Below are 115,343 nucleotides of genomic sequence, written 5' to 3' on the forward strand. Positions count from 1 at the left end.
ATAGAGTCGATATTTCTGTTTAAAGTATTTTTCAACTTAGTGGCAATTAAAGGCCTTTCAAGCAATAAAATGGTTAATTTGATTATATTCATAAGAATAATTGATTCATGTATTTATTACGTAAGCGTTACCAAATCTGCTATGTTCTAATGCTGGGGTACTAAAAAAAGGATAAAATAATTCACAAAACAATCGTCAACTTTTACAGAGTTGCCAAGCTTACCAATAATTTAGATAATTTGGTCAGCTTAGAAGACAATAAATATTTTTATGCATTTTAATTGTTTTTAGATCAAGGTTATTGATAAAAGGATGGATGAAGTGGACTGTGCTGAAGTCTAATATCCCCTAGTTGCATTCGTATTTTCATTCCAAGATGAAAACTTGGGCCATCAATTAAATATTCAAACAATCTATCTTCTCTATCTGCCTGCCTAATTAGTTCTAATAATCTGGGAAAATAATTCATATATATTGGCTCAAGGCTAATGAGGCATTTCTTGCATATATCGTAAAACTCTTTATCATCACTCAGCAAGGCTAAATAGAGGCCAATAATAGAATCAGGATCTCTGTCATTTAGAAGATAAAGCCCTGTTAACCTATTTTTTTCATCTACGCTATTAACAAGTTTAGCAACCGTAATTACCCATTCTTTCTCATTAAAAGGTTTTAAATGACCATAAGAAACCAAACTGTCCGGTAGTATCCTAGCACTGAAATTGTATATATTATTTCCATCTTTTAAGATGTTGTCCAAAGCTGCATAACCAATTTGTCTAAATGCAATTTGCATAGCATTATGTATGTATATATACCAGTGCGGAGATTTTCCTTCTAGTTTATTTTCCAAATCATTTACAAACTGTAACCACCGATCAAGTGCGGCTGGATGGGAAATAATATCTAATGTTTTATTTGGCGAAATGTTCAACATCATTTGCTCCCAAAGGCTATTAAGATTATGGAAAAGCGTAGCACATAATACACTTCTCGCTTCTGGAAATTCATATTGTTTCTGTTTAAAAAAAGAAGTTAATAAAGTAACCGCAAATTGATCTGCAGCTCTTTCGTCATCCATTGATATAGCATCATTTTTTTCTAGATGTCCTAAAAAGATATGTGCCACTTCATGCATTAAAATGAATAATTCTGTACCAACTAACAAATATGAGAGTCGTTCCTGATGTGGAACTGCATACTTATAGGGAACGGCAGTTCTCGGATCTCCATTAAGAAAAAAAGCTCTTAATAAATCTTCACATCGGAAATTTATATACGGATTTTGAGAAAGATATAACTGTAAATAACTAGCTGTTTGCATATATACAAGTCCCTGTGCACTCTGTTCCCAAGGCTGTAGAAGCGCAACAAGTTTACAACTCAAATTAATTAAGTTAAATAGACCATCTGGTATAATAATAACATAGTCATTTGTTTCAGGTACTTTTTGTGTGTAAGCATTAAGCCCACCTCCTGGTATGGTGCCAAAATATATATTTTCAATGTTTTTTTCAGGGAGCGATTCTGATATTACATTACGGAGTTCGTTAACTCGTTCTGCTAAAATATCATAGGTAGTAGAACGTTCAAAATTGCTTATTTGTTGATCGTTAATACTATCATGGCGTTGTAAACTCTTTAATTTCTCTGCTAATATTTCTTCCTTGTAATCCGGATCATTTTTTAAATAATCCTTCAATTGATCTAAGCTCAATTCTCTATTCTCCCATTCAGGGAATGCCATAGAAAGTTGTGCATATGAATTTCGTTTTATTTTTTCAAGAAATTGCTGCGCTTTTTCCATTTCTTATTCATCTATAAATACCAATTGAGTAGCCTCTCCAATATCCACATGATCTAATGAAAAACTATTTATTGGAACTGCATTCGCTCTTGTACTATCTAAGGGAATTTTTATTCCCGTTACATTAGATTGCCCATCCATCAATAATTCAACACATGTAAAAGCAAATGTTGCAGGTACTTCTCCAGATACTACAAGTTTATTTTCTTTGCTGTAAACGAGTTCTGATTTTGCATTTCCGGCTATTTTGCTTTCTAGTTTTGCTGTAATATCTCCAGAATTTGCACCTTCTATAATTAGTGTAAATTCCTTTGAAGTATATATAGAATCAACCAATAGTATTTTACATTCTTTTGAACTGAAGTTGAGTGATGGCAAACTGAGTTTCACATCTTGAAATGCTTTTGCGCAGGCCATTGGTGTGATATAATCTCTAGCCACTTTATTTATTGATATTTTCAGTTTGTGATTTCCTTCGCCTTGTCCATGAAAGGTTGATCCAATATCAAGTGTGGGAATAAAAGCTGTAAGGAAAGGTTGTATAAGTTTCAATCCTAGGTTAATCTTTAATTCTGAGGATAATACTTTTGATATGTCACTTATTTCATTTTTATTCTGTCTCGGAGCTAGCCATTGGGTTGAATAACTTTCATCATCTAATGTTCCAAGATATTTAATGTGAGTGCCATCGCTTGCAACTATCGAAAGCGGTTTGAAACGTGGATCAGGAAGACTTAATGGTATCGCCTGATAAGTTGTGCGGATAAATTTTGCCAAAGGGTCTTGTTGGCAGAAAGAGGTAAATCCCATTGAGTTAGCGTTTATTAGTGTTAAATCTATTAATAAAATACAGAATATCAAAGATATAACCATTTAATTTTCAAGATTTTTCAGTTAGTATTGGCATTGATTTTTCAACCAAAACCACAATCTTTTCAATATTTAATTTAAATAAATCACCATTGTTGTTAGATATACATATGCAGTCAATTTAATTAACCCATAACATACGGGTGTACTGGATTGTACACCCGTTCAAATAAAAAAATAAATTTTGCTACTGTTTGCGCTTGCGGTTAAACAAGCATTGCAAAATCCGGCTTACAAAAAAACTCACTGTTGCACCAAGCGCAGCAAGCGCCAGCGTTTGCAACACATCGTGTTCAATCTGTCCCAGAATGCTTAAAGCTAATCCTGTAGCAGTACCGGCCTTGGTTTCAGTGCTACTCATCCTTTTCGGCAGCTTTAATAATACCCGCAGCAACAACAATGTACTGTGCCGCCTTTAATACCTTTATCGGTAATTTCAATGGCGCTGCAAGGAGAATTCCCGCAGTGCTTCCCGCAACACTGATACATTTTTTGATCACTCGCAGCCAACCTTTCCCCGAAGTTTGTGCTACACCCTCTTCCTTTTGTTTTTTCAAAAGATTATAGATGCTGCTACATTTTGATGCTTTTCGTCTTTTTTAAAATATAACAGCAAGTAATTTTGTGCAGGGAAAGCCCCCTGCACAAACCACCTAATGCACTGATGTAATCAGCAAGCTAACCTGCTCTCCCGCATCAAGGACCGGGTAAATCAGACATTGCAACCTTTCAAGTGCAACCCTGCTGTAACTACCTGTTCCTTCACCGTTGCACTTACTTACAGGCGCAATACAACCTTGTAATTCACGCATGGCAAAATTTGCCGGATGTATTAAAATTGCCTCCCGGTTAGGAACAGTACTTAAGGCAAGCTGTAAGCCATGTTTCGGATGCATCCGTTTAACCAATAAATAACGGCCTTCCGGTATACAACTGATACTACGCTTGTTGTTCCGCCATGGCAACTCAATACTTTCACAGATAACTTCACCCTGATAGCTGATTTTACCATTAGTGCCACCTTTAAAATAGGTTCGGCTCAATAATAAATTCATTACACCCCGGCTATCTGTACTAATGATAAGCCGTTAAAAGCCCCATTGCTTAAAGGGTAATCGAATTCGTTAACCCTTTGGTAAAAGCTGATACCAAACAACAAGAACAGTGGCTTTGCGCTGGCGGCTGTTAACTGGCATTGCAGGTTAAATGAGGCTACATTGATATCCTTTACCTCAAGCATGTCGCTGTCTTTCGTGCTGAGCTCGAATACCTCATCTTCAAAATTCAGCATGGCTGCAGCGGCACTGATTTTAAAGTGAGTAGCGCCCTGCGGCGAAACGATCAGGTCTCTTGCGCTAAAATCTGGCAACTCGATTTCAAGAACGCCTGAAGCCCTGTCGATGCTTGTTGCATAAACAACACTAACCGTGCTGCTAACTGCGGCATTAATGTTAAACTCAAAACCTGTTAAAAGTTCTGTTTCAGCATCCAGTACCATGCGCAGGCCACGCTCATTCAAACTGTCTGCCTGGATTACCTTGAGCATTTCTTTCATTAGGCGGTTGCTCACACCTTTGTCGGCCAGTTGGTTCGTTAGCACCTTAAATGCCGATCTTAAAAATTTCCCCGCCTTGGTTGCCCTGCCAAACTCGGCCATGTTTTCCCTTGTGCGCTGAAACCTTGGATCGGTACTGATCCGCTCGCCGGCAACACCGCCTTTTTCCCTTGCCTGGTAACCGTTCCTTGTTTTGTAAAACGTCAAATCCCCGATTCGTCCGTTTAATTTAATGATTCCTTCCTGACGTGCCATAATATTATGTCTTACATCTGAAAACAAAGTTCGCTATAGCTCAGTATAGCGCCGTCGCGAAATGAAGCTTTTGCAGTTTTTATCCACTTTTATCCCTAAATGAAGCTTTTAGCAGTGTTTAACACTTGTTTAGCCGCTGGTTTTTACAGATATTGTAGTCATATTAATTTTCGTTCTTTTACTACTGCTTAAGGAAAGGTAGTATTTCACCATTCACGAAATACTTTAGGCACCTCCACGACTGCTGCGGTTCAACCAAAACTTCACATGAAAAGAGTATGTATATATCCGAAAGATGTTAGTATGCTAACCGGCAAAAGCGTAGCACAAGGTCAGCGTGTATTGCGCAACCTTAAGTTATTGCTGAACAAACGTAAAGATCAGCACATTACGTTTGATGAGTATGCAGATTATTCTGGCATTGATTTGGAATTAATCCGGAAAATTTGCCTCGTATTACCATTGTTTATGGTAATGGCCGGCTAAAAACAATAACCCGCCCCACATCCCCGGGTTTTGTTTTACAATCGAAAATTTTATAACAAGAAAAACTACTTAATTACATTAATTAAGCTCGTCTGAACCAGTCTAACCTTTCAATGCGCTCCATCCGGTTCTTCTTGCCCGCCCCTTACATACTTGTCGCATACCTATTGCATCCCTAAGGCATGATAATTGCATTTTATTGCATGTAAAAATAGATAACACGATAATTAACTTCGACAAGTAGCAATAAAAATGTCGAAGTTATTAATATATCATGCCTGTAAGTAGTTTAAAGGGCATTTAAAAGCGCCGAACTTATACAAAAAGCTGCAAAGTATAGTTAAGGTGATTGGTGAGAAGGTTAAAGATCCCTCTACTACGCTCAGGATGACAGGAGGAAATTGGTTCATTGGGCGGGCTGCATAAATAGTAGGAAATTAACCACCCCAACCCCTCCTAAAATTAGACGGGGAGTTACAGGCGTAATGCAGAAAAAGTTAATGACAGGGTTATGTTATTACTAATGGTTATGGTCGGTGGGTTTTACGGCTTAGGCTATAATGGAGTGATCAACCGTTGAAGCTTGTGCAGTTTTGCTCGGGTTTGCACGGTCCAAGGCTGCGCACCCATGCCGATTGTCAGGTTATCTCGGGAAGCATCGGCACTTGTGCAGCCGTAATTAAAGCTTTGACGAGTTGAACCGACATTATCGCCAAGCCTTGATTTTTTGCTTCTTTTCATCAAGGAAAAGAAGAACGCCTTCCGGCGGCTAGCCGGGGCAAGGTTATGAGTGAGGGAATTGGTACACTGGTTAGAAAATATCTTAATGGAACCAGTGCAAAATGTTTGAACGGTGCCTGTAGCAAGCAGATCCTTCCTGGCGTCAGGATGACAGGCTGAGTTGGAAATGGGATTGTTTCAATGGTTTATTGGGCTGGGTGTAGAAAAGGTTCAAAGATTTCTCCATTCCGTTGCACTCCAGTCGAAATGACGGCATGTGAAGGCAGGATGGGCGTGTGGGTTTAACGTATGTTAACAAATAAAAATTCCGTGTTTTCCGTGTTTCCGTGGCTAACCCTCCCTAGCGCAAGCCTGTGCATGTGGTCACTGCAAGTATCCGCCTGCTTTCTGCTGCTTCGATGGGCCAGGCCGTAAAACCCACCGACCATGCTTAGAAAACAAACATTGCATTTTATATTTTATATAGGATTTCTCTATTTACAACCCGAATTAGTGCCCTTCCATATAATTTCTTGTATTACGATGGGTTTATTTTTAGATTGACTTATAAAATCACTTAAGATTAACTAATCTAAAAACTAATCATCATTATGAAAAAAACGCTAAATTTAATGCTTAGTCTTTGTGTTGCCTCTGCCTTTCTAGGCTGTAAAAAAGACGCAGCCTTGCCCGAAGAAACGACCTCAACTTTCCGTGGTAAAGCGAATACATCGGCAGTTGTTGGCTATTATGAAAGCCTCGAAAAAGTGGAACTATTTGAAAAGCCGAATGAACCAGGCACCTGGCAAACATTTGCACAGTATGATGGGCAAACTTTCGAGTTTAGCCGTGTACATCTTAAAGATGGATATGCCGTTGGGTATTTGAACTTCGTTAGAACTGGCACACAAGAGTTTCCAAGCGGTGAATATCCGACTGTTGTAGCTGGTCAGGAAAGTGAATGGATGCCATCTAAATTATTTGCCTACAAAAGAGCAGTATGTACAACAACAATAACAAAAAGCACCAAATCATATTCACAGACAGTATTTGTTGGTAAAAATGATGCAGGTAATACATTTGTTGTTTACAGAGACTCTCTTCAAAAACATGTATACTACAGTGCGACTGATTTCCCTGATTATCCGCTAGAATTCTATGACAGGATTAATACAACGGATGTTCGAATGACAAGGGTTACTTTTGGCATGAATTGCCTTGGGCCCGATCGGATTGTACCAATAAAATTAAGTGCCTCAAAAGACGCAGAAGGTAAAATTCACTTTTGGGTAGGCAGTGTAAACCTTAAAGAACCCAAAGTATCTGAAATTACTGATGTGATTGACTAGTCTTCTAAAGCCCGTACAAAATGTATGGGCTTTTTTTTAATAGAACGACTCATCATTAACTTTTTCTGCAAATCCCTCGCTGGCGCACAATAGGCGATGCATGGTTTATCGTGTGTAAACAAAAAACCTTCCGTGTTTTCCGTGGTTAAATTTCTATTTTAGGGGGACAGTTGATGGCTTTTTATTTTTATTTCGCTTGCCCCACCAGATCAGGAAGCCTGAAATTGGTAGCGAAGCACTGATTAATGCGGCCAGAAATGCGATGATCTGCGTTCCTAAGCCATAGAGCCTTCCGGTATGGAGTTCAAGATTTGAATTCCGCCATTTCATACCCAGTGTCTTTTTATCATGTGGCAGTGCATCAATAAAATCACCTGTGCGGCCATCATAAAAGTAATAGCTTACCCCTCTCCAGGCATCGTGGTTACTTTCGATCTGAACGAAAGACATGGAAACTTTGGCTTTCTCAGTTGGAATGCCTATCCCGATTTCCGTCCAGTCGTTACCAAGCTTTTTAAGCAGCCGGTAATGGATAATATCGATTTTATTCAGTGTCGTATCGCTGGCATCAATCTTAGGGAGCGTCCGGGTAAACCCGGCTTTACCCTTATCGCCAAGGATACGGTAGATACCGGTTTCCCACCATTTAAAAGACCATACCAGTCCGGTTATGGCAATGAGGATAGCAAAAGGCAGCACATAAAAGCCAAAACTATTGTGGAGGTCGTAGTTAACCCTTTTCCATTTGGCGTTCCATTTTATGCTAATACTTTTTTTGAATTGCTTGTAATTCTTTGGCAGCCATAAAATAAAGCCGGTAATGAGCATGAGCAGGTAGCAGAGGATACAGGCGCCCACTAAAGGACTGCCAATGGGCTTAACCAATAGCAGTTGCCTGTGCAGTTGTTCCACTACATTGAAAAATTCATAGCGCATATCCATCACACCGAGCACTTTCCCGGTATACTGGTTTACATAAACTTCGTCGAGGTACTCAAACTGGCTGAAATACCAGAGGTTTATTTTTTTGCGGTCATTAACTTTAAATCCGGAGAAGACATAGCTTTTATTATCCGAACTGATCTTGACATTGCTAAGTTCTTTACCTGTTCCGGCTGCCTGCTGCGCATTGGCAAGTAATTCAGAAACCGGCCTTGCGGGGCCGGTTTTCTGAACGTATACCAAATCACTGTGGATCTTGTTAAAAATTTCCTCATCAAAAACATAAATGCATCCGGTTACGGAAACAATAACCACCACCAGGCCGGTTACCAGCCCAATCCATAGATGGAGCCAGCCCGCCGCTTTTTTAAATCTGCTCTTTGCCATTAAAATGAATAGCCAACGGTTAACATATAATTCTCTGGTTGTCCGGGAAATAAACGTAAGTAGTCGTAACCACCAACCCAGTGTTTTTTATTGCCAATATTATTGGCGTTAAGCTGAAGTTGTAGTTTTCCGATATTGTAAAAAAGTGCTGCATTGAAGAGCGTGAAAGATGGAATGGTGATTTGATCCTGCGGAGAGAACCTTGCATCATAAATCAGGTTACGTTTATCGGTATAGTTAATACCAAGGCCAATACCAAATCCTTTCACTGCGCCATCAAGGAAGGAGTACCTGGTCCACAAGTTGGCCGTATTCTTCGGCGCATTTGGTTTCTGGATACCAATTTCACCAGGTGTTCCGCTCTCGAGGATCTTTGATCTGTTGTATGAATAAGAAGCAATAACGTTCCAGTTTGGCATAATCTTACCAATAACATCAAGCTCAAAACCGCGGGATTGTTCATCGCCGATCTGTCTGAGCACATCTACCACACCCGGGGTTGCATAAAGTGCGCCGGTTTGCTTGATCTGGTACACGGCAGCGCTCACGCTCAGTTGATCCCTGAACCAGCTGGTCTTGGTACCAAATTCTACCATATTACTTTCCAGGGGATTAAACGGGCCACCTGCATTGGGGTTGGATATCGTTGCTGAAGTTTGTGGATTATATCCTTCAACATAACTTCCATAAAGGTTGATATGCTGATTGATGCTGTATACCGCTCCAAATCTTGGCAACCAGGCATGCGAATTGGCTTTAGCTTCAGCTGGCGTTTTATAGCCGGCGAAATCGGTATAATATTCATAGCGTACGCCAGCAAGAATCTGTAAAGCACCGATTTTAAACTGGTCCTGCAGGTAGCCTGAATTCAGGTAATAATAAGCCGGGGCAACAACAGACTGGGCAAAGAAAAGTTTGCTGTCATCCTGCATCCTTTGTGAAGACAGGGGATCGTTTAAATTAAAATGCGGCACATTGGGAACCGGATTCCCTGCAGCATCAAGCAAATACCTTGATTTATTAGCCACTACATAAGTTGCGATGAAACCATTGTTGGCTGCATTACGATAACCGCCAGCGGTGAGCTGAGAGCCACCAACGGGTGTTTTCTCACTTGCGAAATCATAGCCTGCTACAATTTTATGTTCAATGATGCCTGTTTTTGGGGTATAGTTAACATAACCAGAAAAATTATCCATAAAACGTTTACGCTTCCTGATCTGCACGTTCATACCGGCAAGGTTATTTATTGCAACACCGTTGCCATCAACGCCGTACGAATTTGAGGTACGGTGTTCATTTAAATCTTCCGAGTAGCCCGTTTTAAGGTATGAGGCATTAAGGCTTAGGTTATCGGTTATCTTATGGGTGATGGAAATCGTAGCATTGTAAGTAAGCTCGTTTAAATAATCGTTAGTGGTATTAAGCGACAACGACTGTGGGGTTGAGTTTAGATCAAAACTTCCGAAAATAGGTTGTCCACGGTCAAGCCTGCTTTTCGAATCGGTGTAAACAAGGTCAAAATTAATCCTGGTTTTTTCAGATGGTACAAAGGTTAGCGATGGAGCGATAACAAAATTGCGGTCAAACATCAAATCCCTGAAAGTTTCTGCGTTTTCATAACCCAGGTTAAGGCGGTAAAGTAATGTACTGTCTTTGCTTGCCGGACCTGTAAAATCTGCCAGCCCTCTGAAAGTATTAAAACTACCCATGGTTAAGCTCACCGACCTGCGGGTTTCATCTAAAGGTTTTTTAGTTACGCGGTTTACCACTCCTCCGGGACTTGCATTCCCAAACAAAGCAGAAGAAGGCCCTTTTAATACTTCAACACGCTCCAGGTAATTGGCCAGTGATTGTTTCCAGAAACCGGTACTGGTGCGCAAACCATTGATTAATTGCGTATTAGTTTGCCCGTTTACACGAAAGCCACGGATGGTTAAGTCGTCATAAAAGCTAAACTGATTAACGCCACTGAAATTCTTCACCACTTCCCCTACTCTCATCAAGCCCTGGTCTGCAATAAGTTCTTTACTGGCATAAGAAACCGACTGCGGAATATCCTTCAATTCGTTTTCTATCTTACCGATGAATGTAGCCTTAGTTTTGTAGGCTTTTTCCTTACGGCCGGTAATTTCTACCTGTTGCAGGTTGTCATTAGATTCCTGAAGCACAATGTTTTCAGTTTGCTCACCTGCGCTCAGATCCACACTTTTGGTAAGGGTTTTAAAACCGATAAAATTATAGCTAAGGGTATATTTTCCCGCGTTTAATTCGAGTTTATATAAACCCCTGTTAGTGGTAGCTGTATTGATATTGGTACCCTGAACAGTTATAGTAACACCAGGAATGGCTTTTCCTTGCGTATCTTTTACGCTTCCCTGCAGTGTTACCTTTTGTTGGGCGAAAACGTTGAGACATAAAAGTCCCAACAGGTTGATTAAAATCAACGATCTAGTAAAATTTATCTTCATGTAGTTAATAATGATTATTTAGACTGATTAAACAGAAGCGCGAAAATAATCCAAGTTTTTGATATTCGGAAACTATTTAGATTAATTCTAGATATTCATTGCTAACAATTTTTCGATAAATCATTTACCTGTGTAAGTTAATGAGAGCGATTGCTTCGTCATCCTTCCTCGCAATGACGCCTTATAGATTGTCATCCTGACGACAGGAAAGATCTGCAACCTATTTGCACTTAACTAACCCTGCCTCCACATTCCGTCATTGCGAGGCTGGACTGGAGCGAGCCGAAGCAATCTACCTCGATGGCCTAGGCCGCAAAACCCACCGACTAAAATAAATGTTAATGACACTACTCCATCATCAAATTTTCTGCACATCGCCTGTAACTCCCCTCCTTTTTTTAAGGAGGGGTTGGGGGTGGTTAATTTATATCCGATCACGCAATATTCCCCGCTCGCCCCAACTGCCATCCTGAGCTTAGTCGAAGGACATATCATCCCATCTTTGCGACGCTGGAATCAAGCGAACCGGAGCAATCTTTTGTTGTAAGTTAATGAGAGAGATTGCTTCCTCATTCTTCCTCGCAATGACGGGTTATTGATTGTCATCCTGACGACAGGAAGGATCTGTTTGCTACAAGCGCTGTTCAAACGTTTTGCACTGCTCCTCGCTGGTGCACACATAGGCCGTGCATGTCTTGTAGGTTTAGCGTGTGTAAACAAAAAACCTTCCGTGTTTTTCTTGTTTCCGTGGCTAACCCGTATAGATTTGTGATATTTCCTTATAAGACCTTACATGCCTTATATGGTAAAAAACTTATGCGGTGCATGGCATGTGGGTTATGCTTGTAAACAAATAAACCTTCCGTGTTTCTGTGACTAACTCTTTAGCGCAGGCGTTTTGCTCGTGCCTTATTTCAGGCATAAAAAAAAGGTCTTAAATTTACATTTAAGACCTTTTAAAATCGGGGTGGCTGATGGGGCTCGAACCCACGACCCTCGGCACCACAAACCAATACTCTAACCAACTGAGCTACAGCCACCGTATTTTTTAGTGTCACAAAAGTACGACTTTTATTATTTTCTGCAAATATTTTTTTGTTAAAGAAAGCAATCACAATTTAATTGGCTATTATTCAATAAATTGAATTTTAAATATTTTTTTAAAAGCCCGGTTAAGCATGGCTTTTAAGGCTAAAAACATAACTTTACGGCGTTTATGATAGAGATTTACACAGACGGCGCAGCCAGCGGAAACCCGGGGCCTGGCGGTTACGGAACCATTTTAAGGGCAGGGCAACATTATAAGGAACTGAGTGGCGGTTTCCGTATGACTACCAACAACCGCATGGAACTGCTTGCCGTTATTAAAGGGATCGAAGCCTTGAAAAGCCTGAACCAGCAGGTAACCGTTTACTCTGATTCTAAATATGTGGTAGATGCCGTAGAGAAGAAATGGGTATTTGGCTGGCAGACCAAAAACTTCAAAGACAAGAAGAACAAAGATTTATGGATCAGGTTCCTGGAGCTGAACAAGCTGCACAAAATCAGGTTCATCTGGATTAAGGGCCATAACGATCATCCCGAAAACGAACGCTGCGATCGCCTGGCCGTATTTGCTTCGCAGGATAAAGCGAACCTGGCTATCGATACTGTTTTTGAAGCCGAGCGTCGCAACAATCCTTAAGGAACAACTGTAGCTAACTAAAAAACCAGCAATTTTCTTATAGAAATAAGTGGCACTTAGCAAGTATAGGCAATGGCGGTTTTAGTCAATTCCGCCAATTACACCTAAATCTTCGAGCCTGGCTTCAACCTTTTCAGCCACAGAAAGTGGTTGCGGCGTATATTGCAGCATCATTTCTTCTGCCTTTTCTACCATGTGCTTGGAGCCGATAAAAATCGGTACCCGCTGGTGCAGTTCGGTGGGTATAATATCAAGAATCCTGTCGAAACCCGTAGTAGCCTTGCCCCCTGCCTGTTCAATAATGAAAGCCATCGGGTTGCATTCGTACAACAGCCTGAGCTTACCCTTTGGCGAGCGGGATGTGGTAGGATAAATATAGATACCGCCTTTAATCAGGTTCCGGTGGATATCGCCCACCATCGAGCCTATATAACGCGAAGTGTATGGGCGCTTCGTGGCATCATCTTCCACCTGGCAATATTTAATATATTTTTTCACTCCATCAGGGAAATGCACATAATTACCTTCGTTAATGGAATAGAGGTAACCCGTTTCGGGCATTTTCATTTCAGGATGCGAAAGGCAGAATTCGCCGATCGAAGGATCTAAAGTAAAGCCGTTAACACCTTTTCCGGTAGTATACACCAGCATGGTTGAAGAACCATAGATAATGTAACCTGCAGCCACCTGCTGCGTACCCTTTTGCAGCACATCGCTGATACTGGCTTTCCCTTCGGTCGATTTGCGCCTGTAGATAGAGAAAATAGTCCCCACGGCTACGTTTACATCGGTATTCGACGAACCATCAAGCGGATCGATACATACAATGTATTTGGCATTTTGCGATACCGGCGATTCGATGTGGATAATCTCATCTTCCTCCTCCGTAGCCACAATGCAGCATTCGCCCCCACTGGTCAGGGCCGCAATAAACTGCTCGTTGGCATAAACATCTAATTTCTTTTGTTCTTCCCCCTGGATATTGGTACTGCCCACGTCGCCCAGTATATCCACCAGGCCAGCCTTGTTCACCTCACGGTTTACAATTTTTGCCGCAATGGCGATATCCCTTAAAAGCCTCGATAATTCGCCTTTGGCATAGGGAAAATCAGCCTGTTTTTCTATAATAAATTGTCCTAGTGTTTTAACGCCACAAACCATACTTAGTGTATATTTTACATTATCTACCCGATAACTCTATCACCGCTAAGGTATGAATATTTTCATCAGTAATGCAAAAACGAATCAGGGTACGAACCTTATGCCAGCCATGTTTACCCGCTGCTCCGGGGTTAATATGCAGCGATTTTAGTTTTTCATCGTACATCACCTTCAGGATATGGGAGTGCCCGGTGATAAATAATTTCGGAGGCTTAGTGTAAATTTCAGGTTTTACATAGGAGGAGTATTTACCCGGATAACCACCGATATGGGTCATCCATACATCAACATCTTCACAGCTAAATCGATTTTGCTCAGGGAATTCATTTCTGATGGTGGCATCATCGATATTACCATAAACACCACGAAGCGGCTTAAAAGCCGCCAGCGGTTCGGCTACACCAGGACCAAAATCGCCGGCATGCCAGATTTCATCGCAATCATCAAAATGTTTAAAAACACTTTCATCAAGGTAACCATGGGTATCAGAAATCAGTCCTATTTTTTTCATTAAAAATTTTAAATTTTAAATATTCCGGTGCTGCCGGAGCCTAATTTTCAGAAAAACAAGGCTTATAAAAACCTGCCTTTTCCGTTAAAACCTGATCAGCATTGCACTGCTTTTTTGCTATAATTGATTATACAATCTTATCATTAATAATGCAGAAAAAAATCTTTCAGCAAATCTTTATAAGCCTGGGTATGCACCTTCTCGGCTACGTAAATATAGAGATGGTTTTCAAGGCATTCCCGGCTTGATTTAGTGAGGCAGATCATCATCCGGAATGGTGGCTTACTTTCATCTGAATGCATATAAACCTTTTCAACCACAAACAAGCCCATGCCTGCCCCTGTTTGCGCCACCACTTCAGCCTGCTTAAGGGGCAAAACAAGCCACAACCTGCCTTCTTCTGATAGAAGCGTGGCAGATTTACGAAGGAGCATCTCAAAGAAATCTTCATCGGCATGCCTGGCAATGCCTTTGCGCTGCTCCTCGTTTTTTAAGTCCTTAACAAAGAAAGGCGGATTCGAAACAATCAGGTCGTACTGCCTGTGGGTATCAAAATCCTGAAATGAACTGTGGTGTACACAAATCCTTTCGTCATAAACGGAGTTCCTGGCATTACGACTGGCAGTTTCCGCAGCCTGCAGATCAATTTCCACCGCATCTATTAAGGCTTCGGGAAAGCGCTGTGCCAGCATTAAGGCGATTACACCCGTGCCTGTCCCGATATCGAGTACATATTTTGATACAGGTGCACTGACACTGGCGGCCAGCAAAACACCATCGGTATTAATCTTCATGGCACAGCCTGCCTGGTCGACCGCAAACTGTTTAAACTTAAAGATCATATCTCCTGCCATGCCCTAAAATTATTTATTAATGTTTTCCACAATACTGCATCTCCTTAAAACGCTATTAACCAGACTACTGCCGCTATTTAACAGCTTTATCACCCCGACCGTTTACTGCTGTTAATAACTTCCACAAACGTTTGTTTTCGAAAGCGATTTCCTTAGCCTATGTTTGTTTCAGCAATTTGAATGAACCGCGTTTATACCGGGCTTTGAGCTGCAAAAACAAATGATTACTCGATCGGTATCTAAGTGGCCAACAACAAAATTGTTGGCCTCTTTGTTTTTAATCCAGTTGCTCATAAAGCTCAAGTGGCAGGCCATCCGGATCGTTAAAAAAAGTAAAACGCTTACCCGTAAATTCATCAATCCGGACAGGCTCAGTTTTAATCCCCTGTGCATTTAAACGTTCAATTTCCTGATCAATATTGGTAACATCAAAAGCCAGGTGCCTTAAACCACAGGCTTCAGGTCGCGAGGGCCTTTGTGGCGGATCGGGAAACGAAAACAATTCAATCTGGTATAAACCATTTACAGCCAGATCGAGCTTATACGATTTACGTTCCTCCCGGTAAACCTCGCCAATAACAGCAAAACCCAGCTTGTTTACATAAAAATCTTTCGAAACTTCGTAATCTGAGGCAATAATGGCAATATGGTGGATGCGCTTAAACATGAATTTACGTTTTGAATGAGTGAATGCTATGGCAAAGTTGCAGAAAAAAGCCTGAATTCATCCAATCATTCACCCAAGCCTTCCTTCTTCTCCACATTCGTATCATTATTTCAACATTCTATCATTCAATCAGCCATTCATTCACGCATTAAATTTAAAAAACCTAAATTTGCGCTTTCAAAAAAAAAGCATGATTCATTTCTTCCTTAGTCAATCGCAGGCGGTTTTTGTTGTTCAAATAAACGAAACGCTTTCACAAAATGATATTACTAAACTTGAATGGTTATTTGGTGGCGCCAAATTACAAACGGAAACTGCGCTGAGCGGTTTTTTTGTAGGCCCACGTGCAGCCATGATCACGCCATGGAGTACCAATGCGGTAGAGATTACCCAGAACATGGACATGCAGGGGATCATCAGGATTGAAGAATTTAAAGGCGTTGCCGAAGATTTCTCGGATTACGACCCGATGTTATCACAAAAATATGCTAAGCTTGATCAGTATGTTTTCACCATCAACATTAAGCCTGAGCCGATATTGGAAATTGACGACATAGCAGCTTACAATAAACAGGAAGGCCTTTCGCTTAGCGATGAAGAAGTTGAGTATTTAAATTCACTGGCCGAAAGCCTGAAAAGACCCTTAACCGATTCGGAGGTTTTTGGTTTCTCGCAGGTGAATTCGGAACACTGCCGTCATAAAATCTTTAACGGAAAATTCGTGATCGACGGTGTTGAACAGCCAACATCGCTATTCAAATTAATCCGCAAAACATCAGAAGAAAACCCTAACGATATCGTTTCGGCATACAAAGATAACGTAGCTTTTATAAAAGGCCCTGTTGTACAGCAGTTTGCACCTAAACGTGCGGATGAACCTGATTTTTACACCACCAGCGATTTCGAATCGGTGATTTCCCTAAAAGCAGAAACACATAACTTCCCCACTACGGTAGAGCCTTTTAACGGTGCGGCTACAGGCTCGGGAGGTGAAATCAGAGACAGGCTGGCAGGTGGTCAGGGTTCCTTGCCACTGGCTGGAACAGCTGTTTACATGACTGCCCTTTCCCGTTTAGAAGAAAACCGTCCATGGGAAAAAGGCGTTGAGGAAAGACAGTGGTTGTACCAGACACCAATGGATATCCTGATCAAAGCATCGAACGGTGCTACCGATTTCGGTAATAAATTTGGTCAGCCATTAATTACCGGTTCTGTTTTAACTTTCGAACACGAAGAACATTTCGACAAACTTAATAGCACACAAAAGCTGGGTTACGATAAAGTAATTATGCTTGCTGGTGGTATTGGCTACGGTAAAGCCAGTCAGGCTAAAAAACAAAAACCACAGGAAGGCGACAATATTGTTGTGCTTGGTGGCGAAAACTATAGAATAGGTATGGGCGGTGCGGCAGTATCATCTGCCGATACCGGTGAGCATGGCTCGGGCATTGAGCTGAACGCTATACAACGTTCGAACCCGGAAATGCAGAAAAGGGCGGCAAATGCCGTGCGTGGTATGGTAGAGAGCGATCATAACACCATTGTTTCTATTCACGATCATGGTGCAGGTGGTCACCTGAACTGTTTATCCGAACTGGTTGAAGAAACCGGTGGTTTAATTAACCTGGATAAATTACCTGTAGGCGACCCTACCCTTTCAGCTAAAGAAATTATTGGTAACGAATCGCAGGAACGTATGGGATTGGTTATCGGGAATGAACACATTGAAACCTTACAAAAAATTGCCGATCGTGAGCGTTCGCCGATGTATACCGTTGGTAAGGTTACCGGCGATAAGCGCTTCACCTTTAAATCGGCAAGCACAGGCATAAAACCTATGGATTTAGAACTGAAGGACATGTTCGGAAGTTCGCCAAAGGTGATAATGGAAGATAATACTATCGACCGGAAATATGAAGCCGTAAATTACGACAGCAGCAAGCTAACTGATTACCTGGAGCAGGTATTGCAATTGGAGGCCGTAGCTTCAAAAGACTGGCTAACCAATAAAGTAGATCGTTGCGTGGGTGGCCGCGTTGCAAAACAACAAACCGCAGGCCCTTTGCAGTTACCATTAAATAACTGTGGCGTAATGGCATTGGATTTTCAGGGCAAAGAAGGTATTGCCACATCGGTTGGTCATGCACCGGTTTCGGCATTAATCGATGCCGCAGCAGGCAGCAGGATTGCCATTGCCGAGTCGCTTTCAAACATTGTGTGGGCACCTTTAAAAGATGGCTTAAAAAGCGTTTCATTATCTGCCAACTGGATGTGGGCCTGTAAAAACGAAGGTGAAGATGCAAGGCTATACCAGGCCGTAAAAGCCTGTTCTGATTTCGCCATCGATCTGGGAATCAATATCCCTACGGGAAAAGATTCACTTTCGATGAAACAGAAATACAAAGACGGAGACGTAATTGCACCTGGAACGGTAATCATTTCTGCCGGTGCCAGCTGTAACGATATTAATAAGGTAGTAGAACCTGTACTACAGAAAGATGGTGGCGCAATTTATTACATCAACCTTTCTGACGACACTTATAAACTCGGCGGTTCATCATTTGCACAGATTTTAAATAAAATCGGCAGCGAAACCCCTGATGTTAAAGATGCAGCAAAACTTAAGCTGGCTTTCAACACCATTCAGCAGTTAATTAAAGCAGATAAAATTCAGGCCGGACACGATATCGGTAGCGGTGGTTTAATTACAACCCTGCTGGAAATGTGTTTTGCCGACAGGAACTTAGGTGCATCAATTGATTTATCGCCACTGGCAGAGCAGGATATTATTAAGGTATTATTTGCAGAAAACATTGCCTTGGTTTTCCAGGCAGATGCTTCGGCCGAAAGCATATTAAAAGATGCAGGCGTGGCCTTCCATAAAATAGGAACGGTTAACGCTTCAGCTTCATTAGCCATTAAAAACGGCGCAGAAAGTTTCAGTTTTGATATTGATCACTTGCGTGATGTATGGTTCAAAACATCTTACCTGTTAGATAAAAAACAAAGCGGGCCGGTTAAAGCCAAAGAACGTTTCGACAACTATAAACACCAGGCCTTAAAATATACTTTCCCTGCGCAGTTTGATGGAAAAAAACCGGTAATTGATAATAGTAAACCAAAACCTAAGGCAGCTGTAATCCGCGAGAAAGGAAGTAACTCAGAACGCGAACTGGCCAACGCCATGTTCCTTGCAGGCTTTGATGTAAAGGATGTACACATGACCGACTTAATTTCGGGCAGGGAAACACTTGAAGACATCCAGTTTATTGGTGCTGTTGGTGGTTTCTCTAACTCCGATGTTTTAGGTTCGGCAAAAGGATGGGCAGGTGCATTTATGTATAATGAAAAAGCAAGACTTGCTTTAGAAAACTTTTTTGCCCGTCCGGATACACTTTCTGTTGGTGTTTGTAACGGTTGTCAGTTATTTGTTGAGCTTGGCTTAATTAATAAAGACCATCAGGAAAAACCTAAGATGCTGCATAACGAAAGTCATAAGCACGAAAGTATTTTCACTTCTTTAACAGTGGCTGAAAATAATTCTGTAATGTTATCAAGCCTGGCGGGAAGTACTTTAGGGGTATGGGTATCACATGGTGAAGGCAGGTTCAGTTTGCCTTATGCAGAAGATCAATACAGCATTGTAGCGAAGTACGCTTACGAAAACTATCCTGCAAGCCCTAATGGTTCTGATTACAATACCGCTATGATGTGCGATACGACTGGCAGACACCTGGTAATGATGCCACATATTGAGCGTTCATTGTTCCAATGGCACTGGGCGAATTACCCGAAAGGACGTAATGATGAAGTTTCGCCATGGATGGAAGCTTTTGTTAATGCCCGTAAATGGATAGAGAACAAAGGATAGGATTAGATGGAAGATGTAAAACGGGTGATGGAATTAAAAACCATCACCCTTTTTTTTTGTAAAAAGATTTCTCCTCTACGGTCGAAATGACGATTCGATTTGTCGTCATGCTGAATTTAGTTCAGCATCCAATGAGTAAGACCCTGAAACAAGTTCAGGGTGACGGATAGCGCCCGCCTCGCAATGACGGTGCTAACTGTAACCTGCCAATTGAAAATTGTTCGCTAACTATTGCGGAGGCTTCTAACTCTGCTTCTACTTTTCTTAACCTTAACATTTGGAAAACTTCGGGACTTGTTCGGCTGGTGTTTTGGAAGCCATCGGTACGCCGGGCTTGACAAGACAATGATTTAATTGCTATCCTATAGCTATCCCGGTCTGATCCCTGAATACTTTAGTTCCCGGGAGTCGAAGTGTTACTGAAGCAGTATTGGCGTACACTGGGAGATAATATGAAGTAAGGGTGGATAAAAGGTGGACTAAAGGCGGACTTGAGTCGGACTTAAGGTGGACTTAATGATGAAAATTATTGGTGAAAAATAGCGGAATCGCGGTATTAATCTTGGCTGTGAACAGCTATACAGATTATCGATTAAATCTAAACTGGTTATACATACAAATTTCTAATTTCTTTTTCAGTTATACAAGTTGAAAGTGTACATTAAATGGATTGCTTCGGCTCGCTCATTCCAGGCCTCGCAACGACTGCTGAGTAATCCTTCGACTACGCTCAGGAGGACAGCCCCATAACTCGTCATTGCGAGGCACGAAGCAACCTCTTCCAAAACAACCTATTTCCTATAAGTCGTCATCCCGATTGAAGCGCAGCGGAACAGCGGGAGCTTTTAAACTGAAGCTATAACAAAGGTAACTAACCGAAAAGATTTCTCCGTTACAGTCGAAATGACGGTTTGGTTTGTCGTCATGCTGAATTCAGTTCAGCAGCTAATGAATAAGCCCCTGAAACAAATTCAGGGTGACGGATAGCGCCCGCCTCGTAGCTTCCACTCCACAAGTCGTCATCCCGATTGGAGCGCAGCGGAACAGCGGGAGCTTTTAAACTAAAACAATAACAAATGTAACTAACGGAAAAGATTTCTCCGTTACAGTCGAAATGACGGTTCGGTTTGTCGTCATGCTGAATTTAGTTCAGCAGCTAATGAGCAAGACCCTGAAACAAGTTCAGGGTGACGGATAGCACCCGCCTCGTAGCATCCACTCCACAACTCGTCATCCCGATTGGAGCGCGGAATAGCGGGAACTTTTAAAGATTGCTTCAGCTCACTCTGGCCCAGCCTCGCAATGACGACTTACTGAGCCCTTCGACTAAGCTCAAGAGGACAGACTGAACAGTACGATATGAACAACGGCTAAGATAAAAAACGGCTTGAGTTTAACTCAAAGCCGTTTCAATTTAACCCAACCTCACTATACCAAAAGAGAGCGTTTCATTCAAACCTAAATCCTCCATCTTACATTCTCCATCATACATCATCCATCTTACCTATTACATCACCACATCCTTCCTTACCTCTTTGCGCCAGTCCTTTCCAAATTTGCCATCCATAAAGGCTGCTACCACTTTATTATAATCCTTTATGGATATGTCCGCAGGCATAACACAACCAAACTCATAATACTTAAGGCCGTACTTTTTCTCAAACAGTTCCTGTCCTTTGAAATAAGTAGGTGCAATACCACCTCTTAAAAGGAATTTGATATTTCCGGCCTTAATATCTGCAGCGGCAAGTTTTTCACTATACACTTGTATGGTTTCGCCAGTGGTACAGGCCATAGCCTTTCCTTTATTAATAGCAAGCATCAGCATCAGGCATAAAATCATGTTTTTCATAGGTAGCTTAAGTAAGGTTAATTGGTAAGCTGAAAGTTAATTGGCAGGTTATAGCGTACACGTACCGGAATGCCTTTATTTTTGCCGGGTTTCCAGGCTGGTGATTTCCTGATCACTTTAATCGCTTCTTCATCGCAACCTAGTCCTATACCTTTTACTAAAGTTACGTTACTGATTGAGCCGTCTTTCTCCACCACAAAGCTTAAAAAAACTTTTCCCTGGCGTTCAGCTTCCTGCGCCTGGTATGGGTACTTTAGATTACGCTGAATGTATTTCGCCCAGGCTTTCATGCCACCCTCAAATTCCGGATATTCATCAACACCCGGCAAATCAACAACCTCGTTTCCGGTAGATGTTCCGGTTTCCGTACCTTTTGTTTCGCCATTACCATTTCCCGGGTTGGTAGCAATTACTAAATTCGGTTTAATTTCGCCGTCTTGCGTTACCGAGCTGATTACGGCATCTTTCATATCATTCATGGTTGGTGGCGGTAAAACTGCATCGTTGGTCACCACGATTTTCGAAGGAACAGCAACCGTTTTAACTTTTACAGGTGCTGCTTTTTCCGGCTCAACTTTCTTCTCAGGCTCCGGTTTTTTCATTGTATGAATAACATCCTTCAAATCAATAACCTTGGGAGCAGTTTTTACTTCCTCCGCCTCGGGAAACATTTTGCTGTAAACCATGGGGCTCACAAAAAACAGCACAAAGGCACTGCTTGCAATAAATAAGGATCTGGTTAAAATTGATGATGATTGCAACCTTAATGCATAAGCACCATAATTTTTGTTTCTGCCTGCGAATACAATATCGAGCCACTCGGTTTTGTAAACATTAATTGATGAGTTAAACATAGTTTTTGAGTTTTATAGCATGATGTAGAAAATCGGGCAATTCCATAAAACTTTAAAAAAATCTATATTATTTATGAAAAGTGAAATTTTCCACCTTAAAAACATTTTTATATTTCATTTTCTACAATTTTTATTTATTTAACCAAAATGTTTTATAAAAATTAATAAAATATACTATTTTTGACAAAAAACATAACAAATTAATGAAAAGCTTAAGAACCATCGCATTAAAAGAGGCTCAAAACAGAATTTCACCAGAAGTTAAATCTCCTTCATCGAAAATTTCTGACTTTTTTGGCGCTAATGTATTTGATAAGAAAAAAATGAGAGATTTCTTATCTAAAGACGTGTATGAAAAATTAATTTCATCAATCAATCAAGGTGAATTAATTAATTCTGATGACGCTAACCAGATTGCAACAGCCATGAAAGCATGGGCAATGAGCGCTGGAGCAACACATTATACACACTGGTTCCAGCCTTTAACAGGTACAACTGCTGAAAAGCACGATTCATTTTTTGAACCTAGCGGCGATGGTGCTATCGAGAAATTTGCTGGCAGTGCATTGGTTCAGCAAGAACCAGATGCATCAAGCTTCCCGAACGGTGGTATTCGTAACACTTTCGAAGCTCGTGGTTACACTGCATGGGACCCATCTTCTCCGGCATTCATTATGGAAAGTAAAGCAGGTAAAACACTTTGTATCCCAACTGTATTTGTTTCTTACACCGGTGAGGCTTTAGATTACAAAGCGCCTTTATTAAAAGCATTAGCTGCTTTAGATAAAGCTGCTGTTGATGTTTGCCAGTATTTCGATAAAAGCATCACTAAAGTAAATGCTTCTCTAGGTATTGAGCAGGAATATTTCTTAGTTGACGAGTCGTTATTTAATGCCCGTCCGGATTTATTGTTAACCGGCCGTGCTTTATTCGGACACATGTCTGCTAAAGGACAACAATTAGAAGATCACTATTTCGGTTCTATTCCTGAGCGTGTTTTCACGTATATGGTAGACTTCGAAAACGAAGCTTTAAAATTAGGTATTCCTTTAAAAACCCGTCACAATGAGGTTGCGCCTTCTCAATTTGAGTGTGCTCCTATTTATGAAGAAATCAACTTAGCGATCGACCACAACCAATTGTTGATGGATTTGATGGAAAAAGTTGCCCGTCGTCACCACTTCCGTGTATTATTACACGAGAAACCATATGCTGGTATCAACGGATCAGGTAAACACAATAACTGGTCGTTAATTACCGATACTGGTAAAAATTTATTAGCGCCAGGTAAAACACCTAAAAATAACTTAATGTTCTTAGCTTTCTTCGTAAACACGATTAAAGCAGTTAGCGAGCATGCAGATCTATTACGTGCAAGTATTGCATCGGTAAGCAACGATCACCGTTTAGGTGCTAACGAGGCGCCACCAGCAATTATCTCTATCTTCTTAGGTTCACAATTGAACGATGTATTAGACGAGATTGAGCACTCACGTATCAGCAAAAAAATTAAAGAAGATAACGCACTTTGGTTAGGTATCCCTAAAATCCCTCAGATTTTATTGGATAATACTGATCGTAACCGTACTTCTCCTTTCGCCTTCACAGGAAATAAATTTGAGTTAAGAGCAGTAGGTTCTTCTGCAAACTCTTCAGCACCAATGACGATCTTAAACGCGATCATGGCTGAGCAGTTAACTAAATTCAAAGTTGAAGTTGATAAACTGATCAAAAAAGGTGATAAAAAAGATATCGCTTTATTAACAGTAATCAAAAAATACATCAAAGAATCTAAATCTATCCGTTTCGAAGGAAATGGTTATAGCCAGGAGTGGGAAGATGAGGCTGCAGCACGCGGTTTATCAAATATCAAAACTACACCTAAAGCTTTAGATGCTTATTTAACTGATAAATCTGCTGAGTTATTTGCCACTACAGGTATCTATAGCGCACGTGAAATCCATGCCCGTCATGAAATCATGCTAGAGAACTTCTATAAAAAACTACAGATCGAAGCACGTGTAATGGGTGAAGTAGCAAATACAGCGATCATTCCTGCTGCTATTGCTTACCAAAACTCGTTAATTGCTAACGTTAAAGGTTTGAAAGAAATCGGTGTAGATAGCAAAGCTTCTTTAGAAATTGTTAAAAAACTATCTGAGCACTTAGATATCGTTAAATCAAATATCGATGCGATGCTTGAAGAGCGTAAAGTAACCAACAAACTGGAAGATACACGTGAGAAAGCAATTGCTTACGATGAGAAAGTTAAATCTTACTTCGATACGATCCGTTACCACGCTGATAAACTAGAGCAAATTGTTGACGACAGCGTTTGGCCGTTACCGAAATTCAGAGAATTGTTATTCATGAAATAAGCGGAAAGAGGAAAGCTTAAAGCTTAAAGCAGAAAGAAAAGGCGTGAAGTGAAAACTTTGCGCTTTTTTTTGTTGGGTCAATAGTTCGTTGGTCATTAGTTCGTTGGTCATTGGTTAATTGGTCATTCGTAACTGCCAGCTGCAAATTGGAAACTGCCAACTGATTACGCTTCGCGGGTGATTACACCGATTATAAGATTACACTGTTTGATCATTGTTGAACTATGCTAAAAACCTTTTACCTTTTACCTTTTACCTTTTACCTTCTACCTCTATTTGCTATCTTTGCGGCAACATGAGTGATAACAGGTACAATCAGCGTGGCGTTTCTGCCTCAAAAGAAGATGTGCATAACGCCATCAAAAATATCGATAAAGGAATTTTCCCGAAAGCATTCTGCAAGATCATTCCAGACATTTTAGGCAACGAGGAAGATTTCTGCAACATTATGCATGCTGATGGTGCCGGTACCAAATCATCTTTAGCTTATGTTTACTGGAAAGAAACCGGCGATATCTCCGTTTGGAAAGGTATTGCCCAGGATGCCATCATCATGAATATAGATGACCTGATTTGCGTTGGAGCTACCGATAACATCCTTTTGTCGTCTACGATTGGCCGTAACAAAAACCTGATTCCCGGCGAAGTGATTGCAGCAGTGATTAACGGAACAGAGGAAATTCTGGCTGACTTACGCGAACAAGGCATTTCAATTTACTCTACCGGAGGTGAAACCGCTGATGTGGGCGACTTAGTGCGAACCATCATCGTTGATTCGACAGTAACCTGCAGAATGAAACGTGAAGACGTCATCAGTAATGACAACATTAAACCTGGTGATGTAGTTGTTGGTTTGGCTTCATCTGGTCAAGCTACCTACGAAACAGAATATAATGGTGGTATGGGTTCAAATGGATTAACTTCTGCCCGCCATGATGTATTCAATAAAACCATTGCCAACAGTTATCCTGAAAGTTTTGATCCTGCTGTTCCTTTTGACCTGGTATTTTCAGGAAAGAAAGGACTTACAGATGAAATAGATGTAGAAGGTTTTGGTAAAATCACTGCGGGCAAACTGGTACTTTCTCCTACCCGTACTTATGCACCAGTCATTAAGAAAATACTGGAAAGCTACCGCAGCCAGATTAATGGTATTGTACATTGCAGTGGTGGCGCACAAACTAAAGTGCTTCATTTCGTAAATGATAATATCCATGTCATTAAGGATAACCTCTTCCCTGTTCCGCCACTTTTTAAGCTTATTCAGGAAGAATCAGGAACAGACTGGAAAGAGATGTATAAAGTGTTTAATATGGGGCACAGAATGGAGCTATACGTGCCGCAGGAAATCGCAGCCGACATTATTGCGATCTCTCAAGGCTTCGGTATCGATGCACAGATTATCGGTCGCGTAGAAGAAGGTGAACAGAAGCAGGTAACGATTGAAAGTGAGAAGGGTACTTTTGTGTATAATTAGTACGCAGACTTATATGATATTAAAACCGGCCTTGAAACGTAAAGTTCAAGGCCGGTTTTGGTTTAAGGAGATTGAAAGTTGAGGCTACCTACTCCAAGATCCGTCATTCCCAGCCTGACTGGGAATCTTAAAGCGATGGATATGAAGAGGGTACTAACTTTTTACAGCATTAAGATTCCCGCCTGCGCGGGATACATCCCGTTCGTACGGGAATGACGACTGCCTAACCAGCCTAATTCCAATAAAAATCGGGATAGGCTGCCTGCATGGGAATGACGATCGTCCTAATAGCTCTATTTCTTTAAATATAGGAATGAGAGAGTACCTCTATACGAATACTCATAAATGAAACGACCCATTCCAAAATCCGTCATTTCCAGCTCGACTGGAAATCTTAAAGCTATGAAAATGAAGAGGCACTAACTTTCTACAGCATTAAGATTCCCGCCTGCGCGGCAATGACGACCGCCCAACCAGCCTAATTGCAATAAAAATCGAGAAGGGCTGCGTGGGAATGACAACCGATCAAATTGAAAAATCTTAAGCACAAAAAAAGCCCCAACCGATGGGTTGGGGCTTCTAAAACATTTGAGTAAGTTTTAGTTAAAGTTATAACGAACACCAAACTGCATGTAGTAAGTTGAAGAAATAGTTTGTGATGTACCATAAGTTTCACGAACTACATCATTACTTACTGTATTTAATCTAAACGTTGGTCTTGTTGTATCGTTAACTGCAGAAGCATTTGTCGGAACAAGGATTGATGAACTGTTAACGAAGTTTACGTTACCCCATTTACGGTTTAACAAGTTACCAAGGTTAAAGATATCAACAGTAAACTGGAATGAATTTTTAGTTTTACCGAAGTTTTTGAATACTTCCTGAGTAAATCTTAAATCGAATTGGTTTCTCCAAGGAAGTGTCGCACCGTTACGTTGTGCATACTCACCTCTGTGTTTGCTTAAATAAGGATCTTGTGCAATGTAAGCCTCGAAGATATCGCTTTGCTCTTGTGCAGTGTAAGTTCTAGCAGTTGCACCAGTTCCAACAGTTTGTGCTACGAAAGTAATTTCTGAAGCATTTCTAGGGATATAGATCAAGTCGTTTCCTGATACACCGTCACGGTTGAAATCGGCGTTATAAGTATACGAGAATCTTCCTTGTCTTGAACCTTGATAGAATAATGAGAATGAACTCGCTAAGTTTTTAAGGAACTCTTTACGATAAGAAATATTAGCAACAATACGATCAGGGTTTAAGTTATCTGAATAGCTTAATGTTGGCATATTCGGATTACCTGAAGTTTGTGGAATTGACCATAAGTTACCTAACTGGTCACCAGCACCATCACCAAAGTTACGTTGGTCTGATTTAGTATAAGCGATCATTGCACCGATACCATTACCAAACTGTTTTGTTAACTGCGCAGTAACCATCCAGTTGTAACCACCTTTTGAGTTAGTCATTTCTGTAACGTTTAATGCACTTGTACCATTTTGAACTGGTATACCTGCTGAGTTAATATCAACAACTTGTCTTCCAGCTACAGAGTTTGGATACATTGGTCTGTTATCAGGATATCCTGAGATATTTAAGTTTGTTGGGTTAACTAAGTTAACATTTTTAGCTACAGCAACATTTAAGTCTCTGCCATAGATACCTTCTAATGTACCTACGATACCCCATGGTAATTTAGCATCGAAAGCTAAACTTGATTTCCATGTTTGAGGTAATTTAAGTGTAGGAGACATTACACTGATTGTACCTGGGATACTTGTACCTGCAGCTGGTTTAGTTGAGGTAAGTAAATTAGGTGCAATACTTGGGTTGAAAGAAGGTGTATTGGCTTGTCCTGAATATACTTGTAAGTATTGTAATAAACCAGCATCACCTGATTGAGAAACAATCCATACAAATGGTACACGGCCAGTGAAGATACCTGAACCACCACGTACTTGTAACGAGCGGTCGCCATTCACATCCCAGTTAAAACCAAAACGTGGTGAGTAAGAGATTCTGTTTTCTGGTAAAACACCTGTATCAACTTTTTTGCCATCAGCAAAAGTTTGAGCTGCTACTAAAGGGTGAGTTCTGATTTCGGTAACATCTGGATAGCTTGCTCTTTCAAATCTGATACCAGCAGTTAATTTAAAACGATCAGTTACGTTAAACTCATCTTGTAAATAAGCTGAGTACTGGTTGAATTTGAAGCTTGGATAAGCCTGAGAACCATCAGCAGTTAAAGGATAAGTTACTGAATATTGTAATGGTTTTTGATTTGTGATAAAATCGTTCCATGAAGCGAAGGTATAGAAACCTGTACCATATCTCTGGAAACCATTTTTAGTAGTACTGAATTCTGCCTGTAAACCTAAAGTAATGTTATGTTTACCTAAAGCTAAACTTAAATCATCACTGTAAGTATAACCTTTAACATCTCTTAAGTTACCATAAGTAAATGCTTCGTAACCAAAAGTTGTTAAAACGTTACCAGCGTTTGCAGAAGATTGTGTTCCATCAAGAATATCTACCAATGGGAATGGAGAACTATCAGATGTACGAGGGTCGTTCTGGTGAGAATAAGTAGCACGCAATACGTTGGTTACTTTGCTACCAAAGTTTGAGTTTAACTCAGCTACACCTGAATACAAGTTTGCTGCCTGGTAGTAGTTTGAATTTGCGAAAGGTAAACCTGCGTTTCTAGCGGTACCTGATCTGCTGTTACCGTATGCTAAAGCACCTGTAACACCTGAGTTAGATACTGATGTACTTGCCGAAGAAGGTGATTTACTTTCTACCTGGTTGTAACGTACACTGAAACGGTGATTTTTAGAAATGTTCCAGTCTAAACGAGCAAACATTTTTTCGTTATCACTTACCTGAGAATAACCCTGATAAGGACCAGTAGCATAACCATAGTTGTTCAATAAATAAGAACTCACCTGGTTTAAGAAAGTTTCAGAAGCCTGTACTGCATTTGGGAAAGCAGTTGAGTAAGGTGTTGCTGCTGAAGAAGCAATTCTTTGTGTTCCTGGCTGAGTAGTAATTTTCTTCTCATAGTTGGCAAAGAAGAATAATTTATCTTTAATAATCGGACCACCTAAGCTGAAGCCGTAATTTTTCTCATCTAATTTCTGAAGAACAAGATCAGCTGTAGTACCACCTACTTTTTTTCCTTGTTGCTCATCACCACGCATGGTATAAAATGCATTTCCCTGGAAAGTATTGCTACCTGAACGGGTTACTGCACTAACTGCACCACCTGTAAAACCTGATTGACGTACATCATAAGGTGTAACGTTGATGGAAATCTGCTCTAACGCATCAATTGAGATTGGTGAACCACCTGCAGGGATGTTCTGACCAATACCAAACTGGTTGTTGAAGTTAGCACCATCTACAGTAAAGTTATTTGAACGGTAGTTACCACCACCAATTGAAGTACCGTTTGCCTGTGGCGTTAAACGTGTTAAATCGTTTACACTACGGGTAATGGTTGGTAACGACTGGATCTGTGCTTTGTTAACAACAGTACTTGCACCATTTCTATTTGAATTTAAAATTGAATTAGTACCCTGACCAACAATTTTAACTTCAGATAATGTTGCACTGTTATCAGTTAAAACAGTATTTAAAACATATGGCTCACCTAATTTTAAGTAAACTTCAGTTTGTTTTTCTGGCTTGTAACCTACGAAACTGATTTCGATGGTATAAGGACCACCAACACGCATACCACCAATGGTAAAGCGACCATCGTTGTTTGTAGATACGGTGTAAACTGTACCTGTTGGTGTGTGTGTAGCTTTAATGCTTGCACCAGGTAATGTCCCTTTGTCGTCCTTAATGGTTCCTGTCATAGACGATGTAGTTACCTGTGCATTTGCACCTAAGGTAATCCCTACAAAAGCCACGATAACAAGTACTAATCTTAAAAGTAAAGATTTCTTCATACTTTGATTTTTTAATTGTTTTGTTTTTGAATAATAAATCGATAATGAATTTATGCCGCAAATGTACTTATTAATTTTTAACACATTTTAACATTCAATGTTAAATTATTATTAACTATCACAAAACTTTTCAACAATTAACATCACTTTTAAATATTATAACTTTCAGTTTATCAATAACTTGCCTAATTGAATGAATTTTCAACAAAAAAGAATTGTATTATTTCAAAAAACCATATTAAATAATCTTTAACAATAATATTATTCAAAAAATAACCGGAAATTTTAACATTTCGAATTTATAGCCATTTAATTATCGGAAGCAACTGCAGGTACCTTACTAAAACAGAATATTTTACGCTTCCAGCTATCAAACAAAACCAAGTCTTTCCCGGGCAAAGGCGATTGCAGTATAATATTTTGGAGAGATCCATTAATAGATAATTACTTCCATATCGGCAAACATGAAATGATTGTAAATTTTACGCTTTTTAACCGTCTATCTTAAATTACCACCAAATCAATTAACATTTTTTTTATAGTTTTGGGGATTATAAGAAACTTGCGTTTTTTAAAATGTAATGCTGATATAGTTATAAAAGCGAGGGAAATCTATCATTAGAGCCTTCTCCTTAGCCGGAGATTACCATAATACAAAACAACTAAAAGAAATCTCTTTAAAATAGATATGAACTACGACGTTATTGTTTTAGGCAGCGGCCCAGGTGGTTACGTAGCTGCAATCAGAGCTTCACAATTAGGAATGAAAGTTGCCATTGTAGAGCGTGAATCATTAGGTGGTATTTGTTTAAACTGGGGCTGCATCCCTACAAAAGCACTTTTAAAAAGTGCTCAGGTTTTCGAATATATTAACCATGCTGCCGAGTATGGCATTACTACGGCAGAAGCTACTGCCGATTTTGCAGCTGTTGTAAAACGCAGTCGTGGTGTTGCTGATGGTATGAGTAAAGGCGTTCAGTTTTTAATGAAAAAAAATAAAATTGACGTGATCATGGGTACTGGTAAAGTAAAGCCAGGCAATAAACTAGAAGTTAAAGGCGCTGATGGCACTCAAAAAGAGTTAACAGCAAAAAATATTATCATTGCAACAGGTGCACGCTCAAGAGAGTTACCTAACCTGAAACAAGACGGCAAAAAAATTATCGGTTACCGCCAGGCAATGGTACTTCCTGAATTACCAAAGAGTATGGTTGTTGTAGGTTCTGGTGCCATTGGTGTTGAGTTTGCTTATTTCTATGCTACTATGGGTACAAAAGTAACCATTGTTGAGTTTATGGAAAACGTAGTACCGGTTGAAGACGAAGACGTTTCAAAACAATTATTGCGCAGCTTAAAGAAAACAGGTATCGATGTAATGACTTCAGCTTCTGTTGAGTCGGTTGATACCAGCGGTTCAGGCTGTAAAGTTTCGGTGAAAACGGCTTCAGGTATGCAAACCATCGAGGCGGATATCGTACTTTCTGCAGCGGGTATTGTGGCGAACATCGAAAATATCGGATTAGAAGAAACCGGTATCAAAACTGAAAAAGGCAAAATCGTTACCGACGAGTTTTACAACACTTCAGTAAAAGGTTATTATGCAATTGGTGATGTGGTAGGCGGACAAGCGCTTGCACACGTTGCCTCAGCAGAAGGTATTATCTGTGTAGAGAAAATTGCTGGCCAGCATGCTGAACCACTGGATTACAACAATATCCCAGGATGTACCTATTGCACACCAGAAATTGCTTCTGTAGGTTATACTGAAAAAGCAGCTAAAGCCGCTGGTTACGAATTGAAAATTGGTAAATTCCCATTCTCTGCATCGGGTAAAGCAAGTGCTGCAGGTGCTAAAGATGGTTTTGTAAAACTAATTTTCGATGCTAAATACGGCGAATTGCTTGGCGCACACATGATTGGTGCTAACGTTACCGAAATGATTGCTGAAATCGTGGTTGCCCGTAAACTTGAAACTACCGGACACGAAATGATAAAATCTGTTCACCCGCACCCAACCATGAGCGAAGCCATTATGGAAGCGGCCGCTGATGCCTACGGAGAAGTAATCCATTTGTAAGCAAAAGCAGAAAGCAGAAAGCTGAAAGCTCAAAGCTCAAAGCTAAAAGGCGAAAGCTCAAAGCTGAAAAGTGAAAGTTCAAGGCTGAAAGGCAACGAATAATAAAACTTAATTATCTTGAAAACCCTTTAGTTAGTTCTGAAGGGTTTTCTTATTTTTAGCCCATTCGTTTTCCTTATCACCATTTGATACTCGATACTTACTACTAGATACTTGATACTAAAAACCTGCTACTACACAAATGAAACTCCACACCATAGATACCGGACTATTTAAATTAGATGGCGGCGCAATGTTTGGCGTTGTACCTAAAGCAATATGGCAAAAAACCAACCCTGCCGATGCAAATAACCTTTGCACCTGGGCCATGCGCTGTCTTTTAATTGAAGATGGAAATAAGCTAACGCTGATTGATACCGGCATTGGTGATAAGCAGGATGAGAAGTTTTTCAGCCACTATTATTTACATGGCAACGATTCGATGGACAAATCGCTGCAGGCACTTGGTTTCAGCAGGGAGGATATTACTGACGTTTTCCTAACCCATCTGCATTTCGACCATGTTGGCGGGGCTATTATCCGTGATGGCGAGAAACTTATTCCAGCTTTTAAAAATGCCCACTACTGGAGCAATGAAAAACACTGGCAATGGGCAACTGAACCTAATGCAAGGGAAAAGGCATCATTTCTAAAAGAAAACATTTTACCTATCCAGGAAAGCGGGCAACTTAAGTTCGTAGCAGAAAAAGAAAATATTACCTGGCAGCCAGGCGTAAACATCAGCTTTGCCTACGGCCATACCGATGCCATGATGCTACCTAAAATAAACTATAAAGGCAGAACCATTGTTTACATGGCCGATTTATTGCCTTCGGTAGGTCACCTGCCCCTGCCCTACGTAATGGCTTACGATATGTTTCCTTTAAAAACCCTAACCGAAAAGCAAGCCTTTTTAGAAGAAGCCGTAAACCAGAACTATATCTTATACCTCGAACACGACCCGCTAAATGAATGCTGCACACTACAACGCACAGAAAAAGGAATCAGAGTGGCCGAGACTTTCAAACTTGCGGATATAGAAAGCTAAAAGGCGAAAGTTTAAAGAAAAAGGGTTAGTAGCCAGGGCTTAGGGCTTAGAACTAGAGTTCAATGATTTAAAACTGAAATGTAAAATCAGAGAGCAATTCCTATCCGGTAATTTCCATTTTCTATCAACCATTTCAAACCACTCATATTACATTACATCATCCATATTACATCTTACATCAACCATTAGCATTTATTTTCACTTTTATTTGTATTTAATCTAAATAATACCAATTTTTGTACCCAATGGAAAAAGCGTGTGTAGATATTAACGAACTGATTAACGTATTCTCAAATACCCAGGGCGCTGTTTATCAGTCGGATAAGTTAAACTGCTTTTATGTTGACTTCGGCGGAAAGTTTGCCCGTTACAACTGCCTTTCCCTTCAAAAGCTTAAAAAAGTTGTTGAAGACATTAATATCGAAGATTTATTACTAAATACCCGTAAAGCTGATTTCGAACTGGTAACTTTTAATGGTTGTGAACACATCTATTTATTAAGCGCATTAGAAATCATTGCTTTTAAAGATTTATTGCAAGGCACCTTTACCATGTTTAAACTTAACCACATGGTTAATGATTGTTTAAACAGATTGGTTGTTTAATCATCGCTGAAGTTTCCCTTTCCTCTCTTTACAGGCAAAACACTAATCCCATCCGGATCTTCCTGCCGCAATATAAAGCATCATTGTTTTAATCAAGGTATCCTTACACCAGATCACCTGTAACCAACACCTTACACTTGACTATCAAGCTCTTCCATCTTACATCTTACATCTTACATCATACATCATACATTCTACATTCTACACCTCCCATCTTTCATCCTTATTTAAACTCATTATAAATACTTGCTGATGAGCAATTTAGACTAATTTCATATAGCAAATAATTGATACAAATGAACAAATTCGCCTTACATTTGTATTGTTATTAAAGCACAACAACATGAAAGATCTAATGCGTATCAAATGTTTAATATCACAGGATATTGAAGCATTATTAAATCAGCAAATCAAGAAAGAGGCACACTCATCATCATTATATTTAGCAATGGCATCATGGTGTAACCAAAATGGTTACGATTTTTCTGCCGATTATTTCACAAACCAATCAGAAGAAGAAAGAGTACACCAGTTAAAATTGTTTAAATATGTCTTAGACATGGGTGGTAATGCTATTTCTCCGGAAGTAACAGGTATTAAAACGGATTTCGCAGGCTTCAGAGAAGTTTTTGAAGATGCTTTGGAAGCAGAAATTGCAATTACCCAGAGTTTCAAAAACATTTATGCTAAATGCCAGAAAGAACAAGATTTTGTTACTATGGAATTCTTAAACTGGTTCCTTAAAGAACAACGTGAAGAAGAATACAAAGCCCGCCGTGCTTTAGAATTATTCGAAGTAATTGGTGAAGAAGGAACAGGAAGATGGGAAATTGACAAACACGTTAATAAAATCACTTACTCAGAACAATAACTAACAAAACATATATTAGAGAAAGCTATTCCGATGAAAATTGAGATAGCTTTTTTTTTATTTTAAGGCTAAGTCCTCCAAATCCTCCTTAAAAAATAAAGCTTCTCCAAATGGAGAAGCTTTTTGGTTTAGTTTAGGTTGTTTGGTTTATGTTGATTATGAATAATTCTTAAGATTTTTATAAAAAAAGCGCCGTTACCAGCGCTTTTTTTAAACCAAATATATAATAATAATTAACGAGCATTACAAATGTACGAACATTATCGACATAAACAAGAAAATAATTCAATTTCTTCATAAAAAATACCTTAAAAAACATAATCACCTAAAAATAAACCAAAAAATAACATATAAATAAATAGTTATTAGTTAATTTTATATTTTTTATATAAAAAAACAATACTATTTACAACTAAAAATTATACTTTAAGGAAATATTTAAGTCAAATGATAGAAAATTTTATAAAAAATTACTTAAATCATCCAAATACCTACGATGAAATGTTCTTGAATAGCGATAATTACAGAAATCACTATTCAAATTTCATCAATAATTTCGCTAAAGAATCACTCGACAATTTAAACAAAAAAGAAGAACTGGCTAAAAAACTATTCATGAGCCAGGGGATTACCTTTACAGTTTATGATAGCGGCGAAGGAATTGAGAAAATTTTCCCTTTCGACATTATTCCGCGTATTATCACTTCCGGAGAATGGTCTTTTATCGAAAAAGGGATCAAACAGCGTTTAAAAGCATTAAACCTTTTCCTTAAAGATGTTTACAGCAATCAGTTTATTTTAAAAGATAAAATTGTTCCGATAAACGTAATCTATTCATGCCCGCATTTCTTAAGAGAAATGCACAACGTTAATGTATTGCATGATATTTATATCCATATTGCCGGCATAGATTTGATACGCGACCATGATGGCACCTTTTATGTACTTGAAGATAACCTGCGCACGCCCTCAGGTGTGAGCTACATGCTCGAAAACCGTGAAATTACCAAGAGGCTTTTTCCTGACCTCATCCCGCAATGCGGTGTAAGGAGTGTAACTGAATATCCGGCAATCCTTTACAAAAACTTAATGGCCCTTTCGCCAAGAGCCGTTTCTAATCCAACCATTGTGATGCTGAGTCCAGGTATGTATAACTCGGCCTATTATGAACATACTACATTAGCCCGTTTAATGGGCGTTGAACTGGTAGAGGGCAGAGATTTGGTGGTTAAAAACCAGAAAGTATTCATGAAAACCACTACCGGATTACAACAGATAGATGTAATTTACCGTCGTGTTGATGACGACTATTTAGATCCGCTGGTGTTTAACCCGAACAGCGTTTTAGGTGTAGCGGGCTTAATGGCTGCTTACAGGAAAGGCAACGTTGCGATTATTAATGCTGTTGGAAATGGTGTTGCCGATGATAAAGCGGTTTACACCTATGTGCCCGACATGATAAAATATTACCTTAATGAAGAGCCCATATTAAAAAATGTACCCACTTACCAGCTCAGCAATCCGGATGAGCTTAAATATGTATTTGAGCATATTAATAAAATGGTAATAAAAAAAACTAATGGAAGCGGTGGTTACGGCATGCTGATGGGGCATGCTGCATGCGAGCAGGAAATTGCCGAATATAAACTTGAAATACTAAAAGACCCAAGAAATTTTATTGCACAACCAACTATAAGCCTCTCTTCTGCCCCATGCTTTATTAACGGAAAGCTTTCACCCAGAAGAATCGACCTGAGACCTTTTGCATTAAACGGGCCAGATGGCATTTCTATTGTGCCGGGTGGCCTTACCAGGGTAGCCCTAAAAGAAGGCTCGCTCGTGGTAAACAGCTCTCAGGGCGGTGGCAGCAAAGACACATGGGTATTAACTTCTTAGAATAACAATATGTTAAGTAGAGTAGCATCGAGCTTATATTGGTTAAGCAGATACGTAGAGCGCAGCGACGGTATGTTGCGCATGTTAAAAATCAATTATGCTTCCGCACAGGATACTATTCAGGAGTTTACCTGGAAACCCGTTATCAGGATTTTCTCTTCTGATGATGAGAATGAACTATTAAGCATCCAGCACGACAGCCGTGCTGTAATCGAATACCTGTTATTGAACAAAGAAAACCCAAATTCGATTTTAAATATTATTACCCTTGCCAGAGAAAATGCCAGGAGTGTTCAGGAGCACATTCCAAAAGATTTATGGCAATGCCTAAATGAATATTACCATACTGTAAAAGATGACAAACTACTGTGGTACGTGCAGAAAGACGACCCCATAACTGCTCTTGACAGTTTGATAAAACAGGTTATGCTTTACCATGGCACGGCCGACAGCGCCATGGAACGAGGTGAAAGCCGTAGTTTTATGAAAATTGGTAAGCACCTTGAAAGAAGTATCCAATCGGTAGATATCCTCGATATTAAGTTCAGTTCCATCAGCACCAATCCAGATTTGTTAACCGATATTGCCTACTGGAAACACCTATTGCTTTCACTTGGTGGTTACGAACTTTACCTTAAAACATACCGGCAAGGGTTTGACGCAAAAAACATCATCGAATTGGTAATGCTCAATAACGATTTTCCACGTTCTGCCCTTTATTCGATGAACAATATCGAAAGGTATTTTGGACGTTTAAAGAGCGAAAACAATATTGAACATTACAACAACCTGTCGTTTAAAATAGGCCGTTTAAAAAGCATGATTACCTACAGTTCGGTAAACACTATGGGCGAGGAACAATTACATGATTACCTGACACAAATCCGATCGGAACTTTACGGTATCGGAAATGCATTGAATGAATATTATTTCGCAAACTCATAAAGCCATACTTTAATTTACAAACAGAATAACAACGCATTTATGCCAGTTTTTAAAATTAAACACATTACCAACTATAAATACGAATCGCCGGTAAGGGATAGCGCAAATCAAATCATCCTGTTCCCGATAAAAGACGAATTCCAGAAGGTTGTACAGCACGACCTGAACATTTCGGGCAGCCCTGAAATTGAAATCTTTATCGATTACTATGGAAACGAAGTAGGCACTTTTACACAAAACGAACCACACAATCAGTTAAAGATTTTTTCGAAGGTAAGTGTCGAAACTTCAGCGAAACCTTTACCGCAAGACGATATTTTTAGCAGTGCACAATGGAACAGCCTGGAAGAAATAAAGTACGAAGTTCCTTTTATAGACTATTTGAGACAGGAAATTTTCAAGGGAATTGATACATTAACAACAACAGCACTATCGATTAAAGACAGGGAAGATACCCCCTATCAAGCTTCAATTAAATATTGTGCTCATGTATTTAATAATTATGAATACATTAAAGGCATTACTGCCGTAGATACCACTATAGAAGAAATACTTAAACTCAAAGCAGGGGTATGCCAGGACTTTGCGCATATTTTAACAGCTATGTTAAGGTTAACGGGAATTCCTGCACGGTATGTGAGTGGCTATATCTGCCCTAACCGGGATGGCATGCGTGGTGAAGGCGCAACTCATGCCTGGGCAGAAGCTTTTATACCAGAATACGGGTGGCTGGGCCTCGACCCAACAAATAACTGCATTGCCAACGAGAACCATGTTCGCCTGGCTGTGGGCAGAAATTTCGCCGATTGCTCTCCGGTTAAGGGTGTTTATAAAGGTGAATTCGAACACGTACTTGAGGTAAATGTATCGGTGGGTTATAATGATGAGGATTTAAACGACAACGAAAACTATTTCCAGCCTAAAGAAATAAACTACCCTAAACCTTCTGCCACACTAACAACTGCCCGTAAAAAAAACAGCTACCAGCAATACATGGAAGCTATCCAGCAGCAGCAACAGCAATAACAATAAGCCGGAGTTAAAGATGAGGTAAGTTTACCTATTCAGTCCTACAATCCGGATGCATAAAAGCCATTGGGTGAATAACAGCAATTTGCTTATATTCATACAATGGCTTTTGCTTTATAATGAAAAAGAATACAGGGTTTACCAATTGATAAATAACCAATTAACAATGACTAATTAGCAGTTGGTAGTTAAAAATGAACGATTAAACCATCCAAACATGAATAAAATTAAAATAGGATTTTTAGCAGTTTTGAGCACGGCAGTGTTTTCGAATTGTAAAGAAGATAAACAAACTTCAGTATTAGGCCCGATAGCTGCTGAAACAATAAAATCACATGTAGCAGTTTTAGCCAATGATTCGCTTGAAGGGAGAAAACCTTTTACAGCAGGCGAAACGAAGACGGTCAATTACATTACTTTTGAGTTAAAAAAAGTTGGTATTGAGCCTGGTAACGGCGACAGTTATATCCAGAAGGTACCCATGGTGGAGGTTACTTCCACCCCTTCGGCGACGATGGAGGTTACCGGACCAAAAGGAAATATGTCTTTTAAAGCCGTAAAAGATTTTGTAGCTTTTACCCGTCGCGAGCAAGATAGCATTCAACTCAAAAACTCGCCTCTTGTTTTTGCAGGTTACGGCATTGTTGCTCCTGAATTTAAATGGAATGATTATAAAAATTTAGATGTTAAAGGGAAAACCGTAGTGGTTTTAATCAGCGATCCAGGTTTTAAAGCTAACGATAAAACAATATTTCGTGGCGACACCATGACTTACTACGGCCGCTGGACCTATAAGTTTGAAGAAGCAGCGCGACAAGGTGCTGCAGGCATCATCATTATTCATCAAACCGAACCTGCAAGTTATGGCTGGCAGGTAATTACGAGCAGCAACACGGGTTCAAGGCTCTATTTACAGTCGGCAGATAAATACAAGTCGCGCTGTAAACTCGAAGGATGGATAACGGAAGAGGCCGCTACGAAACTACTCGCAAATGCAGGCATAAAAGGCGATATCAGGGCTTATGCCCGAAGAAAAGATTTCAAAGCCGTACCGCTTAATCAATCAGTTACCGTTGGCTTGCAGAACAAATACAAATATTCCACTTCGCAAAATGTCGTGGGCAAAATAACGGGTAGTAAACGCCCTGAAGAAACCATTATCTACACCGCCCATTGGGATCACTTAGGTATCGGCAAGGCCGTTAACGGCGATTCTGTTTACAATGGTGCAGTAGATAATGCCAGCGGCATTGCCGCAATGTTAGCAATTGCCAAAGCATTTAACGAGACAAAAGAAAAACCCGAACGTACAATTGTTTTCCTGGCGGTAACCGCCGAAGAACAGGGCTTGCTAGGTTCCGAATACTATGCTTTAAATCCACTTTATCCTTTAAATAAAACGGTAGCCGACCTGAATATGGATGCACTGGGCTTTTATGGTGAAACGGAAGACATCTCCATAAAAGGGAAAGGACAAAATGCTATCGAAGATTACATTATTGCAGTTTTAAAGCAGCATAAGCTTACCGCAGTCGGTGATACCAGGCCCGGCGCCGGCAGCTATTACCGTTCAGACCATTTTAACTTTGCCAAAGTAGGTGTACCGGCAATCGATATTGTTAATGGTTTCAATAGCAAGGAACATGGCGTCGATTGGGGTAAAAAACAAAGATTAGCTTATAATGAAAAAGATTACCACCAGCCTTCTGACAATTATACACCAGAGATGAATACTGCTGGTTTTGCTCAAATTGCTAATATTTTATTTAGTGTTGGTCATAAATTAAGCAATGAAACAACTTTTCCGGGCTGGAAAAAAGGCTCAGAGTTTAAAGCGGCGAGAGACGAATCGATGCGTAAATAATTTCTTATTTCAGGTATCCTTTAAAATCAAAAAAAAACGGCACTTAAAAAATCTTACACCATGAAAAAATTATCGCTCTTACTAATTTTCACAGGAATTAACCTCTTTGCTTCTGCACAAAACCTCATCCAGGTAAAAGATTCAGCAGGCAATATCGGCTATAAAGATAAAAGCGGGAAGTTAGTTATCCCTTATAAGTACCGAATTGCAGGCGAGTTCTCAGAAGGGCTTGCCTATGTTTGGGAAAAAGAAAAAGGCGAGGGATTTATCAATAACCAGGGTGAAGTGGTCATCCCGTTAATGTACGAAGATACCCAGGATTTTCACGAAGGTGTTGCAGCGGTTAAACTCAATAAAAAATGGGGTTATGTTGATAAAAGCGGAAAACAAATCGTTCCGTTTATTTACAGTAAGGTTGGAAATTTCAGCGAAGGGTTGGCTTATGTGGCATTGGTTTACGGAGAGGGCTATGGCTATATTAACCAAAAAGGGGAAATGGTTATACCCGTGCAGTTTAAGAGTGCATACCCTTTTTCTGATGGAGTAGCCATGGTGGATACCAAACAAAAGTGGGCACAACATATAGATAAAACCGGTAAAATACTGGAAGATAACAAAACCCAAACCAGTACAACAACAGCGCAAAACCAGGATAAACCTGTGCAAAATCTTTACATTGGATACAAGAACGGGCTTTTTGGCTACAGCGATAACACCGGCGCTATGGTAATCCCATACAAATACACCCAGGCAGGACGATTTTCAGAAGGGCTGGCACATGTATGGGCTGAAGGCAAAGGCTTCGGTTATATTGATAGCAGCGACAAATTGATTATCCCATATAGCTATGAGAATGCACAGGAGTTTTATGAAGGCCTGGCAGCGGTAAAGATTAAGGATAAATGGGGATATATCGACAAAAAGGGAAACCAGGTAATTTCGCCTATGTATGATAAGGTTGATGAATTCAGAGAAGGTTTAGTCGCTGTAAAACTGAACGGAAACTGGGGTTATATTGATAAAAAAGGCAGCCAGGTTGTGCCTTTTGAATACAATGTTATTAGTCCGTTTAGCCAGGGCCTGGCTGCCGTTTTTAAATACGGGCAAGGTTTCGGTTATATTGATAATAAAGGAAAGGTCGTTATTCCACTGCAATACAAAACTGCTTCTGTATTTGCCACAGATGGGACCGCAAAGGTAGGTACGGCAACAAAAGAGGGGCTTCGTATCGACAAAATGGGAAAGCTAATTAACGATGAAAGCCAAATCACTGTTACAAAAATGCAAAGCAGTTCTCCGGAACAAGCATGTTTACTCGCCGCCCAATTACTGAAAAGCCAGGGTAGCAAAAATGAAGCCATCGCCTTATTGAGGAAATACGATAAAAAAGGCAATATTCCTTCTGCATCCTACTACCTGGCGCAAGGTTTCCAAAACGGCCAAATCAACGCCGGTAAAAAAGAAATCGATTCGGCCATTTACTATTACCAAAAAGCCGCAACACAAGGTTATCAGGCGGCCATGTATCCCTTAGGATTACTGTATGAGTATGCTACCGGAAATGATTACCCCACACCAGTAGCCCAAAATATGTTTGCTTATTTAATTGATAACAAAAAAGCCCGTTATTGGTACAATGAATTTGCAAAAACCGGTAATCAGCTCGCTTTAATAAAAGTAAATTCTTTAGACAAAGTCATTAAAACAACTGAAGCTTCAGATGCTTATGCTAAAGGTTATGATGCTTTTGACGCTAAAAATTACGAAGAAGCTTACCGATGGTGGAAAATTTCAGCCTTTGAAGGAAATAATGCATCAGCCTATTTTGGCCTAGCCATTCTCCATCATTTGGGCAAGGCTCCTAACAACAGCTATACAACAGCCATGGAATATTACCAGAAGGCTGCCGATATGGGCATAAAAGATGCTTTAACGGAAAAACAAAAAATAAAAGATTACCTGAATGCAGTAGAGCTGGCACGTCAAAAAGCTGCAACAGCAGCGACGACAACTTCGAGAACAAGCTCAGGCTCCTCTCAAGGAGAATCTTATGACGAATGGTGGCAAAAAACCTATGGCAAAGGGGGCACACAAAATAGTTCGCCAATGCCTAACAACAACATTCCGCAAGCCACTTACAGAACAGGAAAGCAATCCGAGTCAGACAGGCATCAGCAAGCGATGGATGCTTTGCAACGTTCAATAGAACGGCAGCAAAGCAGAGATTATACCAGAAAAAATCAATAAACAGTTGGCGGTTTTCAGTTGGCAGTTAAACAATTAAGCAGTTTTCAATTAACCTGTTAATTAACCAATAAACAATTGAACCAATGAGTTACTGAACCAATATTTTTTTTATAAATTTGCGCCTTTTACAAATAACAATATGATTAAGAGACAGCAAATTAAAGATTTATTAAAATCGACTGCATTTGGCACAGAAGTAACCGTTATGGGATGGGTAAGAACTTTCCGTAACAACCAGTTTATCGCTTTAAATGATGGAAGTTGCATGAGCAATATCCAGGTAGTTATCGATTTTAATAATTTACCAGATGAGCTGTTGAAGAGAATTACAACTGGCGCAGCTATTGCAGCGACTGGTACCTTAATCGAATCGTTAGGAAAAGGACAATCAGTAGAAATTAAAGCTACTTCAGTTGAAATTTTAGGTGATAGCGATCCTGAAAAATTCCCCTTACAACCTAAAAAACACAGTTTAGAGTTTTTACGCGAAATTGCACACCTGCGTTTCCGCACAAACACTTTCAACGCTGTTTTCAAAGTACGCCATGCCCTGGCATTTGCCATCCACCAGTTTTATAACGAACGTGGATTCGTTTATATGCACACACCTGTAATCACCGCTAGTGATGCAGAAGGCGCAGGTGAAATGTTCAAGGTAACCACTTTAGATTTTGATAACACCCCACGTACTGAAGATGGGAAAGTAGATTTTTCGCAGGATTTCTTTGCCCGTGCAACCAATTTAACTGTTTCCGGGCAACTGGAAGGTGAGTTGGCAGCCATGGCATTTGGTAAAATCTATACCTTCGGGCCAACCTTCAGGGCAGAAAACTCAAACACTACCCGTCACCTTGCCGAGTTCTGGATGATTGAACCTGAATTTGCTTTTGCCGACCTGGAAGATAATATGCAGCTGGCAGAAGACATGATGAAGTATGTAATTAAATATGCTTTGGATAACTGCAAGGATGAACTTGAATTTTTAAATGCTCGTTTAGCTGAGGAAGACAAACAAAAACCACAGAATGAACGTAGCGAATTTAGCTTATTGGAAAAATTAGACTTCTGTCTGGCAAACGATTTCGAACGTTTAACTTATACTGAAGCAATTAAAATATTAAAATCTTCTAAACCAAATCAGAAGAAACAATTTAAATACCTGATTGATGAGTGGGGAGCTGATTTACAGAGCGAGCACGAACGTTATCTGGTAGAAAAACACTTCAAAAAACCGGTAATCTTGACTGATTACCCTGCAGATATCAAATCGTTCTACATGCGTCAGAACGAACCAGATGCTGAAGGCAGACAAACCGTTGCAGCTATGGACATTTTGTTCCCGGGCATTGGCGAAATGATTGGTGGTTCGCAGCGTGAAGAACGTTTAGACCGTTTAACTAAACGCATGGAAGACATGAATATACCTCAGGACGAACTTTGGTGGTATTTAGATACACGCCGCTTTGGTACCGCCCCACATGCAGGTTTCGGTTTAGGTTTCGAACGTTTGGTATTATTTGTAACCGGTATGACCAACATCCGCGACGTAATTGCATTCCCTCGTTTCCCTAAAAACGCGGAATTTTAAGAAAGCAGGAAGGCTAAAGCTTAAAAAACAACAAAGCCGTTTGATTGTTCAAACGGCTTTGTTGTTTACTTATTTTCCGTACCCTGGTCTGTGAGCCACAGACCAGGGTAAGAAAAAAATCTGGAGCTTAGCTCAGGTTACCTACCATCATAGTGGTTTTTAGAAAGGCTAGAATTTAGAAGTTTGGGGCTTAGAAAAAACAAATCTCGATATCAAAAGACGGGCTTAAGTTTCCTGTATTATATCGCTAACAAAGCTTGCATTGTTTTTTTTTCTTTATCTGAAATGATTTTTAAAATATCAGCTGCCTGTTGAATATATTTTAAATCGCTGGTCAGGCTTATTTTTTCGAATAATTGCGCCACAGCTGTCCAAAGTGAGGCAATTTCTATAAAAGCCTCATAGCCTGTTTTCAATTCATCAAGCTTGAGTAATTCGTAGCTTTCTTTCAAAAAATCGCGATAAAAATTCCTGAATAAAGCACCACCGGTTCCGGCTTTTTCCATAATCATGGCCGATTGTGCAAATTCATCGGAAATATTTTTACTCGCATTAAACCACTTTACTATTTCGCTACTTGCTTTTAAAATTCCTTTATAGGCAATATTATTAATGGGTGGATTCAGATATTCTTTTGCATTATTCTTAATTGCCTGCCGAATCACAATTTTCAGATCAGGCTCCTTGTCTAAACGTTTTATCGTATAAAATAGGTTCTTAGAGGCCATGGGTCCTTTTTCAGCTCGGGCCAGCGCCAGACTATCTAGAGAGGTTTCCACCAATCCACCTTGTTGTCTGGTATCTACCAAAAATGCATTATCGCTGTCATAACCATAAAGAGCAGCATAGTGTCCGGCAAAATGAAAAGGCTTAGAAAAGTATTCCAGGTGATAACAATCTAATTTTAGTCCTACTACTTGTCTTTTATCCAGCAGTTGCTTTACCTCATCCCAGGCTTTTAGTTTAGAAGAAGTTTCTTTAACTGTTAATTCGAGGTTTAAGTGCTTCGCAATATTTTGGGTTAAAAGATCTGCTTTTATTCTTCCTCCCATAAACGGGAAGTCCATACTTTTCATATTCCAATAAATAAAGCTCAACCCTTCACCAATCCCAAAAAGCAAGGGCTCTGAAAGTTCAATACCAAGCTGATGCAGCAAAGTTCCTGTTGCGGTGGTTTCGCAGTGCTGTCCATCAAAAGGTTTTAAATGCTCAATCTTCATGTTGCCATCTATTTTTTTTCGATCACTTCCACTGCTTTTCCAAGGCAGAGATGCTAAATAAAGCCGCTCGAACTTTATTACTCGCTTATATACTTAACTTATGGTCTGTGAGCCACAGACCATAAGTTAAGAAAAAAATCTATAGCTTAGCTCAGGCTACCTACCATCATCGTGCATTGTATCGCTGTATGGGTTCGCATGAGCGTAATCAACAGCCGAAACCTTATAATCTGTAGGAGCAAAACTCTTCGCACTACTAAGCGCCATCCCCAGCTCATATCTCGATGGATACGGTGTTTGCAATAAACTTCCGGCAGGAATGTAAGGAAACGTTTCTAAATACGACTGCATCACACTTGGGCTAACCCTCCTGTTAATATAAGCCCGGCTTAACTGGTGGGGTTCCCTTAAACCAGCAGCTCCAAGCAATTCAACAGCACTTGCTACAGTAAGGTTATGAAAATTCTTAACACGAACAGTCTTATCTTCAACCACTAATCCTTTCATCAGGCTTTGGTCTTGCGTGGCAACACCTGTAGGGCAGGTATTACTATTACACTCCAGTGCCTGTATACAGCCCAGGGCAAACATCATACCGCGTGCGGCATTACACATATCGGCACCCAAAGCAATGTTTTTAACCAGATCAAAACCTGTAGCAACCTTACCCGAAGCAATAATTTTAATATGTTTCTTAAGGTCGAAACCATTTAAAACGTCGTAAACAAAGGCTACTCCTTCGCGTAAGGGCATGCCTACCGAGTTCGAAAACTCCTGCGGCGCAGCACCTGTACCACCTTCACCCCCATCAACGGTAATAAAATCGGGATAAATACCAGTTTCTATCATCGCCTTGCAAATAGCATAAAATTCACTTTTACGACCTATACAAAGCTTAAAACCGACTGGTTTTCCACCCGATAAGTCCCTGAGTTTTTTAATAAAATTCAGTAAGCTTATTGGTGAATCAAAAGCGGAGTGGGCAGGTGGCGACAATACATCTTTTCCTTCAGGTACCAGGCGAATCCGGGCAACCTCTGCCGTAACTTTTTTCGCAGGCAACATACCACCGTGACCAGGTTTTGCACCCTGTGAAAGTTTAATTTCAATCATTTTAACCTGATCAGCCTTTGCACGTTCGGCATAAGCGTCGTAATTAAAAGTGCCGTCATCGTTTCTGCAGCCAAAATAACCCGTACCAATCTGCCAGATTAAATCGCCCCCTGGCTGACGGTGATAATCACTGATGCCACCCTCTCCCGTATTGTGAGCGAAATTGCCCATTTTGGCACCACCGTTTAATGCAAGGATAGCATTCTGGCTCAGCGAACCAAAGCTCATTGCTGAAATATTATAAATACTTGCCGAATAAGGTTTAGTACATTCAGGCCCGCCTACAAGCACACGCGGATCGGGATTTAAATCATGATGCGAAATCGCAGCAATACTGTGGCTAAGCCATTCATAGCCGTTTTCATAAACATTTAACTGCGTACCAAAGGGGATGGTATCATTATCTTTTTTAGCTCTTTGATAAATCAGCGATCGGTTTAAACGGTTATAAGGCGTACCGTTGGTATCACTTTCTACAAAATACTGGTACACTTTAGGCCTTAACTCTTCCATAAAATAGCGCAGGCGACCAAATACAGGGTAATTTCTTACGATACTATGTTTTGGCTGATATAAGTCGTAAACACCAAGAATTACAAAAGGTCCGGTAAAAACAAATGTCCACCAGAGGAACGGATGGTATAACCCCAACATTATGGTTAAAGCAACCAGAAAGGCTGCAATGGCAACGAAAGCTTTTCTCATGTGTTGTTAATTTATTGACAATTAATAAAAATGCAAAGATTAAGATTATTAAACAACTGACACCATTAAATTGTTATTTTTACGCTATGCTTATTAAGATTTATCCGGAAAACCCCAACGAACGTGCTATTGACCAGGTGGTTGAGGTATTAAAAAAAGGTGGTTTAATTATCTACCCTACCGACACAATTTACGGTTTGGGCTGCGATATTACAAATCCGAAAGCTATTGAGAAGATTTGCCGCATCCGCGGAATTAAACCAGAGAAGGCTAACTTTTCTTTTATATGCCATGATTTGAGCCACATTGCCGATTTCATTAAGCCTATTGACAACACTACATTCAGGGTATTAAAAAAAGCACTGCCAGGTCCTTTCACATTTATCTTTAATGCGAACAATAATGTACCAAAACTCTTAAGTTCAAATAAAAAAACGGTTGGTATCCGCGTTCCCGATAACAATATCGCCAGGTGCATTGTAAAAGAACTGGGCAATCCTATTCTCTCTACCTCGATTAAAGATGATGACGAGCTTATCGAATATTCGACAGACCCTGAGCTGATACATGAAAAATACCAGGATCTGGTTGATTTGGTTATTGATGGTGGCTATGGTGATAACGAGGCTTCGACTGTAGTTGATTGTACCAATGGAGAATTCGAAATTATCCGTGAAGGAAAAGGCGATATTGAAGATTTTTTATAGTTAAAAAACTAAAAACGAATAAGTTATTAACATCTTAATAAAAAAATCCCTAAAATATCTAGCTTTATTGCGACTAAACAACAACTACTCCCGTACTAACAAACTGACTGCAATAAATCATTATTAACATTAAGTTAATAAACAAGCCCTATTTTCGAATCCCTAATCACCCCTATATGATAAAAAATTAAAATCAACAGTGCTGTTTCTCAGCTTAAACATTTGCCTGGCCAATGTTTCCCCTAATTATTCACGTGTAAAAATTAATGGATAATTAAATCGTCTAATAATCACTTTTAATACCCTGAATGGTAAAACTTTACTTTTAGCTAAATCTATGGCTGACTTTTCTGGTGCCTATATCTTTCTGCACCTTTAATGCGACCGTATTAAAATCATTTTATATCCCTATAAAATTTGTATGAAAAAACTTCTACTATTATCCCTTCTATTTCTGTTTGTGGGAAAATTGTTTGCTCAGGTTTCACTGACTACATCTCCCTATACAGAAAATTTTGATGGAATTGGCACTTCGCTTCCATCTGGTTTTACCGTCAGAACAGGCGCTACAACCTCTGCACTTGGCACTGCGACAGCTTTTACAAATGCTGCAACAGCATGGAGTGTTCAAACAGGTGCGTTTAAAAATTTCGCGTCTGCAACAGCTGGAGCCACGGCAACTGCAACAGCGCAAGCCGCTGCTACCGATCGGGCGCTAGGCCTGAGACAAACTGCAGCTGTAGGCGACCCGAGTGGTGCCTTTGTTTTTCAACTAGCGAATACAACAGGAAAAACTGCTTTAAAGTTAAGTTTCAATCTCCAATCACTGGATTCGTCATCACCACGGCAAGCAACATGGCGTGTAGATTATGGAATTGGAACTGCTCCAACTACTTTCACAACGGCAACCACAACCGGTACGCTAACAACAGGAAATTCAGCATTTTCTAATAATGTTATTAATGTTGATTTTGGAACAGCATTAGATAACAATCCAAATAATGTATGGATTAGAATTGTTACGATAGCTGCAACCACGGGTGCTGGAAACAGGCCATCAACAGCTATTGATAATTTTAGTTTAACATTTAATTCTGGCGGTGGCCCGGCGACCCCTGCGTTGGTAGCATCTCCTAATAGTCTTTCATTTGGGAATCAAACCATAGCCACAAATTCCGCAAGCCAAAGCTTTACATTAAGTGGCACAAACATAACTGCAAGTACTGATGTTTCGACATCATTGCCTTTTACCGTATCAAAAGACGGTAACTCTTTCACAAATTCGATCAGTTATTCAACGGCTGAAATAGCTGCATCACCAACAGTTTATGTACGTTATCAGCCAACAGCAACAGGCCCATCAGCAGCTAATACGACCATTTCAAGTACTGGTGCTACGTCAATTAATGTTGCTTTAACAGGAACGGGAGTAGCCGGAGATGTAACCCCACCGGTTACAGCAGCCAATTATCCTAAAATTGCCAATCAAACGCTAACCTCTTTTGATTTAATCAATAACCTGAATGAAGCCGGAACTAGTTATTATGTTTTGTTAACTTCTGGTGCAACTGCTCCGACACCTGCACAGGTTAAAGCTGGTTTAGATGCTTCAGGAACCGCAGCATTAAAAGCCGGTTCATTTGCAAATCCAGCAAATACAGATGCTAGTACGACCATCAGTGCATTAACTTCCGGAACAACTTATACAATTTATATTGTTTCACAGGATGTTGCTGGCAATTTACAAACATCGACCAATACCATAGATGGAACAACAACAAATCCTCCATTGGTGAGCGCACCTGTAATCATCAGTCAGTATTATGAGGGTACATCGGTTAATAAATGGATTGAGTTAACAAACCTGAGCAACAGTCCGATCAATACCGCATCTCCGCAATTAAAACTTGCCTTATACAATATTTCTGGTGATGCCGGTAACATCAACATTACGGGTACACCATCACAAATTGTGAACCTAAATTTCACTATCCCGGCTCAGGGTTCTGTACTTTTAGGCAATACTGGCAACGGTACTGAGGTAAGTTATTTAACCCCGGCAAGTGCGGTGTTAAACAGCAACACAGTAATCAATTTCAATGGAAATGATGGTGTAGCTTTATTAGATGCGAACAATAATATCATCGATGCTTTCGGCCAAGGCGTAAATGCAAAAGATGTTTCTTACGTAAGAAGCTTGAATGTAACTTCTCCTTCACCAACTTTTATCGAAAACGATTGGACAAGAACACCATTGGCAACTGTTCAAAACGCCATTGATGACGATGATGCTAATCGTTTAGGTGTACATTTTCCGCCAAACTTACCTGTTTGTGCTGCACCAACAGTAGCTGCAACTTCATTAACTTTTAGCGGGGTAACCACCGGAAGTATTACAGCAACATTTGTAAAATCAACAGATGCAAATGAGTACCTGATCATCAGAAGCTTAAACAACACATTATCGGCTTTGCCGGTTGATGGTACAGCTTATGCCGTGGGTACGGCATTTGGTGGTGGTACGGTAGTAAATAAAATCGTGAGCAATACCTTCACCGATAATAATTTAACCAGCTCAACCAACTATACTTACTTTATTATTCCTCTAAATAACCTTTCCTGTACGGGCGGACCAAAATATTTAACCACTAATATTTTGTCGGCCTCACAATTAACCAAAACCTTACTACCTTGTACAAGCCCAACTGCACAGGCTACTAATTTTACCATCACCTCATCAAACTATAACTTTATACAGGCAGCATTTACGCCAAACGGTTCAAGCGATGAATACCTGGTGGTGATGAGTACCAGCAACACCTTATCTGCAGGCCCTGTAAACCAAACCGTTTATAATGTTGGCGATCAGCTGGGTGGTGGGATCGTAGTAAAACGTGGTGCAGGTGGTACATTCACCAGAAACAGTTTAACCCAAAATACCAATTATTACTTCTTTGTATATGCAGTAAACAGCGCTTGCGCCGGAGGCCCCTTGTATTTAACCACACAACCTTTACAAGGTAGCTTTAAAACAGGAGTATTGGATGTAAATAAACTAAATTTCTATTACGGTAACCTACACAGTCATAGCAGTTATTCGGATGGTAATAAAGATGATTTGACTAAAAAACCTGAAGATGACTATGCTTTTGCCAAAAACTCCATGAATCTGGATTTCTTAGGGATATCAGAACATAACCATACCCAGGCAGGCATGTCGTTAGCCAACTGGCAGCCAGGAATTGATGCTGCCAAAAAAGCGACTACCTCAACCTTCGTCGCTTTACATGGCATGGAATGGGGAGTAATTAGTGGTGGTGGTCACGTTATCGTTTACGGTATCGATTCATTAATTGGATGGGAACCTGGAGAAAATCAGATTTATGTCCCTAAAAGTACCTATACAGGTTCAACCGGATTGTTCAGGGTAATTAACAGACATGGTTTAAATGCAGTCGCGACCTTGGCACACCCAAACAGTACTGATTTTAACAATATTGCTTCCAGCTACGATTTAAGCGCAGATAGTGCAATTGTAGGTACCGCACTGGAAAGCGGTCCGGCTTTTTCAACCAATATTACCTATTCCGACCCGGCAAGTTCAATGAGTTATCTGAGCTATTATAACCGCATGCTTGCCAGAGGTTATCACCTGGGCGCAAGTATCGATCACGATAACCATAACCTTACATTTGGTCGCCACACCCGTGCCAGATTAGTTGTTCTAGCGCCAGCTTTAACAGAAAACGACTTGCTCGATGCGATTAAAAAAATGCGCTTTTATGCTTCGCAGGATTCAGCGGCTAAAATTGTATTCACCATTAATAAACAACCAGTAGGTAGTGTATTTAAAACTGCCGGTGCACCGTTAATCGAGGTAAATTCCATTACCACAAGCCCGGTAACGAGTATTAAAATCCTTTACGGAACACCTGGAAGTGGTATTAATCCGGTAGAGTTAACTGCTAGTACTTCTTCAAATTTAACTTATACGGATAATGCTTTGGCCAATCTGGCTACAGGTTATTATTATGCCGATATTGTAGAAGCAGATGGCAGCAGGGTCATCACTTCACCTATCTGGTACTCACGCGATGATGCAACCATAAAATCCAACCAGAACATTACCTTAGCTCCTGCTAAAACGGTAACTTATGGCGATGCTGATTTCCCAATCGGGGCCACCAGTGATAATACCACAATCAACCTTACTTATACCAGCAGCGACACCAATATTGCAACCATTATTAATAGCGATATCCACATTTTAAAAGCTGGTACCGTAACCATTACGGCTAATCAGGCAGGTGATACTTTCTTTAATCCCGCAGCTGCGAAACAACAGGTATTAACTGTTGCACCAAAAACGATTAATGTTAAAGCCGATGCCAAAACCAAATTAGAATCAACAGTTGATCCTATGTTCACCTATACTTATTCCCCAGGCTTGATTGGTGCCGATGCCTTTACAGGAGCATTAAATAGAAATGCAGGCGAAACTGCTGGCGATTATGCCATTACACAAGGCAGTTTGACTTTAGGTACAAACTACACCATTGCATACACGCAGGCAAATCTTAAAATTTATGCAAAACCTGCAGCAACTTTAAGTGCAAATGTATCGGTACCTTTAAATGCAACAGCTCCTTTAATTACCTTTACAGCAAGCACTGGTACTGCGCCTTTCACATTTAGCTATAATATTAATGGTGGAGCCAACCAAACCTTAACATCAAATACAAATACCGCTACAGTAACAGCTTCCACATCAACGGTGGGTACTTTTGTATATACCGTAACAAGCATTACCGATGCTTACAGTACACAAATACAAAGCGTAAGTACAACAGTAAAAGTAAATCCTCTTCCGGTAGCCAGCATTGCAGGTACTACGGCTTTATGCTTAAACAGTAATCAGTCGGCAATTACTTTTACAGGTGGTAATGGAACAGCACCTTATACTTTTATTTACAATGTAAATGGTGGTAGCAACAGAGCAATTACTGCGATAGGAACAACTGCTACAGTAGCGGTACCAACTGCCAGCGCAGGTACTTTTGTATATAACCTGGTGAGTGTAAGTGATGCAAATGCTTCACAAACACAAACAGGAACAGCAACAGTAACAGTGAATGCTTTACCTGTTATCAACATCAGTAGCAGTAAAGGTATATCAGTATCTAAAGGTGATATCATTGTCTTAACAGCAACCGGGGGTACACAATTCAACTGGACAGGTGCTGACATCATCAGCGGACAGAATACTGCGGCTTTAACCATTCGCCCGAGACAAAGCGGCACTTACCGTGTGGTGGTAACCAATGCAAGCGGATGTGTGGCTGACCAGAACATTAGCATCACCGTAGTTGATGATTATAAAATTGAAGCCAGTACAGTAGTTAGCCCTAACGGTGATGGATATAATGATAAGTTTATCATTAAAAACATCGATTACTATCCAAACAATACGTTGAAAATTTTCGACAAAACAGGAAGGGTGTTATATACCAAGCATACCTATGCAAACGATTGGGACGGTACGGTGAATGGCAGTCCGCTAGCAGAAGGAACCTATTACTATATCATTGATTTAGGAACAGGCATAGGTACATTTAAAGGATTCATTAACATTATCAGAAACTAATTACGGCATGAAAGCAATTACAAAAAACATAAAGCAAATAAGCCGTGTAACGTTTCTATTTGCAGCAGGTGTACTATTTTTCAATAAAGCGCAGGCACAGCTTTTGCCCCTTAACGCTCAATATTACCAGAACCGCTACCTCGTAAATCCATCGATGGCAGGTTTTAATGAAGGACTGAATATCAACGGAAGTTTCCGTAAACAGTGGTCAAACATTCCCGGTGCACCGCTTACGCAAAGTGTAACCATTGATCAGCAAGTGGGCAAAGTAGGCTGGGGCGCAAACGTATACAACGAAAAATCAGGTGGTATTCAGCGCACCAAGATGGTAGGAACATTTGCCTATCACCTCCCCCTAAATAATGAAGACCAGAAACTAAATTTTGGTATATCATTCGGCGCAAGTCAGGACAGGCTTGATTTAAGCAGTGTGCGCAACAGCGACATTAACGATCCGGCTATTGCCCGTTTTAACGACAGGGGTTACTATTTCGATGGCGACTTCGGTGTATCCTATACTGATAAAGCCTTAACCATTGAGGGAGCAATCCCGAATATGCGTTCTGTTTTCAGAAATGATGATTTGAACTTCGCCGATAAGCCAACCTTTTATTCTGCTGTAGGTTATAAATTTAATTTTGGAACAGGCCTTAATGGTATCAGTTTAGAACCTAAAGCGGTATTCAGGGGAATTAAAAACTATAAGAATTTATGGGATGCCGGTGTTAATGCCAACTTTGCAAACGATAAACTGTATGTAATGGCCATGTACCACAACACGCAGAATGCAACAGTAGGCTTCGGTATGAACTATAAATCGACTTTGTACTTTATGGCTTACTACAATACGGCAACATCAGCAATCAGTGGTTATACCGATGGTGATTTCGAAGTAAACATCAGGGTAAACATTGGGAAAAAGCACCCTTAAAAAAGCGCTGCTGAATTATTTCAGCTATCAGTAAACAATAAAAAGCAAAAGCCGCAGGTTAACATCATTAGGTTAATACTGTGGCTTTTTAATTAAACTGCCTGATTTATCAAAGAAATAAAGATTGCTTAAGCCAATATTCTTATTTTTACGGAATGGCAAAAGCGGCGAACCAAAATGTATTCCAACGTTTCTTTAAATCCGAAAAAACAGGTGGGATATTGCTTTTAACCTGTGTAGCCATTTCACTAATTCTTGCAAATACTTCCGCAAAAGTAAGTTTTACTAATTTCCTCGATATAACCATCGGTTTCGGAGCAATAAACTACAGCATTCTTACCTGGATCAATGACGCCCTCATGGCTATATTTTTTCTTCTGGTAGGTCTCGAAATAAAAAGAGAACTTGCAGAGGGAGAACTCTCGAGTGTAAAGAGTGCGGCACTACCTGTAATCGCCGCAATTGGCGGGATGTTGTTACCAGCTATGATATACAGTAGCTTAAACAAAGGAACTTCAACGGCAGGTGGCTGGGGTATTCCGATGGCAACTGATATCGCCTTTGCGCTTGCCATAATTGGGCTTTTGGGCAAAAATGTACCCCCATCACTTAAAATATTCCTCGCCGCCCTGGCCATTGTCGACGATCTAGGTGCGATCATTGTCATTGCTATATTTTACACCAGCCAGATTCATTTCCAATATCTTACTTTGGCAGCCGGAATACTCGTACTGTTAGGCCTTATGAATCATTTTGGTGTTAAAAACCTGGTATATTACCTTATTCCAGGTATATTCTTATGGTACTGCATACACCATTCAGGTATACATGCAACTATTGCAGGGGTGCTGCTTGCCTTTACCATACCTACAGGCAAAACGGCAAAAACCTCGCCCTTGCAAAAGCTGGAGCATGCGCTAACCAAACCTGTAAACTACTTGATCATGCCGCTATTTGCGCTGGCAAATACCAATATTACTTTCCATAAGGAAATGATTCAAGGCTTGATCTCACCTTTAGGTCTTGGCATTATCATGGGGCTTTTTGCCGGAAAAACTATTGGTGTAACCTTATTCAGCTGGATTGCCGTAAAACTGAAGTGGGCTAACCTACCTGTTAACGCAGGATGGAAACATCTGATCGGCCTCGGCATGCTTGCTGGTATAGGCTTTACCATGTCTATATTTATTGCATTGCTATCCTTTAATAATCCGCAGCACATTTCCGAAGCAAAGTTTGCCATACTTACAGCCTCTGTAATAGCAGGTTTGATAGGTTTTGTATTTTTGAAAAGCATTAACAAAGAAAAAATCCTAGTAAAAGAATAACCTAAATAGCTTAGCAAAGTTATCTAATCTTCTTAAATAGGAGTTCCGTATCACTAACGAGTCCTAATCGTTAAGAAAAAAACCAAAACTCTTTAAATATTACGCTGTTTTATTAACAACCAAATACAAATAGCATGAGCTTAAAATTCGAATTCACAGTAGACAAAGAAAATAACACCGTCCACGTACAGCGGGAATTCGCTGCTGACCTTGCAACGGTTTGGAAAGCCTGGACTACAGCAGAAATCCTCGATCAGTGGTGGGCACCAAAGCCATACCGTGCTGAAACCAAATCACTAGATTTTAAAGAAGGCGGTACCTGGTTTTATGCAATGGTAAGTCCTGAAAATGAAAAGCATTGGTGCAAAGCAAATTATGAGCACATTAGTGATAAACGCAGCTACAGTTATAAAGATGCCTTTTGCGATGAAGACGGCAACCTTAACAACCAGTTTCCCAGTTCGCATTGGACAAATACCTTCACTACTTCAGGAAACAATACCCTGGTGGATATTGTAATCAAACACCAACATGCAAACGATTTGGCGCAAATTCTGGAGATGGGCTTCAAAGAAGGTTTCACCATGGGACTAAGTAATCTGGATGAAGTTTTAGCTAAAAAATAGCACAGACTTGAATCTCCGTTAATCTTCATCTATTAATTCAAAAAATGCATTAACTGATGGTTATAAAACATTTTTTAACCACTAAAAGTGGATTATCTTTGCAGTGTCATACCGTTATACCATGCAGGCAAAATATATTATTAAAGCTTTCAGCGAATTTAGTATCGAAGAATTATACCATGTACTTCGCTTAAGAAACGAAGTTTTTATTGTAGAACAAAACTGTCCATACCAGGATCTGGATGATAAAGACCAGCGAAGTCTTCACCTGCTTTATTATGTGGATGATCAATTAGCGGCTTACACCAGGTTGCTTCCCCAGGGCATTTCTTATGAAGATATATCGATTGGCAGGGTTTTAACATCAGCTGCTCATCGGGGTATAGGTTTAGGTAAAAAACTTATGGAAGCTTCTATTGCTGGTTGTTACGAAAAATTTGGCCCCTCGCCCATTCGCATTAGTGCACAGCTCTATTTGTTAAAGTTTTACCAGTCTTTAGGCTTTGAAAAAATTGGCGAACCTTATGATGAAGACGGCATACCACATATTGAGATGGTTAAGCAAAACTAGTATTGGTATTATGTCTTATTGAAAAATAAAAACCATATAAGGCATATAAACCACAGCTAAGTACAAAGCCTTAGCTATAATTTATATGTCTTATATGGTGAAAACTAATTATTTCTTAGTCAAATCTAATTCCATCCCCCGCCTAAGGAACGATACAGGCCAACTACAGCATTAAGTTGTTCAGTTTTAATTGCTGTTAGCTCAAGTTCGCTTTGCAGCAAATTACTCTGGGCAGTAATTACCTCTAAGTAATTTGCCATACCGCTTTTAAACAGCAAGCTAGCATTTTTCGATGCTTGCTGTAAAGTCTGCACACGTTTTTCAGCAACACTATATTGTGTTTTAAGTTTCTCTACCTTAGTAAGCTCATCAGAAACCTCCCCAACCGCATTTAATACTGATTGACGGAACTGGATTACCGTTTTTTCTCTATCAATTTTTGCCAGTTCCAAATTAGCTTTTAATTGTCCGCGTTGAAAAATTGGTTGTGTTATCCCTCCGGAAACCAATCCGAATAAAGAGGCGGGCATACTAAACCAGTTACTCGCTTTGAAAGAATTTACGCCACCACTCGCGGTAATGACCAATGAAGGGTATAAGCTTGCCTTTGCAACACCCACTTTAGCATTTGCAACCGTTAAGGCCAATTCGGCTGATTTAATATCTGGCCTGCGGCTTAACAATGCTGAAGGGAAACCTGCATTTAAATCCTGAGGGATAACCATTTTATCCAGACGGTTTGAACGATTAATTGATTGGGGTAAAGTACCGATCAATACACTTAAAGCATTTTCTTGTAAAGCTACACTTTGCTCCAGGCGTGGGATCAGCTGCGCTGCATTCAGTTGCTGCGCTTCTGCCTGCTGAATAGCAAGCGATGTAACCTGTCCGGCATTAAACTGCAGGTTAATAATCCTTAACGTACTGTCGTTAAGTTTTAAGTTTTTCCGTGCAATCTCCAGCTGTGCATCAAGCATCAGCAAATTATAATATCCCTGTGCTACATTTGCCACCAAACGCGTTTGTACTGCTTTTCTGGCTTCTTCTGTTTGCAGGAAAGTAGCCAGGGCACCGGCTTTCTGGTTACGGATTTTCCCCCAGATGTCTGCCTCCCAGAAAACGCCCAGGTTAGCACTGTAATCTTCAATGTGCGTAGATCCTGTAAACTGGTTTAGGCTTAAACCATTTAAGCTATTATCAGAGGGGCGACTGGAACTGGCTGCTACCTGCAACTTTAACTCAGGCAGGTAACCCAGTTTTGATTGTTTGAACAACACTTCCGCTGCATCGATATTTTTCAACGCGATCTGCATGTCGTAGTTCTTTACCAAAGCCGTATCAATCAAATTTTGAACCGTAAGGTCGTTGATAAACTGCTTCAGGGGTAAATCGCCCACACTTGATGAATCTTTTGTACTGTTGTTTCTGAACATCTTTGGCGCCAGACTTTCGGGTAGGGCCAGATCTTTAGAAACCGAACATCCGCTCCAGATAAGTGCAAGGAGTAGGATGGCAATTATATTAAACCGTTTCATAAACTACATGATTTACAGGCTCTTCCTCATGCTGCTGATGATGAACAACCTCATTTGATTTTCTTGAAATTTTTTCTTGTAAGGCCTGGAAGATGACAAAGAGTACAGGAATGATGAACAGACCTAAAATTACTCCCGAAACCATCCCTCCTGCTGCACCAATACTGATAGAGTGATTACCCTGCGCAGATGGTCCCGTAGCAGTACTCATGGGGAATAAACCAAATACAAAGGCAAGCGAGGTCATGATAATTGGCCTTATCCTTAATCTTGCTGCTTCAATAGCCGCATCAACCAGGCTTAGTCCTGCCTTGCGCCGTTGTACGGCAAACTCCACAATAAGGATGGCATTTTTTGCCAGTAACCCGATAAGCATAATCAACGCTACCTGTACATAGATGTTGTTTTCAATACCGGTTAAACCCAATACCACAAATACACCAAACACACCTGTTGGGATAGAAAGAATTACAGCCAATGGCAATACATAACTCTCATACTGTGCAGATAACAGAAAATAAACAAATACTAAACAAAGCAGAAAGATGACGGTTGATTGCCCGCCAGAGGAAATTTCCTCACGGGTTTGCCCCGAGAATTCATAGGCATAGCCTGATGGTAAAAATTCTTTAGCAGTCTCCTCAATCGCTTTAATGGCATCACCCGAACTATAACCTGGTTTAGGAATAGCATTGATCTCGATAGAATTAAATAAGTTATATCGCGAAGCTGTTTCCGAACCGTAAACACGGGTTAATTTCACCAATGTATTAATTGGAACGCTTTCTCCTGCCTTGTTTTTAACATATACCCGGTCAATACTTGCAGGGTCAGTTCTATCGGCAACATCTGCCTGAACAACCACACGATAATATTTACCGAAGCGGTTAAAATCTGATGCCTGAGCCGTACCGAAATAAGTCTGCATGGTTTGTAAGATGTCTTTCACACTTACCCCTAACTGATCTGCCTTTTCGTTATTAACATCCAGTTGTAACTGCGGATAATCTGCTTTATAAGAAGTAAAAGCATAGGCAATGGCAGGTTTAGTCATTAACTTGCCTATGAAGTTATTGGCTACACCACTAAATTTATCTAACCGTCCGTTCGTTTTATCCTGTAACATCACGTTCATAGCCTCCACATTACTGAAGCCTGGCACCGTTGGAAAACTAAATACGAAGAATGTACCGTTGGATATGGCAGCCATTTTAGCCCTTACGATATTTTGTATCTCATCGATATTTTTTACCGCCCCTCTTTCCTCATTTGGTTTTAACAATAAGAAAATCTGACCTGCCGATGGACTGTTAGAGGCTGTTAAAAAGTTATAACCTGCTAACGACATCACAAATCTGGCTGATGGCATAGCCCTCAACTCAGCCTCGGCCAGTTTTAACATTTTATTGGTGTTAGCCAAAGAAGTTCCTGATGGACTGGAAACAGCGATAGCCACAAAACCCTGATCCTCTGTAGGAATAAAACCTGTTTTGGTTCTACCAACAAGAAAAACGGTGACCAAAACGACCAAGGCCAGTCCGATCACACTTATCCATTTATTACGGATCAGAACCTTTAAGCCCACAATATATCGGTTGGTCATGTAATTAAAGCCACCATTAAAGCCTGCATAAAACTTTTGTACAAAAGTCTTTTTAGCCACTTTGTGTCCACCAGCGCTATGGTTATTCTTTAAAAATAAGGCCGCCAAAGCCGGACTCAAGGTTAGTGCGTTAACAGCTGATATGATAATGGCAATGGCCATGGTTAAGGCAAACTGTTTGTAGAATATACCTGTTGAACCAGTCATAAAGCCAACCGGTAAAAATACGGCAGCCATAACCAATGTAATCGATATAATTGCCCCTGTAATTTCGTGCATGGCCTGGGTAGTTGCTGCTTTCGGGCCAAGTGTTGGGTTTTCCTCCATTTTGGCATGCACCGCCTCCACCACAACAATCGCATCATCCACCACAATACCAATCGCTAATACCAGCGCAAACAATGTTAAAAGGTTTACCGAAAAGCCGAAGAGGTTCATGAAAAAGAAGGTACCGATGATGGCCACTGGTACAGCAATAGCCGGAATTAAGGTAGACCTGAAATCCTGCAGAAAAATAAACACCACAATAAACACCAATAAGAAAGCTTCTATCAGGGTATGCTCTACCTGATTGATAGATTCATCAAGATCCGTTTTTGTACGGTAAAATTGGTTGTATTTAATACCAGCCGGGAAATCCTTTGATAGTTTTGCCAGTAGTTTGTCTATCGCAATCTGAATTTCATTAGCATTTGAGCCCGATAATTGGATTACACCAATGGTGATTCCATCATGTCCATTTAAACGGTTTACACTACTGTAGCTATAAGCGCCTAGTTCAACACGTGCCACATCCTTTAAACGCAGTACAGAGCCATCTGAATTGGAACGTATAGCAATGTTTTGATATTCTTCTGGTTTAGTAAGCTTGCCTTTATATTTAATTACATATTCAAAAGCCTCATCGCTCCGTTCTCCAACCCGACCGGGAGAAGCTTCTAAGTTCTTATCCTGAATGGCAGCGATTACTTCATTGGTTGTAATTTTGTAAGTAGCCAATTGACTTGGATTTAACCAGATACGCATGGAGTAATCTTTAATCCCACCGAATACACTGGCTGAACCAACACCCGGAATACGTTTTAATTCGGGAATGATATTAATTTGCGCATAGTTATTTACAAAAACAGCATCGTATTTTTTAGGATCCTCCGAGTAAACACCAATCGCACCAATAAAGCTATTTTGCTGTTTTGTAGTCGTGATACCGTATTGTACTACCTCTGCAGGTAATTGGCTCGTGGCTTGCGAAACACGATTTTGCACATTCACAGCCGCCTGATCGGGGTCGGTACCTTGTTGAAAGTATACCGTAATTCCCAATGTACCGTCGTTACTGGCGGAGGAAGTCATGTAGGTCATGTTTTCCACACCATTAATGGCTTCTTCTAACGATGGTGTTACCGAACGTAAAATTGTTTCGGCATTAGCACCGGGATATACAGCAGTTACCAATACCGATGGAGGTGCGATATTTGGAAACCGCTCTAAGGGCAACTTTGTTAAGCCCAGTATACCAACTATTACCAATAAGATGGAAATAACAGTTGAAAGTACTGGCCTATCTATAAATTTCTGAAACATGATGTTTTAAATTTTAGTATTGTATTATTTTTTTGTTCTTGTAGCAGCTACTTTATCTGCTTTCTTTTGAGGTTGGATCACCATACCTTCTTGTAATTTATCAATACCGCTCAATACAATCTGATCGCCGGTTTTTACACCCTGGTTAACTAAATAGTTTTCGCCTGATTTACCCACAATAGTAATAGCTTGTTTTTTCACCTTACTGCTATCGCCTACCGTAAAAACAAATACTTTGTCCTGCATATCAACCGTTGCTGATTGCGGAATTAGAATGGCATCATCATGTTTTAAACCTAAACGAAGTTTACCGGTGTTGCCCGAACGTAAAGTTCCGCTTGCGTTAGGAAAACTTGCTCTTAAAGTGATAGCGCCAGTATTTTTATCAAACTGCCCGTCTATCATGTCAATTTTTCCTTTGATAGGATAAACAGAATTGTCGGCCAAAACCAGTTCAACTGCAGGCAAATGTTTTATTCTATCGGCAGGGTTTTTACCTGGATAGTTAGCATTGAAACTATTGAAATCGTTTTCCGCAAGGGCGAAGTAAACATGTACTTCGTGGATATCTGATAATTGAGTTAAGGCTACTTGATCGGTTGGTGAAACCAAACTTCCTTGTTTTTTAGGAATACGGCCAATATAACCACTCACGGTAGCCTTAACATTGGTGTAACCTAAGTTAATCTGTGCGGCAGCAACACTTGCTTTTGCTTGCTCGGCATTTGCCTGCGCAATTTTATAGGCTGTTTTAGCTGTTTTTAACTGGAAATCAGAAACCACTTTATTCTGAACCAATGGTGTTAACTTATCAACCTCAAGCTGTGCATTTAAGATTGCGGCTTCAGCAGCATGTAAGCTAGCTTTTGCATTGTTTAAAGCCTCACGATATGGATTTTCATTGATTTTGAACAGTGTTTGTCCGGCAGTTACATAAGCACCCTCATTAACCAAAACGCTTTGCAGATAACCACTCACCTGTGGACGAACATCGATATCAACAGCACCCTGAATAGCGGCCGGATATTCGATAAATGTAGTTTCTGCGCTTTCAGTTACCATACTTACCGGTAAAATTGGCGGCGGTGGAGCAGCTGCAGATTGGTCTGGAGCAGATTTACAGCTAACCAGAAGAACAGAAATTAATGAAATAAATAAAAGAATCTTAACCTGATTAAATGATTTAACGGTGTTAAGTAAAATGAACAAACGATGGATAGCATTCATATGATTAAAAATTATAATGGATTTAAAGTGTATAAATAATCTAACAGTGTTAAATTACAGGGTAAAAAAAATTTAGTTGTTAATAGACAACGTAATGCCTTTAATGGCATCTTTTAAAATCTGCTGGTTTAATTCATCTGTAGTTCTTCCATTCGGGCGAACCAGATTAATGGAAATCAATCCGTGGATGATTGACCAGTAAGTATAGTATTTCATACAGATATCATCTTCCGATACCGGTTTTTTATCAAATAAAGATTCAATAACATCGCCCAGCATTGCACCAACATTTTCCGCTTCAGGCATCGAACTTTTCACATTACAGCAAACCATATCTACACCATACATCAGCTGGTAAAACTCTTTGTGTGAAAAAGCAAAGTTCCAGTAAGCTACCCACATGGCTTCCATTTTATCTTCAGATGATTCATGGCTGTCGCGGGCTTCGCGGATATCTTTAGCAAGAATCAGATAACCTCTTCTTGTTAATTCTAAAAGGATACCTTCCTTATTTGAAAAGTATTCGTAAATGATTGGTGCAGTGTATTCAATCTGGTCGGCAATTTTACGCATACTTAAAGCCTGCCATCCCTCTGTTTGAACGATGTTCAGGGCTGCATCCAGAATGTTGGTTCTGGTTTCTTCTTTTAAACGTAGAATTCTTTCTTTACTTCCCATGACTGGAATCTCCTAGTGATAAATAATCTAACACTGTTAAGCAAATGTATAACCATTTTAGAAATCAACAATCATTAAATTGTCAAATGAAGTTTGAACTTACAAAAAACCTCGTTTAAACATTATTAGAACATATTTATTTTGAAGTGATTCTTCTATCAGTTGCTTACTCAAGAACTAAACTGAATATATAGCATTAAAAATCTCTCCACAGATTGAAAAATACTAATCCACTCTTTAAAAAAAAGGCTTTGCAACTCGCAATGGAGAAAGTGAGCTATCGGTTAGTGAGTAAACGATAAAGCAAAATATTTATATTAGTTAATGATTTATCGCGAAGCAGTAATTACCGACATCCCTCAAATCCAAATTGTGAGGCATACGGTAAAAGAAAATACTTTATCCAATCCAGCTCTGGTGACAGATACCGATTGCGAGGAATTCATTACTAAGCGTGGAAAAGGCTGGGTCTGTGAAATCAACGGAACAATTGTAGGTTTCTCTATCGTAGATTTAAAAGAAAACAATATTTGGGCATTATTCTTAAGACCAGAATTTGAAGGTTATGGGATTGGAAAAGAACTACATCGTTTAATGCTAAACTGGTATTTCGCACAAACAATAACTACAGTTTGGCTTAGTACCGCACCAGATACCCGGGCAGAAAAATTTTATGAAATGCAAGGTTGGAAAAAAACAGGCATGGTAAATAAAGGTGAAGTAAAATTTGAAATGACTTCGGAAAACTGGATGAATAGGGATAAGATCTAAAACCAATAATGCTAAACAAAGTCAGTAATGTTAATGTACACCTTTCAATTTTCAAATGAGATCAAAAATTATGAACCATATAAGGACATATAAGGTTCATATAAGTTTGATTCTTAAATGACCTCATATGCCTTATATGGTAAAAAGCAATAGTACTATCCCTTAAACGCTTTCATAAACCCGCTTACTTTCTCTTCAATATCGCCTTCGGCAATAGCTTTTACGAAAGCTGTTCCAATAATTGCGCCATTTGCATATGAACAGGCTTTATCGAAAGTCTGCTTATCACTAATCCCAAAGCCAATCATCGTTGGATTCTTGAGGTTCATATTTTTAATTCTGCTAAAATAATCTTCCGTTGTATTACCAACTTCAAGGTTCTTACCTGTTGTTGCTGATGAAGAAAGCAAATAGATAAATCCGTTTGTTAAACCATCAATTTTATGAATGCGTTCTTCAGCGGTTTGTGGTGTAATCAAGAACACATTGCTTAAATTATGTTCTTCAAAGCAGTCTTTATAAAACTCTTCATATTCAATCATTGGTAAATCAGGTACAATACAGCCGTCAACACCTACTTCAGCACAAGCCTTACAAAAATTTTCTACGCCAAACTGCAACACCGGATTTACATAGCCCATTAACAAAACTGGTATGGTTACGTGTTTGCGGAGGTCTCTCAACTGCTCGAAAAGCACCTTAAGCGTCATTCCCTGATCTAACGATTGCTTGCTGCTGGCCTGAATTACCGGACCATCGGCTACAGGATCTGAATATGGAAACCCGATTTCAAGCATATCGGCACCTGATTTTTCCAGCGCCTCGGCAATTTGTATGGTATCGCCTAAATTAGGATAACCTGCGGTGTAATAAATCGATAATATATCTTTCTTCGTTTCGAAGAGTTGTTTAATTCTGTTCATTGTTTTCAATTTTTCGTCATTGCGAGGCACGAAGCAATCCTAAACGATAGCAAGGTTAATAAAACAAAGCATTAAGATTGCTTCGTGCCTCGCAATGACGACTTATCTTTATAAATTAAAATATTTAATATAGGTATCTAAATCCTTGTCGCCTCTTCCTGATAAGCAAACAACCACATTTTCGCCGGCTTTGAATTCCATTTTCTCCAGGTAAGCCAATGCATGTGCGCTTTCGATGGCAGGGATTATACCTTCGAGCTTGGTGAGCAATAATCCAGCATCTAAACTTTCTTCATCTGTGATGGAAACATATTGCCCGCGACCGGTTTTAAACAAATGTGCATGTTGCGGACCAATGCCAGGGTAATCCAGTCCGGCTGAAACCGAATGCGGCTCTACCACTTGTCCGTCTTCGGTTTGCATTAAGATACTCCTGCTACCATGCAAAACGCCTTCTTTACCCAGATATGTTGTTGCAGCTGAGAACCCGCTGGAAACACCTTTACCTGCTGCTTCAACAGCGATTAATTTTACTGCTTCATCATCCATAAAATGATAAAACATACCCATTGCATTGCTGCCACCGCCTACACAGGCTAAAACATAATCAGGCAATTCACTACCCGTTTGTGCTAACAGTTGCTTTTTAGTTTCCTCAGAAATGATGGATTGAAAAAGTGCCACCATATCTGGATATGGATGCGGACCAACTACCGAACCAATGATATAATGTGTATCAACAGGATTGTTAATCCAGTCACGCATGGCTTCGTTGGTAGCATCTTTCAAAGTTTTACTACCCGAACTTGCCGGAACAACTTTTGCTCCTAACATTTTCATACGGGCTACATTGGGTGCCTGGCGCTCAATATCAACCTCGCCCATGTAAATTACACATTCCAGGTTACGCAAAGCACAAACGGTAGCAGTAGCCACGCCATGCTGACCTGCACCGGTTTCGGCGATAATCCTTTTCTTACCCAATTTCTCGGCCAATAAAATCTGCCCGATTGTGTTGTTAATTTTATGCGCTCCGGTATGATTTAGATCTTCTCTTTTAAGAAAGATGTTGGCACCATATTTTTCAGACAAGCGCTTTGCCAGGTATAACGGTGAGGGACGACCTACATAATCTTTTAACAGCTGATGAAATTCTTGCTGAAAACCCGCATCATCAATAATTTTCAAATAATTCTGACGTAGTTCTTCTACGTTTGGATAAAGCATTTCAGGAATATAGGCTCCACCAAAATCGCCGTAATATCCTTTTTCGTTTACTTTGTATTTCATATTTGTAAATTTTGTCATTCTGAGGAACGAAGAATCTGTTATTTATCAGCGCAATTTCGCCTCTGGCAGATACTTCATACCACAGTATTAAATTTTCTTATTTTATTTTTCCTATAAACTCCATAATCTTCTCCACGTCCTTCACCCCTGGCTCAACTTCGAAGCGGCTGTTAATATCCAATGCATAAAGCCTCGAATCTTCTATTTTACCAATCGTTGCAGCGTGCTCCAAATCAATACCTCCACTTAAAAAGTAAGGTTTATTTAGTTTGTAACCATCAAGTATACTCCAGTCGAAAGTTTTCCCCGAACCACCATGTGCTTTTGTTTTGGTATCAAACAGAAAGAAATCAACAACATCATTGTAATCATCCAATACAGCAAAATCAAAATCTTCATCCATACCAAAAGCTTTGATTACTTCTAAAGCGTTAAAGCTATCTTTTAATGCCTTAGCATATGCAGCAGATTCATTTCCATGCAACTGAACCGCTTTGAGCTGGTGTAATTTTACTTTTTTACTTACTTCATCTATATCCTCATTTACAAATACGCCTACCGTTTTTATCTCCTCAGGAATGTATTTGATCAGCTCCGCAGAAACATCACTAATAAACCTTGGCGATGGTTCGTAAAAGATAAAGCCTAAGTAATCGGGTTGTAAGCCCGCTACCGCAGCAATGTTTGCCGCATATTTCATCCCACAGACTTTCAGTTTAAACTTATCCATTAGGCCACTAATTTTTTAAAGCTATCCAACGCTTTTTTACTCATCAAAGATGCTTCGGCCTCATAATAACAATCGGCAAAAGAAAGCTCAGGTTTAATCGTCCTGATGGCTAATGCAGAATTACATAAAACCACATTATTCTGAACATCAGTAGCCGTTCCGTTTAAAACATCCATAAATATTTTGGCTGATGATTCTACAGTATCCCCACCTTTAATCTCGTTAACCGAAACTTTTTCAAAACCCATATCACTAAGAGTCAAAATGCTTTCGCCTTTATTATTAAAGGTTTTCACATCGCAGGTTAGTGAAATCTCATCGTAACCTTCCAATGCGTGTACAATAGTATAATTTTTCGTGGTATCCTGATAAAGATAGTTGTACAAACGAGCCAGTTCCAGACTAAACACGCCAACCATCTGGTATTTAGGTTGCGACGGGTTCACCATTGGCCCTAACATATTAAAAAAGGTTTTAATACCTAAATCTTTACGGATTGGAGCAACAATTTTCATCGCCGGATTAAACAATGGCGCATGCAGGAAACAAATCCCCGCTGTATCTAAATTGCGTTTCAGTACATCCTGGTCACTTGTAAACTGATAGCCCAGATATTCCATCACATTAGATGAACCACAACCCGAAGAAACACCGTAATTACCGTGCTTTGCTACATGATGACCAGCCCCGGCAACCACAAAAGAAGATAGTGTAGAAATATTAAAAGTATCCTTTCCATCGCCACCTGTACCACAAAGGTCGATGAGCTCAAAATCAGAAAAATCGGCTTTAATACCTAAATCCAGCATCGCATCGCGAAAGCCCTGCAATTCATCAACGGTAATGTTCCGCATGGCATAAGCAGTAATAAAAGCCGCGATCTGTGAAGCGTTGAATGCGCCCTGACTAATCGAAATCAGGATATTCTTTGCTTCTTCCCTGCTAAAGCTTTTGTTTTCGAACAAATGGTTTAATATCTTTTTCATGTTAATGTTTTCTTTTTACATCAGTCTGAACCTGTTTTCTAAGCTGTTGAAATCAATTCAGCGTGATGATAGCACATAAAAAAAAGGATTGCTTTTTGGGCAATCCTTTTCATCGTTTATAAAATATTTTAAAATATATAACAATAGAGTTTGCCTAACGAATTTCGTTATGCCACCACCAATTGTTATTTAAGTTTTTAATTATCATGTTTGTATATCGCAAATATTGATATACTTTTTTATAATTCCAAAATTCTTGCTAAAAATATATGGCTTTTTTTAAACGGAAAGTTCAGTTTAACGACGACTTAGGCTTCGGCTCTGCACCTGTAATCAAGAATCAGCGGGTTTTAAACACCGATGGCAGCCCAAATATCGAAAGAACGGGCCTGCCATGGTTTAAGTTCGATGATACCTACACAAGGTTGGTTACCATGAGCTGGGCCAGGTTTTTCATGGTTATACTAATTGCCTATTTAATTGTTAACACGTTATTTGCTATTGCTTATAATGTTATTGGTATCGAAAATTTAGATGGCGCCAAAGGCACTACGCTACGCGACCAGTTTTTTGATGCTTTCTTTTTCTCTGCACAAACCATTTCTACTGTCGGTTACGGACATATCTCACCCCAAGGTTTCATCACCAGTGTGCTGGCGGCCTTCGAAAGCATGTTGGGTTTACTTGCTTTTGCATTGGCAACCGGATTACTTTATGGGCGTTTCAGCAGGCCTACTTCAAAAGTTTCCTTTACTAAAAAAATGGTAGTTGCACCTTATCAAAACCACACTGGTTTGATGTGTCGTTTGGTTAACCTGCGCAAAAATTCATTAATTGATGTTGAAGCACAAATGTATATGACTTTCAATGAAACGGTTGATGGTAAGTTAAGGCGTAGTTTTTATCCCCTGGAACTGGAACGAAGTAAAATAAGTGTGCTTTCCTTAAACTGGACTTTAGTACACCCAATTAATGAAGATAGCCCGATTTTCGAAAAAAGCCTTGAAGAATTAACTATTGCTGAGGTTGAGATTTTTGTGATCTTAAAAGCTTTTGATGATACTTTTGCCCAAACCATCCATACGCGAACAAGCTACCAGGATGAGGATATTGAATGGGATGCGAAGTTTAGCATTATGCATTACCATAATGAGGCGGGCAAAACGGTAATGGATTTCAGTTTATTTAACAAGACAGAAAAAATACAGATTTTGAACTTATAAGGTTTAATGAATGTCAATAAAATCGATAATATCCTTATACAAATCGTTTCCACCAAATATCATCTGGCTAATCATTGGTACATGGCTTTTTCCTTTCACTTCTTTCATTTCAACAGCGATATGATTGGTTTTCAATTGCTCAAATAACCTTGGTGTTTGTATTTTAATTGCCTCGTAGGTTTTGGCACCATAAAACAACAGGTGAGGATTTTTAATGTGCTGGACATAATTCATGGGCGAGGCCAGTTTCCACACTGCAGGCTGATCCGTAAATGTTCTTAAAAAATCATAATAATAATGGTCTTTCTCGGCAGAAGTTAAGTATTCATGAATATCCAAACCAAACGGATCATTTAAAATAATGCCTTTTATTGGGTTTTGAATCCCGGCTTGCTTAAAATATTGTGGATCGGCGTTGATAAGCTCCGCAAGATGGGCACCTGCAGAATGTCCCATAGCAAAGATTTTAGCTGCACTCCCATTATAATTTGAAATATTTTGCTGTACCCATTTAACCGCCAAGGCACAATCCGTAGCCATTTTTTCATATTGTGCTTCTGGTGCTAAAGGGTAGTTAATGATTACTGTTACAATTCCTTTTTTAGCAAAATTTCTGCCCAACCACCAATAGGTTTCTTTTTTCCCGCTACTCCATGAACCACCATGAATAAAAATCAAAACCGGCTTATCTTTAATGCTGTCATTTTTATAAAAAACATTCAGCGTATTCTTTTCTTGTGAATTGCCGGCGTAATTAATTTCTTTCGCTGTTTTTACCTGTGCTGCAGCAATAATGGTTTGAAATAAGAGCATGAATACAAAAAGGAGTCTGTACATAAAAGATTTATTCTTTCAACTTAAACAAACGAAATTGTTATCAGGATGGATGTTTTAAAGATGGAAGATGTGAGATGGAAAATGGATGATAGACCCAAATTTCTTGCAACATCTTCCATCTCACATTTCCCATCTTACATTTAAATTCTAGTTTTTTATCAAAGGATTTTTCTCCTTTGCAAACAAGTCAAACACCTTTTTATCTACAAATGCAGGGAAGAGTTTATTCATCCACACGGCGAGTTTACCTTGTCCTGTCATGATTAAAGTACGTTTACGTTTTTCAATACCATCGGCAATAATGCTTGCCACTTCTTCCGAAGTCATCATTTTACCTTCATCCATACTGGTTTCACCATGTGCTGCACCATCTTTTGATAAAGCCGTAACACGGATGTTGGAAGCCGTAAATCCAGGACATGCCAACAACACATTTACACCAGTTTTTAACAGTTCAGTTCTCAACGATTCGATAAAACCGTTCATGGCAAATTTGGAAGCCGAGTAACCTGTTCTGCCAGGTAAGCCCCTGAAACCAGCGATTGATGAAACACCAACAATTGTCCCTTTGGTTTTTAAGATCTCAGGCAAGGCATATTTGGTGCAATAAACAGTTCCCCAGAAATTCACGTCCATCAGGTTTTTCAATACCGATAAATCCAGATCATTAAACAAGGCACGCATCGATAAACCTGCATTATTCACCAGAATATCAATTCTTTGGAACGAAACCAAGGCTTGCTTAATGATTAACTCACAATCTTCTTCCTTGCTCACATCTGCCTGTACAGCTACTGCTCTGATGCCATATTTCTTTTCTAGTTCGGCCGTAATCTCACAAAGCGTAACATATTGGCGTGCAGCCAATACCAGATTTGCACCTCGTTTAGCAAATTCCTCAGCACAAGCCTTCCCGATTCCGCTTGATGCACCGGTGATGATAATTACTTTATCTTTCATTAAATATTTTATTCGTTGAATTAATTGATTGAATTGGCCAATCGTTAAACTGTATAATTGTTAAATTGTTAAATCGTTGAAAAATTGAGTTGCTTAAACAGACGAACTGTTTAGTTTAACTGGCAAATCAATCAGGGAATAAGCTATATGCTCCACTTAACCAATTTGACAATTAACCAACTACCCTATTTCATCATTGCATTTTCGTAAGGCACGCGGGTTACAATCGAACGGCCAAGGGTTATTTCATCTGTATACTCGAGCTCTCCGCCAAAGGCAATACCTCGGGCAATGGTGGTAATCGGCACATTAAATTCTTTTAGCCGTTTGTAAAGGTAAAACAGCGTAGTATCACCTTCCATATTCGGACTAAGTGCTAAAATAACCTCTTTAACCTCACCTGTTGCTACCCTTTGCACCAGACTATCGATGTATAAATCTGCAGGACCGATGCCATCCATTGGGGAGATTAAGCCGCCAAGCACATGGTAAACACCAAAATATTGCCCGGTATTCTCAATAGCCATCACATCACGCGTATCCTCAACAACGCAAATGGTTTCTTTATCACGCTTATGCGAAGTACAGATTTCGCATATCGTATGATCGGAAATGTTATAGCAAATGCTACAGTTTTTTATCTGTTGCTTTAACTTAATCAACGTGTTTCCAAACTGGTTAACCTCTTCCTGCTCTTTATTTAAAAGATGTAAAACCAGTCGCAGCGCTGTTTTTTGCCCTACACCTGGTAATTTCGAGAATTCGTTTACCGCATCTTCCAGCAGCTTGGATGAAAAATTCATAGCACAAAAATATGCAAAAATGTTCATTAGTTATTACGGCATTAGTTCAATGCACACAACCTTATTCAACCCAATTAGCACGGAATAATCAGTGGCATACAATTGAATTAATGAACCGCTTTTGCTATTGACATTAAATCGTAATTTCTTACATTTATCAGCTTAACATAAAACTATGTCACCAACCATCCTACTTTGTTTCCTCATCGGTTATTTTTTATTGCTGATTATTATTTCGTTTGTAACTTCAAAAGATTCGTCGGATAACAACTCATTTTTTGTTGCCAACCGGAATTCAAAATGGTATTTGGTTGCTTTCGGAATGATTGGGACAGCACTCTCCGGTGTAACCTTTATTTCCGTTCCTGGTGAAGTTGGTGCGCCCGCAGGAAATCAGTTCCAGTACTTTCAGTTCGTTTTAGGAAATGCGGTAGGCTTTATCATTATTTGCACAGTGCTGCTGCCGCTTTACTACCGGATGAATTTAACATCTATTTACGGCTATATTGAGCGCCGCTTAGGCCACTATAGCTATAAAACCGCGGCATCTATATTTTTGTTAAGCCGTACACTGGGTTCTGCAACCCGCCTATACCTGGTGGTTATTGTATTACAACGCTTTATTTTCGATAATTACCATATCCCATTTTGGCTTACCGTGCTGATTTCCCTGGGATTAATCTGGTCGTACACTTTTAAAGGCGGTTTAAAAACCATTATCATTACCGATACCTTGCAAACGTTCTTCCTGGTACTATCTGTTTTCTTAACCATTTATTTCATTTGCAGTAGCCTCGATTATAATATCCCGCAGGCTTTTGAAACCGTTAAAAACAGCAGCTACTCCAAAATATTTTTCTGGGACGATCTCTTAACCAACAAATGGCACTTCGGCAAACAGTTTATCGGTGGTATTTTTGTAACCATCGCCATGACGGGTTTAGATCAGGATTTAATGCAGAAGAACCTGAGCATGAGCACCATTAAGGAAGCACAGAAAAACATGTTCACCTTTACAGGGGTATTTGTAATCCTAAATGTATTCTTCTTAAGTGTGGGTGCGTTACTTTATATTTACGCTGCTAAAAACGGGATCGATATCCCATTGGATCACATTACCGGAAAACCACGAACAGATTTATTATTTCCTGAAATAGCCTTGAATAATTTAGGTGCCGTACCGGCAATTATTTTCATGCTGGGCTTAACCGCAGCAACTTTTGCCACAACCGATTCGGCGCTTACTGCATTGACCACATCATTTTGTGTCGATTTTTTAGGCATGGCAAAAAAAGACAATATCGAAGCGGCAAATGCAGTAACAAAACGCCATACGGTACACATTGCCTTTTCCATCATTATGTTTTTGGTAATTATTGTAATCAACGCCTTAAACAGTTCGTCGGTGGTAAGTTTAATCTTTACCATTGCTTCATATACTTACGGCCCGCTACTGGGGCTTTACAGTTTTGGATTGTTTGTAAAAAAACGCGGCTTGCACGATAAATTAGTGCCGATAGTTTGCATTTTATCGCCTTTTTTATGTTACTTGCTTTCAAGCTACTCAAAGGAATTATTAGGTGGCTACGTTTTCAGTGTTGAACTGATTTTAATTAACGGTTTAATCACCTTTATTGGTTTGCTTTTCATCAGCAAAAAAACGGATGCGCAAACCAGATTTTAATATTTAGAATACAGAATATATGACGAGTGAAGAAAAAATCAGAAGTGCTTTTGAAAATAAAGACTGGCAGGAAATTAAGGTAACCGATTCGTGGCAGATTTTTAAAATTATGGCCGAATTTGTGGATGGTTTCGAGAAACTGGCAAAAATTGGTCCCTGTGTTACCATTTACGGTTCTGCCCGTACTGCCGAAACAAACAGGTATTACCAGCTGGCCGAACAATGCGGTAAATTATTAACCGACCGTGGTTATGGCGTTATCACCGGCGGTGGTCCCGGTATTATGGAGGCCGGAAACAAAGGCGCCCATACCAATGGCGGAAAATCGGTAGGTTTGAATATTGAATTACCTTTTGAGCAGTTCCACAATAAATATATCGACCATAACAAATTGCTTCAATTCGACTATTTCTTTGTAAGAAAGGTAATGTTCATGAAATACAGTCAGGGCTTTGTGGTGCTGCCGGGTGGTTTTGGAACAATGGACGAGCTTTTCGAGGCTTTAACATTAATCCAGACAGGTAAAATTGCCCGTTTCCCGATTGTACTGGTTGGTAAAGATTACTGGGGTGGATTAATCGACTGGATTAGAGGAACCATGCTGGAAAAAGAACACAATATCCATGAAGAGGACCTAAACTTATTCCGCCTGGTTGATACTGCTGAAGAAGCCGCAGAACATATTTTCAGGTTCTACGATAAGTATGTATTGAAACCAAACTTCTAATATCAACTGTTTTTATAAACACTAAATTGCTTTAAAGTGCTTCTTTTCGGAAGCACTTTTTTTATGCTTTGAGCTTATCCTTGTAACAACTTTAAATTATGCCTATCTAAAACTAAAAGCTACCTTCGATGAAATTTATAAACTGGAAAAGAAATTGGTTTAGTTCGAATGTTGAACTTTTTATTGATGGCTTGCAAAAAGGTGCCATTATCTTTGAAACCTGGAAAAGCAATGCTAATTCTTTTTTTGAAGACCAAAATTATTACTTCCAGAATGAAGGGTTCTGGCAAACGAAGACTAATGTTTTCGACCGCAAAACAAATGATTTAGTAGCAGTAATTACCTACGACAGCTGGAAATCGAAAGCTTTGATTAGTTTAAAATCAGGCGAACAATACGAGTGGAAAGCGGCAGGAATGTGGAAAACGCAATTTACCTTGTCAAATTATAAGGATATTAATATTTCATACCATTCAAACAGCAATACCGGAGCCATAGCTGCTGATGCAGATCATCCATTATTAATCGTTACCGGATTATTTATTAAACAAATTTACAACAAAAGAGCTGCTGTTCTTGTTGCTTGTCTCGTACCAATAATGGTAGCCACAACATCAAGACATCATTAATAAAAATTAAATGGAGCAAACATTAAATTGGAGGAAAGGTTTATTTGATAGTAACTATCAGGTATTTGGCAATGCATTGCTTAAATTTTCACTCAATTTTAGTTCGCTTAAAAACTCGGCAATAGCCACAACGCAAAAAGGGATTTACCTATTAAAAAGTGAAGGCTATACCAAACCTGAAACGAAAATCCTCAATAATAAAAACGAAGTTCTAGGCATCATACGCTACGATTGGACAGGCTTTAAAGCAAAAATATTTTTAGCCACAGGCGAAGAATTTGACTGGAGTTTTCAGAACAGCTGGTTAAGCAGGTGGTCGGTAAATAATCATAAAGACAAGCATATCATTTATAATGCCTCAACCACTAATGGTGCTATCCACAGCAATACTGATGATGACGTATTAATTTTCACAGGTTTGTTCATCAGGGAATATTACACCCGGATCATCTTTGCTTTTGTTATGTTTATACTTATTTTATCTACCGGAAGAAGTATTTTTTAATCCGGTAGATTATGGCACAACAACATCAAAAGAAAACAACACCACCATCCGTCATGCTGAATTTAGTTCAGTATCTCTCTAACAGATAAGATCCTGAAGTATAGATTTAGCCTAAAATCTCATTAATCCGCTCAGTAGGTCTTGCGATTACGGCTTTATCGCCCGAAACTACAATTGGCCTTTCAATTAATATCGGGTACTTCACCATGGCCTCAATCCATTCGACATCGCTTAAGGTTTTGCCTTTATAGTTTTCGATGAAAATTTTTTCTGTTTTACGGATCAGCTCAACAGGTTTAATGTTCAGCTTTTTGATCAAAGTTTCAAGCTGTGCTACATCGGGAGGTGTTTCGAGGTAATATATCACTTCAAATGCCTTGCCGCTGTTCTCCAGTTCCTCAAATGCCTGGCGGCTTTTTGTACATCGGTTATTATGGTAAATCTGAATCATATATAAAACTTAAAGTCCGCTGACACCGCCACTAACAACCAGTTTCATGGCATCAGCAGCGCTCATATTTAAATCTTTAACCTTATCTCTACTCACAATACAAAGTTGCCCCGCAAAGGAATAAGACAAAGGAAAATATACGGCAACTTCTTCTGGTAAATCAAGTTTATTCAGGTCGTTCTGCGTAAGGAAACCAATTTTTTTCATCCCCCCTTCAACCTCAACCAAAACCGGATGGTTAAACTTTTTCTCATCCCCTACAAAAGCTTCGGTTAAATCTTTAATAGACGAATAAATGAAATTAAGCAAGGGCAATCGTTGCATAATCCGCTGGAACCAGTTGTACATGGGTTCAGTTACGAAATTCGTCACAAAAATCCCCGCAACTAAAATAATCGCCAAAACGGTAAGCAAACCTAAACCCGGAATATTCCGGCTTTCGCCCGTGCGTGGATTTACGCCAAGGATATTATTCACATTTAACCAGCTATCAACCGTGGTAACGGCCCAAACTACAATGAAAATACTCACAGCAATGGGCACCACAATTAATAAACCTTTAATTAAATAGTTAATAATGGCTTTCCCTACTTTATTCATGCTGCAAACTTATTCAAAATTGTTTAATAGTTCATTAGTCATTGGTTCATTTGTCATTGGTAACTCCCAACTGAAAACTGTTTAATAGTTCATTGGTTCATTGGTCATTAGTAACTCTCAACTGAAAACTGAAAACTGTTCAATGGTTCATTGGTCATTGGTCATTAGTAACTCTCAACTGAAAACTGCCAGCTGATAACTGAAAACCGCTTAACTACTCATAAAAATATACCCTTTTAACCCTTTGCGAGATATTGGTTAAGATTTCATAGGGAATGGTATTGATCTGTTTTGCCAGCTCCATGATATTATGTTCGTGGTTAAACACGATAGCCTCATCACCAGGTTTCACGTCTATTCCGCTGACATCGAGCATGGTCATATCCATACAAATGGAACCAATGGTGGGTACCAGATAACCATTAACCAGCATTTTACCTACCCCGTTACCAAAGGCCCGGTTATAGCCATCGGCGTAGCCAATCTTAACCGTTGCTATTTTGCCGCCTTCAGGCATTACCCCCCGCCTGCTGTAGCCAACGGTTTCACCCGCCTGTAATACTTTAACCTGTGTAACAGTGGTTTTCAGCACCATGGTCGTTTGCAAACCCCGGTTATTTAAAAGTCCGGCATCAAAACCATACAAACCTATGCCCAAACGTACCATATCCATTTGAGCGTCAGGCCAGCGGCTAATGCCTGAAGTATTCGCAATATGAAGAATAGGTTTATAACCCAAAGTATTTACCAATTGATGGGCAATTGATTTGAATTTATCAATCTGCTGCTGCGTAAAACCATCATGCTCGGCTTCGCCACTGGCAACCAGGTGCGAGAAAATGCTCTGCACTTTAATCTTTTGCGATCCTTGCAGGAATTCAATTAATGGCTCAACCTCAGTTTCATCAAAACCCAGGCGGTGCATGCCGCTATCAATCTTAAGGTGTACCGGGTAATCAAAATCGTATTCCGAAAGTGCATTCACAAAACTATGCAGAATCTCCAGGCTGTAAATTTCGGGTTCCAGCTTATGCCTGATAATGGCTTCAAAGGCCGATTCTTCCGGACTCATCACCATAATCGGTAAACTAATACCGGCCTTTCGCAAAGCGATGCCCTCATCGGCATAGGCTACAGCCAGGTAATCCACCTTGTGAAACTGCAATAAGTTGGCAATCTCAAAGCTTCCGCTGCCGTAAGAGAAAGCTTTAACCATCGCCATAATTTTAACGCCAGGTTTAATTTTAGAACGGTAAAACTGCAGGTTACCAACCATGGCATTCAAATCAATTTCCAGAACAGTATCATGGATTTTCTGCGTTAGCAACTTGCTGATCCTCCCGAACTCAAATCGCCTGGCCCCCTTTACCAATATGGTTTCATGGCTAAACTGCAAACCCGGAAAGGCTTCTATAAAAGCATTGGTGCTATCAAAAAACTGTGTTTCCAGCTTAAAGAGCGATGCATACTTAGCAATGTGTGTACCAATACCAATAAGCCTCGTTACTTTCTTCTGCCTAAGTAAATCAGCAATTTCAGTGTATAAATCTAAATCCTCCTGCCCCGTTTCAAATAACTCCGAAAGGATTACGGTTTTCTTGGGATGCTGGTTTTGCTGGTTCAGGAAATCGAGCGCAATGGCCAGCGAAGAAATATCGGCACTGTAAGAATCATCAATAATAGAACATTGGTTAATGCCGTTTTTCAACTCTAAACGCATATTCACCTGACTGAGTTTTTCAAGTCTTGAGTCGGCCTGCTCCGCAGTATAACCCAGTGCAAGTAACGTTGCCCAGCAAATAATTCCGTTTTCTATAGATGCCTTATCTTTAAAAGGCAGCATGCACTCAATTTCCCTGTCCTGGTAAATGGCCCGTAAATAGCAGTTTCCTTCTATCGGCTCTACGGCAATAATGCGTAAATCGGCCGCCTGAATGCCACTCCAGCTAAATTTCCGTTTGCCAGGCAAATCTTTAACATTTACTTCGCTCACGTAATCAGGCGAGTAAATAAACAGCTCGGCATTTTTAAAAAGCTTTAACTTTTCCGTTAGTTTTTCCCTTTTAGAAGAAAACCCCTCTGCATGGGCTTCTCCAATATTGGTTAAAATCCCGATTTTAGGTTCTATAATGGCCGCAAGCATATCCATTTCATTTACCGCAGAAATGCCCGCTTCGAATATCCCCAGGGTGTTATCGGCCTCAATCTGCCAAACCGAAAGCGGTACACCAATCTGTGAGTTATAACTTTTCGGACTCCTCACAATATGCTCATCAACCGCTAAAAGCTGATACAGCCACTCTTTTACAATCGTTTTTCCGTTACTTCCGGTAATGCCGATGGTTTTTAAATTGAACTGGTTCCGGTGTGCTGTTGCCAGTGCATGCAAGGCAGCTAAAGCATCATTAACGATAATGAAATTACAATCCGGATACTGGCTTACATATTTTCTTTCCGTGATTACAAAATTCCTGATTTCCTTCTGGTAAGCATCTTTAATGAATTCATGTCCGTCGCGGTGCGATGAAAGTGCAAAAAACAAGGAGTTTTCAGGCACTAAAACCGAGCGGCTATCAATAATCAAAAACCTGATAATGGCTTCTTCATTAACTAATCTGGTATCAGCATTTAAAATTTCGGCAATTCTGGAAATGGTGTAAATCGGGTTCTGCATGTGATTATCTTCAGAAAAATACGGTAATCGTTTTTATTTTTACGAATTTCAGTAATTAATTATGAAAAGCGGCAAACAAGAAGGTGCAATATTAGATAAAAAACAGGCTTTGGCAAAAGCCGAAAATTTTTGCGTTTACCAGGAACGTTCGCAAAAGGAAGTGAGGTATAAACTGGTCGAATGGGGAATACGTGGTGATGAACTGGAAGAAATTTTAACGGAACTCATCCTGAATAATTTTTTAAATGAAGAACGCTTTGCAAAACAATATGCTTCGGGCAAGTTTAACATCAAAAAATGGGGACGGGTAAAAATTAAACAGGGTTTAAAACTGAAAGGTGTTCCCGATAAGTTATTGCAGAAGGCAATTTACAGTTTAGATGAGGATGATTACCTGCAGACTTTAGAAAATTTAGCGCTTAAAAAAGCCGGTAGTTTGACTGAAGCAAACCCCTTAAAAAGAAAAATGAAGCTCATCGCCTATCTTCAGGGAAGGGGATTTGAAAATGATTTAATTTTACTTACACTGAAAGCCAGCAATTTAAACTAAATATTAAATTTTTAATAAAAAATCTCTTGACAGAAATATAAATCTCTCTATATTTGCATCACCAAAACGAAACGGCTTAGTTGTTTTGTTAATGCGAAAGTAGCTCAGTTGGTAGAGCACGACCTTGCCAAGGTCGGGGTCGCGAGTTCGAATCTCGTCTTTCGCTCTAAATGCTTTCCTACCAGAAAGCATTTATTTTAAAAGGTTAGTCACCTGCTCGGGTGGTGGAACTGGTAGACACGCAGGACTTAAAATCCTGTGCTTTCAAAGGCGTGCGGGTTCGATTCCCGCCCCGAGTACTTCAAAAAAAATCGAATAGAGCCATCAGCAATGATGGCTTTTTTATTTACAAAGCATTTGATTTCAACACACACAAAAATATTTTAAAATATTTTTTGGTACCGAAACTTTATTTTCTATATTTGCAACCCCAAAGGGAATACAGCGATTGTATTAAACATGCGAAAGTAGCTCAGTTGGTAGAGCACGACCTTGCCAAGGTCGGGGTCGCGAGTTCGAATCTCGTCTTTCGCTCTAAATGCCTTCCTACCAGAAGGCATTTATATTTAAAGGTTAATCACCTGCTCGGGTGGTGGAACTGGTAGACACGCAGGACTTAAAATCCTGTGCTTTCAAAGGCGTGCGGGTTCGATTCCCGCCCCGAGTACTCAAAGGAAACAAACAAAATTTGTTTCCTTTTTTTGTGCCTTTACATTACTGATTTACTAGCCAATCCAACAACCCTTAGCTGGCGCAAGCGTGCCGCTTGTGCCTTATGCTCTCCAACCAAAAAAAGCTATCCATAATGAATAGCTTTTTTTAATTTCAGTACATCACTCCGCTTAACCCGCAGGCCTTGCCTTAACATCATCATTGTTTATCTTTTTACCCTGTTTCTGCTCAAAAAGCTTCCCAAAAGCCCAGGTTACAGTAAACTTTACCGTACGATAGTATTGGCGGTTATAAGTGCTGGCGGTAAAAGCAGTGGCATTAACGGTTTCCCTTTGGTTAATGGTATTATTAAAGGGATTATAAAAAGCCAGTATAAAAGAAAGCTTGTTTAACGGAAGTTCCTTTTTCATGGTTAAACTGTAAAACGAACGGGGTGTTTTATAACCCTGCAAGGTTATGGTTCTATTGGCATAATCGCCGAAAGCCTGTACCGACATGGTTTCGCTCAATTTATAGGATGCACTCATGTTAAACTGCCCGTTCCAGCCCTGGTTATCAATTTGCAGGCCGGCACTGCTAAAATCCATGCGGTAAAGGTTCAGATTTGAGTTGATTTTAAATTTCGACGTAATGGGTATTCCGGCAGCAATGTTCAGCCCAAGCTGCCTGCTCGCCGCAAGGTTCTGCTTGCTCGTGGTAGAAATGCCATTCTGGTCGGTAACTGTGTATTCTTCAATCGAATTATCGGTTTGCCGCCAGAAGAGTGCCGAATTAATGGAAGCACCTGATTTCAGGGATACCGAATAGGCAATTTCTGCCTGGTTGGCCAGTTCCGGATCAAGCGCCGGGTTTCCGGTTACAATATTCTTAGGGTCGCTGGCATCAGGGTTTGGGTTTAAATCCCAGATATAAGGACGCGTAAGCCTTTTGGTATAGCTGGCACTTAGCGATTGAGCATCGTTGATCTTCTTCGAAATGGTGGCCGTAGGGATGAAATTATTAAAGTTCTTATTAAACCCTGTCACCGACGATGCGAAATTGCCGCTTAAACGCGTATGCTCCAGCCTTGCCCCTGTTTCTAAAAACCATTTATCAGGCAGGTTAAATTTCATGATGGCATAAGCGGCATAAACCGCCTGGCTGTAATCAAAAATATCGGTGCGGGCAGCAACAGGAACTAAAACCGCGGGGTTTGAGGCGCTGCTCCCCTGCACCTGGTAATCGTTGCTCACCTTCCGGTCAATCAGCTTTAAACCACCCTCAAAAGTATATTTCTTCTTCGCATCGAATGAATGCAGGTAATCTGCCTGAAAGGTCCATTCCGAATTCCGGGTATAACTCTCGTTAAGCTCCTTATAAAGCAGTTGATTTTGCGGCGACACCTGCTCCGAAACATAATCCGAATGATCTTTCGATGGCGAGAACTGCGCCAGCAAATTAAATTCCCTGCCCGGCTTTTTAAATTTACGGGTATAACCTAAATTAATGTCGCCACCAAGGTAGCCTGCCCTGGTATCAACCCTTTGACTATAGTTTTCGATAATTGCACCACTTGCCGAAAGTACCCTGCTGTTTAACGAAGTGTTTTCAGGCCAGTTACCAAACCAGCTGGTAAAGCCCAGGCTAAACTGGTTCAGGGTATCGGGCGTAAAATCGACGGAGAAGCTGGCCGAACCATGAGGTGCCGTATTATCCTGCAATTTAGACTGCAGGAGTATTGACGAAACTCCACCCTGCGCATTATAGTTTTCGCGTGTATAGTCGCTGCTGCTCTTCGTACGCAGGCGGTGCAGGTGCGCATTAGCACTCAGGTTCCATTTTTTACTGGTACTCGAAATCCTCGGGTTAAACACCTGCTCCCAATTACTTACCGAGGCCTCAAGCGAGCCATTCATCAGCTTACGGTCTTTTTTAGTTACGATATTAATTACCCCGGCAGCACCTTCCGCATCGTACTTCGCCGATGGCGTGGTAATAATTTCTACGGAAGCAATAATATCCGATGGGATCATGTTTAAGGCATCGGCAGCGCTCCTGGCCATCTGTCCTGAATACTTTCCATCAATCAGGATTTTAATATTCCGGTTACCACGCATGCTGACATTACCCTGTGCATCAACGCTCAGCACCGGGGCCTTACGAAGTACATCCGCAGCCGTACCACCCTTATTATCCGGATCATCAGCGGCATTGTACACCAGCATGCCGGGTTTCTGAACAACGGTTTTCTTTGTTCCGGTAACTTTAACCTCCGCTAAGTCGGTAATCGCCGATACCAGCAGGATATCACGGAGTTTAATGAGTTTACCACTCTGGTTGGTAAAACGAACTTCCCTGTTGTTATAGCCCACAAAGGAAACCTTAATATAAGCCGCAGTTCCGGAAGCGGCAGTAAACTGGAAAACACCGTTTTCATTGGTAGCCGTGGTGGCAATCACCTTTCCATCGTGACCAAAAAGACCTGCCTGTACAAACTCCATGGGTTGCCGGGAGAGCGAGTCGATCACGGTTCCCGAAATTTCGGTAAGCGACTGCGCCGATGAAAAATTAAAGGATAGAAACAAAAAAAGGAACGGAATAAAAAATACTGATCGCATCATTTTAATAAGGATTTGGCAGACTGCAATAGCCCGCTTGATTTATACAGATAAGAGAAATAAGGTTAATAAGTGCTTTTAAGGAAGAAAACTTCCCGGCTGTAAACTGCCTGAACCGGAAATATTCACATGGCCAAAACCCTTAAGGTGGCCATAACCAGATAATTTAAAAAAAACATGCACACCGGCACGGAGGGAAAAAACAGGAACACATAGCATTCCCCTAAACAAAATTTCATTACTTTGCATTACTTTTAATTTGACGTTAGAAGTTCCGGCATCGCCGGGCGAGCTGTTCAGGGCCAACTGAACAGCTCTTTTACTTTAGTTTCACATCGAATCTGATTTCAATGTGGCTACCCGGCTTCAAAGGTAGTATTATTTAGAATTATTCCAAATAACTACTTATAAAAGAAAATGATCATCCCCCTATCTGGTACAAGCATCACACTGGTGCCTGATACCTTGTTCAGCAGCAAGAGAAAATATTTTCAAAAAAAATGGAGCAGATCTAAAAGCTTAAGCTAATTTTAACAGGAATTGATACCTGAAACAGATGATGAACCCTAAAGTTGATTTTTACTTTGATAAAGCCGGAAAGTGGCAGGAAGAAATAATACATTTAAGAACAATACTATTGGATTGCGGCCTCACAGAGGAACTGAAATGGGGCACCCCCTGTTATACCAATGAAGGCAACAACATTGTATTGATCCATACTTTTAAAGCATACTGCGCCATCCTGTTCTTCAGGGGTGCCCAGCTTAGCGACCAGAAGGGTATCCTTATTCAGCAAACCAAAAATGTTCAGCTGGCCCGGCAAATCAGGTTTACCAATATTCGCGAAGTACTGGATTTAACAAGCGACATCAAAAACTACATTAAGCAGGCTATTGAAATCGAAAAAGCAGGCGTAACCTTCGATTTCAAGAAAACGGAAGAATTTCCGGTACCCGAAGAATTCGACAATATGCTTAAAGCCATCCCCGAACTTAAAACGGCCTTTTATAAACTAACACCTGGCAGGCAAAGGGCTTACCTCCTACATTTCGCTGCGCCCAAGCAGATTAAAACCCGCAGCGCAAGGATCGAGAAATACATGCCCTTAATTTTAAAAGGCAAGGGCTTAAACGATAATTAAAAACAAAGAAATCAAGTTTTCGTTAATTTACAATCTGATCATCTTTTGTTAATGACAGCTTAACGAGCAAAAATTTCTATTTTTATAAAAATATAAATAACACATTTAAAAGCACTTAAAACTGTATCTGAATATTTTTCAAAAAAAGGTTGGCACGAATTAAATTAATTTCTATATTTGCACCTCCTTAAACAAAAGGAAATGATTCCGTAGCTCAGCTGGTAGAGCATTACACTTTTAATGTAGTGGTCCTGGGTTCGAATCCCAGCGGGATCACAAAAAGCCTCACAGAAATGTGAGGCTTTTTTGTTTTAAGCCATCGTCATTATCTCCAAAGTCATTATCCCGATTGGAGTGCAGCGAAACACCGGGATCTTTGAAGTGGTTGTAGGATAAAAAAGATCCTTCGACTACGCTCAGGATGACAACCTCCACAACACGTCATTGCGAGGAGGTACGAGGAAGCAATCTCCTTAAAAATACCTAACGCTCCACAACTCGTCATCCCGATTGGAGCGCAGCGGAACAGCGGGATCTTTTTAGCTAGGCGTGAGACGAAAAAGATCCTTCGACTACGCTCAGGATGACAGATTGAGTGGTACGACTCCTTCATAGCGAAACGATGCTCCAGTCCGTCACCCTGAACTTGTTTCAGGGTCTCTCTTCCATGAGATGCTGAAATAAATTCAGCATGACGTTTGGAGTTAATAATCTCTTAGTTAACATTATTGGTTATTGGAAATTGTTCAATCGGTTAATTGTTTAACTGCCAACTAAAAACTGTTCATTGCTCATTAGTTTATTGTCGTCATCCTGATTGAAGCGCAGCGAAATAGAGGGATCTTTGAAAATAGGTGTGAGACGAAAAAGATCCTTCGACTACGCTCAGGATGACAACTTCCATTAGGCGTCATTGCGAGGTACGAAGCAATCTCTTTAGTTAAACATTATCTTTGACTTGGTTCAAGCAGATTGCTTCAGCTCACTCTCACCCGGCTTTGCAATTAGGAATGAAAGAATTACAAAACAAAAGAATGGCCCGCAGATTTAAGATGATTCACGCAGATAGAAATGGTTTCTGCGGTAATCTGTGAAATCAGCGGGAGCGTATGAAAAGCGATTGCTTCAGCTCGCTCTCACCCGGCCTCGCAATGAGGAATGAAAGAATTATAAAACAATAAAAGGATGGCCCGCAGATCTAAGATGATTCACGCAGATAGAAATGGTCTCTGCGGTAATCTGTGAAATCAGCGGGAGCGTATGAAAAACGATTGCTTCAGCCCACTCTCAACCGGCCTCGCAATGACGAACGAAAGGATTATAAAACAAAAGAATGGCCCGCAGATTTAAGATGATTCACGCAGATAGAAATGGCCTCTGCGGTAATCTGTGAAATCAGCGGGAGCGTATGAAAAACGATTGCTTCAGCCCACTCTCAACCCAGGATCTCTTACCTATTAGCACTTAACTAACACCGAGGCAATTCCCCCTTGCTCAGGATAACAGCCTACATTACACGTCATAGCGAGGTACAGCCCGGTTCGGATTATCGGAAAAACAATCTTCTTAAAAAAAGCCCCTAACAAACAAAGGGCCATCCCTATTGGGAAAGCCCTTTGTTTAGCGAGATCAAACTTACCAGTTGATACCAAAGTTCAATTCAAAACTACCGGTTGTATACCCACTCAAAATACCCGTTTGCGTAGTATATGAAGTGTTGATCGTGTATTTTTTCTTATAGTGGAGGCCTACACCAAAGCTCGCTGCTTTGCTGGTATGATACATCGCCATTAACAATAGCTGCTCATTTGCAAGGGCAAATTGCCCGCCAAAATCGAAAATATCAGACAGCTCATTAAAAGACCTGTAAGCTACCTTAGGCTGGAAATTGGTTTCGCCCAGTTTAATTTTATAACCCGCTGATGCATATACTACCGGCGAATTGATTAGTTTATAATTATCACGTTTCAGGTAGTTCTTCAGGTTAACCAGGGCAAAGTCGACGTTGAAGCGTTCACCTGTTACCCCCACACCAAAATCACCGTCAAAGTAAGTTCTGTGATCAGAATTATAAGCCCCGATCTGATTATCAGCCGAATTCCCAATTAAATCCTGTATGTCAATTCTTTGGTTTATGAAACCTGCAGAAAGACCAAAATGAAGTTTTGCAGTTTCATTTAAGGGTAAATGATAAGCGTAACTCGCAACAATACGTGTCTGGCGCTGCAGGCCTGCCTTATCGAGATTCATGTTTAAACCTAAGCCCACTTTGTCCCAGCCATAGGTAGCGCTAAGGTTTTGTACCACCGGAGATCCCTGTATTCCATTCCACTGCGAACGAAAGGCAAGGTCTACCGAAGCCCCTGTTTTTAATCCGGCCATTGCCGGATTTGCCAGATAAGTATTGTGGTAATATTGATTGACTAATGGACTGACTTGTGCACTTGCTATCGTCGTCGCAAAAAGTGCCAGCAGCACTAATATTTTCGTTTTCATGCTTTTCATTTCTTTAACGGTTTCTAACAATCGTAATAAATCCTTTCTGAACGAGCTTACCCGGCCCGTAACTAATCGTATAGTAGTAGGTACCTTCAGCTAAATCACTTCCATGTACAGTTCCTCCCCAACTGTTATCATATCCTTTTTTATTATAAAGTTCTCTGCCATTACGGTCAAAAATCCTCACCTCGTTATTAGGGTACATATCTATGTTTTTCACAACCCAGGTATCGTTAATTCCATCGCCATTTGGCGTAAGAATATTTGCTGCAACAAGCTGATAATCATCCTTTACCGCAATGGTTATTGACCGGGAAACAGCACATCCGCTGGCATTAGACACTGTTACCACATAAGTGGTTGTTTGCGAAGGGCGTACAGTTAAAACGGAAGTATTCTGGCCCGAAACGATTCCACCAGCTGTAGCCCAGCTATAAATTGTTCCGCCGGTTGCCGTTAAAACCGAAGTTTCGCCTTTACTGATTTCCAGCCCCTTACTACTTGTTATGCCGGCTATTGGCAGGGCATTTATAACCAATGAGCCATTGATGTATACAAAACTATAGTTAGCTGATACCGCATTTTCCGGAACAAGCGCATAAGTACCCGCAACGTTCCTGTTAGCAGTAGTTGATACTGCCGGCTTTGTACTTAAAGCACTTTCTGTATCGCCTGATTTAAAGCCGCTGTAACTTACAGCAAACCGGGGGAAACCATCTGACTCGCACATCGCAGCATTATCTGCAGAAATGGTAAGTACTGCTTTATTAATGATCAGATTAGTTCCGCTATAGTTGATTGTATAGTTACCATTCAGTGCAACTGTACCTTGATTAACCGCATAAGTTCCTACACCTTCTCCTGCAGCACGGCTTAATGAACCGCTAAAGCTATCACCGCTTATCAGGGCCGGTGTAAACGTATAAGTCAATGCCGGATCAGCATCACCATAAGTTTTCGTTTTTGCTGCTGCCGTAACCGTAATGCTTTTTGCACCAATGCTTAGGTTTGCACCATTATAGTTTAAAATATAGTTCGCGTTCAAAGCTAAAGTCCCCTGTGCAATACCATAAGTTCCTATACCTTCTCCTGCTGCACGGCTTAATGAACCGCTAAAGCTATCACCGCTTACAAGGGCCGGTGTAAACGTATAAGTCAATGCCGGATCAGCATCCCCATAGGTTTTGCTTTTTGCTGCTGCCGTAACCGTAACGCTTTTTGCACCAATGCTTAAGTTTGCACCCGAATAGTTTAAAGTATAGTTCGCGTTCAAAGCTAAAGTACCCTGTGCAATACCATAAGTACCTACACCTTCTCCTGCTGCACGGCTTAATGAACCGCTAAAGCTATCGCCGTTTATCAGGCCCGGTGTAAATGTATAAGTCAATGCCGGATCAGCATCACCATAGGTTTTCGCTTTTGCTGCTGCCGTAACCGTAATGCTTTTTGCACCAATAGCTAGGTTGGCACCCACATACGTTAAAGTGTAATTGCTGTTTAAGGCTAATGTCCCCTGGGTGATCGCATAAGTTCCGACGTTTTCACCCGGTGATCTTGTTAGGCTTCCGTTGAAGATATCTGTACCTAACAGTGCCGGAGCAAAGGTGTAGCTCAGTGCAGGATCAGCATCACCATAAATTTTGCTTTTTGCTGCTGCTGTAACCGTGATTGTTTTTGCACCGATGCTCAAGGTCGCACCTGCATACGTTAAAGTGTAATTACTGTTTAAGGCTAATGTCCCCTGGGTAATCGCATAAGTGCCCACGTTTTCACCCGGTGATCTCGTTAAGCTTCCGTTAAAAGTATCTGTACCTAACAATACCGGAGCAAAGGTGTAGCTCAGTGCAGGATCGGCATCGCCATAGGTTTTACTCTTTGTTGCTGCTGTTACCGTGATTGTTTTTGCACCGATGCTCAAGTTCGCACCTGCATACATTAAAGTGTAATTGCTGTTTAAGGCTAATGTACCCTGGCTGATCGCATAAGTGCCTACGTTTTCACCCGGTGATCTCGTTAAGCTTCCGTTAAAAGTATCTGTACCTAACAATACCGGAGCAAAGGTGTAGCTCAGTGCAGGATCGGCATCGCCATAGGTTTTACTCTTAGTTGCTGCTGTTACCGTGATTGTTTTTGCACCGATGCTCAAGTTCGCACCTGCATATGTTAAAGTGTAATTGCTGTTTAAGACTAATGTCCCCTGGCTGATCGCATAAGTGCCCACGTTTTCACCCGGTGATCTCGTTAGGCTTCCGTTGAAGGTATCTGTACCTAACAATACCGGAGCAAAGGTGTAGCTCAGTGCAGGATCGGCATCACCATAAATTTTGCTTTTAGATGCCGCGGTTACTGTAATTGTTTTTGCATTAACGGTTAGTATCTGTTGCACAGCTGTTGCTGCGCTATAAGAGGCATCCCCTGCCTGACTGGCTGTAATTGTTGATGAGCCTGCAGCAATGATATGAATCTTGCCATTCACAATGGTCGCTACGTTGGTATTGCTACTGCTATAGGTAATCGGAATACTCGAGTGATCACTCGTAGCTCCCGGATCAAAGTCTGCATCACCATAGGTTTTTGCAGACAAGGTATTGAATGTAATCGTTTGAGCAATGATTGGGGTTCCATCCACTAATACACCGGAGGTACTGCCCACATTGTTTAATGTAGTATTTGTATTATTACCTGCCGCATCCCTAATGGTAGCACCATTTATACTCAATGCACCTAAAACAATGCCATCCAAATCTCTGTCTGTACTGGCAACGATGTATTGAAATACCAGTGCGGAAGTGCCACTTCCTGAGGTATAATTTGCGGGTACCGTACCACCTGTATTTAAAGTTACAGCGATGTATGGTGTACCACCTGTGGTACCTACCGTAACTGCTTTTGAAAAATTAACAGTGAAATCAAGATTTTGTGAAGCGGTATAAGTACCATTAGCCGGAACTGTTACCGAGGTAACAGAAGGTTCGATTCTATCTATGGTGTAAGTTTCTCCGGCAAATGGTAATGAAGTGCTAATTGACGGAGTAATACCTGTAGCGTTAGCCAGGTTTAAGGTCAGATTACCTGAACCTGTACCTGTATTTACCGTTACGGTATAAGTACTTCCTGAACCAGATACAGATGAGATAGCTGCGCCTGCAAGGGTACTGGTAGTGGTGATCGAAAAATTACTGGTGGTTATTCCTGATATAGACTTATCAAACGTAACCGTGTATGGTACACTCGAGGCATTTGTTGGGTTTGAACCGGCACGAACAAGTGAAGTAACTGTCGCCGGAATAGTAACCGTAACATTTTTGGTAGCCGCATTACTATTATCCGTACCATCATTTACGGTAAAACTCATCGTTCTTGTTGAAGTATTCGGTGTAGCCGAAGAATTATTATATGCAATTGATCTGAAAGCGGCCTGCCATTGTGCTATTGTTGCAGTGCTCCCGCTTGATGTTAAAGTTAATACCCCTGTACCTGCATTGTAACTACCAGCTATGTTACCGAAAACTGAGGGGTTTGCAGTGAACACTAAAATGTCCTCACCAGATACGAAATTTCCGGTTATAGCAACTGTTGCCGAACTTAAAGTACTATTATCCACATCCGATACCGTTAATCCGTTATCTATTGCCACTGATGAACCTGTGAATGAAGTAGCACCGCCGCCAGTAGTAACTACCGGGGCCTCGTTAGCCTGTGTATAAGTAAATGAAAACTGACTCGCAGCAGTATTACCATTGCCTGCAGCATCCTGTGCTACATTAGTTGCAATATCGATTGTAACTGCGCCATTGGCTATTGGCGTTGCATTAAAAGTATAAGTTGTTCCGTTGCCAGAAAATCCACTGAGCGTGGCATTCCCTGGTGTGATACCTCCGTGTACAAAACCCGTTACCGATTCTGAAAAGGTCACCGTAAATGGAATTGGAGAAATACTTGTTGATCCGCCTGATGCACCAGCCGTACTACTCAACGTAGCCGTAGGTGCCACGTTATCAACAGTAGCATTAGTAGCATCTGCTGTGGTTGTGCTGTTTCCGGCATTATCAGTAGCTGTGACAGAAATGTTTCTGTTAATGGTTCCGTTAATGCTTCCGGCAACAATGGTATAAGTTGCCGTCCAGGTACCAGCGCTATTGGTGGCCGTAACCGCACTGCCACCGCCAAACTGACTGAAGTTAACGGTTACAGAAGAGATAACCCCTGGATTATTGTCGCCCCCAGCGGTATTGTTCCAGGTAGCGGTTACAACATCTCCAATTTTGTATGCACCACCTGTGCCTGTTGCTCCGCTGATATTGATTTTGGCATCAGTAACTATTGGCGCCACGTTATCAACAGTAGCGTTGGTAGCATCTGCTGTGGTCGTGCTGTTTCCGGCATTATCAGTAGCTGTGACAGAAATGTTTCTGTTAATGGTTCCGTTCATACTGCCGGCAACCAGGGTATAAGTTGCCGTCCAGGTACCACCGCTATTGGTGGCCGCAACCGCACTGCCACCGCCAAACTGACTGAAGTTAACCGTTACAGAAGAGATAACTCCTGGATTATTGTCGCCCCCAGCAGTATTGTTCCAGGTAGCAGTTACTACATCGCCTATTTTAAATTTACCACTTGTGCCAGTTGCTCCGCTGATACTGATTTTGGCATCAGTAACTATTGGCGCCACGTTATCAACAGTAGCGTTGGTAGCATCTGCTGTGGTCGTGCTGTTTCCGGCATTATCAGTAGCTGTGACAGAAATGTTTCTGTTAGTGGTTCCGTTCATACTGCCGGCAACCAGGGTATAGGTTGCCGTCCAGGTACCACTGCTATTGGTGGCCGCAACCGCACTGCCACCGCCAAACTGACTGAAGTTAAAGGTTACGGAAGAGATCACATCCGTATTATTGTCGCCACCAGCAGTATTGTTCCAGGTAGCAGTTATTACATCACCTATTTTAAATATGCCACCTGTACCAGTTGCTCCGGTGATACTGATTTTGGCATCAGTAACCGTTGGCGCCACATTATCCACGGTAGCGTTGGCATCATCTGTCGTAGTGGTTGGGCCTACTGAATTGGTAGCGGTTACTGCCACATTTCTGCTGGTAGCATCTATCGAACCCGCCACGATCGTGTAAGTAGCTGTCCAGGTATCGCTACTATTGGTTGCAGCTACCGCAGCACCTCCACCAAATTGGCTAAAGTCTATCGTTACCCCAGTAATGCCCGAATTATTATCGCCACTCGCTGTATTATTCCAGGTAGCGGTAACCACATCTCCAATTTTGTACGAAACACCTGTACCACTTGCACCACTGATACTGATGGCAGCAGCAGTAACCGTTGGTGCTGTCGTATTGCCAAGATTGAATTGTTTTGTATTATTAGCACCAAAGCCTTGAGTGAAGTCATATGGTGTACCTGAAGTTGTTGTATTACTCCAGTTAGCAGTATTGGTAATATCTGCTAAAATTGTTGCTTTAGTTCCGCTTGATGAAGTTGGATTATATTTTTCATTGGGATAGCGTGAATTCGTTGTCGGGGTAAAAAAGGCAGTTGAATAAGTTGTACCTAAATCAGATGGCAATTCACTATAATTTTGAAGCTGAGTTGCCGGTTCAATACCACTAGTATTAACATGCCAGCCGTTTGAAATATTTGATGCATTTAACCTCATATTATTAAAGGCAAAAATAAATGCCGGGCTACTTTCACTTCCCTGATAAATCAGTATTTGATCACCTGTTGATTGGAACCAGGGGTTAGAAGTAAGCACCGAAGTCGTCCAGGAGTTGGAAAGTATGGACAGATCTGCTGATGGAAGCGAGATGCCATTACCTCTTTTTCCTAACACAGTTCTGGACGACAAATCAATTGTAAATATAATTACGGTCCCTGCTGGTATAATGGCAGAAGGTTGCCATTGAAAAGTACCTTCAACAGTAGAAGGAGAATTTGCAAAGTGTGCTTGAGTTGAGCCATAAGTATTAACCCATCCACGATCTGTAAAATTGATTACCTCACCATTACTAATCGTATTAAGCGCCACAACAGCAAAACTGCGGGATGTTGCTGCCGGATCTGCGTCACCATTCATTCCAATTACCGCAAGATCGCCTTTAGATAAAGCAGCCCTGGCATCTAACACACTAATTAAAAGCACCGGGATAATGAATAAAAAATAAAATACCTTTTTGTAAAATTTTCTCATAAAATTACTTTTCTAAAATCTCCAATACTTGCTGTAGAAATAAAAAATACAAACGGGATTGAAGTTTACCGTTTCTACTAATAAATGATAGTTAATTATGTTCTGACTAATACCTTTTAGAATGCTCAGGGGATCATCAGCATTAATGTGCAAGAGTTTGTATTTCATAACCAATTGTTAACTAGGAGAAATAAATGTTGCTTGCGGTAACAGCGGCTGAAAAGTTATTTTTGAACAGCAGGCTATCACCCGGCTTGATTAAACTTCCTGTTAAAAGGAAAAAAGTTGATAAGACTGAAGCGGAATTGATTGCAATAAGATTTGCCTGTAAAAACAGATCAGGGCAAATAAATGAAATAGAGTCTTTACCTAAAAAGACCCATTTATTTAAGAAAGAGCGTTTCTTAAAACTCATGTGATTAGCTTGTTTGGATGATTTCGACAAAGATGTATTATTTTCTAAGACAGCAGAAATCCTACAAATCATCCACCCCAGAAATACTTAATAATAGGTGGTAAATAAGGGGCGAAATGGACAAAAAATGCGAATTAGTATTGTGAAGCAATTATTTTTTAATTGACATTTATCAACAACATTATATAAGCATCAAAAAACCTACTCAAAACATATTCAAATCAGTAAATAAAATACTACAAAAACAAAGATTGCTGCGTAATCACAATTTCGTGTAGATGTAATTGCGTCATATAAAACTGTTTTTTCATCAGAAGTTGCTCCTTATAACGATGTATACAGGGCAAAAAAGATCCTTCGACTACGCTCAGGATGACAACCTCTATAACACGTCATTGCGAGGAGGTACGAGGAAGCAATCTCCTTAAAAATACGTAACGCTCCACGAGTCGTCATCCCGACTGGAGCGCAGCGGAACAGCGGGATCTTTGCAAATGGATGCAGGATGAAAAAGATCCTTCGACTACGCTCAGGATGACAACCTCCATTAGGCGTCATTGCGAGGTACGAAGCTATCTCTTTAGTTACGTCCGATCAATTACTTGCCTCAAAACAGATTGCTTCAGCTCGCTCTAACCCGGCTTCGCAATGACGGTTGAGTAATCCTTCGACTACGCTCAGGATGACAATTTGAGTAAGGACGACTCGACTGCGCTCAGGATGACAATCTCTATAACACGTCATTGCGAGGAGGTACGAGGAAGCAATCTCCTTAAAAACACCTAAAGCTCCACAAGTCATCATCCCGATTGGAGCGCAGCGAAATAGAGGGATCTTTGCAAATGGATGCAGGATGAAAAAGATCCTTCGACTAAGCTCAGGATGACGGAATGAGTGGGCTGTTCCATCAACAGGCAAGCCCACAGCCTGCCTGTTGTATTGCCTTAAAGTTTCCGCTTAAAATAATAAAGCCCCAGCCCTACGGTTATAAGCCCTGCCAAAAGGTAAATCCAGAAGGGCACTTTAACCACCGCCTTTGTGCTGCTGCTTTGTGTGGTTTTTAAGTTCTGCTTTTCCTCCCTAAGACTTTTAATTTGCTGGCTACCGGCACTTTCCGTTTCCTGTTGCGACAAGGTACTGCGTACTGAGCTGCCCGATATACTGATGCGGCTGGCCTCACCTTTAAAACCCGAATCCATACGGTAGCTAAAAGCACCTTTAGGCCAAATCTCAATGGCATAAGTACCATTTAAGCTGTCGCTAATAAGCAGGTGCTGTTTTTCACTTTGCTGCAGCTGGCTAAAAGATGCCGAGCGGAGGCGCTGCCCGAAATGCTGGCTTTGCAGCTGTTTACTTTTTAAGGTACCACAAGCCGATAGCATAGCGAAAACCCAGATAAGCGCTATCATTAACCTAATTAACATGGCCTGCCTCCTTTCCTTTTAGCCAGCTGGCAAAATACCTTACTGTACGGATGTGCCGGTATTTTCGGTACACACCATCGCCTTCCCGGCTGCCTGCCACGTTGGTATTGCCCTCAATGGTAATCAGCCAGTTTCCCTGCCGCTTTTCGATGAAACCGCAGTGGGCGATGCGCTTAAGTTCCGGAAACCAGATGCCAAAAACCATGGCCGGTGCCGCATTTGTACAGCGTTTGTTTGCCGGAAAGAGTGCCGGGCTCCAACCTGTAAGCGGCTGACTATAACCTGCCTGCCCGAACACCCAGCTTACAAAAGCAGCACACCAGGGCGCCCCCTTTTCGAGTTTTACATAATGCAGGTAAGCCTCAACGGCTGAACCATCGTTGTGTCCGGTTTTTTCGCGGACATGGAGCTGTGACCGGGCCAGGTGCAAAACCTGAAGCGCTGCTTCCGGGCTTTGCCGGGCCTGCCACCTGTGCAGCCCTAAGCCTTTATGGCTTACAGTACCGCTGCCAGGCAGGCGATAGCTCCCAAAAACAATAAGGCAAATGATGCCCAGTAAAATCCTAACTGTTGCCATGTGCTTAGATCGTTAAATTGTAAAGTGACCAGATAAAGTGATTTTAAGCCGAAATGCTTAGCGATTTGCTCAAGCAATTGCCAGCACAGGCAGGTAAAGCTTAAAAAGCAAATGAAGCCCAGCAAAATCAGTTGCCAGATACCCGCATCGGGTAAGGCTGCCGTAGGATCAAAATAACGAAGCAGACGGCCAAGTGAAGGGTAAAACAAAAGCAGAAGCCCCACACCAAAGGAGAAAAATGCCGGCTGCTGTTTTTCCCTTATAAAGGATACTAAACCAAACGTTTTCATAATAAAGGTTTTTAATGTTTCGATGCCCGAAGGCTAAAAGTTAATTTGTAAAGGAAGCTCCCCGCGAAAGGGAGCTTCGGCGATTGATGGCACTTAAGCAATATCAACCGGACCTGAGTAGGTAGTTACCGAGCGACGGGTATCGTCGCGGTTAATATAAAACAGGTAAACTTCTACGGCCTGACCGGAAAAATTGACTGGAAGCTCGAAGTTAGCCGTTTCCGCAGCCCTCAAACCCAGATCGGTGTTAATGATAAAGAACTTTTGCACCGTGTTATATACTACCGCAAACAGACGGTCATCGGCAAAGGCATTCAGATCGTTTACCTGCCCCGACCAGCCAATGGTTAGCTGACCTGGTGCCGCCGAAGTCAGCGTAATATCCATAGGCTGCAATAGTGTTCCCTTACTCATCTGCACCAGACTGTGATCTACCACGAAATCAGGATATGTACCCACAAGGGCGTTAGCCAGGGCATATTGCAAGCCCATGTTGTAGCCGGTAACCCGCCCTGCTGTCTGCCCTTTGTAACCGATGTTCAGCACATCTTTTACAGGTGATAAAAAATTAACCACTGTTGCAAAGCGCAGCCTCTGGGTAATTTGTTTTTCTGTTGCCGGCTTAGTGCTTTTTTTGTACAATCCCTTGATGTAATCGAGGTTGTTCCAGCTGCTGCCGATAATACTTCCGGCCTTGCCGGAGAAGCCTCCATTGGCTCCTTTTCTAATGATTCCCATTTTTTATTTTTTTAAAGTGAATGTGCTTAATGGCCGGCCGGTCCATCTTGCACGGTTCAAACTTAGAACGCAGAAAAGGAGGGTGAAATTTATGAGCCACATTGGACCATATTGGATTTTATTGAACCTGAATGGGCTTTTCATTGGCTTAGTATCTACTGGCCTATCGGTTGCCGGGCAGAAAACCTTTAGCTAAAACCGTATCATGTTTTGCTTTTCTTTTGCATGGGTTTTGCACCCGGCCGAAGTTGTGCCGAAGTTTTCCCGAACTTGTTCAGGTGTTTTCCCGAACGGTTCCCGAAGCGGAGCCGAACAACACCGCAAGGTTTCCCGAACGGTTCCCGAAGCACAGTCGAAGCCAAGCCGAAGAAATGAGTGATCCTTCGACTACGCTCAAGAGGACAGTTTGACTAAGGACAACTCCTTCAGCGTGACACGATGCTTGCTCCAGTCCGTCACCCTGAACTTGTTTCAGGGTCTCTCTTTCATGAGATGCTGAAATAAATTCAGCAGGACGTTTGGCAGAAATTATGGTTTTACAGCCGCCCACGGTTATGGCTTTCGTTTAAGGCGCCGATTAAATCGCGTTTATAATAGCGGTGACCTCCGGGCAGTTTAGCCGGCTTCAGTGTACCGTCTTTAACCTTACGTTTGTAGGTGCTTTCGCTGATTTTAAGGTAGTCTTTAACCTCCTGGCGGGTCATTGGTTCTTCATCGCTTTGTGCTATAGCGGATAAGTAAAAATTATCCTGATTTTTTTTAAGGATCAGGTAGATATTATACAGGATTTTGATTAAGGTGTCTAATTTTTTCATAAGAACGTCTGTTTAACGCCTTCAGCCTGCGCACAGTTCAATGAAATTACATTCCATAGGGAAATGAAGGAGCAGTTTGAAAGCAGGTTTGCTTACTGCACCACGACCGGTATGAAACCAAATTTAATAAAAACGATAAAGCTTTCAAAATCAGCCTACTATTATTTTCACTACATTAAATTATCCGGTTTGCCACGCCTTAAAGCCCTCCAGAAATGCCGGAAAGAAACGCCTGCTGATATCGAGCGGTATGCCATCGAAATGAAAATCCTGCTTTAAAATTAGCTGGTGTTGTCTGCCAGCTTTGCGCAGCCCTGAAATCGCATCGTAAGCAAAGAATACCCCGCCGCGGGTTTCGACAAACTTCTTCGGATCGAGCTTTGCCCGCAGCGTATGCCTCCGGTAGGTCATGTTCATCCGTTTACCATTTTTCAGGAAAATATCGCCATAGCTGCTTCCGGTAATCAGGCAGAGAATCTCATCGGGCAGCAGTTCGTGCTTCTGATTGCTCAGGTAGCCGGTAACCAATGCAAAAGTTTGCAGCCCAGGTGTATTACCATTGCCCGATGTTCTCATCGCCCCTGCGTTACTTTTGAGCTGGTGGCGTTGCCGCAAATACAGGCTAAAGTGCCCGATACAGATCAGCAGTACATTAAGCGGCAAAATTTTACGTGTAAAGCCACTCCGGTCAAAATTCTGATGGGCAAATATAAAAACCAGTTTTACCAGCAGCAGATCGATGAGCACAACCGGCATTATACCGAAAAGCAATAAGAGGCAAAGCCTTTTCAGCAGGGCATGCCAGGGGCAAAAGCCATCGAGCCATACATTTACCCAATGGATCAGTTCGATAATTAGCCATGCAATAACAAAACCAAAACAAAGGGAGGTGTAAAATTTGGCATTCTTCACTAGCACCAAAAGGCTATCCCTGGTACTTATGAAAATCAGGAGCAGGCTGATGAGCAATGCCACCTTTACCCTGAAATAGCCTGAAAAATATAGGGATGTTTTAGTTAGGGTGATATGTTTTTCCATAACAGGCCAATTAAAACTATTTCAAATAAAGTTAAAGTAAGGGTATTTTCCAATTTTAGTTGGCTACTAAAATGTTAAAAAATAACAGCTATCACCTTTGGTATTGCCAGGGCATCTACCAGCTATTGCCAAAATGGTACCACCTAATCAATTCATTCTTTCATTTTTTTGGCGTTGCTGGTGCCACAAATAGTTTTGCCCTCAGGTTTTGCAATGGAGCAAAAACCTTAACCTTAAACTTTATGAAGACGTATCCGTTTACAGCGGAGGGCTTTGCTGCGCTCTTGAGCGAGCTTTATGCCCTCCCCGACGAGAGCCTCAACAGTGAGGCTTCAGCCCTGCTGGCCGATTTCAGAAACTGGACAAGCAGCCATTTCGAATTCAGCAGCACACAGCTTACTTACCTGCAAAAACTCGACGACCGGTTTATTAACAATGCTGCCCAAAACAGCCATGCGTTTATGATTAAACGATTGCCTATTAGCTTAATTAAACCGGATACCGCAGCAAAGGCTGCTGCTGATGGGGAGGGAAAAATCATTATCCTGGGTACAGCAACTGCCATCCAATATTCAGATGAAAGCGGTGTGGCTGAAACAGAAAGTTTAACCTATACCATTTCTTACACCTAACCCACATCTGATCCAGCAGCCGGTGCCAGCCCGCACCACGACCGGAAAGGCCGGCACCGGCTTATATTAAAAAATCCCTCTACCTATGGAACATGAACAGCTATACCGCTTAAAGTTGCAGTTGCAAAGCTTTGGCAGCCTCCGACCAGAGGCCTGGCTTATGCTTCAACAACTGCTTCAGTTTAGCAGCCTTAAAAAAGGCGAACATTTTAACCGTACGCCTGGTACCCTTACCTGGCTCGCCACTGGCGTTTTGAAAGAATATGATGCCTATGCCCGCAAAAAGCCCTCAGTTATTAACTTCCTTGTAAAAGAAAATGCAGTGGTTACCCGCAAGCTCAATGCGGCCAACTTTCTCGTTGCCTGTACCAACAGCCTGCTTTGCTCGCTCGACTTTGATGCCTTAGTATCTTTACACCAACAATTCCCGGAGTTGAAACCCATTTATTTTGCGCTCTGTGCACAATATGATGAAGGGCAAAGGTTTCGCGTTCTCCTGCTCGAAGAAAAGGCCGCAGCACTACGTGTTGCCAAACTTATCGACCGTTACCACGGCCAGCTGAGCTTTATGGCCCGTAAAGACCTGAGTAATTACCTGCAACTTAACTATGATTATTTCTGTCGCTTGTATGCCCGCACACTCTAGGTACAAGCATTTTTTGCCGTAGCTGTAAAGTAATTTCCAGGGCAGCTGTTCAGCAGGTATGCTTCCCTTTGTGCTATAAATTAGTATAGTAAAACAGAAGGTGATGAATAGCAAAGAAATCCAGAAAATCAGCCTGCGGGGTATTGCGTTTATGCTTATAACATTATGGATATATGTGGCTGTAGCTAAACTTATTAATATTACTGCGTTCAAACATGCATTAAAAAAGCAACCTTTTCCCAATGGCTGGGCAGAACAGCTGGCCTGGCTTTTGCCAACCTTTGAATTATTTATTGCGCTGCTTCTTATTTTTCCAAAAAGTCTTCGCTATGGTTTGATTGCATCGTCAACACTTCTGTTCATCTTCACTGTATATATAGTGCTTATTCTAACAGGTTCTTTTGCCAACAGCGTACCATGCGCTTGCGGCGGCCTGATTACACAGTTTAACTGGTCACAGCACCTCTTTTTTAACACTATAATATTGCTGATGAACCTTTATGGGCTGTATTATCATTGGCAGCAGAGAGGAGGTATTAACTGAACAGCAGATGAAAGAATATACAGCTAAACCAGGTTTAGCTGCAAGAAGAAAAAATTATTAATTAACAACCTTTTTCGCTTGCTTTTTCAATGTAACAAAGCATTTATGATTATGAAAACAAAAATTAAAAATTTAAGTACAGGTTTATTTGCACTGGTTTTTGGATTAACCCTTGTATTTGCGAGTTCAGCTTTTAAAGCTGTATCGAAAGGCGACAAACGTATTAGTTATACTTTTTATTATGATGGACCAGATTATACAGCTACCGAAGTAACTGATGAAAGTAACTGGAAATATGATGCAGATGATAATACTTGTAGTGACGTAAATGAACAAGCCTGTACTATCAGGGTATCTTCAGCTTTTGTAGATAATCCAACAACTGCACCGACCTTAAAAACAAGCTTAAACTTAACCGCAGCAGCATCTGCGCCTTCCGTTAATTACATAAACGGTTCGGCAGATGGAACCATGCAAATTTCTAACGAACCTCACAATTAGTATTCTTCAAAAAGGAACAGGCAGTAACATCTGCCTGTTCCTTTCTTTTAATTTTGTTGAAGTCCTGTCAGGTTAACGATATCTGTTGGTAATGGCAAAGCATAGAAAGCTGCCCCGGGCAGTAATTCTACAATTTTTCCATTAATGTTTCGCCTCATGATTATCCCTGCCCCTTCCTTGTTCCAGCGCTTAACGTCCATCCATCTCAAATTCCGCATCAATAATTCTTTACGGCGTTCTGTTCTCACTTTCTTTAATGCATCTTCTCTATCTGTAGCCGTGATAGCGGAGTAAGTAATGGTATTTTTCCATCTTTTTTTCATCAAATAATTTAAATCTATCATGGCATCACTTGTATTGCCAAGATATGCGTTAGCCTCAGCCCTGTTAAGGTATTGTTCGTCGGTAGCCAGCCCTGTAAAAAAATTATTTGCATTTGCGGCATAACTGCCTTTAAACTGCTGGTAACCTGAATTTGCCTTGAAAAAACAAGTCCGTCTTAAATCATTTGTGGCATAACTGGCATACAGCGTTGAATCTATCTTAGCCCGGGCGGTAATGTGAAATGCCGTAAACGTACCCATTTCAGCATAAAAAATAATCTCCTGATTATATTTCCTGAAAGGCACGGCAGCAGTGAGGCTAATTATCGATGCATCATTGTTATAATCCATCAATGTGCTATTTAGCTTTAAGGCTTCACCGGCATATTTCAAAGTTTCACTGTATTGCCGCATGTAAAGATAGCTTCTGCTCAATAATGCATAAGCGGCTCCTTTTGAGGGGCGCATTACATGTTGAGGATAATCAGGCAGATAAGATAATGAAGTTTTCAAGTCGTTATTAATCTGTTCATAGCAATCATGCACAGTCGCCCTTACTGAAGGAACATTGAAATCTGAACCTGTCCGCAAGACAATACCGAGATCTTTATCAGATGTTTGTTCATCATAAGCAAATCCATATTGCCCCAGTAAAAGCAAAAAATAATAGGAACGGAAAAATAAAGCGGAACCCTTTGCATTATTCCATTGTGATTGATTTGCAGTTGTAACTGGTATTTGGTCAAGCAATTCGAGACTTAAATTGGTATTATATATTGCACGATAAGCCTGCGACCAATCATTACCATAGTTCATTTCCTGAGGTATCCATTGGTAAAGCTTTTGATCACTTTCCGGCCGGGCACTGTATGTTGCCGGTAACCAGAAATAATCATCAGCCATGGCTTCACCAAAACTAGGTGTAGTTCTGATGTTCATTATTGTCGCATCATCTAATAAAGCCTGTACATCATCCAGAGTATGCGGAACTACCAATTTATCATCGGATTTTACATCAAGGTATTTTTTACATCCTTGTAGCCATAAACCTGCTATTAGCAGTATGGCCAATAATATTCTTGTTTTCATTTTTAGTCTGCTTAGTTTTAAAAATTTCCTCTTACACCAAATGCAAAGGTTTTTGTTGGTGGAATGGCGTTGGCATAATCGGGGTCTATACCCACCTTATTTGCTTTCCATATTAAACCTGCATGCTGAAGATTGCTATAACATTCAAGTGTTTTAAAAGGGATATGAAGCTTAATCAAATTAAACTTGTAAGCCAGGGAAATGTAATCCAGCCTGACATGATCTGCTTTAACCACATTTACAGCAGCAGCCTGGTAAAAGGCATCGCGTAATGTATTTACCGGATAAACCAATGAGGGGACATTTGTTAAAAACTCATCACCGGCCTTTTGCCACCGATTTTCATAATCAGCGTTACCCATACCTGTATTGATTAGCGTACTATAGCTTAATGATGGTTTTTTAACATAATAGCCAAGTTTAAAATTTAAATTAACCGCAAGACTAAAACCTTTGTAGGTGAAAGTATTAACTAATGAACCAAAGCATAAAGGGCTTGCAGCGCCAATAAATTCGATATTGTTACCCGTAGTACTCGCTTCAATCGACATGGCTTCATAATCAGTACTTAATTTTCCGTTAAGATAACCCTGTGGATTACCATTGGCATCTAATCCGCCCCATTTATATCCGGCTAATGCATATAGTGGCTGGCCAACAACCGGATTGATACTAGCGCCTCCATTTAAAAGGTTAAATAAACCAAAAGTACCTGAGCTGTAATATTTCGTTGTTTTGTTATTATTATAATTGAAGAAAAAATCTGTTTGCCAGTTTAAACGAGCACTTTTCAGGTTTAAACTATGAAATTCCATTTCAAGGCCTTTACCAATCATATTAGCTACATTACGTACAATTACACTTGTACCGCCCCAGGCCGTATAATCATAAGCTGCAGGGCCATATAAATCAGTTCCTTTTTTCACGAAATATGCTACCGAGCCTTTAAAGCGTTTGGATTTTAATTCAAAATCGAGCTTTATATTACTTTGTTGAAGCTGTTCCCATCTCAAATCCGGATTATTAATTGTTGTTACCCTTGCGGCAGGAAATGTGGTTAAGGTATTATCAAGATATGTGGCTACTGCTGATGCTGTACGGCTAAGGTCGACATTGCCACTGGTTCCATAATTCATACTCAAGCGCAGTAGGGAAATACTTTCCAGGTGGTAAAAAGACTCTCCTGAAACCCTCCATCCCAAGCCAGCAGACCATAGCGGCTTCCATCTATCATTTGTATTTGCCCCAAATATATTAGAGCCATCCCGACGTAAACTACCTGATAACTGATATTTATCGGCATAAGTGTAGGCAGCATTACCATAGAAACTGATAAACCGATATCGTGTATGGCTAAGTAAGTTGGTATTTGGAATCTGACTATAATTTCCCGAAAGAATTTCAGGATAGATATTTACAAAATCGACATTTGAGTAGGTTAAAGGATCTTCCTGAAATCCGTATTGAATATTGCTGCTGCCCGTGGTTTCAGCATTTCTTGCTTCGGCCCCGGTAATTGCAACGATGCTATGCAGGCCAATACTTTTTTGAAAATTAAGTTGTGCCCTACCTGTAGCTGTGCGCACATCGGAAATACCCTGATTATATATACCTCCTTTTGGTACAACATACGTTATTGCACCAGTGGTACTGTTTACCTGTGTGTAGGTATTAATCAGATTGCGGGCATAATAACTTTGCAGATCAGCAATAGTTGTTACCTCATTTTGCTGTTTCTGATATTGATAAGCCAAATCAAATTGCAAACCATTAAATATTTGATATTTGAGAGCGGCGCTGGCAAAAATCTCTTCCTTATTGTTTATCGTGTGGTTATGTTTATATTCTTCTGTGGGGTAATATTTCCAGTCTAACAGTTTTCCTTTTCCCGCTGTATCGGTATATGCGGCATTGTATGTTAATGCAAGAGGTAATGCTTCGCCATTATTGTTTGAAAACTGGTAATAAGATGAAATTCTTTTGCCTGTACGTAAGGTGTTAAAAGCGGGGCGGCCTGATCCGGTATTTAATTTCGTGTAGTAAATATTCGTTGCAAGCACTAAGTGATTTAATAATTTGAAATCATTGGCAAGATGGAAGTTCAGTTTATTACTGGTGTTGTAATTTTCGCCCTTTATCCTATCATAATCTGCAGAAAAGGAATAGCGCTGATTTTGCCCGCCACCATTTAAATTTAAACTGTAAGTTGTGGTAAGTGCATGGGTATAGAAATTATCGAGATAACTCTGTCGACTATCTTGTGTTGCCAGTGTTGCTAAATGTGCCTCGGCTGCATTGTTATTTATTTTCCCGTTTCGCCTTGCAAGTAGTATTTCAACGGCAGGCGTTAAGGCACTGTAGGGCTGCGTACTAATCTGATCATTGAAATATCCCTTTTCAAACAACATTCGCTCAAGTGCTACCTGATCTGCACCCGACAGCTGACCTACTGCATATAAATCGGGTATTGCCTGAACACTGATATTGGCATTAAAACCTAATTGCGGGGCCTGGTTAAACTTACCTTTTTTGGTGGTAATCACAATTACGCCATTGCCTGCCCTCGCACCCCATATCGCAGCGGCTGAAGCATCTTTTAAAATGCTAACATTTTCAATATCATTGGGGTTTAAGTTTGAAATATCCCCCTCATATATAAAACCATCAAGCACAAGCAGCGGATCGAGCGGGCCATTTATCGTACCCAGGCCCCGCACACTTATGCCGGTAGCATTCTGTGGGTTTCCATTACTTTTACCAACGTTAAGCAAAAGGCCTGTACTTTGTCCTAATATTCTATCTAAAATGTTGGTGCCTGTTCGGGTATTCAGTGCCTTTTCATCAATTACAGACACTGTGCCGTTAATTTCATTAGGCTTTAAACTTTGATAACCCGTTTCAATCTTCACTTCTTCCAAATCCTGTGCCCTTATGTGCATTACCAGCTCTACAACACTGGCACTATGTTTTACTGCTACAAAGATGGGTTGATAACCTACAGCGGTTACAGAAAGGGTATCAGGCGAGTGCTTAATATTGAGCATGAAATCACCTTTATCATTGGCGATTGTAGTACCATTATAAAAACTTCTTACAGTTGATTGCAGGGCTTTTCCTGTTTCATCCGTAACATGACCCTTCCAAATAAAGGGCGCAGCCTGCTGGCCAAAAGCAGTTATACCTACTAATACCAATAATACTACAGCGCTAATTAAGAGCAGGTATTTCCAGCGGTTATGCTGTGCGTTAAATTGATTATGTTGCATCGTTAGTTAGTTTTAATTGTTAAGGTTAGTTCTTCGCCTGCTAGAAAATGACTGATATTATTCTTTGTCAATTCTTCTGCACCTGTTATAGCTACAATTTTTCCCGACTTTGAAATCCATACATAATGTGGTAATGCATAGAAAGGAAATAATTTTTTTAATGCTATTTCTGCCTTAATAATGGGGACACTAAATTGGGGTAATACTTTTTTTTGGGTGCTAATGAAGGTTTTCAAAATAGCTATACTGTCTCTGGTTGAAATATTAAGTAATAGCAGTTGCAAATGATCAGGGTATATTCTTTGCAGGCTATCAAGGTGTGGAAAGGTTTTAACACAGCTTGCGCACCAGGTAGCCCAGAAATCGAGAATAATAGCCTTATTCTTAAAATTGCTCAGCCTCAATTCTTTTATATGATTATTAAGAATCTCCTTAAAAACTAAATCCGGCACTGAATCACCAATACGAAGTGGTTTAGTTTGAGCATACAAACTGCTGTTCGAGATTATTATCAACAACAGAGCAAGCATACGTAGGGTTACTGATCGCCTGAGCCTTTCAAGCCTGATTTCGCTTATTGCAAGCCGACTTACAGATGTTAAATTGTATGTAATGTAATAGTGATTTAAATAATGTTTTTTAACCGTTTGATTGACCATAGCTTGTGTTTTTTTTAAGCATGGCAGAGCCCTTACGGCAAGGGCCGTTATTTTTTTAACCATAAATTTCTAATTGTAGTTTAACCAGCCAAATCAATTGACATTGTTATATTCAGGTAATGGCAAACTTACCTGCCTATGCATTTGAAATAACAAAAGGTTAAACTCGTGAAAAATGAATAATTGCATTAAAACAAACCCCGCCTGCTCATTTAATTCTAATTAACCTTAAACTTTAATGAAAAAACTGAGCATAGCGGGGTTAAAGACTTTATACAGGATTCTTAGGTTTTAACGCATACAAATAATCAAACGGGCATTCAAATGGATGATCAACATAAAGGGAATATTTTTGAATAAAGCTGACTGCAAAAACATATATCACTTTGAAATAAAGCATTGTGGCTGTTCGGAAATGTTTTATTTGCAGGTTCATATGTAAGGTGTACAAGTATAGAATGCCTCAAAACGTCATCATTATATGACCAGGCTTCTCTACAATATTTAGTTAAACGAATATAGCAAAAAGGAGTATTGTATGCAAATTATCCTACAAATAAATTATTCTATTTTTTTCTATTTGTTATGTGGAACCTACAAGAAAAGCGGAGATATTGAAGGCCTTCGGCTTGCACCTTAAAAAATTAAGGAGTAGCAAAGATGTAAGCCTTAGGGTGCTTGAACAACTTGCTGATGTTGATCACAGCCAGATACACCGCATCGAAAAGGGTGAAACGGCACCATCAATTATTACCTTACTGTCATTAGCCGAAGGATTAAAGATTGATCCAAAGGACCTCCTTGATTTTAAGTAGATAATATTGCCATCCTGACGACGGGAAGGATTTATAACCCATTTGCTCCCCACTACCACTAAGCATGTAGCCTCAACTGTCATCCTGAGCGTAGTCGAAGGACATATCATCCCGTATTTACGACGCTGGATACGAGCGAGCCAAAGCAATCATCGGTTGTAACTTAGTGAGAGAGATTGCTTCGTCATTCTTCCTCGCAATGACGTGTTATAGATTGTCATCCTGACGACAGGAAGGATCTGCAACCTATTTGCACTTAACTAACCCTGCCTCCACATTCCGTCATTTCGACTGCAGTGCAACGGAATGGAGAAATCTTTGAACCATTGAACCTACTCTGCACCCTGCCCAATGAACGAATGAACCAATGACCAATGACCAATGAACCAATGACCAATGACCAATGACTAATGACTAATGACCAATGACCAATAAACTAACATCACATCTATCTTAAACTCCTGTCTTCCAACACCTAATCATTTAATCATAAATAACATTTGGAATGTTCGTTCCAAATAACATACCTTTACGGAACAATCATTCCATTATTAATTAAAAAAAGAAAAATGAATAAGTTAAAAGATAAAGTAGCCGTGGTAACCGGTGGTACATCGGGTATAGGCTTTGCTACGGCCAAAGCATTTATTGCACAAGGTGCAAAAGTGGTGATCACAGGGCGCAAGCAGGCTACCCTTGATGAGGCAGTGGAAGCATTGGGTGCCAATGCAACAGGCATCCGTGCCGATGCTTCGAGCGTGAAAGAAACAGAAAAGCTGGCGGCAGAAGTGAAATCGTTATTTGGCAAGGTCGATATCCTCCTTGTAAATGCGGGTGGCGTGGAAGTATTTGAGCCCATCGGGCAAATTACTGAAGAAACATTCGATGCCGTGGCAGGGGTGAATTTCAAGGGTGCTGTTTTTACTACCGAAAAGTTTGTACCCCTTTTGGTTGATGGCGCTTCGGTAATCCATTTAGCCTCGGTTTCGGCCTTTTCTTTTAATGCCGGCAATGCCATTTACTCGGCCAGCAAGGCGGCTTTAGTGGCTTACAGTAAAAACGCAGCCCTCGAGCTGGCGGCAAGGAAAATCAGGGTAAACGTGGTAGAACCTGCTTTAACCGAAACACCGGGTATACACAAAGGTGCCTTTGCCAACGATGAAATCCACGAACATATTAAAACCTTAATGCCTTTTAAACGCTATGGCACCGCAGAAGAAGTGGCCGGGCTCATTACCTTTTTAGCTTCAGATGAGGCTTCCTTTATTTCGGGCAGCGAAATTACCATCGATAGTGGTGCATCAATCAATGTACCCATGCGCTTGTAATTTTTTTTGGCTAAATACGGAACGCCTGTTCCAAATTACTTACCTTTGTGAGATCATATATTTCACAAAGGTTTTTTTTATGGCACGCAGCAAGGTATTTAACGAAACAGAAGTTTTAGATAAGGCGATGAACCTCTTCTGGCAAAAGGGCTATAATGCAACATCAGCGCAGGATCTGGTTGATGGACTGGGCATTAGCCGTTCGAGTTTGTACGATACTTATGGCGATAAGCATTCGCTTTTTGTGATGGCCCTGAAACAATACCGTAAAGAGCGCATTGATCCGGTAATGGAGGGATTAAATACCGCGGTGGATATTGAAGCTTACCTGAAACAGGTTTTTGAGGCGGTAAAGGAAGATGCATTGAATGAAAACCGGTCAAGGGGTTGTTTTATGGTAAACTCAGCAGTAGAATTGGGCACTGTTGATAGTGATGTGGCCGCCATAGCAAACGACATAATGAAGGATACCGAAATGCTGATTACCAGGGCGATTGAGAAAGGACAGGCACAAGGTATATTTACCAAAACATACACGGCGCAGTCTTTAGCGAGGTTTATTTTTAATTCATTAAATGGGCTAAGGGTAACGATGAAATTCGATGCAAGTAAAAAAATGTTTGATGACATTGTAAATGTTTGTCTGGCGAGTTTAAAAGCTTAACCCTTCCTGTCATCCTGCCTCCACATTCCGTCATTTCGACTGGAGTGCAACGGAATGGAGAAATCTTTGAACCAATGAAAAATGACCAATGAAGCAATTCCCCCATTTACAACCCCAACTGTCATCCTGAGCGTAGTCGAAGGACATATCAACCCGTATTTGCGACGCTGGATACGAGCGAGCCAAGCAATCATCGGTTGTAACTTAGTGAGAGAGATTGCTTCGTCATTCTTCCTCGCAATGACGCCTTATAGATTGTCATCCTGACGACAGGAAGGATCTCTAACAAATTTGCACTTAACTAACACTGCCTCCACATTCCGTCATTTCGACTGGAGTGAAACGGAATGGAAAAATCTTTGAACCATTGAACCTACTCTGCACCCTGCCCAATGAACGAATGAACCAATGACCAATGACCAATGAACTAATCATTATTGAAAATTGATTATTGGATATTGGTTATTTACGACAGGCTTTCCTTTGGCTTTCTACGGTTAAAACCAGATGGCCCATGCAGCTAGCCCGCCGAACGAATTTATCGCGGCAGCTAAAAAGAAAATTTATTTACTATTTTGCAGTTCAGTAGAAACAGATGCCATGAATATCCTTACGCTCCAGCCTCAACCTGCCTTAGCAAAGTATATCGATTTTTATTACTTCATCAGGGAAGAACGGCACGATTTCAGGAGTGCCCACTATTCATTTCCACATACCTGCAATGTGGTTAGCATTTATCATAAGGCCAATGGCAAAAGAAGCGACAAAGTAGTTGAAGTATTTGAAGACCCGCAGCGTGAATTCATGACTTTACTACAGGCCAAAAGGCCTATGCCCCTGCGGGTAGAAATGCGTGGAAAAACCGACCGGATAAGCATATTCTTTAAACCATTGGGCTTAAATGCCTTTGTATCATCGCCCCTGTCAGTGCTGATGGAAGGCTTCGAACTGGCAGAATGGGATAACAAGCCCCTTTACCAGCAAAGCCTGAAGCAGGTTTTCAATGAAAATACTTTGGAAAAAAGGATTGAGATACTTGAAAACTTTTTGTTGGGCATAATAGCACCCGGCGAATTTAGCTTTCTCGAAAAACCTCTGGCACTACTCACCGACCTGGAAAACAACTACCAGATTGAGGATATATGTACACAAAGCGGGTTTTCGCTGCGCAGTTTTAACCGTAAATTCAAAGACGCCATTGGTGTTTCGCCCGTGGTTTACCGCCAGATTGCCCGCTTCCGTAATTCACTCGAAAACAAATTATACCACCAGCAGTTTAAGCGACTCACCGATATCGGCTATAGCAGTCATTTTTACGATCAGTCTTACTTCAATAAAATCTACCGGAAAATGTCGGGTGAAAACCCCGGTGCCTTTTTCGGGCAGGTACGTAAGCTGGGTAACGATAAGCTCATATTCAAGCTGATTCAAAGCTAAAACATTGGCCAATTTGTACAATTTTTATTTTTTCAGGCCGCTTAAATTTGTATAAATCAAAGATGTATATGAAATTTCTATCGGCTAGCCTGTTCTTGTTTTTCGCTGCTACAGCAGCTTGTTTTTCACAAAATAAGGTATCAAGGAGTTACCTGGATACGGCAAGTGCTTATTTTGAAACGGCACGCTATGCCAAAGCCTTAATCTACTATGAAAAAGGCATTCAGGCGGGCGATACCGGAAATTACACCTACTACCGGGCATCTCAATCTGCCTGTAAAAGCGGCGATGAACAAAAAGCCATCGCCTATGGCGAGCGTAGCTTCAGCAAGTCTCAGGATTTCTACAATTATGAATATTTTGCAAGCGACTCACTCAACAGCTGCTTCCGCAATTCTGCGGCAGGTAAATCGATCATCGCCGCATTAAAAACCAAATATGATGCCTGGCAACTGGAGCAAAGTAATTATATCTCTTCCATTAACGACAGCACAAAAAGAATTCGTTCAGCGGCCTTAAGCAGCCCGACTAAAGCGAAAGAAAAACTGATTAACCAATCGCCAGCACAGCTTAAACAATGGATAAAAAATTTTAACGCCTTCCCTGTCCCACCGGTAAAAGACCACTGGACCCTTTACCACATCACGGTAAGGGATACCATTAAAATGCCTTTCCTGCTCTATATTCCAAAAAATTACAACCCTGCAAAAAAGCATTTCCTTTACGTTTACCTGCATGGTGCGGCCACAAGGCGCAAGCAGTTTTATGTAAATTCGATGATACCTAAGTGGGAAAAAGAGGTATTGATGAAACCTTTACAGGAAGGCGCTATCATTTTATATGCCTTTGCCCGTCAGGATATTAACTGGGTAGACTACCAGGATGCTTTTTCGGCCATTGAGCAAGAAATTGTTTTAACAAAAAGCCTGTATAACATCGACGACAACAGGGTTTATGTTGGCGGGCATTCAGATGGCGGACGTGGCGCCTTTGGCTTTGCCCTGAATAAGCCCAGCCTTTTTGCAGCGATGTATGGGGTTTGCTATTTTCCTTCTTTATACTCGGGCGATACTTTCCTCGCCAACCTGCGTAATGGACAGCGTTTTTACGGTATTTCGGCAGATGATGATGAATTATTTCCGGCAAAACGAATAGAACCGGTGTACGATATGGCTAAAAGCATTGGGGCAAACTGGGAAAACTATACCTTAAAGGGCGATCACGGATTGCCCACCGAATCGCCTGAAGCTACTTTTTTTATTTACGATTTACTTTTTAAGCAGCAGCGAAACCCCTTTCCGCAAAAAATAAACTGGGAAACCGACGACATAAGCAATGGCAGAAATGCATGGATCGAGATTACAGCACTCGATACCCTCGCCGAAAAAAAGGAGTGGCAAAAAGAATACAGCCCCATCCTTACGCAGAATGGTAAAACGGTCAAGGCAAACTTTTACAAAAGGAAATCGGGTGCCATAGTAGCCGAAGCAAACGGTAATAACATTAACATCAGCGCTTCGAGGGTAAAGAAAATACGTTTATACCTATCGCCCGATATGTTCGATTTTAACCAGCAGCTAAAGGTGCGTATCAATGACAAGGATTTTATTAATATCAAGTTGGCACAGGATAAAACCATCATGCTAAGTGAATTTGAAAAGACGAAAGACCGGGCATTTATTGTGGGACAGTATATGGATCTGACCATCAACTAAGCCAGGCAGCCAGGGGTAAAACAACCACATGCTACATAAAAAAATAAAATACTGGCAGCGCTTTTACAGAACCCCTTAACGATGATTTTCAGGACCGCATTATTAAAGATTTTAGAAAACAAAAAATTAACCTAACTTGTTATAAAATCCAAGCATCCCTGAATTTTTAAATGAACGTTTTAACATCGCCCCTGTTCAGATCCCTTTTTAATGATGATATCCCCAGGATTATTCTCAAAACCGATGTACCCGACTTTACCATTGTTGCCTATAACGAAGCCTTTAAACGCGATACCTATACTGCAGACCGCGATGTAACCGGCCTATCGGTATGGGAGGCTTACCCCAGGGATGACAATAACGAGGGCACCCGCATACTGATTGACGGGCTCACCACCGCAAGCCGGGAAAAAATTAAGATACAACTCCCGCCTTTCCAGTATGATGTACCATCGGCCGATTTAAGCACGATGGAAACCAGCTGGTGGCAGGTAGAAATCGAGCCCATTAGCGATACAGCTGATGTTGCTGAATTTCTGCTCGTAAAAACAGAAAACATTACTGCAAAAATACAGCAACACAAGGCCATTAGCGGTTACATGGAACGTGAAGAAACACTTAACCGCAAACTATCAGATACGCATGAAGAGCTACAGGCCTCGCACGAAGAGCTGCAGGCCAATCTCGAAGACCTGCTGATTACCAATGAGGCTTTGGCCAACTCCAGAAAGGAACTTCAGCATTTAAACGCCGTTTTGGAAAACAGGGTTGAAGAACGCACCAAAGACCTTCAATCGAGCAGGCTGCTGCTGCAAAACATTATTGCTACGGCAAATATTGCCATGACCCTGCTAAAAGGGGAAAGCTTGATTATTGAACTGCCAAACCCTAAAATGCTCCATATCTGGCAGCGTGAGCTGAAGGATGTTGTGGGCAGGAGGATAACCGATGTTTTCCCGGAGCTTAATGAGCAGCGTTTCCCAAAGCTGCTGGCAGATGTGTTCCGCACCGGAAAACGTATAGCCATGCCCGAAGTGCCTGTGAATATTTCTTATCCCAATGGCGAAATAAAGCTGATTTACGTAGATTTCTCTTACGACCCCATAGTTGACGAAAACGGAAATGTAGCCTATATACTGGCTTCGGTAAAGGAAATTACCGAACAGGTTGAAAGTTTTAAGCGTTTGGAAGAAAGCAAATCGGAGTTACAGGCAACAACCGAAGAGCTGGCGGCTTCAAACGAAGAACTAACCGCTACCAACGAAGAACTGGCTGCAACCAACGAAGAGCTCGAGGAAGCGCAGGAAAGCTTATTCATAAAAAACGATGAGCTGGCCGAAACCGAAGAGAGTTTACGCCTGGCCCTTGCCGCGGGTAATTTGGGTATCTACAGCGTGGTACCGGGTACAGATAACTTCGAAATCTCAGAAAAGGCACGCGAATTTTATGGCTTGCCTTTAAAGGAAAGCATTAAGTGGGCAGATGTTACCGCAACGATTGTTCCCGAATATTTACATGTAATTGAAAGGGCAAGGGCTAAAGCTCTGGCCACACACGAGCCTTTTGATGTGCAATACCCGATCATCCAGCCGGTAACTAAAGAAACCCGGTGGATCAGGGTGATTGGAAAAAGCGTAGCGGAAAACCAGTTCAGGCCGGCCAGGTTTTTAGGGGTTTTAATGGATATTACGGATGATGTGGAGCATCGTTTAGCCATTGAGGAAAGTGAAGACCGTTTCCGCAACATGGCCGAAGCCACGGATGTTTTCATTGCCGTGGGCGATGAAACGGGTAAGGCAACTTATTTTAACAATGCCTGGATCAGGCTTACCGGGCGCTCCATGTCGCAACTGGTCGAATATGGCTGGGTAGACCTGGTCCATGAGGACGACAGGGCAAATTATTTAAATTTATTTAAGGCGGCCTTCGATTCGAAAGTACCTTTTACCGGCGAACTGCGTATTTTGGGCGCCAATGCCGAATATACCTGGATGCTGGCCAAAGGGACCCCACGCTTTCATGCCGATGGTACTTTTACAGGCTACATCAGCTCGGGTGTAGACATTACGGAACTGAAAAAAGATGAGCTCCGTAAAAACGATTTCATTGGCATGGTGAGCCACGAGCTGAAAACACCTTTAACAGCCATTAGTGGTTTTGTGCAGGTTTTGCAGGCCAGGGCCAAAAAGAACGAAGATACCTATGCCCTGCTGGCACTTAACAGGGCTTATAACCAGGTAAGAAAGATGACCACAATGATCAACGGCTTCCTGAATGTATCCCGTCTGGAATCAGGTAAACTGCTGATAGAAAAATCAAGCTTCCAGCTGGATGAACTGCTAAAGGAACTGATAGAAGAAAGTGACATTGTTCAGTTTTCGCATGAAATTACGCTGCAAATCACTGAGCCGGTAACGCTCTTTGCCGACAGGGACAAGATTGGAAGTGTGATTTCGAACCTGCTCAGCAATGCCGTGAAATATTCACCGGCAGGAACACGCATTGAGGTAAAATGCGAAGTGCATAACCATAAGGTTAAGGTAAGTGTTAGCGATAATGGTATCGGCATTGATGCTGAAGACCTGGAAAAACTATTCGACCGTTATTATCGTGTGGGCAAACACCATACGGTTTCGGGCTTCGGCATTGGCCTTTATTTAAGTGCCGAAATTATAGAAAGGCACCAGGGTAAAATCGGCGTAGAAAGCACAGTAGGCGAAGGCTCAACATTTTATTTTGAGATTCCCCTATCGGCAAATTGATAAAACCTACCCTAAATTTGTCTGATTTAACCGCATACAATCTTAAAATCTTCTGATACCTTTAACCATAAATAATTTAAACATGGCAACAGAAAACTTAACACCGATAACAATAGAAGCTACTGTAAATGCACCGGTAGCAAAAGTATGGGAATACTGGAACAATCCTGAACACATTAAAAACTGGGCTTTTGCATCGCCTGAATGGCATGCCCCTAAGGCGGAGAATGATTTACGCGTAGGCGGAAATTTCTCAACCACCATGGCCGCGAAAGATGGCAGCATGAGTTTCGATTTCGGCGGAACTTATACCACTGTTGAAGAAAACAGCCTTATTGAATATGTGATTGGCGATGGCCGTAAGGTTAAAATTGTTTTCGAAAGCAACGGCGATACTACGCACATTACCGAAACATTCGATCCGGAAAG

The 115,343-nt window shown here is 40.7% G+C and carries 86 protein-coding genes and 6 tRNA genes (1 of these 92 running past the window's edge); 47 read left to right on the forward strand and 45 right to left on the reverse strand.

Annotation, left to right across the window (positions count from 1 at the left end):
* Nucleotides 1-298: 298 nt before the first annotated feature.
* From R2R71_RS13775 to R2R71_RS13800, 6 genes are all read right to left on the reverse strand, one after another.
* Nucleotides 299-1,807: a phage exclusion protein Lit family protein gene (locus tag R2R71_RS13775; RefSeq protein ID WP_316831861.1), complete on the reverse strand. Its 1,509-nt coding sequence runs from the start codon at nucleotides 1,805-1,807 to the stop codon at nucleotides 299-301.
* Nucleotides 1,808-1,810: 3 nt separating this feature from the next.
* Nucleotides 1,811-2,617 (reverse strand): hypothetical protein, encoded by an 807-nt coding sequence (locus tag R2R71_RS13780; protein ID WP_316831862.1) that lies wholly within the window; start codon nucleotides 2,615-2,617, stop codon nucleotides 1,811-1,813.
* Nucleotides 2,618-2,864: 247 nt separating this feature from the next.
* Nucleotides 2,865-3,038 (reverse strand): hypothetical protein, encoded by a 174-nt coding sequence (locus R2R71_RS13785; protein ID WP_316831863.1) that lies wholly within the window; start codon nucleotides 3,036-3,038, stop codon nucleotides 2,865-2,867.
* Entirely contained in the window at nucleotides 3,031-3,234 is a 204-nt protein-coding gene (locus R2R71_RS13790; RefSeq protein ID WP_316831864.1) for a hypothetical protein, read from the reverse strand. Before R2R71_RS13790 ends, R2R71_RS13785 begins: the two co-directional genes overlap by 8 nt.
* A gap of 96 nt (nucleotides 3,235-3,330) precedes the next feature.
* Nucleotides 3,331-3,732: a DUF5675 family protein gene (locus R2R71_RS13795; RefSeq protein ID WP_316831865.1), complete on the reverse strand. Its 402-nt coding sequence runs from the start codon at nucleotides 3,730-3,732 to the stop codon at nucleotides 3,331-3,333.
* Nucleotides 3,732-4,487, reverse strand: coding sequence for a hypothetical protein (locus R2R71_RS13800; RefSeq protein ID WP_316831866.1), 756 nt, complete (start codon nucleotides 4,485-4,487; stop codon nucleotides 3,732-3,734). The genes R2R71_RS13795 and R2R71_RS13800 overlap by 1 nt, the downstream gene beginning before the upstream one ends.
* A gap of 267 nt (nucleotides 4,488-4,754) precedes the next feature.
* Here R2R71_RS13800 and R2R71_RS13805 point away from each other — a divergent pair, with 267 nt between their 5' ends.
* A complete protein-coding gene (locus tag R2R71_RS13805; RefSeq protein ID WP_316831867.1) occupies nucleotides 4,755-4,973 on the forward strand; it encodes a hypothetical protein in 219 nt (72 codons plus the stop codon).
* A gap of 1,331 nt (nucleotides 4,974-6,304) precedes the next feature.
* Complete coding sequence (locus R2R71_RS13810) at nucleotides 6,305-7,042, forward strand: hypothetical protein (RefSeq protein WP_316831868.1); 738 nt, start codon at nucleotides 6,305-6,307, stop codon at nucleotides 7,040-7,042.
* 153 nt (nucleotides 7,043-7,195) lie between these two features.
* Here R2R71_RS13810 and R2R71_RS13815 read toward each other — a convergent pair whose 3' ends face one another.
* From R2R71_RS13815 to R2R71_RS13825, 3 genes are all read right to left on the reverse strand, one after another.
* Nucleotides 7,196-8,371, reverse strand: coding sequence for a PepSY-associated TM helix domain-containing protein (locus tag R2R71_RS13815; RefSeq protein ID WP_316831869.1), 1,176 nt, complete (start codon nucleotides 8,369-8,371; stop codon nucleotides 7,196-7,198).
* On the reverse strand, nucleotides 8,371-10,842 hold the full coding sequence (locus R2R71_RS13820) for a TonB-dependent receptor (protein WP_316831870.1): 2,472 nt from the start codon (nucleotides 10,840-10,842) through the stop codon (nucleotides 8,371-8,373). Before R2R71_RS13820 ends, R2R71_RS13815 begins: the two co-directional genes overlap by 1 nt.
* 966 nt (nucleotides 10,843-11,808) lie before the next feature.
* Nucleotides 11,809-11,882: transfer RNA gene (locus R2R71_RS13825), tRNA-His, on the reverse strand.
* Nucleotides 11,883-12,058: 176 nt separating this feature from the next.
* Here R2R71_RS13825 and rnhA point away from each other — a divergent pair.
* Nucleotides 12,059-12,526, forward strand: coding sequence for a ribonuclease HI (rnhA, locus tag R2R71_RS13830; protein ID WP_316831871.1), 468 nt, complete (start codon nucleotides 12,059-12,061; stop codon nucleotides 12,524-12,526).
* An 81-nt stretch (nucleotides 12,527-12,607) separates the two neighbouring features.
* Here rnhA and fbp read toward each other — a convergent pair whose 3' ends face one another.
* The 4 genes from fbp to R2R71_RS13850 all read right to left on the reverse strand — a co-directional run bounded on the left by fbp (nucleotide 12,608) and on the right by R2R71_RS13850 (nucleotide 15,719).
* The gene (gene fbp, locus R2R71_RS13835) at nucleotides 12,608-13,687 is read right to left on the reverse strand and encodes a class 1 fructose-bisphosphatase (RefSeq protein ID WP_316831872.1); all 1,080 of its coding nucleotides are present in this window, start codon (nucleotides 13,685-13,687) and stop codon (nucleotides 12,608-12,610) included.
* A 19-nt stretch (nucleotides 13,688-13,706) separates the two neighbouring features.
* The gene (locus R2R71_RS13840) at nucleotides 13,707-14,198 is read right to left on the reverse strand and encodes a metallophosphoesterase family protein (RefSeq protein WP_316831873.1); all 492 of its coding nucleotides are present in this window, start codon (nucleotides 14,196-14,198) and stop codon (nucleotides 13,707-13,709) included.
* A 143-nt stretch (nucleotides 14,199-14,341) separates the two neighbouring features.
* The gene (locus tag R2R71_RS13845; RefSeq protein ID WP_316831874.1) at nucleotides 14,342-15,052 is read right to left on the reverse strand and encodes a tRNA1(Val) (adenine(37)-N6)-methyltransferase; all 711 of its coding nucleotides are present in this window, start codon (nucleotides 15,050-15,052) and stop codon (nucleotides 14,342-14,344) included.
* Nucleotides 15,053-15,329: 277 nt separating this feature from the next.
* Complete coding sequence (locus R2R71_RS13850) at nucleotides 15,330-15,719, reverse strand: VOC family protein (protein ID WP_316831875.1); 390 nt, start codon at nucleotides 15,717-15,719, stop codon at nucleotides 15,330-15,332.
* Nucleotides 15,720-15,909: 190 nt separating this feature from the next.
* Here R2R71_RS13850 and purL point away from each other — a divergent pair, with 190 nt between their 5' ends.
* A complete protein-coding gene (gene purL / locus R2R71_RS13855; RefSeq protein ID WP_410478232.1) occupies nucleotides 15,910-19,590 on the forward strand; it encodes a phosphoribosylformylglycinamidine synthase in 3,681 nt (1,226 codons plus the stop codon).
* A gap of 1,507 nt (nucleotides 19,591-21,097) precedes the next feature.
* Here purL and R2R71_RS13860 read toward each other — a convergent pair.
* Together R2R71_RS13860 and R2R71_RS13865 are read right to left on the reverse strand one after the other, a co-directional pair.
* Nucleotides 21,098-21,442 (reverse strand): hypothetical protein, encoded by a 345-nt coding sequence (locus tag R2R71_RS13860; protein ID WP_316831876.1) that lies wholly within the window; start codon nucleotides 21,440-21,442, stop codon nucleotides 21,098-21,100.
* 17 nt (nucleotides 21,443-21,459) lie between these two features.
* The gene (locus tag R2R71_RS13865; protein ID WP_316831877.1) at nucleotides 21,460-22,296 is read right to left on the reverse strand and encodes a TonB family protein; all 837 of its coding nucleotides are present in this window, start codon (nucleotides 22,294-22,296) and stop codon (nucleotides 21,460-21,462) included.
* A gap of 203 nt (nucleotides 22,297-22,499) precedes the next feature.
* On the opposite strand from R2R71_RS13865, the gene R2R71_RS13870 reads away from it, so the two are divergent.
* Both R2R71_RS13870 and R2R71_RS13875 read left to right on the forward strand, forming a co-directional pair.
* A complete protein-coding gene (locus tag R2R71_RS13870) occupies nucleotides 22,500-24,674 on the forward strand; it encodes a glutamine synthetase III (RefSeq protein WP_316831878.1) in 2,175 nt (724 codons plus the stop codon).
* A 295-nt stretch (nucleotides 24,675-24,969) separates the two neighbouring features.
* Nucleotides 24,970-26,151 (forward strand): AIR synthase related protein, encoded by a 1,182-nt coding sequence (locus tag R2R71_RS13875; RefSeq protein WP_316831879.1) that lies wholly within the window; start codon nucleotides 24,970-24,972, stop codon nucleotides 26,149-26,151.
* A gap of 599 nt (nucleotides 26,152-26,750) precedes the next feature.
* On the opposite strand, the gene R2R71_RS13880 is transcribed toward R2R71_RS13875, so the two are convergent.
* Nucleotides 26,751-30,104, reverse strand: a complete 3,354-nt coding sequence (locus tag R2R71_RS13880) for a TonB-dependent receptor domain-containing protein (RefSeq protein WP_316831880.1) — start codon at nucleotides 30,102-30,104, stop codon at nucleotides 26,751-26,753.
* A 688-nt stretch (nucleotides 30,105-30,792) separates the two neighbouring features.
* Between R2R71_RS13880 and lpdA the strand changes: the two genes are divergently transcribed.
* The 10 genes from lpdA to asnS all read left to right on the forward strand — a co-directional run bounded on the left by lpdA (nucleotide 30,793) and on the right by asnS (nucleotide 44,313).
* Nucleotides 30,793-32,181 (forward strand): dihydrolipoyl dehydrogenase, encoded by a 1,389-nt coding sequence (gene lpdA, locus R2R71_RS13885; protein WP_316831881.1) that lies wholly within the window; start codon nucleotides 30,793-30,795, stop codon nucleotides 32,179-32,181.
* A gap of 241 nt (nucleotides 32,182-32,422) precedes the next feature.
* A complete protein-coding gene (locus tag R2R71_RS13890; protein ID WP_316831882.1) occupies nucleotides 32,423-33,268 on the forward strand; it encodes an MBL fold metallo-hydrolase in 846 nt (281 codons plus the stop codon).
* Between the two features lie 245 nt (nucleotides 33,269-33,513).
* Nucleotides 33,514-33,873: a hypothetical protein gene (locus R2R71_RS13895; protein WP_316831883.1), complete on the forward strand. Its 360-nt coding sequence runs from the start codon at nucleotides 33,514-33,516 to the stop codon at nucleotides 33,871-33,873.
* 343 nt (nucleotides 33,874-34,216) lie between these two features.
* On the forward strand, nucleotides 34,217-34,744 hold the full coding sequence (locus R2R71_RS13900) for a ferritin (protein WP_316831884.1): 528 nt from the start codon (nucleotides 34,217-34,219) through the stop codon (nucleotides 34,742-34,744).
* A gap of 447 nt (nucleotides 34,745-35,191) precedes the next feature.
* Nucleotides 35,192-36,640 carry a circularly permuted type 2 ATP-grasp protein gene (locus tag R2R71_RS13905; RefSeq protein ID WP_316831885.1) on the forward strand — a complete coding sequence of 483 codons (1,449 nt, stop codon included), beginning with the start codon at nucleotides 35,192-35,194 and terminating at the stop codon, nucleotides 36,638-36,640.
* A gap of 9 nt (nucleotides 36,641-36,649) precedes the next feature.
* Entirely contained in the window at nucleotides 36,650-37,585 is a 936-nt protein-coding gene (locus R2R71_RS13910; RefSeq protein WP_316831886.1) for an alpha-E domain-containing protein, read from the forward strand.
* Between the two features lie 39 nt (nucleotides 37,586-37,624).
* Entirely contained in the window at nucleotides 37,625-38,611 is a 987-nt protein-coding gene (locus R2R71_RS13915) for a transglutaminase family protein (RefSeq protein WP_316831887.1), read from the forward strand.
* Between the two features lie 220 nt (nucleotides 38,612-38,831).
* A complete protein-coding gene (locus R2R71_RS13920; RefSeq protein WP_316831888.1) occupies nucleotides 38,832-40,478 on the forward strand; it encodes a M28 family metallopeptidase in 1,647 nt (548 codons plus the stop codon).
* A gap of 60 nt (nucleotides 40,479-40,538) precedes the next feature.
* The gene (locus tag R2R71_RS13925) at nucleotides 40,539-42,725 is read left to right on the forward strand and encodes an SEL1-like repeat protein (RefSeq protein WP_316831889.1); all 2,187 of its coding nucleotides are present in this window, start codon (nucleotides 40,539-40,541) and stop codon (nucleotides 42,723-42,725) included.
* 139 nt (nucleotides 42,726-42,864) lie between these two features.
* On the forward strand, nucleotides 42,865-44,313 hold the full coding sequence (asnS, locus tag R2R71_RS13930) for an asparagine--tRNA ligase (protein ID WP_316831890.1): 1,449 nt from the start codon (nucleotides 42,865-42,867) through the stop codon (nucleotides 44,311-44,313).
* A 239-nt stretch (nucleotides 44,314-44,552) separates the two neighbouring features.
* Here the strand turns inward: asnS and R2R71_RS13935 are convergent, their stop codons facing one another.
* Together R2R71_RS13935 and R2R71_RS13940 are read right to left on the reverse strand one after the other, a co-directional pair.
* Entirely contained in the window at nucleotides 44,553-45,533 is a 981-nt protein-coding gene (locus R2R71_RS13935) for a BtrH N-terminal domain-containing protein (RefSeq protein WP_316831891.1), read from the reverse strand.
* Nucleotides 45,534-45,689: 156 nt separating this feature from the next.
* Complete coding sequence (locus R2R71_RS13940; RefSeq protein ID WP_316831892.1) at nucleotides 45,690-47,351, reverse strand: FMN-binding glutamate synthase family protein; 1,662 nt, start codon at nucleotides 47,349-47,351, stop codon at nucleotides 45,690-45,692.
* 86 nt (nucleotides 47,352-47,437) lie between these two features.
* Here R2R71_RS13940 and R2R71_RS13945 point away from each other — a divergent pair, with 86 nt between their 5' ends.
* From R2R71_RS13945 to R2R71_RS13970, 6 genes are all read left to right on the forward strand, one after another.
* Entirely contained in the window at nucleotides 47,438-48,058 is a 621-nt protein-coding gene (locus R2R71_RS13945) for an L-threonylcarbamoyladenylate synthase (RefSeq protein ID WP_316831893.1), read from the forward strand.
* 421 nt (nucleotides 48,059-48,479) lie between these two features.
* Entirely contained in the window at nucleotides 48,480-53,702 is a 5,223-nt protein-coding gene (locus R2R71_RS13950; RefSeq protein ID WP_316831894.1) for a gliding motility-associated C-terminal domain-containing protein, read from the forward strand.
* Between the two features lie 7 nt (nucleotides 53,703-53,709).
* On the forward strand, nucleotides 53,710-54,633 hold the full coding sequence (locus R2R71_RS13955) for a type IX secretion system membrane protein PorP/SprF (protein WP_316831895.1): 924 nt from the start codon (nucleotides 53,710-53,712) through the stop codon (nucleotides 54,631-54,633).
* Nucleotides 54,634-54,788: 155 nt separating this feature from the next.
* Nucleotides 54,789-55,961, forward strand: a complete 1,173-nt coding sequence (nhaA, locus tag R2R71_RS13960) for a Na+/H+ antiporter NhaA (RefSeq protein WP_316831896.1) — start codon at nucleotides 54,789-54,791, stop codon at nucleotides 55,959-55,961.
* A 134-nt stretch (nucleotides 55,962-56,095) separates the two neighbouring features.
* Nucleotides 56,096-56,587: an SRPBCC domain-containing protein gene (locus R2R71_RS13965; protein WP_316831897.1), complete on the forward strand. Its 492-nt coding sequence runs from the start codon at nucleotides 56,096-56,098 to the stop codon at nucleotides 56,585-56,587.
* 121 nt (nucleotides 56,588-56,708) lie between these two features.
* Nucleotides 56,709-57,158 carry a GNAT family N-acetyltransferase gene (locus tag R2R71_RS13970; protein WP_316831898.1) on the forward strand — a complete coding sequence of 150 codons (450 nt, stop codon included), beginning with the start codon at nucleotides 56,709-56,711 and terminating at the stop codon, nucleotides 57,156-57,158.
* 125 nt (nucleotides 57,159-57,283) lie between these two features.
* Here the strand turns inward: R2R71_RS13970 and R2R71_RS13975 are convergent, their stop codons facing one another.
* The 4 genes from R2R71_RS13975 to R2R71_RS13990 form a co-directional block, all read right to left on the reverse strand.
* A complete protein-coding gene (locus R2R71_RS13975) occupies nucleotides 57,284-58,693 on the reverse strand; it encodes a TolC family protein (protein ID WP_316831899.1) in 1,410 nt (469 codons plus the stop codon).
* Complete coding sequence (locus R2R71_RS13980; protein WP_316831900.1) at nucleotides 58,680-61,880, reverse strand: efflux RND transporter permease subunit; 3,201 nt, start codon at nucleotides 61,878-61,880, stop codon at nucleotides 58,680-58,682. Before R2R71_RS13980 ends, R2R71_RS13975 begins: the two co-directional genes overlap by 14 nt.
* A 24-nt stretch (nucleotides 61,881-61,904) precedes the next feature.
* Nucleotides 61,905-63,107 carry an efflux RND transporter periplasmic adaptor subunit gene (locus R2R71_RS13985; protein WP_316831901.1) on the reverse strand — a complete coding sequence of 401 codons (1,203 nt, stop codon included), beginning with the start codon at nucleotides 63,105-63,107 and terminating at the stop codon, nucleotides 61,905-61,907.
* Nucleotides 63,108-63,179: 72 nt separating this feature from the next.
* Nucleotides 63,180-63,785, reverse strand: a complete 606-nt coding sequence (locus R2R71_RS13990; RefSeq protein WP_316831902.1) for a TetR/AcrR family transcriptional regulator — start codon at nucleotides 63,783-63,785, stop codon at nucleotides 63,180-63,182.
* Between the two features lie 324 nt (nucleotides 63,786-64,109).
* Here R2R71_RS13990 and R2R71_RS13995 point away from each other — a divergent pair, with 324 nt between their 5' ends.
* On the forward strand, nucleotides 64,110-64,556 hold the full coding sequence (locus tag R2R71_RS13995; RefSeq protein WP_316831903.1) for a GNAT family N-acetyltransferase: 447 nt from the start codon (nucleotides 64,110-64,112) through the stop codon (nucleotides 64,554-64,556).
* A gap of 155 nt (nucleotides 64,557-64,711) precedes the next feature.
* Here the strand turns inward: R2R71_RS13995 and trpA are convergent, their stop codons facing one another.
* From trpA to trpD, 4 genes are all read right to left on the reverse strand, one after another.
* Complete coding sequence (trpA, locus tag R2R71_RS14000; protein WP_316831904.1) at nucleotides 64,712-65,479, reverse strand: tryptophan synthase subunit alpha; 768 nt, start codon at nucleotides 65,477-65,479, stop codon at nucleotides 64,712-64,714.
* A 108-nt stretch (nucleotides 65,480-65,587) separates the two neighbouring features.
* Nucleotides 65,588-66,769, reverse strand: a complete 1,182-nt coding sequence (trpB, locus tag R2R71_RS14005) for a tryptophan synthase subunit beta (protein ID WP_316831905.1) — start codon at nucleotides 66,767-66,769, stop codon at nucleotides 65,588-65,590.
* 97 nt (nucleotides 66,770-66,866) lie between these two features.
* Nucleotides 66,867-67,499 carry a phosphoribosylanthranilate isomerase gene (locus R2R71_RS14010; RefSeq protein WP_316831906.1) on the reverse strand — a complete coding sequence of 211 codons (633 nt, stop codon included), beginning with the start codon at nucleotides 67,497-67,499 and terminating at the stop codon, nucleotides 66,867-66,869.
* A complete protein-coding gene (gene trpD / locus R2R71_RS14015; RefSeq protein WP_316831907.1) occupies nucleotides 67,499-68,485 on the reverse strand; it encodes an anthranilate phosphoribosyltransferase in 987 nt (328 codons plus the stop codon). The genes R2R71_RS14010 and trpD overlap by 1 nt, the downstream gene beginning before the upstream one ends.
* Before the next feature lie 269 nt (nucleotides 68,486-68,754).
* On the opposite strand from trpD, the gene R2R71_RS14020 reads away from it, so the two are divergent.
* Nucleotides 68,755-69,708 (forward strand): ion channel, encoded by a 954-nt coding sequence (locus R2R71_RS14020; protein ID WP_316831908.1) that lies wholly within the window; start codon nucleotides 68,755-68,757, stop codon nucleotides 69,706-69,708.
* 3 nt (nucleotides 69,709-69,711) lie between these two features.
* On the opposite strand, the gene R2R71_RS14025 is transcribed toward R2R71_RS14020, so the two are convergent.
* From R2R71_RS14025 to recR, 3 genes are all read right to left on the reverse strand, one after another.
* Nucleotides 69,712-70,545 (reverse strand): alpha/beta hydrolase, encoded by an 834-nt coding sequence (locus R2R71_RS14025; protein WP_316831909.1) that lies wholly within the window; start codon nucleotides 70,543-70,545, stop codon nucleotides 69,712-69,714.
* Nucleotides 70,546-70,692: 147 nt separating this feature from the next.
* A complete protein-coding gene (locus R2R71_RS14030; protein WP_316831910.1) occupies nucleotides 70,693-71,505 on the reverse strand; it encodes an SDR family oxidoreductase in 813 nt (270 codons plus the stop codon).
* A 185-nt stretch (nucleotides 71,506-71,690) separates the two neighbouring features.
* Nucleotides 71,691-72,308: a recombination mediator RecR gene (recR, locus tag R2R71_RS14035; RefSeq protein WP_316831911.1), complete on the reverse strand. Its 618-nt coding sequence runs from the start codon at nucleotides 72,306-72,308 to the stop codon at nucleotides 71,691-71,693.
* A 175-nt stretch (nucleotides 72,309-72,483) separates the two neighbouring features.
* Between recR and R2R71_RS14040 the strand changes: the two genes are divergently transcribed.
* From R2R71_RS14040 to R2R71_RS14055, 4 genes are all read left to right on the forward strand, one after another.
* Nucleotides 72,484-73,992: a sodium:solute symporter gene (locus R2R71_RS14040; RefSeq protein WP_316831912.1), complete on the forward strand. Its 1,509-nt coding sequence runs from the start codon at nucleotides 72,484-72,486 to the stop codon at nucleotides 73,990-73,992.
* A 19-nt stretch (nucleotides 73,993-74,011) separates the two neighbouring features.
* Nucleotides 74,012-74,719 (forward strand): TIGR00730 family Rossman fold protein, encoded by a 708-nt coding sequence (locus R2R71_RS14045; protein ID WP_316831913.1) that lies wholly within the window; start codon nucleotides 74,012-74,014, stop codon nucleotides 74,717-74,719.
* Nucleotides 74,720-74,847: 128 nt separating this feature from the next.
* On the forward strand, nucleotides 74,848-75,348 hold the full coding sequence (locus tag R2R71_RS14050; protein WP_316831914.1) for a hypothetical protein: 501 nt from the start codon (nucleotides 74,848-74,850) through the stop codon (nucleotides 75,346-75,348).
* A 10-nt stretch (nucleotides 75,349-75,358) separates the two neighbouring features.
* Nucleotides 75,359-75,853, forward strand: a complete 495-nt coding sequence (locus R2R71_RS14055; protein ID WP_316831915.1) for a hypothetical protein — start codon at nucleotides 75,359-75,361, stop codon at nucleotides 75,851-75,853.
* Between the two features lie 106 nt (nucleotides 75,854-75,959).
* Here R2R71_RS14055 and arsC read toward each other — a convergent pair whose 3' ends face one another.
* The 3 genes from arsC to R2R71_RS14070 form a co-directional block, all read right to left on the reverse strand.
* Nucleotides 75,960-76,304, reverse strand: a complete 345-nt coding sequence (gene arsC / locus R2R71_RS14060; RefSeq protein ID WP_316831916.1) for an arsenate reductase (glutaredoxin) — start codon at nucleotides 76,302-76,304, stop codon at nucleotides 75,960-75,962.
* 9 nt (nucleotides 76,305-76,313) lie between these two features.
* A complete protein-coding gene (locus R2R71_RS14065; RefSeq protein WP_316831917.1) occupies nucleotides 76,314-76,904 on the reverse strand; it encodes a DUF502 domain-containing protein in 591 nt (196 codons plus the stop codon).
* Between the two features lie 214 nt (nucleotides 76,905-77,118).
* Nucleotides 77,119-79,578, reverse strand: a complete 2,460-nt coding sequence (locus R2R71_RS14070) for a bifunctional UDP-N-acetylmuramoyl-tripeptide:D-alanyl-D-alanine ligase/alanine racemase (RefSeq protein ID WP_316831918.1) — start codon at nucleotides 79,576-79,578, stop codon at nucleotides 77,119-77,121.
* Between the two features lie 61 nt (nucleotides 79,579-79,639).
* Here R2R71_RS14070 and R2R71_RS14075 point away from each other — a divergent pair, with 61 nt between their 5' ends.
* The 5 genes from R2R71_RS14075 to R2R71_RS14095 all read left to right on the forward strand — a co-directional run bounded on the left by R2R71_RS14075 (nucleotide 79,640) and on the right by R2R71_RS14095 (nucleotide 80,795).
* Nucleotides 79,640-80,128: a regulatory protein RecX gene (locus tag R2R71_RS14075; RefSeq protein WP_316831919.1), complete on the forward strand. Its 489-nt coding sequence runs from the start codon at nucleotides 79,640-79,642 to the stop codon at nucleotides 80,126-80,128.
* 93 nt (nucleotides 80,129-80,221) lie between these two features.
* A tRNA-Gly gene (locus tag R2R71_RS14080) sits at nucleotides 80,222-80,294 on the forward strand.
* Nucleotides 80,295-80,343: 49 nt separating this feature from the next.
* Nucleotides 80,344-80,427 (forward strand) — tRNA-Leu (locus R2R71_RS14085).
* A gap of 162 nt (nucleotides 80,428-80,589) precedes the next feature.
* A tRNA-Gly gene (locus R2R71_RS14090) sits at nucleotides 80,590-80,662 on the forward strand.
* Between the two features lie 49 nt (nucleotides 80,663-80,711).
* Nucleotides 80,712-80,795 (forward strand) — tRNA-Leu (locus R2R71_RS14095).
* Nucleotides 80,796-80,970: 175 nt separating this feature from the next.
* Here the strand turns inward: R2R71_RS14095 and R2R71_RS14100 are convergent.
* Both R2R71_RS14100 and R2R71_RS14105 read right to left on the reverse strand, forming a co-directional pair.
* Nucleotides 80,971-83,400 carry an outer membrane beta-barrel family protein gene (locus R2R71_RS14100; RefSeq protein ID WP_316831920.1) on the reverse strand — a complete coding sequence of 810 codons (2,430 nt, stop codon included), beginning with the start codon at nucleotides 83,398-83,400 and terminating at the stop codon, nucleotides 80,971-80,973.
* A 75-nt stretch (nucleotides 83,401-83,475) separates the two neighbouring features.
* The gene (locus R2R71_RS14105; RefSeq protein ID WP_316831921.1) at nucleotides 83,476-83,703 is read right to left on the reverse strand and encodes a hypothetical protein; all 228 of its coding nucleotides are present in this window, start codon (nucleotides 83,701-83,703) and stop codon (nucleotides 83,476-83,478) included.
* A gap of 250 nt (nucleotides 83,704-83,953) precedes the next feature.
* Here R2R71_RS14105 and R2R71_RS14110 point away from each other — a divergent pair, with 250 nt between their 5' ends.
* On the forward strand, nucleotides 83,954-84,538 hold the full coding sequence (locus R2R71_RS14110) for a YdeI/OmpD-associated family protein (protein ID WP_316831922.1): 585 nt from the start codon (nucleotides 83,954-83,956) through the stop codon (nucleotides 84,536-84,538).
* Nucleotides 84,539-84,741: 203 nt separating this feature from the next.
* Nucleotides 84,742-84,814, forward strand: a tRNA-Lys gene (locus tag R2R71_RS14115).
* Between the two features lie 1,359 nt (nucleotides 84,815-86,173).
* Here the strand turns inward: R2R71_RS14115 and R2R71_RS14120 are convergent.
* Together R2R71_RS14120 and R2R71_RS14125 are read right to left on the reverse strand one after the other, a co-directional pair.
* Nucleotides 86,174-87,034 carry a PorP/SprF family type IX secretion system membrane protein gene (locus R2R71_RS14120; RefSeq protein ID WP_316831923.1) on the reverse strand — a complete coding sequence of 287 codons (861 nt, stop codon included), beginning with the start codon at nucleotides 87,032-87,034 and terminating at the stop codon, nucleotides 86,174-86,176.
* Nucleotides 87,035-87,047: 13 nt separating this feature from the next.
* The gene (locus tag R2R71_RS14125) at nucleotides 87,048-93,236 is read right to left on the reverse strand and encodes an MBG domain-containing protein (protein WP_316831924.1); all 6,189 of its coding nucleotides are present in this window, start codon (nucleotides 93,234-93,236) and stop codon (nucleotides 87,048-87,050) included.
* A 194-nt stretch (nucleotides 93,237-93,430) separates the two neighbouring features.
* Between R2R71_RS14125 and R2R71_RS14130 the strand changes: the two genes are divergently transcribed.
* Nucleotides 93,431-93,655 (forward strand): hypothetical protein, encoded by a 225-nt coding sequence (locus R2R71_RS14130; protein WP_316831925.1) that lies wholly within the window; start codon nucleotides 93,431-93,433, stop codon nucleotides 93,653-93,655.
* A 940-nt stretch (nucleotides 93,656-94,595) separates the two neighbouring features.
* On the opposite strand, the gene R2R71_RS14135 is transcribed toward R2R71_RS14130, so the two are convergent.
* The 6 genes from R2R71_RS14135 to R2R71_RS14160 all read right to left on the reverse strand — a co-directional run bounded on the left by R2R71_RS14135 (nucleotide 94,596) and on the right by R2R71_RS14160 (nucleotide 98,533).
* Nucleotides 94,596-95,060, reverse strand: a complete 465-nt coding sequence (locus tag R2R71_RS14135) for a hypothetical protein (RefSeq protein ID WP_316831926.1) — start codon at nucleotides 95,058-95,060, stop codon at nucleotides 94,596-94,598.
* Nucleotides 95,061-95,064: 4 nt separating this feature from the next.
* Nucleotides 95,065-95,652: a peptidoglycan-binding protein gene (locus R2R71_RS14140; RefSeq protein ID WP_316831927.1), complete on the reverse strand. Its 588-nt coding sequence runs from the start codon at nucleotides 95,650-95,652 to the stop codon at nucleotides 95,065-95,067.
* Nucleotides 95,571-95,942 (reverse strand): hypothetical protein, encoded by a 372-nt coding sequence (locus R2R71_RS14145; protein WP_316831928.1) that lies wholly within the window; start codon nucleotides 95,940-95,942, stop codon nucleotides 95,571-95,573. Before R2R71_RS14145 ends, R2R71_RS14140 begins: the two co-directional genes overlap by 82 nt.
* A 93-nt stretch (nucleotides 95,943-96,035) precedes the next feature.
* The gene (locus tag R2R71_RS14150; protein WP_316831929.1) at nucleotides 96,036-96,680 is read right to left on the reverse strand and encodes a DUF6266 family protein; all 645 of its coding nucleotides are present in this window, start codon (nucleotides 96,678-96,680) and stop codon (nucleotides 96,036-96,038) included.
* Nucleotides 96,681-97,216: 536 nt separating this feature from the next.
* Nucleotides 97,217-97,495: a helix-turn-helix domain-containing protein gene (locus R2R71_RS14155; RefSeq protein ID WP_316831930.1), complete on the reverse strand. Its 279-nt coding sequence runs from the start codon at nucleotides 97,493-97,495 to the stop codon at nucleotides 97,217-97,219.
* 180 nt (nucleotides 97,496-97,675) lie between these two features.
* Nucleotides 97,676-98,533, reverse strand: a complete 858-nt coding sequence (locus tag R2R71_RS14160) for a hypothetical protein (protein WP_316831931.1) — start codon at nucleotides 98,531-98,533, stop codon at nucleotides 97,676-97,678.
* Nucleotides 98,534-98,604: 71 nt separating this feature from the next.
* Here R2R71_RS14160 and R2R71_RS14165 point away from each other — a divergent pair, with 71 nt between their 5' ends.
* The 4 genes from R2R71_RS14165 (at nucleotide 98,605) to R2R71_RS14180 (ending at nucleotide 100,856) form a co-directional block, all read left to right on the forward strand.
* Nucleotides 98,605-99,165: a hypothetical protein gene (locus tag R2R71_RS14165; RefSeq protein WP_316831932.1), complete on the forward strand. Its 561-nt coding sequence runs from the start codon at nucleotides 98,605-98,607 to the stop codon at nucleotides 99,163-99,165.
* Between the two features lie 85 nt (nucleotides 99,166-99,250).
* Nucleotides 99,251-99,811 (forward strand): hypothetical protein, encoded by a 561-nt coding sequence (locus tag R2R71_RS14170; protein ID WP_316831933.1) that lies wholly within the window; start codon nucleotides 99,251-99,253, stop codon nucleotides 99,809-99,811.
* Between the two features lie 103 nt (nucleotides 99,812-99,914).
* On the forward strand, nucleotides 99,915-100,355 hold the full coding sequence (locus tag R2R71_RS14175; RefSeq protein ID WP_316831934.1) for a MauE/DoxX family redox-associated membrane protein: 441 nt from the start codon (nucleotides 99,915-99,917) through the stop codon (nucleotides 100,353-100,355).
* A gap of 111 nt (nucleotides 100,356-100,466) precedes the next feature.
* Entirely contained in the window at nucleotides 100,467-100,856 is a 390-nt protein-coding gene (locus R2R71_RS14180) for a hypothetical protein (RefSeq protein WP_316831935.1), read from the forward strand.
* 47 nt (nucleotides 100,857-100,903) lie between these two features.
* Here the strand turns inward: R2R71_RS14180 and R2R71_RS14185 are convergent, their stop codons facing one another.
* From R2R71_RS14185 to R2R71_RS14195, 3 genes are read right to left on the reverse strand one after another with little or no spacing between them, the layout of a single operon-like run.
* Nucleotides 100,904-102,268 carry a RagB/SusD family nutrient uptake outer membrane protein gene (locus R2R71_RS14185; protein ID WP_316831936.1) on the reverse strand — a complete coding sequence of 455 codons (1,365 nt, stop codon included), beginning with the start codon at nucleotides 102,266-102,268 and terminating at the stop codon, nucleotides 100,904-100,906.
* 17 nt (nucleotides 102,269-102,285) lie between these two features.
* Complete coding sequence (locus R2R71_RS14190) at nucleotides 102,286-105,534, reverse strand: SusC/RagA family TonB-linked outer membrane protein (protein ID WP_316831937.1); 3,249 nt, start codon at nucleotides 105,532-105,534, stop codon at nucleotides 102,286-102,288.
* Between the two features lie 2 nt (nucleotides 105,535-105,536).
* A complete protein-coding gene (locus R2R71_RS14195) occupies nucleotides 105,537-106,256 on the reverse strand; it encodes a TlpA disulfide reductase family protein (RefSeq protein ID WP_316831938.1) in 720 nt (239 codons plus the stop codon).
* A gap of 524 nt (nucleotides 106,257-106,780) precedes the next feature.
* Here R2R71_RS14195 and R2R71_RS14200 point away from each other — a divergent pair.
* From R2R71_RS14200 to R2R71_RS14230, 7 genes are all read left to right on the forward strand, one after another.
* Nucleotides 106,781-107,008, forward strand: coding sequence for a helix-turn-helix transcriptional regulator (locus tag R2R71_RS14200; protein ID WP_316831939.1), 228 nt, complete (start codon nucleotides 106,781-106,783; stop codon nucleotides 107,006-107,008).
* 569 nt (nucleotides 107,009-107,577) lie between these two features.
* On the forward strand, nucleotides 107,578-108,336 hold the full coding sequence (locus R2R71_RS14205) for a glucose 1-dehydrogenase (protein WP_316831940.1): 759 nt from the start codon (nucleotides 107,578-107,580) through the stop codon (nucleotides 108,334-108,336).
* A 79-nt stretch (nucleotides 108,337-108,415) separates the two neighbouring features.
* Entirely contained in the window at nucleotides 108,416-109,000 is a 585-nt protein-coding gene (locus R2R71_RS14210; RefSeq protein ID WP_316831941.1) for a TetR/AcrR family transcriptional regulator, read from the forward strand.
* A gap of 507 nt (nucleotides 109,001-109,507) precedes the next feature.
* Entirely contained in the window at nucleotides 109,508-110,437 is a 930-nt protein-coding gene (locus R2R71_RS14215; protein WP_316831942.1) for a helix-turn-helix domain-containing protein, read from the forward strand.
* A gap of 68 nt (nucleotides 110,438-110,505) precedes the next feature.
* Entirely contained in the window at nucleotides 110,506-112,152 is a 1,647-nt protein-coding gene (locus R2R71_RS14220) for a hypothetical protein (protein ID WP_316831943.1), read from the forward strand.
* Nucleotides 112,153-112,322: 170 nt separating this feature from the next.
* Complete coding sequence (locus R2R71_RS14225; RefSeq protein ID WP_316831944.1) at nucleotides 112,323-114,914, forward strand: ATP-binding protein; 2,592 nt, start codon at nucleotides 112,323-112,325, stop codon at nucleotides 114,912-114,914.
* Nucleotides 114,915-114,996: 82 nt separating this feature from the next.
* On the forward strand, nucleotides 114,997-115,343 hold the 5' portion of the coding sequence (locus tag R2R71_RS14230; protein WP_316831945.1) for an SRPBCC family protein. Its footprint extends 79 nt past the window's final position; only the first 347 of its 426 coding nucleotides appear in the window; it begins with the start codon at nucleotides 114,997-114,999; the stop codon falls past the right edge of the window.

The organism is Pedobacter aquatilis, assembly GCF_032678405.1.
Lineage (GTDB): Bacteria > Bacteroidota > Bacteroidia > Sphingobacteriales > Sphingobacteriaceae > Pedobacter > Pedobacter aquatilis_A.

Bases quoted from the DNA above. Each gene is read 5' to 3' on its own strand.
- R2R71_RS13775 (WP_316831861.1), bottom strand. From the start codon at position 1,807: ATGGAAAAAGCGCAGCAATTTCTTGAAAAAATAAAACGAAATTCATAT.
- R2R71_RS13780 (WP_316831862.1), bottom strand. From the start codon at position 2,617: ATGGGATTTACCTCTTTCTGCCAACAAGACCCTTTGGCAAAATTTATC.
- R2R71_RS13785 (WP_316831863.1), bottom strand. From the start codon at position 3,038: ATGAGTAGCACTGAAACCAAGGCCGGTACTGCTACAGGATTAGCTTTA.
- R2R71_RS13795 (WP_316831865.1), bottom strand. From the start codon at position 3,732: ATGAATTTATTATTGAGCCGAACCTATTTTAAAGGTGGCACTAATGGT.
- R2R71_RS13800 (WP_316831866.1), bottom strand. From the start codon at position 4,487: ATGGCACGTCAGGAAGGAATCATTAAATTAAACGGACGAATCGGGGAT.
- R2R71_RS13805 (WP_316831867.1), top strand. From the start codon at position 4,755: ATGAAAAGAGTATGTATATATCCGAAAGATGTTAGTATGCTAACCGGC.
- R2R71_RS13810 (WP_316831868.1), top strand. From the start codon at position 6,305: ATGAAAAAAACGCTAAATTTAATGCTTAGTCTTTGTGTTGCCTCTGCC.
- R2R71_RS13815 (WP_316831869.1), bottom strand. From the start codon at position 8,371: ATGGCAAAGAGCAGATTTAAAAAAGCGGCGGGCTGGCTCCATCTATGG.
- R2R71_RS13820 (WP_316831870.1), bottom strand. From the start codon at position 10,842: ATGAAGATAAATTTTACTAGATCGTTGATTTTAATCAACCTGTTGGGA.
- rnhA (WP_316831871.1), top strand. From the start codon at position 12,059: ATGATAGAGATTTACACAGACGGCGCAGCCAGCGGAAACCCGGGGCCT.
- fbp (WP_316831872.1), bottom strand. From the start codon at position 13,687: ATGGTTTGTGGCGTTAAAACACTAGGACAATTTATTATAGAAAAACAG.
- R2R71_RS13840 (WP_316831873.1), bottom strand. From the start codon at position 14,198: ATGAAAAAAATAGGACTGATTTCTGATACCCATGGTTACCTTGATGAA.
- R2R71_RS13845 (WP_316831874.1), bottom strand. From the start codon at position 15,052: ATGGCAGGAGATATGATCTTTAAGTTTAAACAGTTTGCGGTCGACCAG.
- R2R71_RS13850 (WP_316831875.1), bottom strand. From the start codon at position 15,719: ATGTTTAAGCGCATCCACCATATTGCCATTATTGCCTCAGATTACGAA.
- purL (WP_410478232.1), top strand. From the start codon at position 15,910: ATGATTCATTTCTTCCTTAGTCAATCGCAGGCGGTTTTTGTTGTTCAA.
- R2R71_RS13860 (WP_316831876.1), bottom strand. From the start codon at position 21,442: ATGAAAAACATGATTTTATGCCTGATGCTGATGCTTGCTATTAATAAA.
- R2R71_RS13865 (WP_316831877.1), bottom strand. From the start codon at position 22,296: ATGTTTAACTCATCAATTAATGTTTACAAAACCGAGTGGCTCGATATT.
- R2R71_RS13870 (WP_316831878.1), top strand. From the start codon at position 22,500: ATGAAAAGCTTAAGAACCATCGCATTAAAAGAGGCTCAAAACAGAATT.
- R2R71_RS13875 (WP_316831879.1), top strand. From the start codon at position 24,970: ATGAGTGATAACAGGTACAATCAGCGTGGCGTTTCTGCCTCAAAAGAA.
- R2R71_RS13880 (WP_316831880.1), bottom strand. From the start codon at position 30,104: ATGAAGAAATCTTTACTTTTAAGATTAGTACTTGTTATCGTGGCTTTT.
- lpdA (WP_316831881.1), top strand. From the start codon at position 30,793: ATGAACTACGACGTTATTGTTTTAGGCAGCGGCCCAGGTGGTTACGTA.
- R2R71_RS13890 (WP_316831882.1), top strand. From the start codon at position 32,423: ATGAAACTCCACACCATAGATACCGGACTATTTAAATTAGATGGCGGC.
- R2R71_RS13895 (WP_316831883.1), top strand. From the start codon at position 33,514: ATGGAAAAAGCGTGTGTAGATATTAACGAACTGATTAACGTATTCTCA.
- R2R71_RS13900 (WP_316831884.1), top strand. From the start codon at position 34,217: ATGAAAGATCTAATGCGTATCAAATGTTTAATATCACAGGATATTGAA.
- R2R71_RS13905 (WP_316831885.1), top strand. From the start codon at position 35,192: ATGATAGAAAATTTTATAAAAAATTACTTAAATCATCCAAATACCTAC.
- R2R71_RS13910 (WP_316831886.1), top strand. From the start codon at position 36,650: ATGTTAAGTAGAGTAGCATCGAGCTTATATTGGTTAAGCAGATACGTA.
- R2R71_RS13915 (WP_316831887.1), top strand. From the start codon at position 37,625: ATGCCAGTTTTTAAAATTAAACACATTACCAACTATAAATACGAATCG.
- R2R71_RS13920 (WP_316831888.1), top strand. From the start codon at position 38,832: ATGAATAAAATTAAAATAGGATTTTTAGCAGTTTTGAGCACGGCAGTG.
- R2R71_RS13925 (WP_316831889.1), top strand. From the start codon at position 40,539: ATGAAAAAATTATCGCTCTTACTAATTTTCACAGGAATTAACCTCTTT.
- asnS (WP_316831890.1), top strand. From the start codon at position 42,865: ATGATTAAGAGACAGCAAATTAAAGATTTATTAAAATCGACTGCATTT.
- R2R71_RS13935 (WP_316831891.1), bottom strand. From the start codon at position 45,533: ATGAAGATTGAGCATTTAAAACCTTTTGATGGACAGCACTGCGAAACC.
- R2R71_RS13940 (WP_316831892.1), bottom strand. From the start codon at position 47,351: ATGAGAAAAGCTTTCGTTGCCATTGCAGCCTTTCTGGTTGCTTTAACC.
- R2R71_RS13945 (WP_316831893.1), top strand. From the start codon at position 47,438: ATGCTTATTAAGATTTATCCGGAAAACCCCAACGAACGTGCTATTGAC.
- R2R71_RS13950 (WP_316831894.1), top strand. From the start codon at position 48,480: ATGAAAAAACTTCTACTATTATCCCTTCTATTTCTGTTTGTGGGAAAA.
- R2R71_RS13955 (WP_316831895.1), top strand. From the start codon at position 53,710: ATGAAAGCAATTACAAAAAACATAAAGCAAATAAGCCGTGTAACGTTT.
- nhaA (WP_316831896.1), top strand. From the start codon at position 54,789: ATGGCAAAAGCGGCGAACCAAAATGTATTCCAACGTTTCTTTAAATCC.
- R2R71_RS13965 (WP_316831897.1), top strand. From the start codon at position 56,096: ATGAGCTTAAAATTCGAATTCACAGTAGACAAAGAAAATAACACCGTC.
- R2R71_RS13970 (WP_316831898.1), top strand. From the start codon at position 56,709: ATGCAGGCAAAATATATTATTAAAGCTTTCAGCGAATTTAGTATCGAA.
- R2R71_RS13975 (WP_316831899.1), bottom strand. From the start codon at position 58,693: ATGAAACGGTTTAATATAATTGCCATCCTACTCCTTGCACTTATCTGG.
- R2R71_RS13980 (WP_316831900.1), bottom strand. From the start codon at position 61,880: ATGTTTCAGAAATTTATAGATAGGCCAGTACTTTCAACTGTTATTTCC.
- R2R71_RS13985 (WP_316831901.1), bottom strand. From the start codon at position 63,107: ATGAATGCTATCCATCGTTTGTTCATTTTACTTAACACCGTTAAATCA.
- R2R71_RS13990 (WP_316831902.1), bottom strand. From the start codon at position 63,785: ATGGGAAGTAAAGAAAGAATTCTACGTTTAAAAGAAGAAACCAGAACC.
- R2R71_RS13995 (WP_316831903.1), top strand. From the start codon at position 64,110: ATGATTTATCGCGAAGCAGTAATTACCGACATCCCTCAAATCCAAATT.
- trpA (WP_316831904.1), bottom strand. From the start codon at position 65,479: ATGAACAGAATTAAACAACTCTTCGAAACGAAGAAAGATATATTATCG.
- trpB (WP_316831905.1), bottom strand. From the start codon at position 66,769: ATGAAATACAAAGTAAACGAAAAAGGATATTACGGCGATTTTGGTGGA.
- R2R71_RS14010 (WP_316831906.1), bottom strand. From the start codon at position 67,499: ATGGATAAGTTTAAACTGAAAGTCTGTGGGATGAAATATGCGGCAAAC.
- trpD (WP_316831907.1), bottom strand. From the start codon at position 68,485: ATGAAAAAGATATTAAACCATTTGTTCGAAAACAAAAGCTTTAGCAGG.
- R2R71_RS14020 (WP_316831908.1), top strand. From the start codon at position 68,755: ATGGCTTTTTTTAAACGGAAAGTTCAGTTTAACGACGACTTAGGCTTC.
- R2R71_RS14025 (WP_316831909.1), bottom strand. From the start codon at position 70,545: ATGTACAGACTCCTTTTTGTATTCATGCTCTTATTTCAAACCATTATT.
- R2R71_RS14030 (WP_316831910.1), bottom strand. From the start codon at position 71,505: ATGAAAGATAAAGTAATTATCATCACCGGTGCATCAAGCGGAATCGGG.
- recR (WP_316831911.1), bottom strand. From the start codon at position 72,308: ATGAATTTTTCATCCAAGCTGCTGGAAGATGCGGTAAACGAATTCTCG.
- R2R71_RS14040 (WP_316831912.1), top strand. From the start codon at position 72,484: ATGTCACCAACCATCCTACTTTGTTTCCTCATCGGTTATTTTTTATTG.
- R2R71_RS14045 (WP_316831913.1), top strand. From the start codon at position 74,012: ATGACGAGTGAAGAAAAAATCAGAAGTGCTTTTGAAAATAAAGACTGG.
- R2R71_RS14050 (WP_316831914.1), top strand. From the start codon at position 74,848: ATGAAATTTATAAACTGGAAAAGAAATTGGTTTAGTTCGAATGTTGAA.
- R2R71_RS14055 (WP_316831915.1), top strand. From the start codon at position 75,359: ATGGAGCAAACATTAAATTGGAGGAAAGGTTTATTTGATAGTAACTAT.
- arsC (WP_316831916.1), bottom strand. From the start codon at position 76,304: ATGATTCAGATTTACCATAATAACCGATGTACAAAAAGCCGCCAGGCA.
- R2R71_RS14065 (WP_316831917.1), bottom strand. From the start codon at position 76,904: ATGAATAAAGTAGGGAAAGCCATTATTAACTATTTAATTAAAGGTTTA.
- R2R71_RS14070 (WP_316831918.1), bottom strand. From the start codon at position 79,578: ATGCAGAACCCGATTTACACCATTTCCAGAATTGCCGAAATTTTAAAT.
- R2R71_RS14075 (WP_316831919.1), top strand. From the start codon at position 79,640: ATGAAAAGCGGCAAACAAGAAGGTGCAATATTAGATAAAAAACAGGCT.
- R2R71_RS14100 (WP_316831920.1), bottom strand. From the start codon at position 83,400: ATGATGCGATCAGTATTTTTTATTCCGTTCCTTTTTTTGTTTCTATCC.
- R2R71_RS14110 (WP_316831922.1), top strand. From the start codon at position 83,954: ATGATGAACCCTAAAGTTGATTTTTACTTTGATAAAGCCGGAAAGTGG.
- R2R71_RS14120 (WP_316831923.1), bottom strand. From the start codon at position 87,034: ATGAAAACGAAAATATTAGTGCTGCTGGCACTTTTTGCGACGACGATA.
- R2R71_RS14125 (WP_316831924.1), bottom strand. From the start codon at position 93,236: ATGAGAAAATTTTACAAAAAGGTATTTTATTTTTTATTCATTATCCCG.
- R2R71_RS14130 (WP_316831925.1), top strand. From the start codon at position 93,431: ATGTTGCTTGCGGTAACAGCGGCTGAAAAGTTATTTTTGAACAGCAGG.
- R2R71_RS14135 (WP_316831926.1), bottom strand. From the start codon at position 95,060: ATGATAGCGCTTATCTGGGTTTTCGCTATGCTATCGGCTTGTGGTACC.
- R2R71_RS14140 (WP_316831927.1), bottom strand. From the start codon at position 95,652: ATGGCAACAGTTAGGATTTTACTGGGCATCATTTGCCTTATTGTTTTT.
- R2R71_RS14145 (WP_316831928.1), bottom strand. From the start codon at position 95,942: ATGAAAACGTTTGGTTTAGTATCCTTTATAAGGGAAAAACAGCAGCCG.
- R2R71_RS14150 (WP_316831929.1), bottom strand. From the start codon at position 96,680: ATGGGAATCATTAGAAAAGGAGCCAATGGAGGCTTCTCCGGCAAGGCC.
- R2R71_RS14155 (WP_316831930.1), bottom strand. From the start codon at position 97,495: ATGAAAAAATTAGACACCTTAATCAAAATCCTGTATAATATCTACCTG.
- R2R71_RS14160 (WP_316831931.1), bottom strand. From the start codon at position 98,533: ATGGAAAAACATATCACCCTAACTAAAACATCCCTATATTTTTCAGGC.
- R2R71_RS14165 (WP_316831932.1), top strand. From the start codon at position 98,605: ATGTTAAAAAATAACAGCTATCACCTTTGGTATTGCCAGGGCATCTAC.
- R2R71_RS14170 (WP_316831933.1), top strand. From the start codon at position 99,251: ATGGAACATGAACAGCTATACCGCTTAAAGTTGCAGTTGCAAAGCTTT.
- R2R71_RS14175 (WP_316831934.1), top strand. From the start codon at position 99,915: ATGAATAGCAAAGAAATCCAGAAAATCAGCCTGCGGGGTATTGCGTTT.
- R2R71_RS14180 (WP_316831935.1), top strand. From the start codon at position 100,467: ATGAAAACAAAAATTAAAAATTTAAGTACAGGTTTATTTGCACTGGTT.
- R2R71_RS14185 (WP_316831936.1), bottom strand. From the start codon at position 102,268: ATGAAAACAAGAATATTATTGGCCATACTGCTAATAGCAGGTTTATGG.
- R2R71_RS14190 (WP_316831937.1), bottom strand. From the start codon at position 105,534: ATGCAACATAATCAATTTAACGCACAGCATAACCGCTGGAAATACCTG.
- R2R71_RS14195 (WP_316831938.1), bottom strand. From the start codon at position 106,256: ATGGTTAAAAAAATAACGGCCCTTGCCGTAAGGGCTCTGCCATGCTTA.
- R2R71_RS14205 (WP_316831940.1), top strand. From the start codon at position 107,578: ATGAATAAGTTAAAAGATAAAGTAGCCGTGGTAACCGGTGGTACATCG.
- R2R71_RS14210 (WP_316831941.1), top strand. From the start codon at position 108,416: ATGGCACGCAGCAAGGTATTTAACGAAACAGAAGTTTTAGATAAGGCG.
- R2R71_RS14215 (WP_316831942.1), top strand. From the start codon at position 109,508: ATGGCCCATGCAGCTAGCCCGCCGAACGAATTTATCGCGGCAGCTAAA.
- R2R71_RS14220 (WP_316831943.1), top strand. From the start codon at position 110,506: ATGAAATTTCTATCGGCTAGCCTGTTCTTGTTTTTCGCTGCTACAGCA.
- R2R71_RS14225 (WP_316831944.1), top strand. From the start codon at position 112,323: ATGAACGTTTTAACATCGCCCCTGTTCAGATCCCTTTTTAATGATGAT.